The sequence below is a fragment of the Pseudomonas sp. RA_5y_Pfl1_P24 genome (genome assembly GCF_963970945.1).
GTDB classification, from domain to species: Bacteria; Pseudomonadota; Gammaproteobacteria; order Pseudomonadales; family Pseudomonadaceae; genus Aquipseudomonas; species Aquipseudomonas tritici.
On the sequence record NZ_CAXAOJ010000007.1, the window covers coordinates 1 to 115,343 of the forward strand.

101 protein-coding genes and 3 pseudogenes (1 of these 104 running past the window's edge) are annotated in these 115,343 nt (G+C 60.9%); 52 read left to right on the forward strand and 52 right to left on the reverse strand.

Features of this window, described 5'->3' with window-relative positions:
• The 5 genes from AACY30_RS13030 to AACY30_RS13050 form a co-directional block, all read left to right on the forward strand.
• Positions 1–2,332 (forward strand): DUF2339 domain-containing protein (locus tag AACY30_RS13030; protein ID WP_339540441.1); only part of this gene is annotated, 2,332 nt, incomplete at its 5' end.
• Complete coding sequence (locus AACY30_RS13035) at positions 2,332–3,687, forward strand: DUF3999 domain-containing protein (RefSeq protein WP_339540442.1); 1,356 nt, start codon at positions 2,332–2,334, stop codon at positions 3,685–3,687. The genes AACY30_RS13030 and AACY30_RS13035, both read left to right, overlap by 1 nt.
• Before the next feature lie 109 nt (positions 3,688–3,796).
• On the forward strand, positions 3,797–4,807 hold the full coding sequence (locus AACY30_RS13040) for a class 1 fructose-bisphosphatase (RefSeq protein ID WP_057008551.1): 1,011 nt from the start codon (positions 3,797–3,799) through the stop codon (positions 4,805–4,807).
• 176 nt (positions 4,808–4,983) lie between these two features.
• Positions 4,984–5,238 carry a lipoprotein gene (locus tag AACY30_RS13045; protein WP_049710452.1) on the forward strand — a complete coding sequence of 85 codons (255 nt, stop codon included), beginning with the start codon at positions 4,984–4,986 and terminating at the stop codon, positions 5,236–5,238.
• A 30-nt stretch (positions 5,239–5,268) separates the two neighbouring features.
• Positions 5,269–5,838: a lipocalin family protein gene (locus AACY30_RS13050; protein WP_314561686.1), complete on the forward strand. Its 570-nt coding sequence runs from the start codon at positions 5,269–5,271 to the stop codon at positions 5,836–5,838.
• Between the two features lie 126 nt (positions 5,839–5,964).
• On the opposite strand, the gene AACY30_RS13055 is transcribed toward AACY30_RS13050, so the two are convergent.
• Positions 5,965–7,329 carry a formimidoylglutamate deiminase gene (locus AACY30_RS13055; protein WP_339469178.1) on the reverse strand — a complete coding sequence of 455 codons (1,365 nt, stop codon included), beginning with the start codon at positions 7,327–7,329 and terminating at the stop codon, positions 5,965–5,967.
• Between the two features lie 147 nt (positions 7,330–7,476).
• On the opposite strand from AACY30_RS13055, the gene hutC reads away from it, so the two are divergent.
• The 22 genes and pseudogenes from hutC to AACY30_RS13160 all read left to right on the forward strand — a co-directional run bounded on the left by hutC (position 7,477) and on the right by AACY30_RS13160 (position 32,594).
• Complete coding sequence (gene hutC, locus AACY30_RS13060) at positions 7,477–8,187, forward strand: histidine utilization repressor (RefSeq protein ID WP_173668614.1); 711 nt, start codon at positions 7,477–7,479, stop codon at positions 8,185–8,187.
• Entirely contained in the window at positions 8,184–8,744 is a 561-nt protein-coding gene (locus AACY30_RS13065) for a HutD/Ves family protein (protein ID WP_339540443.1), read from the forward strand. The genes hutC and AACY30_RS13065 overlap by 4 nt, the downstream gene beginning before the upstream one ends.
• Before the next feature lie 342 nt (positions 8,745–9,086).
• Positions 9,087–10,757 (forward strand): urocanate hydratase, encoded by a 1,671-nt coding sequence (gene hutU / locus AACY30_RS13070; RefSeq protein ID WP_339427295.1) that lies wholly within the window; start codon positions 9,087–9,089, stop codon positions 10,755–10,757.
• Between the two features lie 85 nt (positions 10,758–10,842).
• Positions 10,843–12,300: a purine-cytosine permease family protein gene (locus AACY30_RS13075; RefSeq protein WP_339469181.1), complete on the forward strand. Its 1,458-nt coding sequence runs from the start codon at positions 10,843–10,845 to the stop codon at positions 12,298–12,300.
• Between the two features lie 69 nt (positions 12,301–12,369).
• A complete protein-coding gene (locus AACY30_RS13080) occupies positions 12,370–13,335 on the forward strand; it encodes an ABC transporter substrate-binding protein (RefSeq protein WP_339469182.1) in 966 nt (321 codons plus the stop codon).
• 72 nt (positions 13,336–13,407) lie between these two features.
• Positions 13,408–14,259: an ABC transporter permease gene (locus AACY30_RS13085; RefSeq protein WP_049710445.1), complete on the forward strand. Its 852-nt coding sequence runs from the start codon at positions 13,408–13,410 to the stop codon at positions 14,257–14,259.
• The gene (locus AACY30_RS13090; RefSeq protein WP_339469183.1) at positions 14,256–15,080 is read left to right on the forward strand and encodes a quaternary amine ABC transporter ATP-binding protein; all 825 of its coding nucleotides are present in this window, start codon (positions 14,256–14,258) and stop codon (positions 15,078–15,080) included. The genes AACY30_RS13085 and AACY30_RS13090 overlap by 4 nt, the downstream gene beginning before the upstream one ends.
• Positions 15,081–15,216: 136 nt before the next feature.
• On the forward strand, positions 15,217–16,725 hold the full coding sequence (locus AACY30_RS13095) for an HAL/PAL/TAL family ammonia-lyase (protein ID WP_339469185.1): 1,509 nt from the start codon (positions 15,217–15,219) through the stop codon (positions 16,723–16,725).
• Positions 16,726–16,758: 33 nt separating this feature from the next.
• Entirely contained in the window at positions 16,759–18,297 is a 1,539-nt protein-coding gene (gene hutH / locus AACY30_RS13100; protein ID WP_339540444.1) for a histidine ammonia-lyase, read from the forward strand.
• A gap of 81 nt (positions 18,298–18,378) precedes the next feature.
• Positions 18,379–18,533, forward strand: a pseudogene (locus AACY30_RS27455) (hypothetical protein); the annotation flags it as partial.
• Positions 18,534–18,548: 15 nt separating this feature from the next.
• Positions 18,549–19,754 carry an imidazolonepropionase gene (gene hutI / locus AACY30_RS13105; RefSeq protein ID WP_339438077.1) on the forward strand — a complete coding sequence of 402 codons (1,206 nt, stop codon included), beginning with the start codon at positions 18,549–18,551 and terminating at the stop codon, positions 19,752–19,754.
• A gap of 14 nt (positions 19,755–19,768) precedes the next feature.
• Positions 19,769–20,569: an N-formylglutamate deformylase gene (gene hutG / locus AACY30_RS13110; protein ID WP_339540445.1), complete on the forward strand. Its 801-nt coding sequence runs from the start codon at positions 19,769–19,771 to the stop codon at positions 20,567–20,569.
• Positions 20,570–20,778: 209 nt separating this feature from the next.
• Positions 20,779–21,714 carry a choline ABC transporter substrate-binding protein gene (gene choX, locus AACY30_RS13115; RefSeq protein WP_339540446.1) on the forward strand — a complete coding sequence of 312 codons (936 nt, stop codon included), beginning with the start codon at positions 20,779–20,781 and terminating at the stop codon, positions 21,712–21,714.
• Positions 21,715–21,752: 38 nt separating this feature from the next.
• The gene (locus AACY30_RS13120; protein ID WP_339438075.1) at positions 21,753–22,682 is read left to right on the forward strand and encodes an alpha/beta hydrolase; all 930 of its coding nucleotides are present in this window, start codon (positions 21,753–21,755) and stop codon (positions 22,680–22,682) included.
• Between the two features lie 103 nt (positions 22,683–22,785).
• Positions 22,786–23,757, forward strand: a complete 972-nt coding sequence (pip, locus tag AACY30_RS13125; protein ID WP_339438074.1) for a prolyl aminopeptidase — start codon at positions 22,786–22,788, stop codon at positions 23,755–23,757.
• Complete coding sequence (gene dtd / locus AACY30_RS13130; RefSeq protein WP_339415523.1) at positions 23,754–24,191, forward strand: D-aminoacyl-tRNA deacylase; 438 nt, start codon at positions 23,754–23,756, stop codon at positions 24,189–24,191. The genes pip and dtd overlap by 4 nt, the downstream gene beginning before the upstream one ends.
• A gap of 267 nt (positions 24,192–24,458) precedes the next feature.
• Positions 24,459–26,195, forward strand: coding sequence for a glucan biosynthesis protein G (locus AACY30_RS13135; RefSeq protein WP_339540447.1), 1,737 nt, complete (start codon positions 24,459–24,461; stop codon positions 26,193–26,195).
• Entirely contained in the window at positions 26,188–28,758 is a 2,571-nt protein-coding gene (mdoH, locus tag AACY30_RS13140; protein WP_339540448.1) for a glucans biosynthesis glucosyltransferase MdoH, read from the forward strand. The genes AACY30_RS13135 and mdoH overlap by 8 nt, the downstream gene beginning before the upstream one ends.
• A 186-nt stretch (positions 28,759–28,944) precedes the next feature.
• Complete coding sequence (locus tag AACY30_RS13145) at positions 28,945–29,745, forward strand: transporter substrate-binding domain-containing protein (protein WP_339469194.1); 801 nt, start codon at positions 28,945–28,947, stop codon at positions 29,743–29,745.
• Between the two features lie 219 nt (positions 29,746–29,964).
• A complete protein-coding gene (locus tag AACY30_RS13150; protein ID WP_339540449.1) occupies positions 29,965–30,762 on the forward strand; it encodes a transporter substrate-binding domain-containing protein in 798 nt (265 codons plus the stop codon).
• 145 nt (positions 30,763–30,907) lie between these two features.
• A complete protein-coding gene (locus AACY30_RS13155) occupies positions 30,908–31,867 on the forward strand; it encodes an amino acid ABC transporter permease (protein ID WP_339415528.1) in 960 nt (319 codons plus the stop codon).
• Positions 31,860–32,594, forward strand: coding sequence for an amino acid ABC transporter ATP-binding protein (locus AACY30_RS13160; RefSeq protein ID WP_339469195.1), 735 nt, complete (start codon positions 31,860–31,862; stop codon positions 32,592–32,594). Before AACY30_RS13155 ends, AACY30_RS13160 begins: the two co-directional genes overlap by 8 nt.
• Before the next feature lie 16 nt (positions 32,595–32,610).
• On the opposite strand, the gene AACY30_RS13165 is transcribed toward AACY30_RS13160, so the two are convergent.
• The 11 genes from AACY30_RS13165 to ubiE all read right to left on the reverse strand — a co-directional run bounded on the left by AACY30_RS13165 (position 32,611) and on the right by ubiE (position 42,649).
• The gene (locus tag AACY30_RS13165) at positions 32,611–34,518 is read right to left on the reverse strand and encodes a methyl-accepting chemotaxis protein (RefSeq protein WP_339540450.1); all 1,908 of its coding nucleotides are present in this window, start codon (positions 34,516–34,518) and stop codon (positions 32,611–32,613) included.
• A gap of 128 nt (positions 34,519–34,646) precedes the next feature.
• Positions 34,647–36,563, reverse strand: a complete 1,917-nt coding sequence (locus tag AACY30_RS13170) for a methyl-accepting chemotaxis protein (protein WP_339469197.1) — start codon at positions 36,561–36,563, stop codon at positions 34,647–34,649.
• 111 nt (positions 36,564–36,674) lie between these two features.
• Entirely contained in the window at positions 36,675–37,382 is a 708-nt protein-coding gene (locus AACY30_RS13175; RefSeq protein ID WP_339469198.1) for a 16S rRNA (uracil(1498)-N(3))-methyltransferase, read from the reverse strand.
• Complete coding sequence (gene tatC / locus AACY30_RS13180) at positions 37,379–38,170, reverse strand: twin-arginine translocase subunit TatC (RefSeq protein WP_339415533.1); 792 nt, start codon at positions 38,168–38,170, stop codon at positions 37,379–37,381. The genes AACY30_RS13175 and tatC overlap by 4 nt, the downstream gene beginning before the upstream one ends.
• Positions 38,167–38,571, reverse strand: coding sequence for a Sec-independent protein translocase protein TatB (gene tatB, locus AACY30_RS13185; protein ID WP_339469199.1), 405 nt, complete (start codon positions 38,569–38,571; stop codon positions 38,167–38,169). Before tatB ends, tatC begins: the two co-directional genes overlap by 4 nt.
• Before the next feature lie 10 nt (positions 38,572–38,581).
• The gene (locus tag AACY30_RS13190) at positions 38,582–38,860 is read right to left on the reverse strand and encodes a twin-arginine translocase TatA/TatE family subunit (protein ID WP_105695034.1); all 279 of its coding nucleotides are present in this window, start codon (positions 38,858–38,860) and stop codon (positions 38,582–38,584) included.
• A 25-nt stretch (positions 38,861–38,885) separates the two neighbouring features.
• The gene (locus AACY30_RS13195) at positions 38,886–39,218 is read right to left on the reverse strand and encodes a phosphoribosyl-ATP diphosphatase (protein WP_049710425.1); all 333 of its coding nucleotides are present in this window, start codon (positions 39,216–39,218) and stop codon (positions 38,886–38,888) included.
• A gap of 2 nt (positions 39,219–39,220) precedes the next feature.
• A complete protein-coding gene (gene hisI / locus AACY30_RS13200; protein WP_032893977.1) occupies positions 39,221–39,613 on the reverse strand; it encodes a phosphoribosyl-AMP cyclohydrolase in 393 nt (130 codons plus the stop codon).
• A 41-nt stretch (positions 39,614–39,654) separates the two neighbouring features.
• Positions 39,655–41,259 carry a ubiquinone biosynthesis regulatory protein kinase UbiB gene (gene ubiB / locus AACY30_RS13205; protein WP_339469200.1) on the reverse strand — a complete coding sequence of 535 codons (1,605 nt, stop codon included), beginning with the start codon at positions 41,257–41,259 and terminating at the stop codon, positions 39,655–39,657.
• Positions 41,256–41,879: a ubiquinone biosynthesis accessory factor UbiJ gene (locus tag AACY30_RS13210; RefSeq protein WP_339540451.1), complete on the reverse strand. Its 624-nt coding sequence runs from the start codon at positions 41,877–41,879 to the stop codon at positions 41,256–41,258. The genes ubiB and AACY30_RS13210 overlap by 4 nt, the downstream gene beginning before the upstream one ends.
• A complete protein-coding gene (gene ubiE / locus AACY30_RS13215; RefSeq protein ID WP_339415537.1) occupies positions 41,879–42,649 on the reverse strand; it encodes a bifunctional demethylmenaquinone methyltransferase/2-methoxy-6-polyprenyl-1,4-benzoquinol methylase UbiE in 771 nt (256 codons plus the stop codon). The genes AACY30_RS13210 and ubiE overlap by 1 nt, the downstream gene beginning before the upstream one ends.
• A 145-nt stretch (positions 42,650–42,794) precedes the next feature.
• Between ubiE and AACY30_RS13220 the strand changes: the two genes are divergently transcribed.
• From AACY30_RS13220 to AACY30_RS13230, 3 genes are all read left to right on the forward strand, one after another.
• The gene (locus AACY30_RS13220) at positions 42,795–43,070 is read left to right on the forward strand and encodes a polyhydroxyalkanoic acid system family protein (RefSeq protein WP_339415538.1); all 276 of its coding nucleotides are present in this window, start codon (positions 42,795–42,797) and stop codon (positions 43,068–43,070) included.
• Between the two features lie 105 nt (positions 43,071–43,175).
• Entirely contained in the window at positions 43,176–43,598 is a 423-nt protein-coding gene (locus AACY30_RS13225) for a phasin family protein (RefSeq protein ID WP_065875741.1), read from the forward strand.
• A gap of 12 nt (positions 43,599–43,610) precedes the next feature.
• A complete protein-coding gene (locus AACY30_RS13230; protein WP_339469201.1) occupies positions 43,611–44,540 on the forward strand; it encodes a phasin family protein in 930 nt (309 codons plus the stop codon).
• Positions 44,541–44,687: 147 nt separating this feature from the next.
• Here the strand turns inward: AACY30_RS13230 and AACY30_RS13235 are convergent, their stop codons facing one another.
• The 10 genes from AACY30_RS13235 to AACY30_RS13280 form a co-directional block, all read right to left on the reverse strand.
• Entirely contained in the window at positions 44,688–45,308 is a 621-nt protein-coding gene (locus tag AACY30_RS13235; RefSeq protein ID WP_339415540.1) for a TetR/AcrR family transcriptional regulator, read from the reverse strand.
• Positions 45,309–45,335: 27 nt separating this feature from the next.
• Entirely contained in the window at positions 45,336–47,018 is a 1,683-nt protein-coding gene (gene phaC / locus AACY30_RS13240; RefSeq protein ID WP_339540452.1) for a class II poly(R)-hydroxyalkanoic acid synthase, read from the reverse strand.
• An 88-nt stretch (positions 47,019–47,106) separates the two neighbouring features.
• Positions 47,107–47,952 carry a poly(3-hydroxyalkanoate) depolymerase gene (gene phaZ, locus AACY30_RS13245; RefSeq protein WP_016979176.1) on the reverse strand — a complete coding sequence of 282 codons (846 nt, stop codon included), beginning with the start codon at positions 47,950–47,952 and terminating at the stop codon, positions 47,107–47,109.
• Between the two features lie 85 nt (positions 47,953–48,037).
• Positions 48,038–49,717, reverse strand: coding sequence for a class II poly(R)-hydroxyalkanoic acid synthase (gene phaC, locus AACY30_RS13250; protein WP_339469205.1), 1,680 nt, complete (start codon positions 49,715–49,717; stop codon positions 48,038–48,040).
• 252 nt (positions 49,718–49,969) lie between these two features.
• Positions 49,970–50,347, reverse strand: a complete 378-nt coding sequence (locus AACY30_RS13255) for a DUF971 domain-containing protein (protein ID WP_339540453.1) — start codon at positions 50,345–50,347, stop codon at positions 49,970–49,972.
• Between the two features lie 82 nt (positions 50,348–50,429).
• Positions 50,430–51,767 (reverse strand): ATP-dependent protease ATPase subunit HslU, encoded by a 1,338-nt coding sequence (gene hslU, locus AACY30_RS13260; protein ID WP_339415544.1) that lies wholly within the window; start codon positions 51,765–51,767, stop codon positions 50,430–50,432.
• Between the two features lie 37 nt (positions 51,768–51,804).
• Positions 51,805–52,335: an ATP-dependent protease subunit HslV gene (gene hslV, locus AACY30_RS13265; RefSeq protein ID WP_049710414.1), complete on the reverse strand. Its 531-nt coding sequence runs from the start codon at positions 52,333–52,335 to the stop codon at positions 51,805–51,807.
• Positions 52,336–52,590: 255 nt separating this feature from the next.
• Positions 52,591–53,301 (reverse strand): SPOR domain-containing protein, encoded by a 711-nt coding sequence (locus AACY30_RS13270; RefSeq protein ID WP_339415545.1) that lies wholly within the window; start codon positions 53,299–53,301, stop codon positions 52,591–52,593.
• A 1-nt stretch (position 53,302) separates the two neighbouring features.
• Positions 53,303–55,039: an arginine--tRNA ligase gene (gene argS, locus AACY30_RS13275; RefSeq protein ID WP_339540454.1), complete on the reverse strand. Its 1,737-nt coding sequence runs from the start codon at positions 55,037–55,039 to the stop codon at positions 53,303–53,305.
• A gap of 199 nt (positions 55,040–55,238) precedes the next feature.
• Positions 55,239–57,458, reverse strand: coding sequence for a primosomal protein N' (locus AACY30_RS13280; RefSeq protein ID WP_339469209.1), 2,220 nt, complete (start codon positions 57,456–57,458; stop codon positions 55,239–55,241).
• 214 nt (positions 57,459–57,672) lie between these two features.
• On the opposite strand from AACY30_RS13280, the gene rpmE reads away from it, so the two are divergent.
• The 3 genes from rpmE to AACY30_RS13295 all read left to right on the forward strand — a co-directional run bounded on the left by rpmE (position 57,673) and on the right by AACY30_RS13295 (position 60,174).
• On the forward strand, positions 57,673–57,903 hold the full coding sequence (rpmE, locus tag AACY30_RS13285; RefSeq protein WP_049710411.1) for a 50S ribosomal protein L31: 231 nt from the start codon (positions 57,673–57,675) through the stop codon (positions 57,901–57,903).
• A 14-nt stretch (positions 57,904–57,917) separates the two neighbouring features.
• Positions 57,918–58,724, forward strand: coding sequence for a thermonuclease family protein (locus AACY30_RS13290; protein ID WP_339435789.1), 807 nt, complete (start codon positions 57,918–57,920; stop codon positions 58,722–58,724).
• Between the two features lie 181 nt (positions 58,725–58,905).
• Positions 58,906–60,174 carry a malic enzyme-like NAD(P)-binding protein gene (locus AACY30_RS13295; RefSeq protein WP_339415550.1) on the forward strand — a complete coding sequence of 423 codons (1,269 nt, stop codon included), beginning with the start codon at positions 58,906–58,908 and terminating at the stop codon, positions 60,172–60,174.
• 121 nt (positions 60,175–60,295) lie between these two features.
• On the opposite strand, the gene AACY30_RS13300 is transcribed toward AACY30_RS13295, so the two are convergent.
• Positions 60,296–62,755, reverse strand: a complete 2,460-nt coding sequence (locus AACY30_RS13300; protein WP_445261430.1) for a penicillin-binding protein 1A — start codon at positions 62,753–62,755, stop codon at positions 60,296–60,298.
• Positions 62,756–62,976: 221 nt separating this feature from the next.
• On the opposite strand from AACY30_RS13300, the gene pilM reads away from it, so the two are divergent.
• The 12 genes and pseudogenes from pilM to AACY30_RS13360 all read left to right on the forward strand — a co-directional run bounded on the left by pilM (position 62,977) and on the right by AACY30_RS13360 (position 78,472).
• Positions 62,977–63,630: a type IV pilus biogenesis protein PilM gene (gene pilM / locus AACY30_RS13305; RefSeq protein WP_339469211.1), complete on the forward strand. Its 654-nt coding sequence runs from the start codon at positions 62,977–62,979 to the stop codon at positions 63,628–63,630.
• The gene (locus AACY30_RS13310; RefSeq protein WP_339469213.1) at positions 63,627–64,181 is read left to right on the forward strand and encodes a PilN domain-containing protein; all 555 of its coding nucleotides are present in this window, start codon (positions 63,627–63,629) and stop codon (positions 64,179–64,181) included. The genes pilM and AACY30_RS13310 overlap by 4 nt, the downstream gene beginning before the upstream one ends.
• A complete protein-coding gene (locus tag AACY30_RS13315) occupies positions 64,178–65,137 on the forward strand; it encodes a pilus assembly protein PilP (RefSeq protein WP_339540455.1) in 960 nt (319 codons plus the stop codon). The genes AACY30_RS13310 and AACY30_RS13315 overlap by 4 nt, the downstream gene beginning before the upstream one ends.
• A gap of 138 nt (positions 65,138–65,275) precedes the next feature.
• Positions 65,276–66,532, forward strand: a pseudogene (locus tag AACY30_RS13320) (type IV pilus secretin PilQ); the annotation flags it as partial.
• Between the two features lie 4 nt (positions 66,533–66,536).
• Complete coding sequence (gene aroK / locus AACY30_RS13325) at positions 66,537–67,055, forward strand: shikimate kinase AroK (RefSeq protein WP_010213757.1); 519 nt, start codon at positions 66,537–66,539, stop codon at positions 67,053–67,055.
• Between the two features lie 125 nt (positions 67,056–67,180).
• Entirely contained in the window at positions 67,181–68,281 is a 1,101-nt protein-coding gene (gene aroB / locus AACY30_RS13330) for a 3-dehydroquinate synthase (protein ID WP_065875726.1), read from the forward strand.
• 10 nt (positions 68,282–68,291) lie between these two features.
• A complete protein-coding gene (locus tag AACY30_RS13335) occupies positions 68,292–69,833 on the forward strand; it encodes an SPOR domain-containing protein (RefSeq protein WP_339540456.1) in 1,542 nt (513 codons plus the stop codon).
• Between the two features lie 348 nt (positions 69,834–70,181).
• Positions 70,182–74,627, forward strand: a complete 4,446-nt coding sequence (gene gltB, locus AACY30_RS13340) for a glutamate synthase large subunit (RefSeq protein WP_339540457.1) — start codon at positions 70,182–70,184, stop codon at positions 74,625–74,627.
• A 124-nt stretch (positions 74,628–74,751) separates the two neighbouring features.
• Entirely contained in the window at positions 74,752–76,170 is a 1,419-nt protein-coding gene (locus AACY30_RS13345) for an FAD-dependent oxidoreductase (RefSeq protein ID WP_339469219.1), read from the forward strand.
• Between the two features lie 143 nt (positions 76,171–76,313).
• Positions 76,314–77,381 (forward strand): uroporphyrinogen decarboxylase, encoded by a 1,068-nt coding sequence (gene hemE, locus AACY30_RS13350; RefSeq protein ID WP_339415560.1) that lies wholly within the window; start codon positions 76,314–76,316, stop codon positions 77,379–77,381.
• A gap of 136 nt (positions 77,382–77,517) precedes the next feature.
• Positions 77,518–77,709 carry a helix-turn-helix transcriptional regulator gene (locus AACY30_RS13355; RefSeq protein WP_339540458.1) on the forward strand — a complete coding sequence of 64 codons (192 nt, stop codon included), beginning with the start codon at positions 77,518–77,520 and terminating at the stop codon, positions 77,707–77,709.
• Between the two features lie 52 nt (positions 77,710–77,761).
• Positions 77,762–78,472 (forward strand): HipA N-terminal domain-containing protein, encoded by a 711-nt coding sequence (locus tag AACY30_RS13360; RefSeq protein ID WP_339540459.1) that lies wholly within the window; start codon positions 77,762–77,764, stop codon positions 78,470–78,472.
• Between the two features lie 43 nt (positions 78,473–78,515).
• Here AACY30_RS13360 and AACY30_RS13365 read toward each other — a convergent pair whose 3' ends face one another.
• Positions 78,516–79,790 (reverse strand): MFS transporter, encoded by a 1,275-nt coding sequence (locus AACY30_RS13365; RefSeq protein ID WP_339540460.1) that lies wholly within the window; start codon positions 79,788–79,790, stop codon positions 78,516–78,518.
• 124 nt (positions 79,791–79,914) lie between these two features.
• On the opposite strand from AACY30_RS13365, the gene AACY30_RS13370 reads away from it, so the two are divergent.
• Positions 79,915–80,808, forward strand: coding sequence for a LysR family transcriptional regulator (locus AACY30_RS13370; RefSeq protein ID WP_339415562.1), 894 nt, complete (start codon positions 79,915–79,917; stop codon positions 80,806–80,808).
• A 157-nt stretch (positions 80,809–80,965) separates the two neighbouring features.
• Here AACY30_RS13370 and AACY30_RS13375 read toward each other — a convergent pair whose 3' ends face one another.
• The 20 genes from AACY30_RS13375 to AACY30_RS13470 are packed head-to-tail and all read right to left on the reverse strand — an operon-like array spanning position 80,966 to position 98,310.
• On the reverse strand, positions 80,966–81,409 hold the full coding sequence (locus AACY30_RS13375) for a hypothetical protein (RefSeq protein ID WP_339469223.1): 444 nt from the start codon (positions 81,407–81,409) through the stop codon (positions 80,966–80,968).
• Positions 81,410–81,435: 26 nt separating this feature from the next.
• Positions 81,436–82,662, reverse strand: coding sequence for a beta-ketoacyl-ACP synthase (locus AACY30_RS13380; protein ID WP_339469225.1), 1,227 nt, complete (start codon positions 82,660–82,662; stop codon positions 81,436–81,438).
• Entirely contained in the window at positions 82,662–83,390 is a 729-nt protein-coding gene (fabG, locus tag AACY30_RS13385) for a 3-oxoacyl-ACP reductase FabG (protein ID WP_339469227.1), read from the reverse strand. The genes AACY30_RS13380 and fabG overlap by 1 nt, the downstream gene beginning before the upstream one ends.
• Positions 83,387–83,848, reverse strand: coding sequence for a hotdog family protein (locus tag AACY30_RS13390; protein WP_339540461.1), 462 nt, complete (start codon positions 83,846–83,848; stop codon positions 83,387–83,389). Before AACY30_RS13390 ends, fabG begins: the two co-directional genes overlap by 4 nt.
• Positions 83,845–85,011 carry a beta-ketoacyl-[acyl-carrier-protein] synthase family protein gene (locus AACY30_RS13395; RefSeq protein ID WP_339469229.1) on the reverse strand — a complete coding sequence of 389 codons (1,167 nt, stop codon included), beginning with the start codon at positions 85,009–85,011 and terminating at the stop codon, positions 83,845–83,847. The genes AACY30_RS13390 and AACY30_RS13395 overlap by 4 nt, the downstream gene beginning before the upstream one ends.
• On the reverse strand, positions 85,008–85,490 hold the full coding sequence (locus AACY30_RS13400; RefSeq protein ID WP_339469230.1) for a hypothetical protein: 483 nt from the start codon (positions 85,488–85,490) through the stop codon (positions 85,008–85,010). Before AACY30_RS13400 ends, AACY30_RS13395 begins: the two co-directional genes overlap by 4 nt.
• Positions 85,487–86,221, reverse strand: coding sequence for a class I SAM-dependent methyltransferase (locus AACY30_RS13405; RefSeq protein ID WP_339415569.1), 735 nt, complete (start codon positions 86,219–86,221; stop codon positions 85,487–85,489). The genes AACY30_RS13400 and AACY30_RS13405 overlap by 4 nt, the downstream gene beginning before the upstream one ends.
• Entirely contained in the window at positions 86,218–87,465 is a 1,248-nt protein-coding gene (locus AACY30_RS13410; RefSeq protein WP_339427276.1) for an NAD(P)/FAD-dependent oxidoreductase, read from the reverse strand. Before AACY30_RS13410 ends, AACY30_RS13405 begins: the two co-directional genes overlap by 4 nt.
• A 33-nt stretch (positions 87,466–87,498) precedes the next feature.
• Complete coding sequence (locus AACY30_RS13415; RefSeq protein WP_339540462.1) at positions 87,499–89,811, reverse strand: MMPL family transporter; 2,313 nt, start codon at positions 89,809–89,811, stop codon at positions 87,499–87,501.
• A complete protein-coding gene (locus AACY30_RS13420) occupies positions 89,801–90,484 on the reverse strand; it encodes an outer membrane lipoprotein carrier protein LolA (protein WP_339469233.1) in 684 nt (227 codons plus the stop codon). The genes AACY30_RS13415 and AACY30_RS13420 overlap by 11 nt, the downstream gene beginning before the upstream one ends.
• On the reverse strand, positions 90,478–90,906 hold the full coding sequence (locus AACY30_RS13425; protein ID WP_339427274.1) for an acyl-CoA thioesterase: 429 nt from the start codon (positions 90,904–90,906) through the stop codon (positions 90,478–90,480). Before AACY30_RS13425 ends, AACY30_RS13420 begins: the two co-directional genes overlap by 7 nt.
• A complete protein-coding gene (locus AACY30_RS13430; RefSeq protein ID WP_339469234.1) occupies positions 90,899–92,440 on the reverse strand; it encodes an HAL/PAL/TAL family ammonia-lyase in 1,542 nt (513 codons plus the stop codon). The genes AACY30_RS13425 and AACY30_RS13430 overlap by 8 nt, the downstream gene beginning before the upstream one ends.
• A complete protein-coding gene (locus AACY30_RS13435; RefSeq protein WP_339469235.1) occupies positions 92,424–93,359 on the reverse strand; it encodes an LpxL/LpxP family acyltransferase in 936 nt (311 codons plus the stop codon). Before AACY30_RS13435 ends, AACY30_RS13430 begins: the two co-directional genes overlap by 17 nt.
• Positions 93,356–94,090, reverse strand: a complete 735-nt coding sequence (locus tag AACY30_RS13440) for a glycosyltransferase family 2 protein (RefSeq protein ID WP_339540463.1) — start codon at positions 94,088–94,090, stop codon at positions 93,356–93,358. Before AACY30_RS13440 ends, AACY30_RS13435 begins: the two co-directional genes overlap by 4 nt.
• A complete protein-coding gene (locus tag AACY30_RS13445) occupies positions 94,083–95,753 on the reverse strand; it encodes an AMP-binding protein (protein WP_339540464.1) in 1,671 nt (556 codons plus the stop codon). Before AACY30_RS13445 ends, AACY30_RS13440 begins: the two co-directional genes overlap by 8 nt.
• Positions 95,750–96,295, reverse strand: a complete 546-nt coding sequence (locus tag AACY30_RS13450) for a hypothetical protein (protein WP_339540465.1) — start codon at positions 96,293–96,295, stop codon at positions 95,750–95,752. Before AACY30_RS13450 ends, AACY30_RS13445 begins: the two co-directional genes overlap by 4 nt.
• Complete coding sequence (locus AACY30_RS13455) at positions 96,292–96,546, reverse strand: acyl carrier protein (protein WP_003187949.1); 255 nt, start codon at positions 96,544–96,546, stop codon at positions 96,292–96,294. The genes AACY30_RS13450 and AACY30_RS13455 overlap by 4 nt, the downstream gene beginning before the upstream one ends.
• A gap of 9 nt (positions 96,547–96,555) precedes the next feature.
• Positions 96,556–96,825, reverse strand: coding sequence for a phosphopantetheine-binding protein (locus AACY30_RS13460; RefSeq protein ID WP_339427272.1), 270 nt, complete (start codon positions 96,823–96,825; stop codon positions 96,556–96,558).
• The gene (locus AACY30_RS13465; RefSeq protein WP_339427271.1) at positions 96,803–97,615 is read right to left on the reverse strand and encodes a lysophospholipid acyltransferase family protein; all 813 of its coding nucleotides are present in this window, start codon (positions 97,613–97,615) and stop codon (positions 96,803–96,805) included. Before AACY30_RS13465 ends, AACY30_RS13460 begins: the two co-directional genes overlap by 23 nt.
• Positions 97,591–98,310 carry a beta-ketoacyl synthase chain length factor gene (locus tag AACY30_RS13470; RefSeq protein ID WP_339469240.1) on the reverse strand — a complete coding sequence of 240 codons (720 nt, stop codon included), beginning with the start codon at positions 98,308–98,310 and terminating at the stop codon, positions 97,591–97,593. The genes AACY30_RS13465 and AACY30_RS13470 overlap by 25 nt, the downstream gene beginning before the upstream one ends.
• 304 nt (positions 98,311–98,614) lie before the next feature.
• On the opposite strand from AACY30_RS13470, the gene AACY30_RS13475 reads away from it, so the two are divergent.
• Positions 98,615–99,385, forward strand: a complete 771-nt coding sequence (locus AACY30_RS13475; RefSeq protein ID WP_049710378.1) for a ParA family protein — start codon at positions 98,615–98,617, stop codon at positions 99,383–99,385.
• Between the two features lie 484 nt (positions 99,386–99,869).
• Positions 99,870–100,079, forward strand: a complete 210-nt coding sequence (locus AACY30_RS13480; protein WP_339540466.1) for a DUF6124 family protein — start codon at positions 99,870–99,872, stop codon at positions 100,077–100,079.
• Between the two features lie 100 nt (positions 100,080–100,179).
• Here the strand turns inward: AACY30_RS13480 and trxC are convergent, their stop codons facing one another.
• Complete coding sequence (gene trxC / locus AACY30_RS13485) at positions 100,180–100,614, reverse strand: thioredoxin TrxC (protein WP_049710376.1); 435 nt, start codon at positions 100,612–100,614, stop codon at positions 100,180–100,182.
• A gap of 235 nt (positions 100,615–100,849) precedes the next feature.
• On the opposite strand from trxC, the gene AACY30_RS13490 reads away from it, so the two are divergent.
• Positions 100,850–101,146 (forward strand): type II toxin-antitoxin system HigB family toxin, encoded by a 297-nt coding sequence (locus AACY30_RS13490; protein ID WP_049710375.1) that lies wholly within the window; start codon positions 100,850–100,852, stop codon positions 101,144–101,146.
• Positions 101,143–101,544 carry a helix-turn-helix domain-containing protein gene (locus tag AACY30_RS13495; protein WP_339415827.1) on the forward strand — a complete coding sequence of 134 codons (402 nt, stop codon included), beginning with the start codon at positions 101,143–101,145 and terminating at the stop codon, positions 101,542–101,544. The genes AACY30_RS13490 and AACY30_RS13495 overlap by 4 nt, the downstream gene beginning before the upstream one ends.
• A 5-nt stretch (positions 101,545–101,549) precedes the next feature.
• On the opposite strand, the gene selO is transcribed toward AACY30_RS13495, so the two are convergent.
• The 5 genes and pseudogenes from selO to AACY30_RS27465 form a co-directional block, all read right to left on the reverse strand.
• Complete coding sequence (gene selO, locus AACY30_RS13500; protein ID WP_339540467.1) at positions 101,550–103,013, reverse strand: protein adenylyltransferase SelO; 1,464 nt, start codon at positions 103,011–103,013, stop codon at positions 101,550–101,552.
• Positions 103,014–103,061: 48 nt separating this feature from the next.
• Positions 103,062–106,445, reverse strand: coding sequence for a mechanosensitive channel MscK (gene mscK, locus AACY30_RS13505; RefSeq protein ID WP_339469245.1), 3,384 nt, complete (start codon positions 106,443–106,445; stop codon positions 103,062–103,064).
• A gap of 53 nt (positions 106,446–106,498) precedes the next feature.
• Complete coding sequence (locus tag AACY30_RS13510; RefSeq protein ID WP_339469246.1) at positions 106,499–108,241, reverse strand: potassium/proton antiporter; 1,743 nt, start codon at positions 108,239–108,241, stop codon at positions 106,499–106,501.
• A gap of 232 nt (positions 108,242–108,473) precedes the next feature.
• Positions 108,474–109,346, reverse strand: a complete 873-nt coding sequence (locus AACY30_RS27460; protein ID WP_445261431.1) for a methyl-accepting chemotaxis protein — start codon at positions 109,344–109,346, stop codon at positions 108,474–108,476.
• A 30-nt stretch (positions 109,347–109,376) separates the two neighbouring features.
• Positions 109,377–110,138: pseudogene (locus AACY30_RS27465) on the reverse strand (MCP four helix bundle domain-containing protein); the annotation flags it as partial.
• A gap of 238 nt (positions 110,139–110,376) precedes the next feature.
• Between AACY30_RS27465 and AACY30_RS13520 the strand changes: the two are divergent.
• Together AACY30_RS13520 and AACY30_RS13525 are read left to right on the forward strand one after the other, a co-directional pair.
• A complete protein-coding gene (locus tag AACY30_RS13520) occupies positions 110,377–110,607 on the forward strand; it encodes a hypothetical protein (RefSeq protein ID WP_339415589.1) in 231 nt (76 codons plus the stop codon).
• Positions 110,604–110,897, forward strand: a complete 294-nt coding sequence (locus AACY30_RS13525) for a cell division protein ZapA (RefSeq protein ID WP_314566837.1) — start codon at positions 110,604–110,606, stop codon at positions 110,895–110,897. The genes AACY30_RS13520 and AACY30_RS13525 overlap by 4 nt, the downstream gene beginning before the upstream one ends.
• On the opposite strand, the gene AACY30_RS13530 is transcribed toward AACY30_RS13525, so the two are convergent.
• Together AACY30_RS13530 and putA are read right to left on the reverse strand one after the other, a co-directional pair.
• Complete coding sequence (locus tag AACY30_RS13530) at positions 110,894–112,696, reverse strand: acyl-CoA dehydrogenase (RefSeq protein WP_339540468.1); 1,803 nt, start codon at positions 112,694–112,696, stop codon at positions 110,894–110,896. The two genes, AACY30_RS13525 and AACY30_RS13530, sit on opposite strands and share 4 nt — an antisense overlap.
• A gap of 158 nt (positions 112,697–112,854) precedes the next feature.
• Positions 112,855–115,343 carry the 3' portion of a trifunctional transcriptional regulator/proline dehydrogenase/L-glutamate gamma-semialdehyde dehydrogenase gene (gene putA, locus AACY30_RS13535; protein WP_339469250.1) on the reverse strand. 1,465 nt of this gene lie beyond the right edge of the window, so the window shows 2,489 of its 3,954 coding nt (coding positions 1,466–3,954); the start codon falls outside the window, past its right edge; the stop codon is at positions 112,855–112,857.

Consider the following 115,343-nt stretch of genomic DNA (forward strand, 5'->3'; position numbering starts at 1 on the left):
CAGCATGTTGTTCGGTCCGCCGCTGGTAGGTTTTGGCTTGCAGTTCGCGCTGGTGCAGCGCGTGGAATTCGCCGCCGCCTTCAGCGCGCTGGGCTTGGGCGTCATCTACATGGGGTTGGCTCGGCTGCTGAGCGGCGGGCGCGCCTTGCTGTTGGCGGAGACCTGCCTGGCCCTGGGTGTGATCTTCGCCAGCCTGGCGATTCCCCTCGGGCTGGATGCGCGCTGGACGGCTGCGGCCTGGGCGGTGGAGGGCGCTGGGATTTTCTGGCTCGGCTTGCGTCAACAGCGGCCACTGGCGCGAGCATTTGGCGTGTTACTGCAATTGGGTTCGGCGCTGGCTTTTCTCCGTGAGCTGCACCTCGGCGAACATAGTTTGCTCGCCGGCGCGCCATTGGGTGCGCTGTTGCTGGGCGCGGCGTTGCTGTTCAGCTTTGATCAATTGCGCAAGACACCCTCCGAACAGGCGACTGATTTGGAGCGCAAAGGCCTGCCCGTGCTGGCGAGCCTTGGCTTGAGCTTTTTGTACCTGCTCGCACCCTTGCTGCTGAATACTCAAGGCACGGCTGTCAGTTGGGCAATCGCCGGCCTGGTGACCCTGTTCGTCGGCCTGCGCATTGGTTCGCGGACCTTCCTGTTCAGCGCATTCGCCGTGCAGTTGCTGGGCGGCGCGTTGTTCCTGCTGCGCTTGCAGGGCGGTGACGGGGCGGCGGTATTTAATGCGGGGTGGAGTGGCTTGCTCACGGCCTCGCTGATCGGCCTGGCGTTGATTGGCGGCATGCTCCTGGCGGCGCGCGATGAGAGGGTGCGCGCCGATGTACGGCTGTTACGTGGTTTGTCGGTGGTTCTGCTGGCGGGTCTTGTCCTGATTAATCTCGCGGTGCTGTTCGTCTTGCCTTGGGAGCGCGCGAGCGGCGTATGGGCGGCCAGCGGTTTGTTGATCATCTGGCTGAGCCTGCACCTGCAACAGCGCGTCAGCTTTGTGTTCGGCTTGCTGCTGCAACTGATCGGCGGCGGCTCGTTCCTGTTGGCGGTGCCGGAGTTGCTTGGCCCGTTGACCCGTGAGGGCCTGCGTCCGTTGGCCCACAGCGGTTTCTGGACGCCGATGGTGCTGGGCCTGGCGGCACTGGTCGGTGCTTGGCGCTTGCAGCGCAAACCCCACGCGCCGGTGTTTGCCGTGTTGAAACTGCAGCGCCTGTCCGACGTGCTGCTGGTGTGGGGCGCGGCCTGGTGGACGCTGGCATTGGTCGGTGAAGTGTTGCGGTTTATCCCGCAAGCACTGCAGGGCTCGTTTTTGTTGGGCATCGCAGCGGTAAGCGTGGCGATCTGGGCGTTTCTGTCCGAGCGACTGCGCTGGGCGTCGTTGGGCATGCTCTGCACTTTGTTGATGCCGGCGGCCGGTGCGGTGTTGCTGGTGTCTGCGCATACCTATTACCACCCGGCGGCGCAGTACGGTTGGCTGGCTTGGTTAGCGGTGTTCGTGGTGCATTTCATCTCGCTGCGGCGTTTGGCGGCGGTGGTTCCGGCCAAGGTACTGAGCGCGGCGCACGTAGTGGGCTGCTGGATGCTGATCGGCGTGATGGCGCTGGAGGTGCGTTACGGCCTGCTGGTGCTGTCGAGCGAGTACAACGCCTGGCGCTGGCTGGGCTGGGCGATTCTGCCAAGCCTGTACCTGGTGCTGGCCGCCGCGCCACGCCGTTGGCCATGGCCGGTGTCGGCGTACCCAAGGGAATACCGTGTGCTGGCCGCGCTACCGCTGGCAGTGCTGATGTTGGGGTGGTTCTGGCTGGCGAACAGCTTCAGCGACGGCACGGCCGAGCCGTTGCCTTATGTTCCGCTGCTCAACCCGTTGGATCTGGGCTTGTTGTTCGCGCTGCTGGGCATTTACCTGTGGTCGCGCAGTGCGGCGCCTGAGCGTGGGCCGCGTATTGAATTGATCGCCCAGGGCGTGGCGGGTGTCTCGCTGTTCGCCTTCTTTACGGCGTTGGTGATGCGCACCGCTCATCATTGGGGCGGCGTGCCGTTTCAATTGGATGCGTTGCTGGCGTCGATGCTGGTGCAGGCCGGCCTATCGATCGTCTGGACCTTGATTGCCCTTGGCCTGATGATCGGCGGTCACCTGCGCCATCGTCGCGAAGTGTGGCTGATCGGCGCGGCGCTGATTGCGGTGGTGGTGGCCAAACTGTTCTTTGTCGAACTGAGCAACCGTGGCGGCCTGGCGCGGATTGTGTCGTTTATCGGTGTGGGCGGGTTGTTGCTGGTGGTGGGCTACTTTGCGCCGCTGCCGCCAAAACGCGTTGAACCTGTGACTGAAACCGAGGGAGCGTCTTCTTGATGGGCAAGCTGAAACTGAGTGGTTTGGCGGTATGGATGGCGTGTTCGGCAGCCTTTGCACAGGAAGGTCCGTCCGACTTCACCACCCATGTGCCGCTGGCCGTGAGCGGCAGCGGGCCCTGGTATCGCCTGGAACTGCCACTGGCCGTGCAATTGAGCGCGCGCCAGGCTGATCTCAGCGATATGCGGGTGTTCAACGCCGCCGGCGAGCCGCAGGCCTATGCGTTGTCGCGCCAATCTTCGCAGCGCACCGAAAGCCGCAACGTCACCGACGTTAAGTGGTTCCCGCTGTACGCCGCCGACACCCAGCAAGCCCTGCCCGACGTGGTGATGAAAGCCTCCACCACAGGCACCCTGGTGGAAATAAAACCGTCCGCTGCGCCAAAACCCGGCAAGCAAGTGCTGCGCGGCTGGGTATTGGACGCCAGTGCGATCAAGGCGCCGTTGCAGCAATTGAGTCTGGACTGGAGCCGCGAGCAAGAGGGCTTCCAGCGTTTCAGCATTGAGGCCAGTGATGACTTGCAGCACTGGCAAGCCTGGGGCGATGGGCAGGTGGCGCGCTTGTCATTCGCCGACGAGCGGGTCGAGCAGCATGACGTGAACTTGCCTGGGCAATCGGCGCGTTACCTGCGCCTTGTCTGGCAAGGCCAGGCGGCGCCGCTGCTGACCTCGGCAAAGCTGGTGAGCGCGACCAGCAGCAGCCTGCCGATGCCGTTGGTGTGGTCGCAACCCTTGGCGGGTACACGGTTAAAGGCTGGGGAATACAGCTGGCAGTTGCCCGCGGGGCTGAGCATCGAGCGGCTGCGCATCGAATTGAAGCAAGCCAACACGCTGGCGCCCGTTACGCTGGCGGGGCGTAGGGACAGCAAACAGGCGTGGCAGCCCCTGAGCAATGGCGTGCTGTATCGCCTGACCCAGAATGGCCAGGACGTGGTGCAGGATGAATTGCAGCTGCCGGGCCAAACGGTCGCCGAACTCAAGTTGGCAGTGGATGAACGCGGCGGCGGCCTGGGCATTGAAGCGCCAGCGCTGCGTTTTGCGGTGCGCGCCACGCAGTTGGTGTTCCTGGCCCGGGGCGAGCCGCCGTTTACACTGGCGCTGGGGAATGCGTCGGTCAAGGCGGCGAACCTTGCGCTTTCGACCCTGATCCCTGACTACAGCGCCGAGCGTCTCAAGACATTGGGACAAGCGAAAGTCGCCGGGGAAGTCGCCGTGACATCGCCGCCGATCGTAGCGGCTGCCGATGCCGGCACGAACTGGAGAAAACTCGGGCTTTGGGCCGTGTTACTGCTCGGCGTGGCGGCACTGGGCGCCATGGCCTACAGTTTGCTGCGCAAGCCGCCGGTGGCACGTTAAATAAAGTCCATGAACTCTATTGGGTTTAAATCCTCTGATAGGAGGAAATACGCCCCGACTCGCGCTAAACTGCGCGGGTTTTCAAGCCCCCCATTCTCCGGAGCCTTACATGTCCCGCGTTACCTTGAGTCGCTATTTGATCGAGCAGACCCGCAGCAACAACACGCCTGCCGATCTGCGCTTCCTTATCGAAGTGGTGGCGCGTGCTTGCAAGGAAATCAGCCACGCCGTGTCCAAAGGCGCACTGGGTGGTGTCCTGGGCAGCATGGGCACTGAAAACGTGCAGGGCGAAGTGCAGAAGAAGCTCGACGTCATCTCAAACGAGATCCTGCTCGAAGCCAACGAATGGGGCGGTCACCTGGCCGGCATGGCGTCCGAAGAAATGGACAATGCCTACCAGATCCCGGGCAAATACCCGAAAGGCGCGTACCTGCTGGTGTTCGACCCACTTGACGGCTCGTCCAACATCGACATCAACGCTCCCGTCGGCACCATCTTCTCGGTACTGCGTTGCCCTAACGAGTACTTGAGCCAGAACGAGGCCCTGAACGAAAAGGCCTTCCTGCAGCCAGGCACCGAACAGGTCGCGGCGGGTTACGCGATCTATGGCCCGCAGACCATGCTGGTACTGACCCTGGGCGACGGCGTCAAAGGCTTCACCCTGGACCGAGAAATGGGCAGTTTCGTACTGACCCACGAAGACATCACCATTCCTGCGTCCACCCAGGAATTCGCGATCAACATGTCCAACCAGCGCCACTGGGAAGAACCTGTGACCCGCTACGTGGGCGAGTTGATGGCCGGCGAAGAAGGCCCGTTGAAGAAAAACTTCAACATGCGTTGGGTCGCCGCGATGGTGGCCGACGTGCACCGCATCCTGACCCGTGGTGGCTTGTTCATGTACCCACGCGACAGCCGCGAGCCGTCCAAGCCAGGCAAACTGCGCCTGATGTACGAAGCCAACCCGATGTCCTTCCTGGTTGAGCAGGCAGGCGGCGCGTCCACCGACGGCCACCAGCGTATCCTCGACATTCAGCCTGAAGGCCTGCACCAGCGTGTGGCGGTGTTCCTGGGTTCGAAAGAAGAAGTTGAGCGTGTGACGGCTTACCACAAGCAGTAAGTTGCGGCGATAAGTGATCGGCGTTTTTGGGCGCCGGTTCACCCTTAAAGAAGCCCCGAAACGTTTCAGCGTTTTCGGGGCTTTTTTGTTTTCGTTCGTCGGGAACCAGAAACCCCTTTTCCCTTCTAAGCTTCTGGCAGACCCCCATTCTGCTTAGTCCCTCCAGGAGTTTTTCCATGTCGTTACGTCGTCTCGCCTTGCTGACCTTTTGCGTGCTGTTGGCCGCTTGCAGCAAGGTCAACCAAGAAAATTACGCGAAGCTTTCCGCTGGCATGCCTAAGGCTGAAGTGGAATCACTGCTGGGTCAGCCGACTGACTGTTCCGGCGCACTGGGCATGTCCAGCTGCACCTGGGGCGATAAAAACAGCTTTATCAGCGTGCAATATGCCGGTGACAAGGTTCTGATGTTTTCCGGGCAAGGCCTGAAGTAAACCGGGGCGAGAGCCTGCGGGAGAAGAAGAATGATCCGTTTTGTTTTGTTCCTTTGCGCCAGCCTGTTTTTGGCGGGCTGCGCCAGCCATTCTGGCGATGATCTGCAACCCAAGACTGCGAACAACGTCAACCTCAAGCGTTATCAGGGCACTTGGTATGAGTTGGCCCGATTGCCGATGTACTTCCAGCGCAACTGCGCGCAGTCCGAAGCCCGCTACACATTGCTGCCTGATGGCGACATGTCGGTGTTCAACCGCTGCCTGACGACCGAGTGGAAGTGGGAAGAAGCCAAGGGCACGGCTACGCCGCAAGTGCCGGGCAAGACTGACAAGCTTTGGGTGGAATTCAATAACTGGTTTACCGCACTGTTGCCGGGCGTTGCCAAGGGCGATTACTGGGTGCTGTATGTCAGCGATGACTACAAGACCGCGATTGTTGGCAGCCCGAGCCGGCGGTACATGTGGATTTTGTCGCGCACGCCTACGGTGAGCGCCGACACTCGCGAAGACCTGTTGAGCAGGGCGCGGCAGCAGGGGTATGACACCACGCGGTTGATCTGGCGCACGTCGGACAAGCAGATGGCGAAGACTTCGCAGTAACCCGAAAACACCGTTTTTCAAATGTGGGAGCTGGCTCGCCTGCGATAGCATCAGCCTGGTGTGACAGACGCGCCGCGGTGTCTGCATCGCAGGCAAGCCAGCTCCCATATGTGTTTTAGGGGGTTATTAACTCAGCAAATCTCTCAAGACTTGGGTGAACGCCCGGCTACTTTCTTCCTCGCCGGCATGCCGCCCATCCCGCACCACCCACTTCCCGTTCACCAGCACATCACGCACCTGCCGATCCCCACCGGCAAACAACCAGCGATTCAAAATCCCGTCTTCGCTTGCCGTCGCCAGGTACGGATCATTGCCATCCAGTACCAGCCAATCCGCACGTTTACCCACTTCCAATCGGCCAATCGGCTGCCCCAATGCCTGGGCGCCGCCGTCCAGCGCCGCGTCAAACAGCGTGCGACCCACCATCGGTTGATCACTGCGATACAGGCGGTTACGCCTTTGATCGCGCAGGCGCTGGCCATATTCGAGCCAGCGCAATTCCTCCACCACGCTCAGTGACACATGGCTATCGGAACCGATGCCCATGCGTCCGCCTTGGGCGAGAAAATCCACGGCCGGGAAAATCCCGTCACCCAGGTTAGCCTCGGTAGTCAGGCACAAACCGGCAATTGCGCGGCTCTTGGCCATGCGCGTGACCTCTTCAGGATCTGCATGCGTGGCGTGCACCAGGCACCAACGTTCATCCACCTCGACATTGTCATACAGCCATTGCAGCGGGCGCTTTCCGCTCCAGGCCAGGCAGTCGTCGACTTCTTTCTGCTGTTCGGCAATGTGGATGTGGACCGGGCACGCCTTGTCGCTGGCGGCCAGCACTGCATGGATTTGCTCGGGCGTGACGGCGCGCAGCGAGTGGAAACACAACCCCAACTGCTGCGCCGGCTGTGCCGCCAGGATCGGTTTCAGCCGCGCCTGCAGGTCCAGATAGTTTTCAGTGCTGTTGATAAACCGCCGCTGGCCTTCATTCGGTGCCTGGCCGCCAAACCCGGAGTGGGTGTAAAGCACAGGCACCAATGTCAGGCCAATGCCACTGCTGGTCGCTGCCTGGCTGATCTGCCGCGACAGCTCCGTGCGGTCGGCATACGGCTGGCCGTTGACATCGTGGTGCACATAGTGAAATTCGGCCACCGAGGTGTAACCGGCCTTGAGCATCTCGATGTACAGCTGGCGCGCGATGACGTGCAATTGCTCCGGACTGATCTTGCCGACCATGCGGTACATCAAATCGCGCCAGGTCCAGAAACTGTCATTCGGGTTTCCGGCCACTTCTGCCAAACCTGCCATTGCGCGCTGGAAAGCGTGGGAGTGCAGGTTCGGCATGCCCGCCAACACCGGGCCTCTCAGCCGTTCTGCAGCGTCTGCGCTGGCATTGGCCTCAACTCTTGTCACCACCCCATCTGCGCTGATTTCAAGGCGTACATCGTTGGCCCATCCATTAGGCAGCAGCGCGCGTTCGGCAAAGAAAGCGGACATGATCAAGGCACCCCGGTCGTGTGTTTATTTGTATATACATATACAGACGTTTGCCTGCTCGGTAAACTCCGGCAATCTATGCATCTTTTTCCCCTGCAAGGATTCCCTGTGCCGACTCCGCCTGCCAAGTCTTCGCTGGCTGCCCACATGGACGAAAGTCCGGCGCCCTTGTATGCCCGCGTCAAACAAATGATCAGCCAGCAGATCCTCAACGGCAACTGGCCGCCTCACTACCGTGTGCCGTCGGAGAGCGAACTGGTCAGCCAGTTGGGTTTCAGCCGCATGACTATCAACCGCGCCCTGCGCGAGCTCACCGCCGAAGGCTTGTTGGTGCGCATGCAGGGCGTCGGTACCTTCGTCGCTGAGCCCAAGAGCCAGTCCGCGCTGTTTGAAGTGCACAACATTGCCGATGAGATCGCTTCTCGCGGTCATCGACACACCTGCCAAGTCATCACCTTGGGCGAAGAAGCTGCCGGTTCCGAGCGCGCCGTCGCGCTGGAAATGCGCGAAGGCGGGCGGGTGTTCCACTCGTTGATCGTGCACTTCGAGAATGATATTCCCGTGCAAATCGAAGACCGTTTCGTCAATGCACTGGTCGCCCCGGAATACCTGCAACAGGATTTCACCCAGCAAACGCCCTACGCCTACTTGAACCAGGTTGCACCGTTGACCGAAGGCGAGCACGTGGTCGAAGCGATCCTCGCTGACGCCGCCGAATGCAAGCTGCTGCAGATCGAGCCCAGCGAACCGTGCCTGTTGATCCGTCGACGCACCTGGTCGGGCCGCCAGCCGGTGACGGCCGCACGTTTGATCCACCCCGGTTCCCGTCACAGCCTGGAAGGACGTTTCAGTAAATGAGTTCCGTAAAAGTCTGGCGCGCTGCCGATTATGTACGCATGCCCTGGAAAAACGGCGGCGGCAGTACCGAAGAAATTGCCCGTGATGCCGGCGCAGACCTGGATGGCTTTGGCTGGCGCCTGTCGATTGCGGATATTGCGGAATCGGGCGGTTTTTCCATCTTCGCCGGCTACCATCGGGTGATCACCGTGATCAAAGGCGCCGGCATGGTGCTGACCGTGGATGGCGAAGAACAGCGCGGGTTGTTACCGCTGCAACCTTTTGCGTTCAAGGGTGACAGCCAGGTGGAGTGCCGATTGATCACAGGGCCCATCCGCGATTTCAACCTGATCTATTCGCCGCAGCGTTACCACGCGCGGCTGCAATGGACCGACGGTGTGCAGCGTTTCTTCAGTACCGCGCAGACGGTGTTGGTGTTCAGCGTTGCCGATGAGGTAAAGGTGCTGGACGAGAAATTGGGGCATCACGATTGCCTGCAAATCGACGGTAACACTGGCCTATTGGATATTTCCGTCGCCGGCCGTAGCTGCATCATCGAACTGACCGCACGCGGTTAAAAAATGTGGGGGCTGGCAAGCCAGCTCCCACAATTGTTTTGTGGGGAACATTAAATCTGTTTCCAGTCCCTGCACCAGTTTGTTACTGAATGCCCCAGTGTGGCGCAAAACTACATTGTCGTGACAAACCTCCCTCGCAGCAAAAGCCTTCCGTAAGAAGTTTCATCAAGCCTCTAAGGCTTAATTTCAAAGGCTCGCGCACGCATCACCAAAAATTATCGACAGCTCTCTTAGAAAGTTGGCCGCTTGATTGCATATGCTTGTATGTACAAGTAGAGATGTGTGCGTAAGAGTCAACTTCGCACCAACAAAGTATGCGCATCAATCGCCGAGGAGTTTTTTGTGACTAAGCCAACCAAGTACCGTGACGTAGAAATCCGCGCCGCCCACGGTAACAAGCTCACCGCCAAAAGCTGGCTGACTGAAGCGCCGCTGCGCATGCTGATGAACAACCTCGACCCACAAGTGGCCGAGAACCCTAAAGAACTGGTGGTATACGGCGGTATCGGCCGTGCGGCGCGTAACTGGGAGTGCTATGACCAGATCGTCGAGAGCCTCACCAACCTGAATGATGACGAAACCCTGCTGGTGCAATCCGGCAAGCCGGTTGGCGTGTTCAAGACCCACAGCAACGCCCCGCGCGTGCTGATCGCCAACTCCAACCTGGTGCCGCACTGGGCCAGTTGGGAGCACTTCAACGAGTTGGATGCCAAGGGCCTGGCCATGTACGGCCAGATGACCGCCGGCAGCTGGATCTACATCGGTAGCCAGGGCATCGTCCAAGGCACCTACGAAACCTTCGTCGAAGCCGGTCGCCAGCATTACAACAGCGACCTGACCGGCCGTTGGGTCCTCACCGCCGGCCTCGGCGGCATGGGCGGCGCCCAACCACTGGCTGCAACCCTGGCCGGCGCGTGCTCGCTGAACATCGAGTGCCAGCAGGTCAGCATCGATTTCCGCCTCAGCAGCCGCTATGTCGACGAGCAAGCCACGGACCTCGACGACGCCCTGGCGCGCATCGCCAAATACACCCAGGAAGGCAAGGCCATCTCCATCGCCCTGTTGGGTAACGCCGCAGAGATCCTGCCTGAACTGGTCAAGCGCGGCGTGCGCCCGGACATGGTCACCGACCAGACCAGCGCCCACGACCCACTCAACGGCTACCTGCCGGCCGGCTGGACCTGGGACGAATACCGCGCCCGCGCCAAGACCGAACCGGCTGCCGTAATCAAGGCCGCCAAGCAGTCGATGGCCGTGCACGTCAAAGCCATGCTGGAATTCCAGAAACAAGGCATCCCGACCTTCGACTACGGCAACAACATCCGCCAGATGGCCCAGGAAGAAGGTGTAGAAAATGCCTTCGATTTCCCAGGTTTTGTACCGGCGTACATCCGCCCACTGTTCTGCCGTGGCATCGGCCCGTTCCGTTGGGCTGCACTGTCCGGCGACCCGCAAGACATCTACAAGACCGACGCCAAAGTCAAAGAACTGATCCCCGACGACGCGCACCTGCACAACTGGCTGGACATGGCCCGCGAGCGCATCAGCTTCCAGGGCCTGCCGGCGCGTATCTGCTGGGTTGGGCTGGGCCAGCGCGCCAAGCTCGGCCTGGCGTTCAACGAAATGGTACGCAGCGGCGAGCTGTCTGCACCGGTGGTGATTGGTCGTGACCACCTCGATTCCGGCTCGGTCGCCAGCCCGAACCGCGAAACTGAAGCCATGCAGGACGGTTCCGACGCCGTGTCCGACTGGCCGCTGCTCAACGCCTTGCTCAACACTGCCAGTGGCGCGACCTGGGTTTCGCTGCACCACGGCGGCGGCGTGGGCATGGGCTTCTCCCAGCACTCCGGCATGGTCATCGTCTGCGACGGTACCGACGAAGCGGCTGAGCGGATCGCCCGCGTGCTGCATAACGACCCGGCCACCGGGGTGATGCGTCATGCGGATGCGGGTTACCAGATCGCGATCGACTGCGCCAAGGAGCAGGGCCTCAATCTCCCGATGATCAAATAACCCATGTGGGAGCGGGCAAGCCAGCTCCCACAGAAAAGCGGTTTTACACAGGCTTTATGAACAATCCATCAGAGGTTGAACATCCATGGTTGCAAATGACGCACGTGCAAGCACCACCCCGTTGATCGAAAGGCGTTCGATCGACTACATCCCGGAAGCGGAAAGACACGGTCGTCTATTGAGCCAGTTCACCCTGTGGATGGGTGCCAACCTGCAAATCACCGCCATTGTCACCGGGGCCCTGGCCGTGGTGCTGGGCGGTGATGTGTTCTGGTCGTTGATCGGTTTGCTGATCGGCCAACTGATTGGCGGCGGCGTGATGGCGCTGCATGCGGCGCAAGGGCCCAAGCTGGGCCTGCCGCAGATGATCTCCAGCCGGGTGCAGTTCGGTGTGTATGGCGCGGCTATTCCGATTGTGCTGGTCTGTTTGATGTACCTCGGTTTTACCGCCACCGGCACCGTGCTGTCCGGTCAGGCGCTGGGCCAGTTGTTCGGTGTCAGCGACAGCGTCGGGATCCTGATCTTCGCCAGTGTCATCGTGCTGGTGACGGTGCTGGGTTACCGGGTGATCCATTTCATTGGGCGTGTCGCCAGCGTCATTGGGGTGATTGCCTTTATCTACCTGTTCAGCCGTCTGATAGGCCAGACCGACGTTGGCGCGCTCTTGCAAATCCGCCACTTCAGCTGGAGCAGCTTCCTGCTGGCGGTGTCGCTCGCGGCCTCCTGGCAGATCGCCTTCGGCCCTTATGTGGCTGACTATTCACGCTATCTGCCGAGCAAGACGTCTTCGGTGAAGACGTTTTTCGCGGCTGGCGCGGGGTCGGTGATTGGGGCGCAGGTGGCGATGACCCTTGGCGTGTTTGCCGCGGCCATGTCCAATGGGCAATTTGCCGGTCACGAAGTGGCCTACATCGTGGGGTTGAGCGGTACCGGCGCCACCGCTGCGCTGCTGTATTTCAGCATCGCGTTCGGCAAGGTCACCATCTCCACGCTGAACTCCTACGGCAGCTTCATGTGCATCGCGACCATCATCAGCGGCTTGCGTGGCCGCCTGGAGGTCACGCGCCTGCAGCGTCTGGTGTTTGTGCTGGTGATTGTCGGTACGGCGACCCTGATCGCGTTGCTCGGTCAGCACTCATTCCTCGGCGCGTTCAAGTCTTTCATCCTGTTCCTGCTGGCGTTCTTTACGCCATGGAGCGCGATCAACCTGGTCGACTACTACTGCATTACCCGCGAGCGCTATGACGTGCCGGCGCTGGCCGACCCTAACGGTCGCTACGGCCGTTGGAACCTGCTCGGTATCAGCGTGTATGTCTTCGGCGTGCTGGTGCAGTTGCCATTTATCTCCACCCAGTTCTACACCGGTCCGCTGGTGGCTGCGCTGGGTGATGTGGATATCTCTTGGATCATCGGGCTGGTGCTTCCCGCAGCCTTGTACTACGTGTGTGCGAAAAAATGGCACGGCACGGTGCCCGATCAATTGATCCTGCCAGCAGAGCAGGGCGCTATACCAACAACAAACGGGCTGGCTGCACAAGCCTGATAGGACGTGGACAGGGCAGGACGCCTACTGACTGCCGTAATCCATTTCAAGATTGGGAGCGTCACAACAATGAAAATGCATAAGACCCTGTTGGCCACACTGTTCTCTGCGGGCGTGCTGGCGAGCGTTGGCGCCCAGGCGGCGGGCTGGTGCGAATCCGGCAAACCGGTCAAATTCGCCGGCCTGAACTGGGAAAGCGGCATGTTGCTTACTGACATCCTGCAAACCGTGCTGGAAAAAGGCTACGACTGCAAAACCGACAGCCTGCCAGGCAACTCCATCACCATGGAAAGCGCCCTGAGCAGCAACGATATCCAAGTGTTTGCCGAAGAGTGGGTCGGCCGCAGCGAGGTCTGGAACAAGGCCGAGAAGGCCGGCAAAGTCGTCGGTGTCGGTGCGCCTGTTGTCGGTGCTATCGAAGGCTGGTACGTGCCGCGCTATGTGATCGAAGGCGACGCCAAGCGCAAGCTGGAAGCCAAGGCCCCAGGCCTGAAAACCATCGCCGACCTGACCAAGTACGCCTCGGTGTTCAAGGACCAGGAAGAACCGTCCAAGGGTCGCTTCTACAACTGCCCGGCTGGCTGGACCTGCGAGCTGGACAACAGCGAAATGCTCAAGAGCTATGGCCTGGAAAGCACCTACACCAACTTCCGCCCAGGCACCGGCCCGGCGCTGGATGCGGCGGTGCTGTCGAGCTACAAGCGCGGCGAACCGATCCTGTTTTACTACTGGTCGCCGACGCCGCTGATGGGCCAGGTCGACCTGGTCAAGCTGGAAGAAAAACCCGGCGTGGATAAGAGCGTGAGCATCAAGGTCGGCCTGTCCAAGGCTTTCCACGAGCAAGCGCCGGAACTGGTGGCCGTGCTGGAAAAGGTCAACCTGCCGATCGACCTGCTGAATCAGAACCTGGGTCGTATGGCCAAGGAGCGAATTGAGTCGCCGAAACTGGCGAAAATATTCCTCAAGGAACATCCTGAAGTCTGGCATGCGTGGGTGAGCGAAGACGCAGCCAAGAAAATCGACGCGGCCTTGTAGGTCAAGCCTGTCCGGCTACCCTAAGGGGCTGGTCGGACAGCCGGCCACAACCCACTGGATCGAGAGCACGTTATGTTTCCTGAGAGTTTTACGTTTTCCATCGCCGACTGGGTCAACGGTTGGGTGGATTCATTGGTCACCAACTACGGTGATGTGTTCCGGCACATTTCCGATACCCTGCTGTGGGCCATCGTCAACCTGGAAGGGATGCTGCGTGCGGCGCCCTGGTGGTTGATGCTGGCGATCGTCGGTGCGGTGGCCTGGCACGCCACGCGCAAGGTGGTGACCACGGCGGTGATCGTCGGTTTGCTGTTCCTGGTGGGCGCGGTTGGCCTGTGGGACAAGCTGATGCAAACCCTCGCGTTGATGATGGTCGCCACCGTGATCTCGGTGTTGATCGGCATTCCGCTGGGCATTCTGTCGGCGCGCAGCAACCGCCTGCGTTCGGTGCTGATGCCGCTGCTCGACATCATGCAAACCATGCCGAGTTTCGTGTACTTGATCCCGGTGCTAATGCTGTTCGGCCTGGGCAAGGTCCCAGCGATTTTCGCCACGGTGATCTACGCCGCGCCGCCGTTGATCCGCCTGACCGACTTAGGCATTCGCCAGGTCGACGGCGAAGTCATGGAAGCCATCAACGCCTTTGGTGCCAACCGCTGGCAGCAACTGTTCGGCGTGCAACTGCCGCTGGCATTGCCCAGCATCATGGCCGGGATCAACCAGACCACGATGATGGCGTTGTCGATGGTGGTCATCGCCTCGATGATCGGCGCCCGTGGCTTGGGTGAAGACGTGCTCGTCGGCATCCAGACCCTCAACGTTGGTCGTGGCCTTGAAGCCGGGCTGGCGATCGTGATTCTCGCAGTGGTCATCGACCGCATTACCCAGGCCTATGGTCGTCCACGGCATGAGGCGAGCAAATGACTACTGTCAGCAAAATCGAAGTTAAAAACGTCTTCAAGATCTTCGGCAACCGATCCAAGGAGGCCTTGGCGATGGTTGGCCAGGGCAAGACCAAGGATCAGGTCCTGGCTGAGACCGGCTGCGTGGTCGGCGTGAATGACCTGTCGCTGAGTATCGGCACTGGCGAGATCTTCGTGATCATGGGCCTGTCGGGTTCCGGCAAATCCACGTTGGTGCGCCACTTCAACCGCCTGATCGACCCTACCAGCGGCGCGATCCTGGTGGACGGCGAAGACATTCTGAAACTGGACATGGAGGCCCTGCGCCAATTCCGTCGGCACAAGATCAGCATGGTGTTCCAAAGCTTCGGCCTGCTGCCGCACAAGAGCGTGCTCGACAACGTTGCCTACGGCCTGAAAGTGCGTGGCGAAACCAAGCAGGTGTACGCCGAGCGCGCCTTGCACTGGATCGAAACCGTGGGCCTCAAAGGCTACGAAAATAAATACCCGCACCAGCTTTCCGGCGGCATGCGCCAGCGCGTCGGCCTGGCCCGTGCATTGGCGGCTGACACCGACATCATCCTGATGGATGAAGCCTTCAGCGCCCTCGACCCACTTATCCGCGCCGAGATGCAAGACCAGTTGCTGGAACTGCAAAAGACCTTGCACAAGACCATCGTGTTCATCACCCACGACCTCGACGAAGCCGTACGCATAGGCAACCGCATTGCGATCCTCAAGGACGGCAAGCTGATCCAGGTCGGCACGCCACGCGAGATTTTGCATTCGCCGGCGGATGAGTATGTGGATCGGTTTGTTCAGCGGCGGGCGGCGGTTGTCTGACCCGGGTTTTGTGGTGAGTTGGCAGGCCTCTTCGCGAGCAAGCCCGCTCCCACAGGGGGAACGCATTCCAAATGTGGGAGCGGGCTTGCCCGCGAAGAGGCCGGCAAAGCTGCACAAGAATGAAGAAGGTATGAAGATGTCCCAGGCAACACAAATCACCATCGCCGATACGCCATTGCGCTGGCAAGACATAGTCGCCGTTGCCCGCCACGGCGCGATGCTTGAACTGTCGGGCCAAGCCTGGGCGCGCATCGACAATGCCCAGGCCATCGTGCAGCGCATCGTTACCAGCGGCGAGCGCGCCTATGGGGTGAGCACCGGCCTGGGCGCACTGTGCAATGTGTCGCTCAAGGGCGAACAACTCAGCCAACTGTCGCGCAATACCCTGCTCAGCCATGCCTGTGGCGTCGGCCCGGTGCTCAGCGATGAACAGACGCGCGCGATCATCTGTGCCGCCCTCATCAACTACAGCCACGGCAAGTCCGGCCTGCATCCGCAGGTGGTGCATTCGCTGCTGGCGTTGCTCAACCACGGCATCACACCGCAAGTGCCGTCCCAGGGTTCGGTGGGTTACCTGACCCATATGGCCCACGTCGGTGTGGCCTTGCTGGGTGTTGGCACGGTGAGCTATCGCGGCCAGATCGTCTCGGCGCAAGAAGCCCTGGCGGCTGAAGGTTTGCAGCCGGTGGTGCTTGGCGCCAAGGACGGCCTGTGCCTGGTCAACGGCACGCCATGCATGACCGGGCTGAGCTGCCTGGCCCTGGCCGACGCGCATCACTTGCTGCAATGGGCCGACGTGATCGGTGCCATGAGCTTCGAAGCCCAGCGCGGTCAGATCGATGCCTTCGATGAAGAAATCATCGCGCTCAAGCCGCACCCTGGCATGCAACACGTGGGTATCAACCTGCGCGCCTTGCTCGATGGCAGTGAAGTGATTGCCAGCAGCAAAGGCATTCGCACCCAGGACGCACTGAGCATCCGCTCAATCCCGCAAATCCACGGCGCGGCGCGCGACCAGGTGGAGCACGCCACGCGGCAGATTGAGACTGAACTCAACAGCGCCACCGACAACCCGCTGCTGCTCGGCACGCCGGACCACTACCGCGTGGTGTCCCAGGCCAATCCCCACGGCCAATCCGTCGCATTGGCGGCAGACATGCTCGCCATCGCCATGGCCGAAATCGGTTCGGTGGCCGAACGCCGCCTGGACCGCCTTATTAACCCGCACGTCAGTGGCTTGCCGGCGTTCCTGGTCAGCAACCCCGGAGTCAACTCCGGGATGATGATCGTGCAGTACGTCGCCGCCTCGCTGTGCGGGCAAAACCGCCAACTGGCGCAACCGGCGGTGCTCGACAACTTCGTCACCTCGGGCCTGCAGGAAGACCACCTGAGCATGGGCACCAACGCCGCGCTCAAGCTGTACCAAGTGTTGGCCAACGTGACGCAGATCCTCGCCATCGAGTACTTGCTGGCGGCCCAGGCGTTTGAGTTCCTCAAAGACCAGCGTTTCGGTGCAGGCACTGACCGCGCCTGGCGCCTGCTGCGTGACGTTGTACCTGCTTATGAGCAGGACCGTTGGCTGGCGCCGGATATTGCGAGCGCTGCCCAGCTGATCAAAGACACCGCTTTCCCTAATTTGCACTGAACACGTTATTCAAAAGAACAATTCACAAGGAGTATGAATGTGACTGCGCTAAATCTGATTCCAGGCCAACTGAGCCTTGCCCAACTGCGGGCCATCTACCAGCAGCCGGTAACCCTCAGCCTGGATGACAGCGCCTCGGCCAAGATCGAAGCCAGCGTTGCCTGCGTGGAGCAGATTCTCGCCGAGAACCGCACCGCCTATGGCATCAACACCGGCTTCGGCCTGCTCGCCTCGACCCGCATCGCCAGCGAAGACTTGGAAAACCTCCAGCGCTCCCTGGTGCTGTCCCACGCCGCCGGTGTGGGTGAGCCGATCAGCGATGCGCTGGTGCGGCTGGTCATGGTGCTCAAGGTCAACAGCCTGAGCCGTGGGTTCTCTGGCATTCGTCGCCAGGTGATCGACGCGCTGATCGCGCTGATCAACGCCGAGGTGTACCCGCATATTCCGTTGAAAGGTTCGGTCGGTGCTTCCGGTGACCTGGCGCCATTGGCGCACATGTCCCTGGTGCTGCTGGGCGAAGGCAAGGCGCGCTACAAAGGTGAATGGCTGGAAGCCACCGACGCGCTGAAAGTCGCCGGCCTCACGCCGTTGACCCTCGCCGCCAAAGAAGGCCTGGCGTTGCTCAATGGCACCCAGGTGTCCACCGCCTATGCCTTGCGTGGTCTGTTCGAAGGCGAAGACCTGTTCGCCGGCGCCCTCGCGTGCGGCGCCCTCACCGTGGAGGCGGTACTCGGTTCGCGCTCGCCGTTCGACGCACGTATTCATGCCGCACGTGGCCAGCGTGGGCAGATCGATTCAGCAGCGGCCTACCGTGACCTGCTGGGTGAAAGCAGCCAGGTCTCTCAGTCGCACCAGAACTGCGACAAGGTGCAGGACCCGTACTCCCTGCGCTGCCAGCCACAAGTCATGGGCGCCTGCCTGACCCAGTTCCGCCAGGCCGCCGAAGTGCTGGTGGTGGAAGCCAACGCGGTGTCGGATAACCCGCTGGTGTTTGCCGCTGAAGGCGATGTGATTTCCGGCGGTAACTTCCACGCCGAACCCGTGGCCATGGCCGCTGACAACATGGCGCTGGCGATCGCTGAAATCGGTTCCCTGAGCGAGCGCCGTATCTCGCTGATGATGGACAAGCACATGTCGCAATTGCCGCCGTTCCTGGTGGGCAATGGTGGGGTCAACTCGGGCTTCATGATCGCTCAAGTCACTGCCGCCGCACTCGCCAGCGAGAACAAGGCGCTGGCTCACCCGCACAGTGTCGACAGCCTGCCGACTTCTGCCAACCAGGAAGACCATGTGTCAATGGCGCCTGCTGCCGGCAAGCGTCTGTGGGAAATGGCCGAGAACACCCGTGGCGTTCTGGCGGTTGAGTGGCTGGCGGCGTGCCAGGGGCTGGACCTGCGCGAAGGCCTGAAAACCTCGCCGAAGTTAGAAAAGGCGCGCGGCATTCTGCGCGACAAAGTGGCGTTTTATGAAAAAGACCGCTTCTTTGCGCCGGACATCAATGCCGCCAGCGAACTGCTCGCCAGCCGTTGCCTGAATGAGTTGGTACCGGCAAACCTGCTGCCGAGCCTTTAAGCGCGACACCGGACCCTTGTGGGCGCTGGCTTGCCTGCGATAGCAATCTGTCAGTTGATACATGTGTGACTGATACACCGCCAGCAAGGGCAGGCGCCCAAGGGCTTTGCACAATTGTCCAAGCACGGCGTGCCGTGGATGACCGTGCTGCTGGTCGTCGCGTGCCTGCTGTGGGTCAAACCTTCGGCAGGCAAGCGGCCAAGGTCCATTACGACGCGGCTTTGTCTCATCGATAACTTAGGGAGGCGTTGATGAAAACGCTATGGCAACACTGCCACGTCGCAACCATGGCCCAGGGCAAGTACTCGATCATCGAGGATGCCGCCATGGTGACCGCGGGTTCGCTCATCCAGTGGATCGGCCCCCGCAGCCAGGTACCCACGGCGGATTACGCCCAGGTGCATGACCTGCAAGGCGCGTGGGTCACCCCCGGGCTGATCGACTGCCATACCCACACGGTGTTTGGCGGTAACCGTAGCGGCGAATTCGAGCAGCGCCTCGAAGGCGTGAGCTACGCTGAAATCGCGGCCAAGGGCGGTGGCATTGCCAGCACCGTGCGCGCTACCCGTGCCGCGACCGAGGATGAACTGTTTGCCAGCGCCCACAAGCGCTTGCGCAGTTTGCTGCGCGACGGCGTCACTACGGTAGAGATCAAGTCCGGCTATGGCCTGGACTTGGTCAACGAACGCAAAATGCTGCGGGTCGCCCGTCGCCTTGGCGAAGCGCTGCCGGTCAGCGTGCGTGCCACGTGCCTGGCGGCTCATGCGTTGCCGCCGGAGTACAAGGACCGCGCCGACGACTACATCGACCACATCTGCGCCGAGATGCTGCCGGCCTTGGCGGCAGAAGGGCTGGTGGATGCGGTGGATGCGTTCTGCGAATACCTGGCGTTTTCCACCGAGCAGGTGGAGCGCGTGTTCAAAGTCGCCCAGCAACTTGGCCTGCCGGTGAAGCTGCACGCCGAGCAACTCTCGTCGCTGCACGGCTCCAGCCTGGCTGCGCGTTACCACGCGTTGTCGGCGGACCACCTGGAGTTCATGACCGAAGAAGACGCTATCGCCATGGCCGCCTCCGGCACCGTCGCGGTATTGCTGCCAGGCGCGTTCTACTTCCTGCGTGAAACCCAATTGCCGCCCATGGAGGCCCTGCGCAAGCACGGTGTGAAAATGGCCATCGCCAGCGACCTCAACCCCGGCACCTCGCCGGCGCTGTCGGTGCGCTTGATGCTGAATATGGCCTGCACCCTGTTTCGCATGACCCCTGAAGAAGCGTTGGCCGGCGCCACGCAACACGCGGCCACCGCATTGGGCATGGGCGACACCCATGGTTCCCTGGAAGCGGGCAAGGTCGCGGATTTTGTTGCCTGGCAGATTGATCGTCCCGCCGACCTGGCTTACTGGCTGGGCGGCGAGCTGGATAAACGCGTCGTGCGCCACGGCGTCGATGTCACCGTATAAGGAGCACTGCTGCTGTGGATAAGGTTCTGAACTTCAAACAAGGCCGCGTGCCGCTGCTGATCAGCATGCCCCACGCCGGCCTGCGCCTGACGCCCGCCGTGGAGGCCGGATTGATCCCCGAGGCGCAAAGCCTGCCGGATACCGATTGGCACATCCCCACGCTTTATGACTTTGCCGAAGAGCTGGGCGCCAGCACCCTGGCGGCGGAGTACTCGCGGTTTGTCATCGATTTGAACCGGCCGTCCGACGACAAGCCGTTGTACGTGGGCGCCACCACCGGCCTCTACCCGGCGACGCTGTTTGATGGCGTGCCATTGTTCCGCGAAGGGTTGGAACCGAGCGAGGCGGAGCGCGCCAGTTACCTGCAAAAGGTCTGGGGCCCGTACCACCGCACGCTGCAAGAGGAGCTGGCGCGACTCAAGGCCAAGTTCGGCTACGCCTTGCTGTTTGATGCGCACTCGATTCGCTCGGTCATCCCGCACCTGTTCGAAGGCAAGCTGCCGGACTTCAACCTCGGCACGTTCAACGGTGCTGCCTGTGATCCCGAGCTGGCCAGCCAGTTGGAAGCCATCTGCGCCCAACATCCGCAATACACCCATGTACTCAATGGGCGTTTCAAGGGCGGGCATATCACTCGGCATTACGGGGATCCGGCGCAGGATATTCATGCGGTGCAGTTGGAGTTGTGCCAGAGCACCTATATGGAGGAGTTCGAACCGTTCCGCTATCGCCCGGATCTGGCCGAGCCGACGCACGTTGTACTGAAGCAATTGCTGGAAGGGTTCCTGGCTTGGGGGCAAGCGCATTACCGGTAAATTTTCGGTGCTGCAGCAATAGCCTTCGCGAGCAAGCCCACACACATTTTGACCGCATTTTTATGCTGCAACTCGGTCAACCTGCGGGCCTGCTCGCGAAGGCGGCCTTACAGTCGCCGCAGTGCAATTGCCGGTCGCCACAGGTCGTGTCAACCAAGGCTTCACTGGGTAGGGTTGTGCATTAAAAACAGCCGAGTGAGCCCTTATCCATGAAAAGACTGTTGTTGACCCTCACCAGCGCCCTATTGATTGGTGCCAACGCCATGGCCGCCGAACCGGCCTCCTGCAAAAACATCCGCATGGGCGTGGTCAGTTGGACCGACGTGGTCGCCACTTCCGGCATGGCTGACGTGCTGCTCAACGGTCTGGGCTACGACAGCAAACAAACCAGCGCCGTGCAGCAGATCATCTTTGCCGGCATCCGCGACAAGCGCCTGGATATCTTCCTCGGCTACTGGAAGCCGGCGATGGACAACAACATCGCGCCGTTCCTGGCGGCCAAGCAGGTCAAAGTCTTCGACAAACCCAGCCTCACCGACGCCCAGGCCACCCTGGCCGTGCCGCAATACGTAGCGGATGCCGGCCTGAAAACCTTTGCCGACATTGCTCGCTTCAAGGACAAACTGGGCGGCAAGCTCTATGGCATCGAGCCCGGCAGTGGCGCGAATACCGATATCCAGAAAATGATCGACACCAACCGCTTCGGCCTGGGCGGCTTCAAGCTGATTGCCTCTGGCGAAGCGGGGATGCTGGCGGCGGTGCAGCGCGCGGTGAATCGCAAGGAGTTCGTGGTCTTTGTCGGTTGGACGCCGCACCCGATGAACATCAACATGAAAATGGCTTACCTCACTGGCAGTGAAGATGTGTTCGGCCCCAGCGAAGGTCGCGCCACCGTCTCTACCGTTACTTCGCCAGACTTTGCCGAACGTTGCCCCAACGCCAACCGTTTGTTGGCAAACCTCACCTTCACTGCCGCCCAGGAAAGCCAGTTGATGGTGCCGATCATGGCGCGCGAATCGCCCCAGGACGTGGCCCGGCAATGGTTGCGCGATCATCCCGAGGACCTGCAGCGCTGGCTGGTCGGGGTCACGGCGTTTGATGGCACGGACGCAGTGGCAGCTGTACACGTCAGCCTGGAGCTCTGAGAACCTGCACCGATCAACTGTGTCAGGGATATTGGCGCATGTATCCGATTTCTCCACAGCTTGCCGCGTTCGTCGCAAAAACCGAGTCCTTCGCCAGCGATGACTCATCGCTTGCTGGATTGCGCCAGGCCTACGACCGTATGTGCCAGGCATTCACCCCGCCGGCGCCCGACAACTTATCCATCACGGACTTTTCCCTGGCCGGCGTGGGCGTGCGCAGTTACATGCCCTTCACGCCGGCCCCAGCGGGTGGTTGGTCATGTCTTCTCTATATACACGGTGGCGGCTGGGTCGTCGGCGGCCTGGATTCCCATGACTTCATCTGTTTTGAACTCGCCAGCGCTCTGCAGGTGCTGGTGATCGCCATCGATTACCGGCTGGCGCCTGAGCATCCGTTCCCGGCCGCGTACGAAGATTGTCGTGCGGTGTGGCAGGCGATCCAGGCGGGGCAAGGGCCGCACGTTATCAATCTGCAACAACTGGTGGTGATCGGTGACAGCGCGGGCGGCAATCTGGCAGCGGCGTTATGCCTGGGGCTGCGTGATGATCGGCAACCGCTGCCGCGCGCCCAAGTGTTGATCTATCCGGGCCTGGGTGGCCCATCCGACCTGCCGTCGCGCCGCGACTGCATGGACGCGCCGCTGCTCAGCAGCGCCGACACCGAGAGCTATCTGGCGCTGTACCTGCGGGGCAGTGGCAAGCCGTCGCCCTACGCCATGCCGCTGTTGGCCGAAGATCTCAGCGGTTTGCCCAAGGCATTCATTGCTGTGGCCCAGTTCGACCCACTGCGTGACGACGGCCTGCTCTACGCCGAACGCCTGCAAGCGGCGGGCGTGGTCAGCGTACTTTATCCAGGAAAGGGCCTGGTCCACGGCTGCCTGCGGGCGCGGCGGCAGGCGCCGGAGGTGGATCAGCTCTACGATTGCCTGTTGCAGTACCTGGGGAGAGAAGGGCTGACACAGGTCTAAGCGCGCAAGGACATGCTCATTGCACAATTCGGGTTTATAGTGCCAGACGGCAGAATAAAAGACGTCCCCCCAGGGATGAACCCGACCCCTTACGGAGCGCGCAATGCAGACTTGGTACCCGCAGATCAAACCCTACGCCCGGCACGATCTGGCAGTCGATGACACCCACACGCTGTACGTCGATGAAAGTGGCTCCCCCGAAGGCTTGCCCGTCGTCTTCATCCATGGTGGCCCAGGTTCCGGTTGCGACGCCCAGAGCCGCTGTTATTTCGATCCGAACCTTTACCATATTGTGACCTTCGACCAGCGTGGCTGCGGTCGCTCCACGCCTCGCGCCAGTCTGGAAAACAACACCACCTGGGATCTAGTCGCCGACCTCGAGCGTATCCGCGAACATTTGGGGATCGACAAATGGGTGCTGTTCGGCGGTTCCTGGGGCTCTACCCTGGCCCTGGCCTACGCGCAAACCCACCCGGAGCGCGTGCTTGGTCTGATCGTGCGTGGCATATTCCTGGCCCGTCCGCAGGATATCGAATGGTTCTACCAGGCCGGTGCGAGCCGGCTGTTCCCGGATTACTGGCAGGATTACATCGCGCCGATCCCACCGGAAGAGCGCCACGACATGATCGCCGCTTACCACAAGCGCCTCACCGGCAACGACCAGATCGCCCAGATGCACGCGGCCAAGGCCTGGTCCGGCTGGGAAGGGCGCATGCTGGGCCTGTGCCCGAGCCCGCAGCACGTGGAGCGGTTTTCCGAACCGCAACGCGCCCTGTCCATCGCGCGGATCGAGTGCCACTACTTCACCAACAACTCCTTCCTGGAGCCCAATCAGCTGATCCGTGATATGCACAAGATCGCTCATCTGCCTGGCGTCATCATTCATGGACGCTACGATATGATCTGCCCATTGGATAACGCCTGGGAGCTGCACCAGGCTTGGCCCAACAGTGAACTGCAGGTGATTCGCGAGGCCGGTCATGCGGCGTCCGAACCCGGGATCACCGATGCGTTGGTGCGTGCGACCAGCGAAATGGCACGGCGCTTGCTCGACCTGCCGCCAGAAGAAGCATGAAGGGCCTGTTGCAACGGGTGCGTAGCGCCCGCGTAGAGGTGGCGGGCGAAGTCGTCGGCGCAATCGATCAGGGTTTGCTGGTGCTGGTCGCCGTCGAACCTTCAGATACCCCCGAGAGCGCCGACAAATTGCTGCACAAGCTGTTGAACTACCGGGTGTTCAGCGATGACGAGGGCAAGATGAACCTGTCGTTGAAGGACATCGGCGGTGGGTTGTTGCTGGTGTCGCAGTTCACGCTGGCGGCGGATACCAAGAGCGGGCTGCGACCGAGCTTCTCCACAGCGGCCCCACCGGCACTGGGAGCGGCGCTTTTTGATCACTTGCTGTTACAAGCGAAACAATTGCATGGCAAGGTTGCGTCGGGGCGTTTTGGCGCCGATATGCAGGTGCATTTGGTCAATGACGGGCCTGTCACCTTCCTCTTGCAGACGTGAATGTATTAAAAACGACTTTTAATGCCTAAAAACGCAGGGTTTCGCTACAAATACTTCGTTGTCCCTGATGCGTTGTCTCGCGGGCTACTAGATAATCGCGCGCTACGGGGATCAGCGTTGTTTGGTCCATTTTTGATTTAGGTAGAGACTTGTCCGACAACCCATGGGGAATCATTTTGTCCCAGGGGAGTCGGAACAATGCTCGCCAACCTGGCATATAGATAGCTGGCCGTTGGTTTTTTGATCTGTTTTCGGCGAGGGTTGCTCGTGATTGTTAGTCCCTGTAATGCACCAAAATTGTCTGCCAAACGGTTACGAAACGCACTGGTGACGGGCTCCGCCCTGTTTTGCCTGTTCGGCGCGGGTCAACTGTGGGCATTCAGTCTGGATGATGTGTCGGCCAAGGCAAAAGAGCTGGCCGGGCAGAAATACGAAGCTCCGCGCAGCAATCTGCCGAACGAATTCCGCGAAATGAAATTCGCCGACTATCAGAAGATTCGTTTCCGTAACGAAAAGGCCGAGTGGGCCGATCAGAACACCCCGTTCAAGCTGTCCTTCTATCACCAGGGTATGCACTTCGATACACCGGTGAAAATCAACGAAGTCACCGCCGACAGCGTCAATGAAATCAAGTACGACCCGACGCGTTTCGATTTCGGTGACGTGAAATTTGATCCTAAAGCCACCGATCAGCTGGGTTATGCCGGTTTCCGTGTGCTTTACCCGATCAACAAGAACGACAAGCAAGACGAAATCATGACCATGCTGGGCGCCAGCTACTTCCGCGTGGTCGGCAAAGGTCAGGTCTATGGCCTGTCTGCCCGCGGCATGGCGATCGACACTGCATTGCCTTCCGGCGAAGAATTCCCGCGTTTCACCGAGTTCTGGATCGAGCGTCCTAAGCCGGGTGAAAAACAGCTGGTCATCTTTGCCTTGCTGGACTCGCCACGCGCAACCGGCGCTTACCGCCTGATCCTGCGTCCGGGCACCGACACCATTGTCGATGTGAAATCCCAGATGTTCCTGCGCGACAAGGTCACCAAACTGGGCGTTGCCCCGTTGACCAGCATGTACCTGTTCGGCGCGAACCAGCCGTCCAAAGTGCTCAACTACCGTCGTGAGCTCCACGATTCCAGCGGCCTGTCGATCCATGCCGGCAACGGCGAGTGGATCTGGCGCCCGCTGAACAACCCTAAACACCTGTCGGTCAGCAACTTCACCGTCGAGAACCCGAAAGGTTTCGGCCTGCTGCAACGTGGTCGCGACTTCAGCCACTACGAAGACCTTGACGATAACTACGACAAGCGCCCAAGCGCCTGGATCGAGCCTGAGGGCGACTGGGGCAAAGGCACCGTCAACCTGGTAGAAATTCCGACTGCCGATGAAACCAACGACAACATCGTTGCTTTCTGGAGCCCGGAAAAACTGCCGGAAGTGGGCCAGCCGCTGGACGTTTCCTATCGCATGCACTGGACCATGGACGAGAAAGCCTTGCACCCGGCCGACAGCGCCTGGGTCAAGCAGACCCTGCGTTCCACCGGTGACGTGAAGCAGTCCAACCTGATCCGCCAGCCGGATGGCAGCGTGGCCTACCTGGTCGACTTCGAGGGCCCGTCCCTCAAGGCTCTGCCGTCGGACGCCGCGGTTCGCAGCCAGGTCAGTGTCAGCGACAACGCCGAACTGGTTGAAAACAGCGTGCGCTACAACGAGCACACCAAAGGCTGGCGCCTGACCTTGCGCATGAAGATCAAGGACGCAGGCAAGCCGACCGAAATGCGTGCGGCATTGGTGCAGGACGTTGCCCCGCCTGCCCCAGAGCAGGACTCGAGCCACGTGCTCAAGGCCGACAAGGTTCTGGCCAAGCAACACGAGAAACAGGCCAAGAAAGACGCAAAAAACAAGGACGCCAAGCAGCCAGAAGCTGCCCCAGCCACACCGGAGCCGATCAAGACCGAGCAAGTCCTGACCGAAACCTGGAGCTATCAGTTGCCTGCCGATGAGTAATTCTCAAGCCATGCCCGAGACTCTGTCCGAGTACCTGGCGCATCTACCGATGACCGCTGAGCAGCGCGCCGAACTGGCGGGCTGCACATCCTTCACCGAGTTGCACGAGCGCTTGTCATCGTCGACGTTCGACGCGCCCATCGAAGCCGCCCAGGCGTCGGTTGGCCGCCGGTTGACCCTCAACACTGCCGAAGAGCTGCAAGACGCCGAAATGCTGGTGCTCGACGCCAGCGGTCGCGTGTGCCTCAAGGCCACGCCGCCGATTCGTCGTACCCGTGTGGTTCCGGAGCCGTGGCGAACCAATATCCTGGTGCGCGGCTGGCGCCGTATCACCGGCCGCAGCAATCCGCCGGCACCGGCGAAGGATGAACGCGTACTGCCGGCCGCCCGCTGGCGTACCGTCGGCTCGATCCGCCGTTACATCCTACTGGTGCTGATGCTCGGCCAGACCATCGTGGCCGGCTGGTACATGAAAGGCATCATGCCGTACCAGGGCTGGTCGCTCGTTGACTTCGACGAGATCCGCAACCAGACCCTGCTGCAAACCGCTACCCAGGTACTCCCTTACGCCCTGCAAACCAGCATCCTGATCATGTTCGGGATCTTGTTCTGCTGGGTGTCGGCCGGTTTCTGGACCGCGTTGATGGGCTTCCTGGAACTGCTCACTGGCCACGATAAATACCGCATCTCCGGTAAAAGTGCCGGTGATGAGCCGATCCCTAAAGACGCCCGCACCGCGCTGGTGATGCCGATCTGCAACGAAGATGTGCCCCGGGTATTTGCCGGCCTGCGCGCTACGTTCGAGTCGGTCGCCGCCACCGGTGACCTGGATCGCTTCGACTTCTTCGTGCTCAGCGACAGCAATGACGCCGACATCTGCATCGCCGAACAGCAAGCCTGGCTCGACGTGTGCCGCGAAGCCGGTGGTTTCGGCAAGCTCTTCTATCGCCGTCGTCGCCGTCGCGTAAAGCGCAAGAGCGGCAACCTCGACGACTTCTGCCGTCGTTGGGGCGGTGACTACAAATACATGGTCGTGCTTGACGCTGACAGCGTGATGAGCGGCGAATGCCTGACCAGCCTGGTGCGCCTGATGGAAGCCACGCCGGATGCGGGGATTATCCAGACCGCGCCACGTGCGTCGGGCATGGACACTCTGTATGCACGCATGCAGCAGTTCGCCACGCGTGTTTATGGTCCGCTGTTCACCGCCGGCCTGCACTTCTGGCAGCTGGGTGAATCCCACTATTGGGGTCACAACGCGATCATCCGCATGAAGCCGTTTATCGAACACTGCGCCTTGGCGCCATTGCCAGGTAAGGGCGCGTTCGCCGGTTCGATTCTGTCCCATGACTTCGTTGAAGCAGCGCTGATGCGCCGTGCCGGCTGGGGCGTGTGGATTGCCTACGACCTGCCGGGCAGTTACGAAGAACTGCCGCCGAACCTACTGGACGAACTCAAGCGTGACCGTCGCTGGTGCCACGGTAACCTGATGAACTTCCGCCTGTTCCTGGTTAAAGGCATGCACCCGGTGCACCGCGCGGTGTTCCTGACCGGCGTGATGTCCTACCTGTCGGCGCCGTTGTGGTTCCTGTTCCTGGTGTTGTCCACGGCGCTGCTGGCGGTGAACACGCTGATGGAGCCGCAGTACTTCATGGCGCCACGCCAGTTGTACCCGCTGTGGCCGCAATGGCATCCGGACAAGGCGGTGGCGCTGTTCTCCACCACCATCGTGCTGCTGTTCCTGCCCAAGCTGCTGAGCATCATTTTGATCTGGGCCAAGGGCGCGAAAGAGTTCGGTGGCAAGTTCAAGGTGACGATGTCGATGCTGCTGGAGATGCTGTTCTCTATGCTGCTGGCGCCGGTGCGGATGATTTTTCACACGCGTTTCGTGCTTGCCGCCTTCCTCGGCTGGGCCGCGACATGGAACTCGCCCAAGCGTGATGATGACTCGACTACCTGGGGTGAAGCCTTCAAACGCCACGGTACGCAAACCTTGCTCGGCTTCCTCTGGGCCTTGCTGGTGGTGTGGTTGAATCCAAGCTTCCTGTGGTGGCTGGTGCCGATTGTCGGCTCGTTGATGCTGTCGATTCCGGTGTCGGTGATTTCCAGTCGGGTCAACCTGGGCCTCAAGTCCCGCGACGAGAGCCTGTTCCTGATCCCTGAGGAATACAATCCACCGCAGGCGTTGCTGTTGACCGAACAGTACACTCACGAAAACCGTTGGCACGCGCTGAACGACGGCTTTGTACGCTCGGTGGTTGATCCACAGCAAAACGCCCTGGCGTGTGCCCTGGCGACCTCACGTCACCGCGAGTCCGAGCCGATCGAGTACCTGCGTACCGAGCGTGTGCGTCATGCGTTGAAAGTCGGCCCAGCCGGCCTTAACAACGGCGAACGCGTGGCATTGCTCAGCGACCCGGTAGCCCTGGCTCGCCTGCACGAGCAGGTGTGGAGCGAAGGCCATGCCGAGTGGCTCGCCGCCTGGCGGGACTCGCTCAAGGCCGATCCGCACGCGCCGTTGCTACCCCTGCAACCGCTGTCGTCCCAGGCCCAACCGGCCTGATTCAGCCGCCCCCGAGGGCTCACCTCGGGGGCGTTCGAAGCGCTGATCCTACAGCGTTTCCAAGCTTTTCCTTCTCTCGTTAACCTCCTGTTATTTCGAAACAAAAGACCCTCGTCCAAGGCGTATTGCCGTGCCCGTGGCTGAGTTAGCATCGCCCCCGGATTTGACTCGGCCACTGGGGTATTCATGAGCAAAGGCTATTGTTCGGCGCTGTTGATAGGCGCTGTCGCATTGATTCACATAGGCCTGGCACAGGCAGGCGCGATTGACGACGCGGTTCGACGCGGTGTGCTGAAAGTCGGCACCACGCCCACTTACATGCCCTTTGAAATGACCGATAAACAAGGGCGCATCGTCGGCTTTGAAATCGACCTGCTCAAGGTCATGAGCCAAGCCTTGGGGGTTGATCTTGAATTGGTTGCAGTGCCTTACAACGAGTTGGTGGAGGGGCTGCAGGCGAAAAATTTCGACCTGATCGGCAGCGGTATGACCGTCACCCAGGAACGCAACATTAAGCTGAACTTCAGCGATTCGTTCATCGTGGTCGGTCAGTCAGTGTTGTTGCATCCACGTCTCATGGGCAAGGTCGCCAGTGTCGAAGACCTGGACGACGCCAGCTACCGAATCGCTACCGCCGAAGGCACCACCGGCGAGTCAGCGGCGCGACGGTTTCTGGGGGCGGCCCGGCTCAGCAGTTTTGCAACGCCGGAAGAGGGCGTGCGCCAAGTGGTGCAAGGCGAGGCCGATGCCTTTATTCATGACGCCCCCTACAACCTCATCGCCTTGAGTCGCCCGGAAAACAGCGCGCTGCTGGCGCTTGAGCAACCCTTCACCTTTGAACCCCTGGCGTTTGGCTTGAAGAAAGGCGATTTCGACAGCCTCAACTGGATCAACCACTTCCTCAACCAGGTTGCCCTGGATGGGACCTACGATCGCTTGCACGACAAGTGGTTTAAGGAAACGGCCTGGATGGCGGAAATCGACTGAAAGTTATAACTCTTTACACATCAGTCCGTTACTGCTGCGCTCTGCCCAAGTAGCTATGCGTGCGCTTTGCCGTAGCGTTGCTGGGCTTTTCCGAGATACGCCGATAACAAATAGCCGTGAAACCTTTGTGGCGGGAGGCGAGTGGGTTAGGATCGCACCCCGAAATGGTGCAGCCCTTTTGCGCGCCGACCTTACAAGAATCGTTCAGGGGACTTGATGATGAAGAAGTATCTTTCGATGCTGCTGCTTGGCGTCACCGCGCTGGTCGCGGCCAACGCGGCCCAGGCCGGCGCAATCGATGATGCGGTCAAGCGCGGCACGCTGAAAGTCGGCATGGACCCGACCTACATGCCGTTTGAAATGACCGACAAGCGCGGTGGAATCATCGGCTTCGAAGTCGACATCCTCAAGGCCATGGCCAAGTCCATGGGCGTCAAGCTGGAGCTGGTATCCACTGGCTATGACGGCATCATCCCGGCCTTCCTGACCGGCAAGTTCGACATGATCGGCAGCGGCATGACCCTGACCCAGGAACGCAACCTGCGCCTGAACTTCAGCGAGCCCTTCATCGTGGTCGGCCAGACCCTGCTGATTCGCAAGGAGCTGGAAGGCACCATCAAGTCCTACAAAGACCTGAACGACGAGAAATACCGCCTGACCTCCAAGCTGGGTACCACGGGCGAGATGGTCGCCAAGAAGCTGATCTCCAAGGCCAAGTACCACGGCTACGATAACGAGCAGGAAGGCGTGCTGGACGTGGTCAACGGCAAGGCCGATGCCTTTGTGTATGACGCACCGTACAACGTGGTTGCCCAGAAGAAAGTCGGTAGCGGCAAGCTGGTGTTCCTCGAAGAACCGTTCACCTTCGAACCCCTGGCGTTTGGCCTGAAAAAAGGCGACTACGACAGCATCAACTTCATCAACAACTTCCTGCACCAGATCCGCAACGACGGCACCTACGATCGTATCCATGACAAGTGGTTCAAGCGCTCCGAGTGGCTCAAGGATATGGAATAAGCCAGGCTGAATACCGAGTCGCGTCCTTCGCGAGCAAGCCCGCTCCCAGATTCGACCGCATTCTCATGTTGGAACTCGGTCAAATTTGGGAGCGGGCTTGCTCGCGAAGGCGGCCTCACAGGCGACACAAAACCCGGAAAGTAAAATGAAACAGAAAAAAGCCCAATGGCCCTGGCACCTGCTGACCGTGGTCGTGCTGGTCGGCCTGGCTGGCGCCTTGTACTACGCCACCTCGCTGATGTCCTACGAGTGGCGTTGGAACCGCGTGCCGCAATACTTCGTCTACCAGGCTGAGACGTCCCAGCGTGCCGCCGACATCTCCACGGTTGTCGAACTGGTGCGCAAAGGCGATGTGGCTGAAGTGACCCTGCGCAACGACGCGGGTGCCGAGCAAAGGCTGACCGTTGCCGACAACAGCCTGCAAGTGGCGCGTGGCGACGATGTGGCCGAAGGCGACGTGGTGGGCGTGACCCGGCATTGGGCGTTGGGCCCTTTGATGTGGGGGTTGTGGACCACGCTGTGGCTGTCGGTGGTATCCGGCATCCTCGGGCTGGCGATCGGGCTGGCGACCGGCTTGTGCCGACTGTCCAATAACCCGACCCTACGCGATCTGTCGACGATCTACGTCGAGCTGGTGCGCGGCACGCCGCTGTTGGTGCAAATCTTCATTTTCTATTTCTTTATCGGCACGGTACTCAACCTGTCCCGGGAATTCGCCGGGATCGCCGCGCTGTCGCTGTTCACTGGCGCGTATGTGGCGGAAATCGTGCGCGCTGGCGTGCAGTCCATCACCCGTGGCCAGAACGAAGCCGCTCGCTCCCTGGGCCTGAGCGCGAGCCAGTCGATGCGCCATGTGGTATTGCCGCAGGCGTTCAAGCGCGTGCTGCCGCCGTTGGCCGGGCAATTTATCAGCCTGGTAAAGGACACTTCCCTGGTGTCGGTGATCGCGATTACCGAACTGCTCAAGAGCGGCCGCGAGGTGATCACCACTTCGTTCTCGCCGTTTGAAATCCTGTTCTGCGTCGCAGGCCTGTACCTGCTGATCAACCTGCCGCTGTCGAAAATCGCCAGTCGGCTTGAGCGGAGGCTCGCGCAAAGTGATTGAAGTCCGCGATCTGGTAAAAGTCTTCGACACCCGTGGCCAAGTGGTGCGCGCGGTGGACCACGTCACCACCCAGGTGGCCAAGGGCGAAGTGCTGGTGGTGATCGGCCCGTCGGGCTCCGGCAAGTCGACCTTCCTGCGTTGTCTTAATGGCCTTGAGGCGTTCGACTCCGGCTCGGTGAGCATCGACGGCCTGCAACTGGCTGATCCGAAAACCGACGTCAACGCCTACCGCCGTGAAGTTGGCATGGTGTTCCAGCACTTCAATCTGTTCCCTCACATGACTGTGCTGGAAAACCTGTGCCTGGCGCAGAAAGTCGTGCGCAAGCGCGGGAAGGCGGAGCGTGAGGCCAAGGCCCTGGCGCTGCTGGAGAAGGTCGGTATCGCGCAAAAGGCCAATGAGTTTCCATCCCGATTGTCCGGCGGCCAGCAACAACGGGTCGCGATTGCCCGAGCCCTGGCGATGGAGCCCAAGGTGATGCTCTTTGATGAGCCCACCTCGGCGCTCGACCCGGAAATGGTCGGCGAGGTGCTGGACGTGATGAAGACCCTGGCCCTGGAAGGCATGACCATGGTCTGCGTCACCCACGAAATGGGCTTTGCCCGTGAAGTGGCCGACCGCGTGCTGTTTTTCGACCATGGCAAGTTGCTGGAAGACGCGGCCCCGGCCGAGTTCTTCGCTGCGCCCAAAGACCCTAGGGCCCAGGCATTCCTGCGCCAAGTCCTCTGATGTCGCGAGCCACAGGTCAGAGCCGGAACTTGTCGACCAGTGTCTGCAGATCCAGGCTCAGCCGCGTCAACTGAACACTGGCCGCCGCCGTCTCCTCGCTGGCGGCCGCTGTTTGCTCCGACACGTCACGCACTTTCATCACGCTGCGATTTATTTCCTCGGCCACGGCACTTTGTTGCTCGGCGGCAGCGGCAATCTGCGGGTTCATTTCCTGGATGATCGAGACTGTCCGGATAATGGCTGCCAATGCATCGCCTGCGTCGCGGCTCCGGTCGACACTGTTGTCGGTCAGCGCGCGGCTGCCGTCCATAATGTCTGCCACCTGTTGGGTGCCGGTGTGCAGGCCGCAGATCAGTCCTTCGATTTCTTCAGCGGATGCCTGCGTGCGCAAGGCCAGGCTGCGGACTTCATCGGCGACCACGGCAAACCCTTCGCCTGCCGTGCCCGCACGCGCCGCTTCAATGGCCGCGTTCAGGGCCAGCAGGTTGGTTTGTTGAGACACTGACTTGATGACGTCCAGCACACCTCCGATTTTTTGGCTTTCGCGTTGCAATGCAATCATCGCCTGGCTGGAGCGCGCCATTTCATGGGCCAGATGGCCTATCTGCTCCACCGCCAGCCCGACGACCTTGTCCCCGGTGCTGGCTTGTTGATCGGCCTCATTGGCCGCCGCCGATGCTTGTTCGGCATGTCGTGCGACTTCTTGGGCGGTGGCGAGCATTTCATTCATCGCTGTGGCCATCTGGTCTGTTTCGTCTTTCTGATCATTGATCCCGGCGCGGGTCTGCTCGGTGACGGCTGAGAGCTGCGTGGCGGCGCTGGCGATCTGCCGGGCGCTGTTGCCAATGCTGCTGATCAGGCTGCGCAGGTTGCGGGTCATTTGCCCGATGCTTTGTTGCAACTGGCCCAGTTCGTCGCGACGTTCCACCTGGATGTCGTGGCTCAAGTCGCCGTCGGCGACACGGTGGGCGGCAGTGAGGATTTCTCGCAGCGGCACGGCAATCTGCCGGGCGATCCACCAGGCGGCAAATGAACCCAGCAACAAGGCGGCCACCGTGACACCCGAGAGCAGGGTGCGGGTATGGTCAGCCTCACTGTCGCGCTGGATGGTCTGGCTTTGGCTCAGCAATTCATTGTGTTCCAGTAACTGGTTGAGTTGTTGTTCAAAGCGGTTCTGTACGGTCTCAGTGGTGAGCTGGGCTTCCTTGAGCGTGAGGAGCTGCGCACGGTAGTTCGCCAGGTCTGTTTTGAGCAGGGCCGAATCGACAGGCAGGCGAGTCACGGCGGCCTGAGCAACGTCCAGCGCGTCGAGGGTGTTGCTGACGTCGTCGGCGTAGGCTTGCAACGTTTCGGCCGCCCAGGCGGGACTCTGGGCGCGATCCTCGGCCTGCTCCATGACTTGGCGCAGGTTTTCAATCGCATCCAGTGCTTGCTGGTCTTGCTGGTCAGGCAGTTCGCTGGCCAGTTGCGCGAGGGTGTCGCTGGCCTGCAGCGCTATCGCGTGGAGCGGGGGGCGAGTATTGTCGCGCCGTTCGATCAAGGGCGGCAGTTCTACGAGCGTGGCTTTGAAACTGGCCACCAGGCGTTCCGCTTCCTGGATGCGCCGCAGTTCCGCCGGGTCCTCAAGGTGGTTTGCAAGGTCGCGCAAATGCTGGTCGATGGTTTCAATCTGTTGCGCCATCTTGCCCAGGCTGGCGGTGTCAGTGAGGGTGCGGTAAACGATACGGTCGGCGCGCATCGCCTCCGCGACAGCCGCCAGTTGGCCCAGTGTCGACAAGTTGCTTGAGCGTAGAAGTACGTCATTCAGGGCCTGCCAGCCGGTCACGGCGATGACGAGGCTGAGGACCAGCACCTGGCCAAAGCCCAGGGCGAGTTTGATACGGACGCTGGCGTTGACCAGCAAGCGGGTCAGCCGAGGAAACATGGTGAACCTCCAAATCTGAAAAAGCGCCTAGACCAACGCTAAATCGATTTGAGGTGATGGCGGGCTGATAACTGCGTAGGAAGTTTCACAAGTTGCGGCGGCCTCGACTGGCCGCCGCGTAGGACCGATCAGATACGGAAACGTCCGACCAGCGTCTGCAAGTAGATGCCCAGACGTGCCAGTTCAGCACTGGACGCGGCGGTTTCTTCACTGGCCGAGGAGGTTTGTTCCGACACATCGCGCACGTTCAGTACGCTGCGATTGATCTCTTCAGCCACGGCGCTTTGTTGCTCGGCGGCGGTGGCGATCTGCGAGTTCATTGCCTGGATGGTCGAGACCGTGCGGGTGATGTTCGCCAAGGCGCTGCCGGCACGGCGGGTCAGTTCAACGCTGCTGTCGGTCAGGCCACGGCTGTTATCCATGATGGTCGCCACCTGTTGGGTGCCGTTTTGCAGGCCGACAATCAGCTCTTCGATCTCTTCGGTGGACTTCTGCGTACGTTGGGCCAGGCTGCGCACTTCATCGGCCACCACCGCAAAGCCGCGCCCGGCTTCACCGGCACGCGCGGCTTCAATCGCGGCGTTGAGGGCCAGCAGGTTGGTTTGCTGGGCCACGGACTTGATCACGTCGAGCACGCTGCCGATCTTGTCGCTTTCGCGCTTCAAGTCGCCCATGGCAGCGGTGGAGTTGCCGACTTCGGTGGCCAGGCGTTCGATCTGAGCGATGGCTTCACCGACCACTTTATCGCCCTCACGGGCTTGCTGGTCTGCGGCCACGGCGGCTTCGGACGCTTCCTCGGCGTTGCGTGCGACTTCCTGCACGGTGGCGGCCATTTCGTTCATGGCAGTGGCGACCTGGTCGGTCTCGATCTTCTGGCTGTTGACCCCGGCGCTGGTCTGCTCGGTAACGGCAGAAAGTTGCTCGGCGGCGCTGGCGATCTGGGTGACGCCGTCACTGATCCCGCCAATCAGCTCACGCAGGCCGACGGTCATGCTTTGCATGGCGCGTTGCAGTTGGCCCAGTTCGTCCTGGCGCAGGGAGTTCAGGTTGTGGCTCAGGTCACCCAAGGCCACGCGCTCGGCCACCTGGAGGGTCTCGTTCAGCGGGAGGATGATCTGACGGGTGATGGCCCACGCGGCGGCCAGGCCAAAGATCAGCGCGAGTGTCGCGGCCAACAGCAACAATTGTTTGGCGCGTGCGGCGTCCGTATCGCGCACAACCGTTTGCGAGGCGGTCAGTTTGTTGCTGCGGTCCAGCATTAGGGAGCCCTGGCTGACCATGATTTTCAAGGCCCCGGCGCTGGAGACTTGAGAGTCACGGTATTGGCTCACCGCTGCACGGTAGGCTTGCAGCGAAACGCCGGCCTGTTGCAGGTTTTTTGTATATTGCTCGGGTAGCTGGCTATCGAGGGCGGTGATTTTCTTCAAGGCGTTGTCGATGGCGTCCAGCGCTGGTTGCTCGGCCTCGACCTTGCCGCTATAGGTGTAGCCACGCACCTGGAAGCGGGCTTGCTGGATCAGCTTGCTCAAATCGACAACGCTGTTGAACTGGCTCACGTTGTCGCCTTGCAGCAGGGCTTTTTCGATCTCACTCACGTTGGCCACTGCGTTGTCGGCCGTGTCGCCCAGTTTGCTGCGGGCGTTTTCCCGGTTGGCGCCGGCCTGCACCATGGCCTCGAATGCGCGCTTGTACTGGTCGACCGCCGCGAGTTGATCATCGATCAAGGCAATGTCAGCGGGCTGCTCAATGAGTGCACGTGCGGTTTTCAGGCCGCTATCCAGTTGGCCGAGAAAACCATTGACCGTCGTCGGACCCTGCTCGCCACGGCGCATTTCAAAGTCCAGGCGCGCTAAGCGCAAGTCCTTGCTCAGGTCGTTGAGGCTGGCGATATACCCCAGTTTGTCGCCGCGACTGATCACGCTGGAGAGCCCGGTCCAGCCGGTGAACGTGATCATCAGCGTCAGCAGCAATACCAGCCCGAAGCCCACGCCCAGCTTGGTTTTGACACTGACATTCCCCAGCTTTTCGGCTAACCATCGATGCATGCTGCAAACTCCCCTGGAACAAGGTTTGGACTTATTCGAAGGCTATCGGCACGCACGCAGGATTCTGTAGCGACACAGCTCCAATGTGGGAGCGTCTGTTGGACCGAGTAGTTAGAAAAGTCGGGCGAGGAGGGCGGTGACGGCGGTTTCGACGCGCAGGATGCGCGCCCCGAGCTGCACGGGCTGCATGCCGGCCTTGGCCAGCAAGTCCACTTCGTAGGGGATCCAGCCGCCTTCCGGACCAATCGCCAGGGTCACCGGCTCATCCAGCCCACGCGGGCAGGCCGGGTAATCGCCGGGGTGACCGATCAGGCCCAGGGTGCCTTCAGTCATGGCCGGCAGGCGGTCTTCGACGAACGGTTTGAAGCGCTTTTCGATAACGATCTCGGGCAGCACCGTATCCCGCGCCTGCTCCAGGCCTAGGATCAGTTGCTCGCGAATCGCCTCGGGCTCCAGGAATGGGGTTTGCCAGAAGCTCTTTTCGACCCGGTAGCTGTTCAGCAGCACTACCTTGGGCACGCCCATGGCGGCCACGGCCTGCAGCACCCGGCGCAGCATTTTCGGGCGCGGCAGGGCCAGCAGCAGGGTCAGCGGCAGTTTGGCCGGTGGCGGCTGGTCGACGCTCACTTGCAGCTCGGCTTCACCGGCGTCCAGGCGCAGCAACTGCGCATTGCCCATCAGCCCGCCGATACGGCCGACGCGCAGGCTGTCGCCGACGGCGGCGCGGTGGACTTCCTGCATATGCACCAGGCGCCGATCGCGCAGCACCACTCGCTCGGCCGTAATAAAATCGGCCTCTTCCAGCAGCAGCAGGTTCACGGCTGGGTCGCTGGCGGCTGGTCGTCGTCGGCGGGTTGATCATCCCGGTGTTCGCCGCGCTTGCTGATCAAGGCACTGAACAGGATGCCAATTTCGAACAGCATCCACATCGGCACGGCCAGCAGCGTCTGGGAGAAGATATCCGGCGGCGTGAGGATCATGCCGACCACGAAGCAGCCGATGATCACGTAGGGGCGGATCTTTTTCAGGTACGACACGTTGACCACGCCGATCCACACCAGCAGCACCACGGCCACCGGGATTTCGAAGGCCACGCCAAAGGCGAAGAACAACGTCATCACGAAGTCGAGGTAGCTGGTGATGTCGGTCATCATCTCCACGCCGGCCGGAGTGGCTGCGGCGAAGAACTTGAAGATCAACGGGAACACCAGGAAGTACGCGAACGCCATGCCGGTGTAGAACAGCAAAATGCTCGACACCAGCAACGGCACCGCGATGCGCTTCTCATGCTTGTACAGGCCCGGCGCGATAAAGCCCCAGATCTGGTGCAGGATCACCGGGATCGCCAGGAACAGCGAAACCATCATGGTCAGCTTCAACGGCGTGAGGAACGGCGACGAAACATCGGTGGCGATCATCGTCGCGCCGGCCGGCAGGTACTGGCGCAGTGGCGTCGAAACAAAGGTGTAGATCTGCTGGGTAAAGGCGAACAACCCGGCAAAAATGATGAAGATGGCCGCTACGCAACGCAGCAGGCGGGTACGCAGCTCAGTGAGGTGCGAGACCAGCGGCATATGCTGGTCGTTTTCCGGTTTATCAGCGCTCATGGGGCTCGCGGCGGCAATGTAGGGTCATGGGGCGCGGGCGACGCAATGGGCGTCGGCGCAGGCTCGGTTGGCGCGGTCGGTGCCACGGGGGCGGTTTCAGCGACGGGCGCGATGCTGTGTTCGGCCACAGGCTGCGCCGGTTTGGCGGGCTCCTGCACGGGCGACAGAATCTTTCGCGTTTCCTGTTCCAACGACAGAATGTGCTCGTTGTGCAGTTGCCGACGAATCTCGTCGGCGCCGATTTCCCGTTCAACTTCCTGTTTGATGGCGTTGAAACTGCGTTTCAGGCGCCCGATCCACAGGCCGGCCGTGCGCGCTGCACCGGGCAGGCGTTCCGGCCCCAATACCAGCAAGGCCACGAGGCCGACGAGCAGCAGTTCAGAGAAGCTGATACCAAACATTAGTCAGTGCTCACGAGTCTTTGCGGGTCGGCTCTTCGACTTTCTCAGCCTGCACGTCGAAGGTACGACGCTCGGTGATCGGCTGGGCGGCCTGCGGGTGCACAGGCTGGGCCGGCGGTACCGGATTGGCGACCGGGTCGGCCGGTTTTTCATCATCGTTCATGGCTTTGCGAAAGCCCTTGATCGACTCGCCCACGTCGGTACCGAGGTTTTTGAGTTTCTTGGTGCCGAACACCAGTACCACGACCACCAGAATGACGATCCAGTGTTTCCAGTCAAAAATGCCCATGCTGCAAATCCTCAGTCAACGTTATTCAAGTGGACGGACGCGAAGCCTTTTCGGCATGCCCGGACAAGCCAAAGCGACGGTCCAGTTCATCCAGTACAGCCTGCGGATGCTGCCCCAGTTGGGCGAGCATGACCAGGCTGTGGAACCAAAGGTCGGCGGTTTCGTAGATCACATCGCTGCAGTCGCCGCTGATTTGCGCGTCTTTGGCCGCGATGATGGTCTCGACGGATTCTTCGCCGAGTTTTTCCAGAATCTTGTTCAGGCCCTTGTGATACAGGCTGGCGACATAGGAGCTGTCGGCATCCGCACCTTTGCGGTCCTCCAGCACCTGGGCCACACGGTTCAGGGTATCGCTCATGTCTAGTGTCCTGCCGGGTAGATGGCGTGCGGGTCTTTGAGTACCGGCTCGACGATCTTCCATTCGCCATTCTCGAACACGCGATAGAAGCAGCTGTGACGGCCGGTATGGCAAGCGATGCCGCCGATCTGCTCGACCTTGAGGATCACCACGTCGGCGTCGCAGTCCAGGCGTAGCTCGTGCAAGGTTTGCACGTGCCCGGACTCTTCGCCCTTGCGCCACAGTTTGCCACGCGAGCGTGACCAGTAGATGGCGCGCTGCTCAGCGGCAGTGAGGCTCAGGGCCTCGCGGTTCATCCAGGCCATCATCAGCACGCGCCCGGTCTTGTAGTCCTGGGCAATGGCCGGCACCAGGCCGTCACTGTCCCACTTGATCTCGTCCAGCCAGTCTTTCATGTTCGGCTCCGGCAATTTGCGACAGTGTATAACCGGATTGGCTATCGACGCACGATCAGATAAACACCCACGGCGACCATGATGCCAGCCGGCCAGTGCCCCAGAGGGTTCAGCGGGCCCCCAATCGCCAGCATTACGCCGCCGACCAGATGGGCTGCACCCAGCAGGCGCAGGAACCAGTCGTCCTTGCGTTTCTGCCACAGCGGCGCCGGGTCCTTGGCGTGGGGCTGGGACATGCGCTCCAACAAGTCGCGGGTCATGTTGGCCAGATGCGGCAGTTGTTCCATCTGACTGTGCAGGTTGCCCAGCATGGTCTTCGGGCTCATCCGCTCGCGCATCCAGCGCTCCAGGAACGGTTGGGCGGTGTTCCACAGGTCGAGGTCCGGGTACAGCTGACGGCCCAGGCCTTCGATGTTCAGCAGGGTCTTTTGCAACAGCACCAGCTGCGGCTGCACTTCCATATTGAAGCGCCGCGCGGTCTGGAACAGGCGCATCAGCACCTGGCCGAATGAAATATCTTTTAACGGTTTTTCAAAGATCGGCTCGCACACGGTGCGGATCGCCGCTTCGAATTCGTTGAGTTTGGTTTCTGCCGGTACCCAGCCCGAGTCGATGTGCAACTGCGCCACGCGGCGATAGTCACGCTTGAAGAAGGCAAACAGGTTACGCGCCAGGTAGTCCTGGTCCTCCGGGGTCAGGCTGCCGACGATACCGCAGTCGATCGCAATGTATTGCGGGCTCCACGGGTTGACGGTGCTGACGAAGATGTTGCCCGGGTGCATGTCGGCGTGGAAGAAACTGTCACGGAACACCTGGGTGAAGAAAATCTCCACACCACGCTCGGCGAGCATCTTCATGTCGGTACGCTGGTCGGCCAGGGTCGCAAGGTCGGTGACCTGCACGCCGTAGATGCGCTCCATCACCAGCACTTTGGGTCGGCACCAGTCCCAATACACTTGCGGCACGTACAGCAACGGCGAGCCTTCGAAGTTGCGCTTGAGCTGGCTGGCGTTGGCCGCTTCGCGCAGCAGGTCGAGTTCGTCGTAGATGGTTTTTTCGTAGTCGGCGACCACGTCCACTGGGTGCAACAGGCGCGCATCGGCGCTGAAGCGCTCGGCGGCGCGGGCGAGGATGAACAACCACGCCAGGTCCTGTCCGATGATTGGCTTGAGGCCTGGACGGATCACCTTCACCACCACTTCTTCGCCGGTCTTGAGCCGCGCTGCGTGCACTTGCGCGACCGAGGCCGAGGCCAGTGGCTCGACGTCGAAGCGGCTGAAGACTTCGCTGATCTTCTTGCCAAGCTGCTCTTCGATCAGCTTCATCGATTGCTGGGAATCGAAGGGTGGCACGCGGTCCTGCAGCAGCATCAGCTCGTCGGCGATGTCTTCCGGCAACAAATCGCGACGGGTCGAGAGGATCTGCCCGAACTTGATAAAGATCGGCCCCAGGTCCTGCAAGGCCAGGCGCAGGCGTGCGCCCCTGCTCAGCTCCAGCTGTTTACGCGGGAACCAACGCCATGGCAGCACATAGCGCACGGCAAGCAGGAACCACGGCAGGGGCAGGGCGAACAGCAGGTCATCAAGGCGGTAGCGGATTACGACGCGCTGGATACGAAACAAACGGCGGACGGCAAGCAGCTTCATGCGTTATCGCTTGGATCAAGGGAACGGCTCAGGCGCTCGAAGCGTGCCTCAAGGCGTTCCAGGTCGATTTTGGCCTTGTCGAGTTCACGAAAGCGCGCTTGCGCTTCCCGTTCTCCGACCAGGGTGCGCGATTCTTCGCTCAGGTATTCGGCAAGGTTCTGGTTGAGGCTGGCGAACCCTTGCTGGTACCAACGCGACCTGCTGCGCAGGTGTCCGCTGATCAACTGGGTAGCCACGGGGCCGATCCAGCGGGACAGCTCGTATTCCCAGTCCAGTTCCAGGTCTTGCAACACGGCGGCGATGTCCATCAGCGCCGCGCTGTCGCCTTCCAGCTCCAGTTCCGCACTGTGCAGGATGGCGGTCTTGTTGCGACTCAGGGCCAGGTGCAACAGGCTCGATGCCGGCGCACGCAAGGTGCAATCGGCCTCGGCGGCCCATTGGCTCGCAAGCATCAGGCCTTCATCGCTGGGCAGGATAAACAGCTGCAAGGCGGGGCTGCGGCAATCGACGGCAATGACTTTGCCGTTGAGGTGCGCAAGCCGCGCCAGGGCGGTGCTGTCCAGGCGCAGTACACGATTGAGGCCGTGTTCGACGCTGGCGAGAAGTCCGGCGAACAACATCAGGGCTTGATGCCGCGGTGCAGCGCGACGACGCCCGAGGTCATGTTGTGGTAAGTCACCCGGTCGAAACCGGCCTCTACCATCATCGACTTGAGGGTTTCCTGGTCAGGGTGCATGCGGATCGATTCGGCCAGGTAGCGGTAGCTCTCGGCGTCATTGGTGATCAGCTTGCCCATCAACGGCATGAAGGCGAACGAGTAGGTGTCGTAGACCTTGGACATCAGCGCGTTGGTCGGCTTGGAGAATTCCAGCACCAACAGGCGGCCGCCCGGCTTGAGCACGCGCAGCATCGAGCGGATCGCGTCTTCCTTGTGGGTCACGTTGCGCAGGCCGAAAGCGATGGTCACGCAGTCGAAATGGTTGTCGGGGAACGGCAGCTTTTCAGCGTCGGCCTGGACGAATTCGATATTGCCGGCCACGCCTTTGTCGAGCAGGCGGTCGCGACCGACCTTGAGCATCGAACCGTTGATGTCCGCCAACACCACCTGGCCGGTCGGGCCAACGAGCTTGGAGAACTTCGCTGCCAGGTCGCCCGTGCCGCCGGCGATATCCAACACACGGTTGCCGGTGCGTACACCCGACAGCTCGATGGTGAAGCGCTTCCACAGGCGGTGCATACCGCCCGACAGCACGTCGTTCATCAGGTCGTACTTGGCGGCTACAGAGTGGAACACCTCAGCGACTTTTTCCGCTTTTTGGCTTTCCGGGACGTTCTTGAAGCCGAAGTGAGTGGTGGGTTCGGCATCGCTGCCTTTGCGCTGATCAGTCATATCGCTGTCACCAAAAGAGAATGCGGCACATGATAATCCCCAAGGCCTGCTTTGTCTTGGCAAGGCTGCAGGTAAGATAGGTCATCACAGAGACCTTTTGCCGCATGGAAGGTTTACAACGTCGCTATAAAGAGGAGTCATTGCAATGGCCCGTATAACCGTTGAGCGTGCACATTCCCTGGGTAAAGAAGGCGCACGGGCAAAGGCCGACAAGTTGGCGCAAAAACTCAAGGAGCAATATGGCCTCGAGCCGTCGTGGTCCGGGGACACCTTGAACCTCAAGCGTTCAGGGGTGAAAGGCACGGTAGTAGTGGCCGACGATTCTTTACGCATTGATGTGGAACTGGGCCTGTTGATGTCGGCCATGAGCGGCTCCATCAAGTCTGAAATTGAAAAGGCGCTGGATAAGGCGCTGGCGTGATCCGCTCGTTCTTAGGGTGCCGATTCTAATTTTTCACCCTACTTTGTGCCCAAGCCCTCAACTCCTGCGGGCCGTTCCTCCACCCTATTCTGCGTGAGGTGCACCATGGCCAAAGTTATCCTGAAGAAAAAAATCGACGTCGAGACCACTACGCTGAGCGACGTTAAATCCTACGCCCGCAAGATCTGGCTGGCGGGACTTGGTGCCTATGCCAAGGTTGGAAGTGAGGGCGGCGAGTATTTCAAAGAGCTGGTTAAAACTGGTCAACATGTTGAAAGTAAAGGTAAAAAAGTTGCAGTTGAACAACTTGAGGCCGCCAACAGTCAGATTGATCAAGTCAAGAGTAATGTCTCCTCCGTCAAAGGCCTGGTAGAAGTTCAGCTGGATAAAGTTGAAAAAGCTTTTGATACGCGTGTTGCAAGTGCCTTGAATCGAATCGGCATTGCGTCTAAACATGACGTTGAGACACTCTCTGCTAAGCTCGAAGAGCTGACGACATTGCTAGAACGTGTCGCGCGTAAACACTAAGGAGACATCGGGATGGCTGTTAAAAAGACTACTCAGAAAGAAGGCAGCTCGTGGGTCGGGGAAGTTGAAAAATATTCCCGTAAGATCTGGCTTGCTGGTTTAGGCGTGTACTCGAAGGTTAGCAGTGACGGTGGCAAGTACTTCGAGACTTTGGTCAAGGACGGCGAGAAGGCCGAGAAGTTGACCAAAACCACGGTTGGTAAAAAAGTTGATGCGGCCAAGGCAACTGCCGGTTCCGCCAAATCGAGCATTTCTGACACTTGGGGCAAGTTGGAAGAAACTTTCGACAAGCGCCTTAACAGTGCCATTTCGCGACTGGGCGTGCCTAGCAAAGCAGAACTGAAGACGCTGCACAGTAAGGTCGATACCCTGACCAAGCAAATTGAAAAGCTGACGGGTGCCAAAGTAGCTCCGGCGAAAACTGCCGCCGCTAAACCCGCTGCCAAGCCGGCTGCTAAAACCGCTGCTGCCAAACCTGCCGTGAAAGCTGCCGCCAAACCGGCTGCCAAAGCTGCGACCAAGGCACCAGCCAAAGTTGCTGCTAAACCAGCCGCCAAGCCTGCGGCAAAAACGGCAGCTGCCAAGCCCGCCGCAAAGCCTGCTGCTAAACCGGTAGCCGCTAAAGCTGCTGCTAAGCCCGCAGCCAAGGCAGCAGCAAAACCAGCCGCCAAGCCTGCGGCTAAAACCGCAGCTGCAAAGCCTGCTGCCAAACCAGCATCCAAGCCCGCCGCCGCGAAGCCGGTCGCGAAACCTGTTGCAGCCAAACCTGCTGCAAAACCAGCCGCCGCGAAGAAGCCAGCAGTAGCGAAAAAACCAGCCGCACCCAAGCCTGCTGCTCCGGCACCAACCGCTTCCACAGCCAACTCGGTGTCCGCACCGACGCCTGCTGCTGTGACCCCGACTGCAACGCCGGCAACCCCGACGCCATCCAGTCAGTCCTGATTTTCCCCAGGACACAAAAAATGCCCGGCCTGCAAAGGTCGGGTATTTTTTATGGGTGGGAGCTGGCTTGCCTGCGATTGCGGGGTGTCAGGCCCCACGTGAGCTGACGGGTCAAGTGCTCTCGCAGGCAAGCCAGCTCTCACATTTTCAGATGGGGTCATCCAGGTATTTCAGCGCGAACGTCTCGGTTGCGAGTCGCGCCGGCAATAACAGATGCGGCGCCACCAACATCATGATTTGGTACACCACCACCCGCACCTCGCCTTCACGGTCGAGAATCCGCTGGTAATCCAGGGAAAACAACAAGGTCATGGTGATCTGCTCCACCAGTTGCCCCAAGGCTTGAGTGCCACTCACCAACTGCCCCGCCGCCTTCAGCCTCGCCAGCAACGAAGCCAGGGTGCGCTTGAGCGCCGTGAGCAGGTTGCGAATACCTTTGGCCAGCTTTGGCAGGCGCCCGGCCAGGTTCGACAGGTCCTGGAACAGGAACCGGTAATGGGCCATACGCTCGACGATCAGGTGCAGGAACAGCCAGTAATCCTCGGCTTCCAGCTGTGCGTCGGCGGGTGGGTTGAGCAGCGGCGCCAGCTCATTCTGAAAGCGCTCGAACAGGCCGAGGACCAGCGGCTCCTTGCCATGGAAGTGGTAGTAAAGGTTGCCGGGGCTGATCCCCATTTCATTGGCCACCTCCATGGTCGACACGTTCGGCTCGCCCTTCTGGTTGAACAACTGCAGGGCACATTCAAGGATACGGTCGCGCGTCTTCATCCAGTCTTCTTAATGTGATCGTTGAGCTCAACGCACCCGAACATAGGTGCCAGGCGCTGCTTCCATCGGTGGGTAATTCTGGTTGCCCAGGGCGGTGAGGGTTTCGCGTTGCACGCCTGAGCGTTGCTGGATCCACTCCAGCCATTGCGGCCACCAGCTACCCTCGATGTGGTGGGCGTCGTAGTACCAGGCGCGCGGGTCGCTGCTCATCTTAGGGTTTTCGACGTAATTGGCCTTTGGGTTGCCCGGCGGGTTGAGGATGCTCTGGATGTGCCCGCTGTTGGAGAGCACGAAGCGTCGCTCACCGCCCAGCAGTTGGGTCGAGCGGTACACCGCGTCCCACGGCGTGATGTGGTCGTTGATCCCGGCCACACTGAAACTGTCCACCGTGACCTTTTGCAGATCGATAGGCGTGCCGCACACCTCCAGGCCGCCGGGATGGCTGAGTGGGTTGTGCTTGAAGAAGTCCAGCAGGTCGCCGTGCAGCGCGGCGGGCAGGCGCGTGTTGTCGTTGTTCCAGTACAGGATGTCGAAGGCCGGCGGCTCCTTGCCCAGCAGGTAGTTGTTGATCCAATAGTTCCAGATCAGGTCATTGGGGCGCATCCAGGCAAAGACTTTGGCCATGTCGCGGCCATCCAGCACGCCTTGCTGGTAAGAGCGGCGCTTGGCGGCTTCCAGGGTTTGCTCGTCGGCGAACAGTGTGGCGGGGCTGTCGATCTGGCTGTCCAGCAGGCTGACCAGGTAGCTGGCGCTGGAGACGCGCCGCAACTGACGCTTGGCTTGCAGGTGGCCTTGCAGCGCGGCGATGGTCAGGCCGCCGGCGCAGGCGCCCATCAGGTTGACCTCGCGCGCGCCGGTGATCGTCCGGCACACGTTGAGCGCTTCTTCTGCGGCGGCGACGTAGGTCGAAAGGCCCCATTCGCGGTGCCGCACGTCCGGGTTTCGCCAACTGATCATGAAGGTCTGCAGGCCGTTTTTCAGGGCGTATTGCACAAAGCTGTTGGCCGGGCTCAGGTCGAAAATGTAGTACTTGTTGATTTGCGGCGGCACCACCAGCAGGGGCTTGGCATATTGTTTTTCGCTCATGGGCTTGTACTGGATCAGCTCCAGCAGCTCATTGCGAAACACCACTGAGCCGGGTGTAGTGGCGACCGTCTTGCCCACTTCGAACGCGTGCTTGCTCACCTGGCGTGGCAGGCCATTGTTGTGCAGCAGGTCCTCGAGCAGGTTACTCACGCCGCGCACCACACTGTTGCCACCGGAGTTGAGCAGTTCCTTGATGGCCAGCGGGTTGAGCAGGCTGTTGGAAGGCGAGACGGCATCGTTGAACAGGGCGAACGCAAAATGCGCCCGTGCCCGGTCATCGTCGCTCAGGGTGCTGTCGTCAATCCACTGGCGTGATTGCTTCTGCCAGCTCAAATAGGCTTGCAGGCTGCGCCGGTACAGGGGGTTGAGTTTCCAGGTGGGGTCGGTGAAGCGGCTGTCATTGGGGTTGGGCGCATGCACGGTTTCGCCCAGCAATACACGGCCCAATTGCCCGCCCAGCGCCACGGCGTGGCGCGCGGTATGCACCGGGTTGCGCAAGCCGTGGGCGGCGACGCTGCGCAGGGTTGACAGTAAATCCCGGCCTCGCAGGCCGGTGATCGCATTTTGCGCATTGATGAACGCGGCAGGGGTGGGCGCCGGTTTCGTCACGGGTCTTTCTCGCATGAGCCAACACTCCTTCGTCAAGCCATCAACAGGCACGCCAATTCAGAACCATAGTCGGTTCCTGGCAAGTTGCGCGGCGGTGTGGTCCTTACACCGCCGGTCGCGGATGAATCACCGCGCGCATGCGCTCCTCTTCGAGAAATTTCATGATGATCGGCGCCACGGCTTCGGCCCGGGTGATCAGGAATAGGTGGCCATCATCGATGATGTGCAACTGCGCATTGGGAATGCGCCAGGCGAGCATGCGCATGTTGATCAGCGGGATCAGTGGGTCGTCGTCCCCGGCCAGCACCAGGGTGGGTTGGCGGATTTTGTGCAGCCAATGGATGCTGGTCCAACCCAGCCCGGCAAACAGCTGCCAGTAGTAACCCAGCTTGCCGGCCGAGCGCACTTTGCTCGCGTGTTCGGCGGCCAGTTTCGAATCGCGGCGGAACGAGCCGCCGTAAATCATCGGCGCAATGCGCACCACGTGGGACGGTTGGATGTAGCGGCGTGGGCTGGCCATCAGCCACAGCACTTTGGGCTTGCCCGGCACCATCACCGCACCCGCTGCCGTGGCCGCGAGGATCAGCTTTTTACAACGCTCCGGGTAGTCGTAGGCGAATTGCTGCGCTAGCGCGCCACCCCACGACACACCCACTGCGTTGACCTGGCCGTAGTCCAGGTAATCGAGCATGCGCGCGGTAAGTTTGGCCAGGCCGGGAAAACGGTAGGGCCGGTTGGGCGTCGACGAACCGCCCACGCCGGGCACATCGAAGGCGATCACTTCCAGGTCCGGGTCCAGCGCCTGGACGAACGGAAACACCAGCTCAAGGTTGGCGCCGATGCCATTGAAGATCAGCAAAGGCGTCAAGTGAGGCTTGCCCGGGCGCACCGCCGTGCGGATGGTCTGGCCATCCAGGTCGATGGTACGGAAGATGAACGGTTGAGGCATGGGGGAACCCTTCGGGTTAGGGGGGGCAGTTGCGAGCTTCAAGCTACAAGCTGAACTCAATCAGCTTGAGGCTTGTAGCTTGCAGCTATCGTTCATGCACATATGTTCCCGGCGCCGCTTCGGCTGCGGCGTACGTTTTATTACCTAATGCCGTCGGTGCTTTCTTCAACTTCCCCGCCCGCTCCGCCTGCCATACCTGCCAATGCAGCCACCAGGAATCGGTGTGCTTGGTTGCATTCTCCTGCCATTCCAGCGGTTTCGCCGTGAGGCTGTCACTGGTCTGGTAACGCGCCTTGGGATTGCCCGGTGGATTAAGAATGCTCTGGATGTGACCGCTGCTGGACAACACGAATTCAACCTTCCCACCAAACAGCTGCGCCGACTTGTAGCAAGACTGCCACGGCGTGATGTGGTCGTTGGTGCCGGCCAGTGAATAGATATCGGCGGTGACCTGCTTGAGGTCAATCGGCGTACCGCACACTTCCAGGGCGTTGGCGCGGACCAGTGGATTATTTTTGAACAGTTCGATGAGGTCGCCGTGGAAGGCGGCCGGCAAGCGCGTGGTGTCGTTGTTCCAGAACAAGATATCGAACACCGGCGGCTCGTTGCCGAGCAGGTAGTTGTTGACCCAGTAGTTCCAGATCAGGTCGTTGGGGCGCATCCAGGCGAACACCTTGGCCATGTCGCGGCCTTCCAGCACGCCGGCTTGATAGGAATGGCGCTTGGCCGCTTCCAGGGTCTGTTCGTCGACAAACAGCGCCACCTGGGTGTCCAGCGTGGTGTCCAGCACGCTCACCAGCAGGGTCAGTGCGTTGACCTTCTTCTCGCCCAGCGCCGCGTAGTGGCCCAGCAGCGCGGTGCAGGTAATGCCACCGGAGCAGGCGCCGAGCATGTTGATGTCTTTGCTGCCCGTGATCGCGGTGACCACGTCGACCGCTTCCTTGAGCGCTTCGATATAGGTCGACAGGCCCCATTCACGCTGGGCCTTGGTCGGGTTGCGCCAGCTGACGATAAACGTCTGCTGGCCATTGCGCAGGCAAAAGCGCGCCAAGCTCTTATCCGGGCTCAAGTCGAACACATAGAATTTGTTGATCTGCGGCGGCACCACCAACAGCGGGCGCTCGTGCACCTGTTCGGTGATCGGCTTGTACTGGATCAACTCCAGCACGTCGTTGCGAAACACTACGGCACCTTCGGTGGTGCCCAGGCTCTTGCCCACTTCAAAGGCGCCCATGTTGACCTGGCTCGGCATGCCGCCGTTGTGCACCATGTCCTTGGCCAGATGGGAAAGGCCATCAAGCAGGCTTTTGCCGCCGGTTTCAAAAAAGCGTTTGACCGCCGCCGGGTTGGCCGCGCTGTTGGTCGGGGCCATGGCTTCGGTCATCAGGTTGATCACGAAGTGGCCGCGGCTGACGTCCTGTTCCGACAGGTTGCTGTCGCCGATCCAGTCGTGCAGTTCCTTGCGCCACGCCAGGTAGGTCTGCAAATAACGTTTGTAGAGCGGGTTCTGGCTCCAGGCAGGGTCATGGAAACGACGGTCGTCGCTTTCGGGTACCAGCTGCGATTTGCCGAACATCACATTCTTCAATTCCACGCCAAAATGCGCGACGTGTTTGACGCTGTGCAACGGTTGCTTGATGGCTTGGGTCAGCACCATCTTCGCCGAGGCGAGTAAATCCTTTTTACGTAACGCGATGATCGGGTTCAGCCCCAGGGTGTTTTCCGAGGCCTGGCGTTTCAAGTCATCGTTATTCTTGTTACTCATCTACGACGCTCCATTGTCCGAAAGACGAGTACCCGTTACTGCCGCTGTGCACCCAGTTTCGATACACAACACAAGCCAGGTACTGCGACTCGGGTGACCGTTGATACCGCATCGTCAAATGCAGGGAACTTGCCAGCTCCATTGGTTACCCGAGTTTGATTTTTTTCGCAAGCGGACCAATCGTTGGTCACGCGAAAGGGCATTCAAGCAGATGAAATTAGAAAATGCCCTCTAAAGAGCAAGACGCCTGGGCTAGAGCATCAGCCGCACGACCGACTGACTTGGATCGCGGGTTTTGCCGGTCGCTTTGAGTTCGGCAAGGTAGTCGGCCCACAGCGCGTCCTGGCGCACGGCCAATTGGTAGAGGTAGTCCCAGGTGAACAGTCCGCTGTCATGACCGTCGTCGAAGGTCAATTTCAGTGCGTACTGACCGGCCGGTTCTATTTTGACCAAACGCACGTTGAGTTTGCCGAATTGCAGGATGGGTTTGCCGTGACCCTGGACTTCTGCGGAAGGCGAGTGGGTGCGCAGCAGTTCGGCGGGGAGTTGGTACACCTCGTCGGGCCCGTAGGTAAGGCCGAGAGTGTTGGAGGTTTTGTGCAGGTTTACAGCTGTAGGGAATTTGGACATGGGAGCCTCCAGCGGCCAGCCTTAAGCTACAAGCGGCAAGTTGAATGGGCTCAACTTGAAGCTTGTAGCTTACAGCTTGAGCTCACAGAATGTAGCGCGACAGATCTTCGTTCTGCGCCAATTCGCCCAAGTGGCTATTGACGTAATCCGCATCAATTTTGATCACTTCGCCATTCTGCGCACCGGCCAGGTCGCCGGCGCTGAAGGACACTTCCTCCAGCAAACGCTCAAGCAGGGTATGCAGTCGACGCGCACCAATGTTCTCGGTCTTCTCGTTGACCTGCCAGGCGATCTCCGCCAGACGCTTGATGCCGTCCGCTTGGAACTCGATACCCAAGCCTTCGGTTTTCAGCAACTCACGGTATTGCTCGGTGAGAGAAGCATGCGGTTCGCTGAGGATGCGTTCGAAGTCGCCCGGGGTCAGTGCCTTGAGCTCGACGCGAATCGGCAGGCGGCCTTGCAGCTCCGGCACCAGGTCGCTTGGCTTGCTCAGGTGGAAGGCACCGGAGGCGATAAACAGGATGTGGTCGGTCTTGACCATGCCCAGCTTGGTGTTCACGGTGCAGCCTTCGATCAGCGGCAGCAGGTCGCGCTGCACGCCTTCACGGGACACATCCACACCGCCGGAGTTACCGCGCTTGGCGACCTTGTCGATTTCATCGATAAACACAATGCCGTGTTGCTCGACCGCTTCCAGGGCCTTGGCCTTGAGCTCTTCCTCATTCACCAGGCGCCCGGCTTCTTCGTCGCGCACCAGTTTCAGCGCTTCCTTCACCTTGAGCTTGCGGCTTTTCTTTTTGCCCTTGCCCATGTTGGCGAACAGGTTCTGCAACTGGCTGGTCATTTCTTCCATGCCAGGCGGGGCGGAGATGTCGACACCGGAGACTTCGGCGACTTCGATCTCGATTTCCTTGTCGTCCAGCTGGCCTTCACGCAGGCGCTTGCGGAACAGCTGGCGGGTGTTGGAATCCGAGGCCGGTGCGGCGTCTTCGTTGAAACCCGCGCGTGCCGGTGGCAGCAGGGCATCAAGGATGCGTTCTTCCGCGGCGTCTTCGGCGCGATGGCTGACCTTGGTCATTTCCTGCTCGCGCAGCAGTTTCAGCGCGGCATCGGCCAAGTCACGAATGATCGACTCGACGTCGCGGCCCACGTAGCCCACTTCGGTGAACTTGGTGGCTTCGACCTTGATGAACGGTGCATTGGCCAGTTTGGCCAAGCGACGGGCTATTTCGGTTTTACCGACGCCGGTAGGGCCGATCATCAGGATGTTTTTCGGCGTTACTTCAACACGCAGCTCTTCGGGCAGTTGCATGCGGCGCCAGCGGTTACGCAGCGCGATGGCAACGGCGCGCTTGGCATCGTCCTGGCCGATGATATGGCGGTTGAGTTCATGGACGATTTCGCGGGGAGTCATGGACATAGTGTTTGGCGGCCTCAAGCGAGAATAAGCCTACGGCTTATTCGGCGAGGTCCTGCTCCTCAATGGTCTGATTGTGGTTGGTGAACACGCAGATATCGCCGGCAATGCCCAAGGCCGTCTCGACGATTTCGCGGGCCGACAGGTCGGTTTTCTTCAACAGTGCGCTGGCTGCCGCTTGGGCGTAGCCACCGCCGGAACCCATAGCGATCAGGCCATGTTCGGGCTCAACCACATCGCCGTTACCGGTGATGATCAGGGAGGCATCTTTGTTGGCGACGGCCAACATGGCTTCCAGGCGGCTGAGCGTGCGGTCGGTGCGCCATTCTTTGGCGAGCTCGACGGCGGCGCGCACGAGGTGGCCCTGGTGTTTTTCCAGCTGGCCTTCGAAGCGCTCGAAGAGGGTGAAGGCGTCGGCGGTAGCGCCGGCAAAGCCCGCGAGAACCTGGCCGTGGTAAAGGCGACGCACTTTCTTGGCGTTACCTTTCATCACGGTATTGCCAAGGGAAACCTGGCCGTCGCCGCCCATGACGACTTTGCCGTGGCGACGTACTGAAACGATGGTGGTCAAGGGGAGAGTCTCCACGCAGCGGGGCGAAAATGCCCTGATGGAAACTGATATGGGGGTGGCGAGGGGGATTTCAACTGTAGGACGGGAGGGCGGACGAGTTGTGTTTATGTGTCGGACTCGGTCCTGAGGCCGCTGAAAATAAATGTGGGAGCTGGCTTGCCTGCGATGGCGGTGTGTCAGTTACTGAAAATATTGACTGTTACACCGCCATCGCAGGCAAGCCAGCTCCCACATTTGTACTGGGTTGGCTGGGAGTTAGCGGCTCTGGCGTTGTTGTAACAACAGGTTGCTAAACCCTGCGCCCGCCAGTTGTTTCTGCGCGACGGTCAGCTGTTCACGGTTGCTGAACGGCCCCACCAGCACGCGGTACCAGGTCGCATCCTTCACCGTACCGGACTCTACCGTCACCGCTTGGCCCAGCAGGATGATCTGCGCGCGCACGCGATCCGCATCCGCCTGTTTCGGGAACGAGCCCGCTTGCAGGAAGAACTTGGTCACCGGCGCTGCCTTGGTCTCGGCGACCGGTGGTGCTGGCGGCGGAGTGATCCCGGCCAATGCGGCCTGGGCGCGCGCGGTGTCGATTTTCGCGGCTTCTGCCGGGGTGACCGGCGTGACCGGCGTGGTCGGCACTTGCGGCGTCGGCAGGGTTTTCTCCGGTACGGCGTCAGGCGGCACGATCACTTCCGATTCCGGCAGCAGCGTGTAGAAGTCGTACTTTGGCTTCACCGGTGCTGTTGGGCTTGGCGCGGTCTTGTTGGCTTCGGCCATTTTGGTGGCTTTCTGCTGCTCCTGTTTGACCCGTTTGACGTCGTCGCCCTGGCCTGGCTCCAGTTTCATCAGGAACACGATAAACGCGCCAACGGTGAGGCCGATGGCCATCCACAGCCAGCCTGGAATAGGCTTCTTTGCCGGGGCCTGGTAACGGCTGGCGCCGCGCTTGGGTGCAGGTTTTTTCTTGGCAGCCAACTTACATACGCTCCAGAGTTTCCAGGCCCAACAGTTCCAGGCCTTGCTTGAGGGTCCGTCCAGCCAGTGCGGCGATGCGCAGACGGCTTTGCTTTTGGGCTTCGTCGTCGGCGGTCAGGATCGGGCAGTTCTCGTAGAAGCTGGAGAACAGGCCCGCGACTTCGTACAGGTAGGTGCACAGAATGTGCGGGGTGCCTTTCTCGCCGACGCTGTTCAGCACTTCGCCGAATTGCGCGAGCTTGGCGGCCAGTTCTTGTTCGTGCGGAGCCTCCAGCACGATCTGGCCGTCAACTTCGCTGAAGTCCTTGCCCAGCTTGCGGAACACGCCAGCCACACGGGTGTAGGCGTACAGCAGGTAAGGCGCCGTGTTGCCTTCGAAATTGAGCATCAGGTCGAAGTTGAAGCTGTAGTCGCTGGTGCGGTGCTTGGACAGGTCGGCGTATTTGACCGCGCCAATGCCCACCACGCGGGCGATGTTGCGCAGGTCGGCTTCGGCCAGCTCCGGGTTCTTTTCCTTCACCAGGGTGTAGGCGCGTTCCTGGGCTTCGGTCAGCAGGTCGATCAGCTTTACCGTGCCGCCATCGCGGGTCTTGAACGGGCGGCCATCGGCGCCGTTCATGGTGCCAAAGCCCATGTGTTCCATGTGCATCGGGTGGGTGACGAAACCGGCTTTGCGCGCTACGGCGAACACTTGCTGGAAGTGCAGGGCCTGGCGCTGGTCGACGAAGTACAGCGCGCGGTCAGCCTTGAGCGTGCCGCTGCGGTAGCGTACAGCCGCCAGGTCAGTGGTGGCGTAGAGGTAGCCGCCATCGGCCTTGACGATGATCACCGGCAGCGGCTCGCCGTCGGCGTTCTTGAATTCGTCGAGGAACACGCACTGGGCGCCGTTGCTCTCGACCAGCATGCCAGCAGCCTTCAAGTCGTTGACCACATTGATCAAGTCGTCGTTGTAGGCGCTTTCGCCCATCACATCGGCCATGGTCAACTTGACGTTGAGCAGTTCGTAGATCTTCTGGCAGTGGGACAGCGAGATATCCTTGAACTTGGTCCACAACGCCAGGCATTCGGCATCGCCGGCCTGCAGCTTCACTACCAAGCCACGGGCGCGGTCGGCGAACTCTTCTGACTCATCAAAGCGCTTCTTGGCCGCGCGATAAAAATTTTCCAGATCTGACAATTCGTCGCTGGTGATCGGGTTTTCCTGCAGGTAGGCCATCAGCATGCCGAACTGGGTGCCCCAGTCGCCGACGTGGTTCTGACGGATGACTTCGTCACCGAGGAACTCCAGGACCCGTGCTACGCCGTCGCCGATGATGGTCGAGCGCAAGTGGCCGACGTGCATCTCTTTGGCCAGGTTGGGGGCCGACAGGTCGACCACGGTGCGCTGGGCCGGGCCGTCTTTGCGCGCGCCCACATGGGCATCGACCAAGGCCGCGTCGAGGCGGTTGGCCAAGGCCTGGGTGTTCTGGAAGAAGTTGATGAAGCCAGGGCCGGCGATTTCGGCCTTGGTGACGCTTTCATCGGCAGGCAGCGCGGCAATGATTTTTTCAGCCAGGTCGCGTGGTTTCATGCCGGCAGGCTTGGACAGCATCATCGCAATGTTGCTGGCGAAGTCGCCGTGGGTCTTGTCGCGGGTGTTTTCCACCTGGATCGCCGGCGTCAGGCCTTCAGGCAACACACCTTCGTTGACGAGTTGGGTGAGGGCTTGTTGGAGCAGCTGGCGAATGGTGTCTTTCATGGTGTTCTCTTTCGACCGCAAGCGGCGGCGCGCGATGCGCAGGTGGAAAAACTGGGCATTATCCGTGGCGAGGGCGGGCTTGCCAACCATTCAGACGGGTTGGCGACCTGCGGGCCTCATCGCGGGCAAGTTCGCTTCCATATTTAAGGCTGTTCACATTTCAAAATGTGGGGGCTGGCATGCGATTGCAATGTAACGATCAGTACAAATCCACCGGGTCCACATCCAGCGACCATCGCACTTGTCGGCCGCTGGGCATTTGCTCCAGGGCAAGCAACCAGCTACTTAATAGCCGATGCAGGGGCGCACGGGAGGTTGCTTGCAAGAGTAGCTGAGCACGATAACGCCCGGCGCGGCGTTCCATGGGCGCAGGCACCGGGCCGAGCAGCTCGATGCCGCTCAGGCTCAGCTCGCCGAGCAAACGTTCGGCGGCGCTGCACGCTTCATCCAGAAAGCTTTCGGCCTGCCCTGGTTTGTGGGCTTCGGCGCGTAATAACGCTAAATGCGAAAAAGGTGGCAGGCCGGCGGCGCGGCGTTCGCTCAGCGCCTGTTCGGCGAACGCAAAGTAACCTTGTTCAGTCAGTTGGATCAGCAGCGGATGTTCGGCCAGGTGTGTCTGGATAATCACCCTGCCTGGCTCTTCGGCGCGGCCTGCGCGGCCGGCGACCTGCACGATCAACTGCGCCATGCGTTCGCTGGCGCGGAAATCCCCGGAGAACAGCCCGCCGTCCGCGTCCAGGATCGACACCAGGGTCACCCGTGGAAAATGGTGCCCTTTGGCAAGCATCTGCGTGCCGATCAAGATGCACGGCTGGCCCTTCTGAATGGTCGCGAACAGTTGGTTCATCGCGTCTTTGCGCGAGGTGCTGTCGCGATCGACGCGCAGCACCGGGTAATCGGGGAACAGAATGCCCAGGCGCTCTTCCGCGCGTTCGGTGCCTGCGCCTACAGGTCGCAGGTCGACTTTGCCGCATTGCGGGCAGTGGCGGGGCAGCCGCTCCACATGACCGCAGTGATGGCAGCGCAACTCGCCGTGGCGCTGGTGCACGGTCATGCGCGCATCGCAGCGCTCGCACTCGGACATCCAGCCACAGTCGTGGCACAGCAGGGTCGGCGCAAAGCCCCGACGATTGAGAAACACCAATACCTGTTGGCCGGCGGCGAGGGTCTGGCCTATGGCTTGTTGCATGGGCCCGGAAATACCGCTGTCCAATGGGCGACTTTTAACGTCGAGGCGTAGGAAACGTGGCTGCTTGGCGCCGCCCGCCCGCTCGTTGAGGCGCAGGAGGCCGTAACGGCCGGTGTAGGCGTTGTGCAGGCTTTCCAAGGACGGCGTGGCCGAGCCCAGCACAATCGGGATGTCTTCCTGGCGTGCGCGCACCAACGCCAGGTCGCGGGCGTGGTAGCGCAAGCCTTCCTGCTGTTTATAGGAGCCGTCGTGCTCCTCGTCGATGATGATCAGCCCGGGGTTCTTCATCGGGGTGAACAGCGCCGAACGGGTGCCGATAATAATGTCGGCTTCGCCATCGCGCGCGGCCAGCCACGACTCCAGGCGCTCACGGTCGTTGACCGCCGAGTGCACCAGGGCGATACGTGCGTTGAAGCGTTGTTCGAAGCGCGCCAGGGTTTGCGGGCCCAGGTTGATCTCGGGGATCAACACCAGTGCCTGTTTACCGGCTTGCAGGGTTTCGCGGATCAACTGCAAATAGACTTCGGTCTTGCCGCTGCCGGTGACCCCGGCCAGCAGGAAGGCATGGAAACTGTCGAAGCCTGCACGAATTGCTTCATACGCAGCGCGTTGCTCTGGGTTCAGCGGCAATTCCGGTTGGGCCAGCCAGTGTTCGTGGCGGGCGTTGGGGGCTTGCTTGCGGATCTCCACCTGCACCAAGCCTTTAGCCAGCAGCAGGTTGAGGCTGTCCTTGCTCAGCATCAGCTTGCTTAACAGTTGATGGGCCACGCCGTGGGGATGCTGTGCCAGTGTCGCCAAGGCTTCACGTTGGCGCGGGGCGCGGGCGATACGCGGGTCGTCGAGGCTCGCGCCGGGCACCGTCGACCAGAAGCGTTCCTGGCGTGCTTCGGCCAGTTCGCCTTGGCGCAACAGTACCGGCAATGCCCAGCTTAAGGTGTCGCCCAGGCTGTGCTGGTAATACTGGGCCGTCCACAGGCACAGCTTGAACAGCGCAGGTGGCAGCGGTGGGGTGGCGTCGAGTATCGCCAGCGCGGGCTTGAGCTTTTCCGCAGGCACTTCGCTATGGTCGGCCACTTCCACCAGGATGCCGATCATTTCCCGCCGGCCAAAGGGTACACGTACGCGCATGCCCGGCTGTAACTGCGCCCGCAGCACGCCAGCCGGAGCCCGGTAATCGAACAGGCGGCGCAGGGGCGAGGGCAGGGCTAGGCGCAAAATGGCGTCGGGCACGCGGGGGTCTCATATAAAGGCAGGCGGTGGCGCAGGGGCGGGAGCCTAGCAGACAGGCGCAGGCTTGGGTATGCCGCACTTTCTGATGAAAGGCGCGGATTCAGCCAGATGCGCCGCTTGCGCGATTAAAAAGGTCTGGTAGAATCCGCGGCCTAATTACGTGCGGTATTCGACAATAGTGTCGAGTGGCGGCACGCTAGCCCGAGGAAGTGCCATGAAAGCCGATATCCATCCAGCGTACGAAACCATCGAAGTAACCTGCAGCTGCGGCAACAAGTTCGAAACGCGTTCGAACCTGTGCAAGCCACTGGGTACTGACGTATGCAACGAGTGCCACCCGTTCTACACCGGTAAGCAGAAAACTCTGGACACCGGCGGCCGTGTACAGCGCTTCGCAGATCGCTTTGGTGCTTTCGGCAAGAAGCCTGCTACTCCAGCAGAGTAAGGCTCAAAAGCCTTATGGGCTTTTGCCAGCTGTTGAAAAAGGCGTCCCTTGTGGGCGCCTTTTTTGTGCCTGGGATTTGGCAGTCAGCTGCCCAGGCGCAGGTGTTCTGTCCCGCGCCGTCAGGCCTGGCCCGGGTGGAGGTGCAGCGCGTGGTGGATGGCGACACGGTGCGCCTCAAGGATGGTCGCAGCGTACGGATGATTGGCCTCAATGCGCCGGAGACCGGCAGGCGAGGCCGTTCCGACGAGCCCTACGCCGTCGCTGCCCGTCAGCGCTTGCAGGCATTGGTTGACGCCAGCGACAGTCGCCTCGGCCTGGTGCCTGGGCGCGAGAGCAAAGACCACTACGGACGCACGCTGGCTCACCTCTACGGTGCCAATGGCGAGAATCTGGAAGCGCAGTTGCTGGCCGAGGGCCTGGGGTTCCAAGTGGGCGTCGCGCCCAATGTCGATCTCGTCACTTGCCAGCAGGCGGCCGAAAACACTGCCCGCAAGGCGCGACTGGGTCTTTGGCGCCAGTCGCCAGTGCAACAGGTGGCGCAGCTCAAGCAATCCGGCTTCGTGCTTGTCAGCGGTAAAGTGCGCAAGATCGAACGCAATCGTGGTGGAATCTGGATCGAATTGCGAGGTTCACTGGTATTACGCATTGCACCCGACCTCATCCAACAATTCGACGCCGCATGGCTAAGTGGTCTGCAAGGCAAGGCAATCGAGGCGCGCGGCTGGGTGCAGGATCGCGCCAAGCGGGGCGCCCTGAAAAACGGCCAGGCACGTTGGCTGCTGCCAGTGACCGACCCCGGTATGCTCAAATCGATTTATTAATAAAAAATTGTAGACATTTTTTTAGGTGATTGTGAACACTTGAGCCCTTGTGTCCCGTGGCCTTAGACCAAAGTACGGCACTTTGGGGCCTTGACACCTGTGACTGCCCAGTCTTGTAGGGACTTTGCGACACGCGTATCCTCGGCGGTCCGTCGACCAACAGCAAAAGCGGAATGCCGATATGTCTGATTTGAAAACTGCCGCTCTCGAATACCATGCCCATCCTCGTCCAGGGAAGCTGAGTGTAGAGCTCACCAAAGCCACTGCCACCGCCCGCGACTTGTCGCTGGCCTACAGTCCTGGTGTTGCCGAGCCCGTACGTGAAATCGCCCGCGACCCTGAACTGGCGTACAAGTACACCGGCAAAGGCAACCTGGTTGCAGTGATTTCCGATGGCACCGCGATTCTCGGCCTGGGCAACCTTGGCCCATTGGCGTCCAAGCCAGTCATGGAAGGCAAAGGCGTGCTGTTCAAGCGCTTCGCCGGCATCGACGTTTTCGACATCGAAGTCGACTCCGAAAGCCCGCAGGCGTTCATCGACACGGTCAAGCGCATTTCCATCACCTTTGGTGGCATCAACCTGGAAGACATCAAGGCACCTGAGTGCTTCGAGATCGAAAAGGCCCTGATCGAACAGTGCGACATTCCGGTATTCCACGATGACCAGCACGGCACCGCGATCGTTACCGCTGCCGGCATGATCAACGCCCTGGAAATCGCTGGCAAAACCCTGGCTGATGCCAAGATCGTCTGCCTGGGCGCTGGCGCCGCAGCCATCTCGTGCATGAAGTTGATCGTGAGCATGGGCGCCAAGCTGGAAAACATCTACATGGTCGACAGCAAGGGCGTGATCCAGTCCGAGCGTACCGACCTGAACCAGTACAAGGCGATGTTTGCCCATCCTTCGTCCAAGCGCACCCTGGCTGACGCGCTCGACGGTGCAGACGTGTTCGTTGGCCTGTCTGGCCCGAACCTGCTGAGCGCCGAAGGCCTGAAGTCCATGGCGGCCAACCCGATCGTGTTCGCCTGCTCCAACCCGGACCCGGAGATCTCGCCGGAACTGGCGCATGCCACTCGCAACGACGTGATCATGGCCACTGGCCGTTCGGACTACCCGAACCAGGTCAACAACGTTCTGGGCTTCCCGTTCATCTTCCGTGGCGCCCTCGACGTTCGCGCCAGGCGCATCAACGAAGAGATGAAAGTGGCTGCTGCCAACGCCCTGCGTGAACTGGCCAAACTGCCGGTGCCTCAAGACGTGTGCGATGCCTACGGTGGCGCCAAGCTGGAATTCGGTCGTGAGTACATCATCCCGAAACCAATGGATAAGCGCCTGATCACCCTGATCTCCGATGCCGTGGCCAAAGCCGCCATCGAGACCGGTGTGGCTACCCTGGCGTATCCGAAGAACTACCCGCTGCAAAGCGTGGATGATGTGTTCAACGGCTAAGCCGTAGACCCATAAAAAAACCCGGCTCGGAACGCCGGGTTTTTTTATGGGGAAGTTTCAAGCTGCAAGCTGCAAGTTTAAGGGTGGCACATCACAGCTTTTTCTTGCCGCTTGCCGCTCTCTAAAAGAGATCGATCGGCGCCGCCTCGTCTGCTGGCAGCGGGCTGCCCGGCGCGACGCCATTGCCCAGCTCATTAATTGACGGCGGCGTGTCTTCGCTCTTGAACAGTTCGAAGTACGCATTCGGCGTGCTTGGCGATGCCGCACGGCCACTGATCGGGTCGATCCGCAGGCTGAGGATGCCTTCCGGCTCCGGCTGGGTGTGCAGTGGCTTGTCCTTCAAGGCTGCGCCCATGTAGCTCATCCAGATCGGCAGCGCGACGGTGCCACCGTACTCTCGACGACCAAGGCTTTCCGGTTGGTCGTAGCCGGTCCACACGGTGGTGACGTAGTCGGCGTTGTAGCCGGAGAACCACGCATCCTTGGACTCGTTGGTGGTGCCGGTCTTGCCCGCGATATCGGCGCGGCCAAGGGCCAGGGCGCGGCGGCCGGTGCCCTTCTTGATCACGTCTTCAAGGATGCTGTTGAGGATATAAGTGGTACGGCCATCGACGATGCGCTCGGCCACGGCTGGCGCCTGCGGTTCGGTTGCAGCGGCGTTGGCAGTTGGCGCAGCACCTGGGGTTGGCTCAATGGTGATGCCGCCATTACTCGGGGCCGCCAGGCCATCATTCGCGGCTACGCCGTTGACCACATCCCCCGGCACTCGCGGCGGGTTGGCGGTAAACAGGGTGTCGCCGTTGCGGCTTTCGATCTTGTCGATCAGGTACGGCGCGATCTTGTAGCCGCCGTTGGCAAAGGTACTCCAGCCGGTGGCGATTTCCATCGGCGTAAGGGTCGCGGTGCCCAGCGCCAGGGACAGGTTTGGCGGCATGTCGGATTTGGCAAAGCCAAAGCGCGTCATGTAATCGATGGTCTTGCCCACGCCCATCGCCTGCAGCAGGCGGATCGACACCAGGTTACGTGACTTGTACAGCGCCTCGCGGATGCGGATCGGGCCGAGGAACGTGTTGTTGTCGTTCTTCGGGCGCCAGACTTTGTCCAGGTACTCGTCGACAAACACGATCGGGGCATCGTTGACCAGGCTGGCGGCGGTGTAGCCGTTGTCCAGTGCGGCGCTGTAGATGAACGGCTTGAAGCTCGAGCCGGGCTGGCGCTTGGCCTGGGTCGCACGGTTATAGTTGCTCTGCTCGAACGAGAAACCACCCACCAGCGCGCGGATTGCACCGTTCTGCGGGTCCAGAGACACCAGAGCGCCCTGGGCCAATGGCACCTGGCTGAATTTGAGCGTGTCGTCCTTCTGGCGTTGCACGCGGATCAAGTCACCCACCTGCGCCACGTCAGACGGCTGCTTGGGCATTGCGCCCATGCTGTTGGTGTTCAGGAAGGGGCGCGCCCATTTCATGCTGTCCCATGCCACATGGGCTTCACCCGTGCGGGTCAGCACCTGCACGCCATCCTTGTTCACTTGGGTGACGATCGCCGGCTCCAGGCCGCTGATCGCACGTTGCTTGCCCAGCTCGGTGGTCCAGGCGCTCAGGGTCTTGCCCGGCAGGCGCGATTCAGGGCCGCGGTAGCCGTGGCGCTGGTCGTAGGTGATCAGGCCGGAATGCACCGACTCATTGGCGATGTCCTGCAGGTTGCTCGGCACAGTGGTGGTCACACGGAAACCTTCGGTGTAGGCCTCGCTGCCGTAGCGGCCGACCATCTCGGCGCGCGCCATTTCGGCGATATAGGGTGCGTTCACTTCCGGCGTCTGCACGTGGTAGCTGGCGTTCAATGGCTCGGCGATGGCGCTTTCGTAAGCGGCTTGGTCGATCTTGCCCAGCTTGTACATGCGCCCCAGGATCCAGTCGCGGCGTTCTTTGCTGCGCGCCGGGTTGGCCAAGGGGTTGAAGCGTGATGGGGCCTTTGGCAGGCCCGCAATCATGGCCATCTGCGCCAGGCTGGCATCACGAATTGACTTGCCGTAGTAGACCTGCGAAGCCGCCTCGATCCCATAGGCACGGTTGCCCAGGTAGATTTTGTTTACGTACAGCTCGAGGATCTCGTCCTTGGTCAACTGGCGCTCAATCTGCAGTGCCAAGAGGATCTCCGTGGCCTTGCGCGAAAAGCTGCGCTCGCTGGTGAGGAAGAAGTTCTTCGCCACTTGCATGGTGATGGTGCTGCCGCCGGACTGAATGTGTCCGCTTTTTACCAATTGTGTCGCCGCACGCAGCAGGCTGCTTGGGTCGACGCCATAGTGGTTGGCAAAGTTATCGTCTTCGGCCGACAGCAGGGCGTTGATGAAATTGGGTGGAATATCGGCAAAACGAATCGGTGTGCGGCGCATTTCGCCGAACTCCGCGATCAGTTTTTCATCGCTGCTGTAGACCCGCAAAGGAATCTGCAACTGGATGCTTCTAAGGGCCTCTACGGAGGGTAAACCCGGACTAAGGTAGAGGTAGGCCCCGCTGAGCACGAGCAGCAGCCCGCAAACGATGGCGACAATGGAGTACCCGAAAAACTTCAGCAGACGAATCAAGGCTTTTGGATTTCCAGAGAAAAGAATGAGTTAGGCGTCGGGGCATGCATGGCAAACGATGGATCGACCCGAGCTGCAGATAAATAGCGGGAAAAAGCGCTGGGCATTAAAGCATTTTTCGACTTGGGGCGTCATTCGCGCCGGTTCAACAAGTCGACCGAATGCAGGGTGCACAACGGCAATCAGGCGGTATGACAGACAAAATTTTAGGGAGTTTTATGAGAAAGGGATTTTTCACGCGAAAAGCCGACACCTTGCTAGGTGTCGACATCAATGACACGAGCATCCGGCTGATCGAGCTGGGTCGCTCAGTTTCGGGGTTCAACGTTCAAGGCTATGTTACACAGGCGTTGCCTGCGCACACGGTGGTCGACGGCACCTTCCTCGATCTCGACGGTGTAGGGCGCACCTTGCGCAGTGCGTTGTCGCGGTTATCGACGTCGGCCCGTGGTGCCGCCGCCTCTGTGGCCGGGCCTTCGGTGATCACGCGGATGATCGAAATGGAAGCGGGGCTCACAGACGATGAGATGACCTGGATGATCCAGATGGAGGCAGACCAGTACATTCCTTATCCATTGGATGACGTGGCCATCGACTTTCAGGTGCGCGGGCCGACTGCACTTGACCCAGGCCGTGTCGAGGTACTGCTCGCTGCATGCCTCAAGGATCAGGTGGAAGCCCGCGAGGCAGTTTTGGCCCTGGCGGGGCTGGTGCCGAAGGTGGTCGATGTCGACGCGTTTGCATTGGCGCGCGCTTGCAGTCAGGATTTCGCAAGCTTCACGCCGAGCGATCGAGTGGATAGTGCACAATGGGCCGTGGATGCCCAAGGGATGGGAATTGCTTGCGGGTTGGCCCTGAGGAGTTTCGCTTGAAGACACGAATCAACCTACTGCCTTGGCGCCAGTCGCTGGCAGAGCGGCGTCGCAAGAATTTGCTGGCGTGTTTGCTGGTGTTCGCTTGTGCGGCGCTGGCGACTGTGTGGCTGGCGGATCAGGTGATCGACCAAGCCATTGATCGTCAGGTGACTCGCAATGACCATCTGGGCAAGGAAATCACCGGCCTGGATTCGCGCATCAAGACCATCGATGACCTGCAGGAGCAAAGCCAGCAACTGGCGCAGCGCATGAAGGTCGTGCAAGACCTGCACGATGCACGCTCCAATGGTGCTCAGCTGTTGGATCAGTTGGCGCGTGCGGTGCCTGACGGTGTGCACCTGCATGAAGTGCTGGCGAAGGGCGATACGGTGAGTATCAGCGGCAGCGCTGAATCCAGCCAGGACATCGCCCGGTTGATGCGCCGCCTGGAGGCCGCGCAAGGCGCCCATTCGACGCGACTGCAACATGTGCGGACGGATGGCGCGCGCGGCAACAATGAGTTCCAGCTGATGGTCCGTCAGGGAGAGTCCACCGAGGCTCAACCTTGAGCCTGCTGAGGCTCAATCTTTCTGCACTCACTCACAACGCTGCAAAATGGCCCTTACCCGGCAAGGCCCTGTTGGGCTGTGCGCTGACGGGTCTGGTGTTTGTGGTGGGCGACCTTGCGTACCTGAGTCCTTCGCGGGCGCGGTTACATCAAGTCGAGGCGCGGGAAGTGGCCCTGCAGCAGCAAGTCGCACAAAAAACTGTCCTGGCTGCCAGCCTTGAGGCGCGCACGCAACAGCTTCAGTTGATGCAGGCGAAGGTCGATGAGCTTTTGCAGGCATTGCCGAGCGAGTCAGAAATGCCCGGCTTGCTGGAAGACGTTGCGCGTCTGGCACTGGCCAATGGTTTGCTGGTTGAGAGCGTCACCCCGTTGGATGAGTTGTCGCGGCCGTTCTATCACGAACAACCTGTGCAGATCGGTGTCGCGGGCGCTTATCACGACCTCGCGATGTTCGTGAGTGGCCTGGGTGGCCTGTCGCGCATCGCCACGGTGCACGATGTGGCCTTTAGGCGTGATGGCAAGCTTTTACGCCTTGACCTGCTGGCCAAGACTTACTGGCATGCTCAGGGCGGTGGGCGAGGCGGGCAAGGGCAGCCGTTTGTCTACGACTCATTGGGGCTGCGCGATCCTTTTCAATTGCTTGCCATTCAGGTAGACCACGTGTCTGGTCGGCCAGCCCGCGCGCCAGACCTCGCCCGGCCACGTGGTGTACTGGAAAGTCTCCCTATGGAACAGTTTGAAATGGTCGGCACGCTGTCCCGTGGGGTGCGAGCTTTCGCCCTGCTGCGTGCGGCATCCAACGTGCACCGCCTGGCGGTCGGTGACTACTTGGGGCCGGACCATGGGCGTATCACTGCCATCCACGAACGTTACATAGAACTGGTCGAGCTGTTTCCTGATGGTCAGGGCGCCTGGATCGAGCGCCCCCGAACGCTGGTGTTAAACCTCAACTCATAACGGAATCAAACAATGAAAAGGACTTTTTCGTCCGTCGGTGTGGCGCTATGGATAGCGTTCACGGCACCGATGGCTAGTGCTGTGCCCAGTCGCGTGGATCTGATCCAGTTGCCGCCTCCCGGCAGCGCCATGTCAAGCGCCTACACAGGCGACAAGCTGAACCTTAACTTCCAGAGCATCGAGTTACGTACCGCGTTGCAGCAAATTGCCGATGTGGCGGGCCTCAACCTGGTAGCGAGCGACGATGTGCAGGGCTCGATCACCCTGCGCCTCAAGGATGTGCCCTGGGACCAGGCGCTGGACCTGGTGCTGCAAGCCAAAGGGTTGGATAAGCGGGTAAAGTCCGGCGTATTACTGGTGGCGCCTGCCGAGGAGTTGGCCGCGCGTGAGCTGCTGACCCTTGAGTCGCGCAAGCAAATGGCCGAACTGGCGCCGTTGCGCCGTGAGCTGTTGCAAGTCAACTACGCCAAGGCGGCGGACCTGGCCAAGCTGTTCCAATCGGTCACGGGCCTTGAGGGCGTCACCGATGAGCGTGGCTCGGTGGCGGTCGATGATCGCACCAACAACATCATTGCCTACCAGACCGGGGAACGGCTGGAGGAGCTGCGGCGGATCGTGGCTCAGCTGGATATTCCGGTGCGCCAGGTAATGATTGAAGCGCGGATTGTCGAGGCCAATGTCGATTACGACAAAAGCCTGGGCGCGCGCTGGGGTGGCCGGCTGAATCGCGGAAACTGGGGCGCGGGAGGTATCCCCAAGCCTCAGTCTGAAGGTGCGGAACCGCCTGAGAACCCACCCAGCTCACCCTTTGTCGATTTGGGTTCGCTGACCGGCACCTCGGGCCTGGGCATAGCCTTTATCACCGATAACCTGCTGCTGGACCTGGAACTCACCGCCATGGAGAAAACCGGCAACGGAGAAATCGTTTCGCAACCCAAAGTGGTCACCTCCGACAAGGAAACCGCGCGCATCCTCAAGGGCACCGAGATTCCTTATCAGGAATCCAGTTCCAGTGGCGCCACTTCAGTGTCGTTCAAGGAGGCGTCGCTGTCGCTGGAGGTCACCCCGCAAATCACCCCCGACGACCGCGTAATCATGGAGGTCAAGGTCACCAAGGATGAGCCCGATTACTTGAACAAACTCAACGACGTGCCGCCGATCAAGAAAAACGAGGTCAATGCCAAGGTGTTAGTGAGGGATGGCGAGACCATTGTTATCGGCGGGGTCTTCTCCAATACCCAAAGCAAAGTGGTAGATAAAGTGCCATTTTTGGGCGATGTGCCGTATCTTGGCCGCCTTTTCCGGCGCGATGTGCTGGCGGAGAAAAAATCCGAGCTGCTGGTATTCCTGACTCCGCGTATTATGAATAACCAGGCGATTGCTGTGAGTCGTTGATTCTGTGCGAAATTTGATTCTTGTAGGACCGATGGGGGCTGGAAAAAGCACCATCGGCCGTTTGCTGGCCAAAGAGCTGCGCCTGCCATTCAAAGATTCCGACAAGGAAATTGAATTGCGCACGGGTGCCAATATCCCATGGATCTTCGATAAGGAAGGCGAGCTGGGCTTTCGTGACCGCGAGCAGGCGATGATCGCCGAGCTGTGTGGCTGCGATGGCGTGGTATTGGCGACTGGCGGTGGCGCGGTGATGCGCGACGAAAACCGCCGCGCGCTGCATGCCGGTGGTCGGGTGGTCTATCTGCATGCGTCAGTCGAGCAGCAGGTGGGCCGCACCGCCCGCGATCGCAATCGACCATTGCTGCGTACGGCCAACCCGGAAAAAACCCTGCGGGACCTGCTCACGCTGCGCGATCCGCTGTACCGGGAGATCGCCGATCTGGTGGTGGAAACCGATGAGCGGCCCCCTCGGATGGTGGTCCTCGACATTCTCGAGCGTCTGCAACGGCTGCCACCCCGTTAAAGCTGGGCCCGAAATGCGCTATTCTCGGCGGCGCGCTATCACCCTGCGGGGTGTGGCGTAGAGCCATCAGGTGATGTCAGATCTTGACGTTGCCGGTCGTCAATACATCTCTAACGCGGGGACACATGCAGACACTTAAGGTCGATCTAGGCGAGCGCAGCTACCCGATCCATATTGGCGAAGGTCTGCTGGACCAGCCCGAGTTGCTCGCACCGCACATTGCCGGGCGGCAAGTGGCGATCATCTCCAACGAAACGGTCGCGCCGCTGTATCTTGAGCGTTTGAGCCGCAGCCTGTCGGCGTACTCGGTTATTTCTGTGATCTTGCCCGACGGCGAAGCCCACAAGAACTGGGAAACCCTGCAACTGATCTTTGATGGCTTGCTGACCGCACGCCATGACCGCCGCACCACGGTGATTGCTTTGGGCGGCGGCGTGATCGGTGATATGGCCGGCTTCGCAGCCGCCTGTTACCAGCGTGGCGTGGACTTTATCCAGGTGCCGACCACTCTGTTGTCCCAAGTCGATTCGTCGGTGGGCGGCAAGACCGGTATCAACCACCCGCTGGGCAAGAACATGGTGGGCGCGTTCTATCAGCCTCAAGCCGTGCTGATCGACACCGCGACACTCAACACCCTGCCACCGCGCGAATTGTCGGCTGGCCTGGCGGAAGTCATCAAGTATGGGTTGATCTGCGACGAGCCATTCCTGACCTGGCTGGAAGAGCATGTAGACGCATTGCGCAACCTCGACCAGGTGGCACTGACCGAAGCGATTTCCCGCTCCTGCGCCGCCAAGGCGCTGGTGGTGAATGCCGACGAACGGGAGTCCGGTGTGCGGGCCACGTTAAATCTGGGCCACACCTTCGGCCATGCGATCGAAACGCACATGGGCTATGGTGTGTGGCTACATGGCGAGGCCGTGGCTGCTGGCACGGTGATGGCGTTGGAGATGTCGCAACGCTTGGGCTGGATCAGCGCCCAGGAGCGTGATCGCGGTATCCACCTGTTCCAGCGCGCCGGTTTGCCGGTCATCCCGCCTGAGGAGATGACTGAGGCGGACTTCCTCGAGCATATGGCGATAGACAAGAAAGTGATCGACGGTCGACTGCGACTGGTGCTGCTGCGCCACATGGGCGAAGCGGTAGTGACCGACGATTATCCAAAAGAGATTTTACAAGCCACGCTGGGAGCGGATTACCGTGCCCTGGCTCAGCTGAAAGGTTAATCAGATCCCGATGACTAGTTTGCATGCCGACGAGGCGTTCCTCGGCCACTACCAGTTAAGCCACGACCCCTTTGCTCCACGGGTGCCTGGTTTCAAATTTTTCCCGGCCCAGCGCAAACCGGTGCTTGGTCAGTTGCATCACCTGGCGCGCTACAGCCAACTGCTGCTGGTCGTGACCGGCCCGTTGGGCAGCGGCAAGACGCTGCTGCGCCAGGCCCTGGTGGCCAGCACCAACAAGCAATCGGTACAGAGTGTGGTGGTGTCAGCCCGTGGTGCCGGTGATGCGGCGGGCGTGTTGCGCCAGGTTGCCCAGGCGCTGGACGTGGCCACAGCCGAGCCGAACGCGATCCTCAAGCAGGTTGTGCAGCTCGGTCTGACCGGCCAGGAAGTCTACCTGCTGGTGGATGACGCCGAGCAGCTCGACGAATCGGCTCTGGAGGCGCTGTTGGCGTTGGCGGCGGGCACGCCGGAAGGTCGCCCGCACGTGTTCCTGTTTGGTGAGTCGTCGTTGATCGCCGACCTCGAGCAGATCAGCGGTGATCAGGAGCTGTTCCACGTCATCGAGCTGCAGCCGTACGAAGAGGAAGAAACCCGCGAATACCTGGCTCAACGCCTGGAGGGCGCCGGGGCGGGTATCGAACTTTTCTCCGCTGCGCAGATCTCTGATATTCACGAAAGCTCCGACGGCTGGCCTGGCAACATCAATCAGGTTGCCCGCGATGCCATGATCGAAGCCATGATCGCCAGCCGCACTGCGGTCAAGCGTCCAAAGATGGGGTTCACTATGCCTAAGAAGCACGTATTGGCGATTTCCGCCGTTGTCGTGGTCGCTGTAGCGGCTGCCTGGTTGATCCCGGGTCGCAGCAAAGCACCGACCACTGCCGGCGCGCCAACCGAACAGGCGCAGTTGCCACTGGGTAAGCCCACGCCAAACGTTGAATTTGCCAACTCCGGCCAACCGACCAACCTGCCGATGGTCGGCCAGCCCGTCATGCGCGGCCCGCTCGCTGAAGAAGCGGGTGGCATTTCCGAAGGTGACGACGGTGTACCGGTGGAAGGTTCCAGCGCTACGCCGCCGACCGTGACCACCACCGCACCACCTGCGGGCGTGCCAGCGGGCCAGCCGGCACCTGCGCCTACGGTGGCCACTGCCAAGCCTGCGCCAGTGACCAAGCCGGTCGCGCCAGCACCTGCCGCCAAGCCAGCTCCGGCCGCCAAGCCTGCTGAAAAACCAGCCGCCACTGTCGCCAAAGCCGGCGCCGCTGGCAGCAACTGGTACGCCAGCCAGCCAACCAGCAACTTCGTGGTGCAGATCCTTGGCACCAGCTCCGAAGCCAATGCCCAGGCGTTCGTGAAAGAGCAGGGTGGCGAGTACCGTTATTTCAAGAAAATGCTTAACGGCAAGCCTCTCTACGTAATCACCTACGGCAACTTCTCCAGCCGCGCTGCCGCAGATTCCGCGATCAAATCCTTGCCAGCGAAGGTTCAGGCTGGTAAACCTTGGCCTCGCACTGTTGCCAGCGTTCAACAAGAACTCGCAACAACTCGCTGAAGGTCCGGCGGCTTTACCCAGGCCGCCCTCCCGGCACCTCAAAAAACTACAACAGCGTGCAGCCCTGAAGGCCGCGCGCTTTGTGGTGTCTGCGTCACGTAGCTTTTGAGTCGTAGCGGTCAGAATTAAAAAAGTTTTGACTAGCACAGCATATCGCTTTAAACCTTTCATAAATGCGACATAGATTTGCGACATTTCGTCGCTAAATTTGTGAGCGTCTGTGTCGGTGTGTACAATGACCTCCCTTTTGCCCCCGCTAAGCCGGCGTACGTTCGGCGTGGAAGGTAACCGGTTGAATTGAAAAGAAATTTGCCTCGGTATAAGAGGCAGCCTGGTGAGAAAGTGTCTATGAAAGCAGGTCTGTATCAACCCGATGAATTCAAGGATAACTGTGGTTTCGGCCTGATAGCCCATATGCAGGGCGAGCCCAGTCATACCCTTCTGCAAACGGCCATTGAGGCCCTGACCTGCATGACCCACCGTGGTGGGATCAACGCCGACGGCAAGACCGGTGACGGTTGTGGCTTGCTCATTCAAAAGCCCGACCAGTTCCTGCGCGCCATCGCCAAACAGCATTTCGCGGTCGACCTGCCCAAGCAGTACGCCGTGGGCATGGTGTTTTTCAACCAGGACCCGGTTAAAGCCGAGGCCGCTCGCGAGAACATGAACCACGAGATCCTCGCTGCGGGCCTGCAACTCGTTGGCTGGCGCAAAGTGCCGATCGACACCAGCGTGCTCGGCCGCCTGGCCCTTGAGCGCCTGCCGCAGATCGAACAAGTGTTCATCGCTGGCGATGGTCTGAGCGACCAGGACATGGCGATCAAGCTGTTCACCTCGCGTCGTCGTTCGTCCGTGTCCAACGCCGCCGATACCGAGCACTACATCTGCAGCTTTTCGCACAAGACCATCATTTATAAAGGCCTGATGATGCCGGCGGACCTGACCGCCTTCTATCCAGACCTGAGCGATGAGCGCCTGCAAACCGCAATCTGCGTGTTCCACCAGCGCTTCTCCACCAACACCCTGCCGAAATGGCCGCTGGCCCAGCCATTCCGCTTCCTCGCCCACAACGGCGAGATCAACACCATCACCGGCAACCGCAACTGGGCCGTGGCCCGTCGCACCAAGTTCGCCAACGACCTGATGGACCTGGAAGAGCTCGGCCCGCTGGTCAACCGTGTGGGTTCCGACTCCTCCAGCATGGACAACATGCTCGAGCTGATGGTCACCGGCGGCATCGACCTGTTCCGTGGCGTGCGCATGATCATTCCGCCTGCGTGGCAGAACGTCGAGACCATGGACCCCGATCTGCGGGCGTTCTATGAGTACAACTCGATGCACATGGAACCGTGGGATGGCCCGGCTGGTGTGGTAATGACCGACGGCCGCTACGCGGTGTGCCTGCTCGACCGTAACGGTCTGCGCCCGGCGCGTTGGGTCACCACCACCAACGGTTTCATTACCCTGGCGTCGGAAATCGGCGTGTGGAACTACAAGCCGGAAGACGTCATCGCCAAAGGCCGCGTAGGCCCTGGCCAGATCCTCGCCGTGGACACCGAAACAGGGCAGATCCTCGACACTGACGCCATCGACAACCGTTTGAAGTCCCGTCACCCGTACAAGCAATGGCTGCGCAAGAACGCCCTGCGCATCCAGGCGACCATGGAAGACAACGACCACGGTTCGGCTTTCTACGACGTCGACCAGCTCAAGCAGTACATGAAGATGTACCAGGTCACGTTTGAAGAGCGCGACCAGGTGCTGCGTCCGCTCGGTGAGCAAGGCTACGAGGCGGTCGGCTCCATGGGCGATGACACGCCCATGGCCGTGCTGTCCCAGCGTGTGCGTACGCCGTACGACTATTTCCGCCAGCAGTTCGCCCAGGTGACCAACCCGCCGATCGACCCGCTGCGCGAAGCCATCGTGATGTCCCTGGAAGTGTGCCTCGGTGCCGAGCGCAATATCTTCCAGGAATCGCCTGAGCACGCCTCCCGCGTGATCCTCAGCTCGCCGGTCGTGTCCCCGGCCAAGTGGCGTTCGCTGATGACCCTGGAACGCCCAGGCTTCGACCGCCAGATCATCGACCTGAACTACGACGAGAGCCTTGGCCTTGAAGCCGCTGTGCGCAATGTCGCCGACCAGGCCGAAGAAGCCGTGCGCGCCGGTCGTACCCAGATCGTGCTGACCGACCGTCACATCGCGCCGGGCAAGCTGCCGATCCACGCATCCCTGGCGACCGGTGCGGTACACCACCGCCTGACCGAAAAAGGCCTGCGTTGCGACTCCAACATCCTCGTCGAAACTGCCACAGCCCGCGACCCGCACCACTTTGCGGTGTTGATCGGCTTTGGTGCTTCGGCGGTGTACCCGTTCCTCGCGTACGAAGTGCTCGGTGATTTGATCCGTACCGGTGAGGTGCTGGGCGACCTCTACGAGGTGTTCAAGAACTACCGTAAAGGCATCACCAAGGGCCTGTTGAAGATCCTGTCGAAGATGGGTATCTCCACTGTCACTTCGTACCGTGGCGCGCAGTTGTTCGAAGCCATCGGCCTGTCCGAAGAAGTCTGCGATTTGAGCTTCCGTGGCGTGCCAAGCCGCATCAAGGGTGCGCGTTTCGTCGACATCGAAGCCGAACAGAAAGCCCTGGCCGCGGAAGCCTGGAGCGCGCGCAAGCCGATCCAACAAGGCGGCCTGCTCAAGTTCGTGCACGGTGGCGAATACCATGCCTACAACCCGGATGTGGTCAGCACCCTGCAAGCCGCCGTGCAGCAGGGCGACTACGCCAAGTTCAAGCAATACACTGCGTTGGTGGATAACCGCCCGGTGTCGATGATCCGTGACCTGTTCAAAGTGAAAACCCTGGACACGCCGCTGGCCATCAGCGAAATCGAGCCGCTGGAATCGATCCTCAAGCGCTTCGACTCCGCGGGTATTTCCCTCGGTGCTTTGTCGCCTGAGGCCCACGAAGCCCTGGCCGAAGCCATGAACCGCCTGGGTGCGCGTTCCAACTCCGGCGAAGGCGGTGAAGACCCGGCGCGCTACGGCACCCTAAAGAGCTCGAAAATCAAACAGGTGGCGACTGGCCGTTTCGGTGTAACCCCGGAGTACCTGGTCAACGCCGAAGTGCTGCAGATCAAAGTCGCCCAAGGCGCCAAGCCTGGCGAAGGCGGCCAACTGCCCGGCGGCAAGGTCAACGGTTTGATCGCCAAGCTGCGTTACGCAGTGCCGGGCGTGACGCTGATCTCGCCACCACCGCACCACGACATCTACTCGATTGAAGATTTGTCGCAGCTGATCTTCGACCTGAAACAAGTCAATCCGCAGGCCCTGGTCTCGGTGAAACTGGTCGCGGAAGCCGGTGTGGGCACCATCGCCGCGGGTGTGGCGAAGGCCTATGCCGACCTGATCACCATCTCCGGCTACGACGGCGGCACCGGCGCATCGCCGCTGACCTCCATCAAGTACGCCGGCGCGCCATGGGAACTGGGCCTGGCTGAAACTCACCAGACCCTGCGTGGCAACGACTTGCGCGGCAAAGTCCGTGTGCAGACCGACGGCGGCCTGAAAACCGGCCTCGACGTGATCAAGGCTGCAATCCTCGGCGCTGAAAGCTTCGGCTTCGGCACTGCGCCAATGATTGCCCTGGGCTGCAAATACCTGCGCATCTGCCACCTGAACAACTGCGCCACCGGTGTGGCGACGCAGAACGAGAAGCTGCGCAAGGATCACTACATCGGCACCGTCGACATGGTGGTGAATTTCTTCACCTACGTCGCCGAGGAAACCCGTGAGTGGCTGGCCAAGCTGGGCGTGCGTTCGTTGGAAGAGTTGATCGGGCGCACCGATCTGCTGGACATCCTCGAAGGCCAGACCGCCAAGCAACAGCACCTGGACCTGACGCCGTTGTTGGGCAGCGACCACATCCCGGCAGACAAGCCACAGTTTTGCCAAGTGGGCCGCAACCCACCCTTCGACAAAGGCCTGTTGGCCGAGAAGATGGTCGAAATGGCCGGCGCCTCGATCAACGACGCCAGCGGTGGCGAATTTGCCCTGGATATCTGCAACTGCGACCGTTCCATCGGCGCACGCGTCTCCGGAGAAATCGCGCGCAAGCACGGCAACCAAGGCATGGCGAAGGCGCCAATCACCTTCCGCTTCAACGGCACTGCAGGCCAGAGCTTTGGCGTGTGGAACGCCGGTGGTCTGCACATGTACCTGGAAGGCGATGCCAACGATTACGTGGGCAAGGGCATGACCGGCGGCAAGCTGGTGATCGTTGCGCCTAAAGGCAGCGTCTACAAGAGCCAGGACAGTGCCATCATCGGCAACACCTGCTTGTACGGCGCCACCGGTGGCAAGCTGTTCGCCGCCGGTACCGCCGGTGAGCGTTTCGCCGTGCGTAACTCCGGTGCTCACACCGTGGTGGAAGGCACTGGCGATCACTGCTGCGAGTACATGACCGGGGGCTTTGTCGCCGTATTGGGCAAGACCGGTTACAACTTCGGTTCAGGCATGACCGGCGGTTTCGCCTACGTGCTCGACCAGGACAACACCTTCGTCGACAAGGTCAACCACGAGTTGGTCGAGATCCAGCGGATCAGCGGCGAAGCCATGGAATCCTATCGGAACCACTTGCAGCACGTGCTGGACGAGTACGTTGAGGAGACCGGCAGCGAATGGGGTCGTAACCTCGCCGAAAATCTCGATGATTACCTGCGTCGTTTCTGGCTAGTCAAACCGAAGGCAGCGAGTTTGAAATCTCTGCTCTCCAGCACACTTGCGAGTCCGCAATGACGACGCAGCGGCAAGTATCGAGCTTCAAGCCGCACGCTAAGAGCAGCGCGCGGTGTGCCGGTTTATTTGATTTCTTGCAGCTTGAAGCTTGTAGCTTAAAGCTGTCGTGTACGAGGTTTTAACGATGGCCGAACGTCTCAGCAACGACTTCCAATTCCTCGATGTCGGGCGTAAAGATCCGAAGAAGAAACTGTTGCGTCAACGCAAGAAAGAGTTCGTGGAAATCTACGAACCCTTCAAACCCCAGCACTCGGCCGACCAGGCCCACCGCTGCCTGGGTTGCGGTAACCCGTATTGCGAATGGAAGTGCCCGGTGCACAACTTCATTCCCAACTGGCTCAAGTTGGTGGCCGAGGGCAACATCCTCGCCGCCGCCGAGCTGTCGCACCAGACCAATACCCTGCCGGAAGTGTGCGGCCGGGTGTGCCCGCAAGACCGTCTGTGTGAAGGTGCGTGCACCCTCAACGATGGCTTCGGTGCGGTAACCATCGGTTCGGTCGAGAAGTACATCACCGACACCGCGTTCGCCATGGGCTGGCGCCCGGACATGTCCAAGGTCAAGCCGACCGGCAAGCGCGTCGCGATCATCGGTGCCGGGCCTGCTGGCCTGGGCTGCGCCGACGTGCTGGTACGGGGTGGCGTGACCCCGGTGGTGTTCGACAAGAACCCGGAAATCGGCGGCCTGCTGACCTTCGGCATCCCCGAGTTCAAGCTGGAAAAAACCGTACTGAGCAACCGTCGCGAAGTGTTCACCGGCATGGGCATTGAATTCCGCCTGAACACCGAGATCGGCAAAGACGTGACCATCGAGCAATTGCTCGCCGAATACGATGCCGTGTTCATGGGCATGGGCACCTACACCTACATGAAGGGCGGCTTTGCCGGTGAGGACCTGCCGGGTGTGCATGACGCTTTGGACTTCCTGATCGCCAACGTGAATCGCAACCTGGGCTTTGAAAAGTCGCCGGAAGATTTCGTCGACATGAAAGGCAAGAAGGTTGTGGTGCTCGGCGGTGGTGACACCGCGATGGACTGCAACCGCACGTCGATCCGCCAGGGCGCCAAATCGGTGACCTGTGCGTACCGTCGTGACGAAGCCAACATGCCCGGCTCGCGCAAAGAGGTGAAGAACGCCAAGGAAGAAGGCGTGAAATTCCTCTACAACCGCCAGCCGATCGCTATCGTCGGTGAAGACCGCGTCGAAGGCGTGAAGGTGGTCGAGACCCGTCTCGGCGAACCGGACGCCCGTGGCCGCCGCAGCCCTGAGCCGATCCCAGGTTCTGAAGAGATCATCCCGGCTGACGCCGTTGTCATCGCTTTCGGCTTCCGCCCAAGCCCGGCGCCGTGGTTCGAGCAGTTAGAGATTCAGACCGACAGCCAGGGTCGCGTTGTAGCCCCGGAACAAGGCCAGTACAAGCACCAGACCAGCAACCCGAAGATTTTTGCCGGTGGCGATATGGTGCGCGGTTCAGACCTAGTAGTGACCGCGATCTTCGAAGGCCGTAACGCTGCCGAAGGGATTCTGGATTACCTGAACGTCTAGCGATGTTAGCTGCCAGTTTCAAGCTGCAAGCGGCAAGTGAAAGCAAATGCGCTTTTAACTTGCCGCTTGTAGCTTGTCGCTAGTCACTGTCTTTCTCCTTCTGGCTCTGAGAAAATGCCCGCACTTTTTTTGCGGATGCCGACATGACTGCCCTGAAGAACGACCGTTTCCTTCGTGCCCTGCTCAAGCAACCCGTGGACGTCACCCCCGTGTGGATGATGCGCCAGGCCGGTCGCTACCTGCCGGAATACCGCGCCAGTCGCGCCCACGCCGGCGACTTCATGAGCCTGTGCATGAACCCGGAGTTCGCGTGCGAAGTCACCATGCAGCCACTGGACCGCTATCCGCAACTGGACGCGGCCATCCTCTTCTCCGACATCCTCACCATCCCTGACGCCATGGGCCAAGGCCTGTACTTCGAAACCGGCGAAGGCCCGCGTTTCAAGAAAGTCGTCAGCACGTTGGCCGACATCGAAGCCCTGCCGATCCCGGACCCGCACAAGGACCTGGGCTATGTGATGGACGCCGTTAGCACCATTCGCCGTGAACTCAACGGCCGCGTGCCGCTGATCGGCTTCTCCGGCAGCCCATGGACCCTGGCCACCTACATGGTCGAAGGCGGTTCGTCGAAAGACTTCCGCAAGACCAAGGCCATGCTCTACGACAACCCGCAAGCCATGCACCTGCTGCTGGACAAGCTCGCTCAGTCGGTTACTTCCTACCTCAACGGCCAGATCATGGCCGGCGCGCAAGCGGTGCAGATCTTCGACACCTGGGGCGGCAACCTGTCGGCGGCGGCCTACCAGGAGTTCTCCCTGGCCTACATGCGCAAAATCGTCAGCGGCCTGATCCGCGAACACGAAGGCCGCAAGGTTCCGGTCATCCTGTTCACCAAAGGGGGTGGCCTATGGCTGGAAAGCATTGCTGACGCAGGTGCAGACGCACTCGGCCTGGACTGGACGTGCGACATTGGCGAAGCCCGCCAGCGCGTGGGCAACCGCGTGGCGCTGCAAGGCAACATGGACCCGACCGTGCTGTACGCCAAGCCGGAAGCGATCCGCACCGAAGTCGGCCGTATCCTCGCCAGCTACGGCAAGGGCACCGGGCATGTATTCAACCTCGGTCATGGCATTACGCCGGAAGTGAACCCGGAACATGCCGGTGCCTTCCTGCGTGCGGTGCACGAGTTGTCGGCGCAGTATCACGAGTGATCGCCGCACAATAGAAAACGCCCGGTTTATGCCGGGCTTCTTTTGTTTAAGGTCAGTAGACGTAAGGTGCTTGTAATGTCCGTAATCGCGGACATAGTCGGGCTATTCATCTTAAAAGTCCGTTATAGGTGACATTATGTTGCTGACCAATCCACCTGCTCTGGGCGACAGGATACGACAGCTTCGTCGCGCCAAAGGCTACAGCCAGGCGCAACTGGCGGATCGGGCCAAGTGCAACCGCAAGACCATCATGGATCTTGAGGCCGGTGAAAACGTCGCGATGTACACGGTGTTTCGGGTGATTTCTTCGTTGGGAATGGCCCTGTAAGTCGTCGATAAACGCATCGATCTCAAATCCCTGGCCGATCTGGTGGAATACGATGAGTAAAGTCAAAGTGCTCAACGTCCTCACACCTCAAGGGTATTCAGGCGAACTGACAAAAGGCTCACAGTTTTCGTTCGCTTATTCATCCGCCGATGCCGAGCGTGAAGCGTCGCTGGTCATGCCCTATGACCCCACGCCTTCGGTCAGCAACGTGTTGCATCCGATTTTTGATATGAACGTGCCTGAAGGTTTTCTGGCCGATCAGATCAAACGGCGGATGGCCAAGCATGTGCAGGTGGACGAGATGCGCCTGCTATCCGTGATCGGCGGGAACCAGATTGGACGGCTCACTTACCAGAACCCTGTCGAGGCGTCAGTTCCGGTGCAGGCTCAGGTAGGGCTCCAGCAAATACTGTCAGCTGACACTTCTCAGGGTGTATTCGAGTTTTTGGTGAATACCTATTTCGAGTCAGGTATTTCCGGGGTGCAGCCTAAGGTGCTGGTGCCTGATCTGTACAAGCTGGCTGGGAATCGCAAAACCATGCTCAGTTCTGACCTGATCGTGAAGTCTGGCGCCGATGAGTACGCTCACCTGGCGCAGAACGAATTTCTCTGCATTGAAGCTGCCCGCATTGCGGGTATGGAGACTGCGCCTTTCTGGCTGTCCGAAGGGGGCGACCTGTTTGTCATGGAGGGTTTTGACCTGGCCGCTGCGCGGCCCAACGGGAGCCAGCTCCCTCGCCACAGGTACAGTGTTCGCCCTTAACTGACTAGCCTTACGCTGTGAGGCGTGTTTTTTGAGTGACGCCTTAGGCCGTTGTTCGCCCCAACGGCGGCAACTTCGCCAATTTCAACGCCACCAGCAACGCCCCAATCAACAACGCCACGATAAACGCCCCAATCCCGTTCCATTCGGCGTAGTGCCAGAAGAACCCACCCGCCGTCCCCGCCACACTCGATCCCGCGTAGTAGCAGAACAGGTACAACGAAGACGCCTGCCCCTTGGCCTTCACCGCGCGGCGGCCGATCCAGCTGCTGGCCACCGAGTGGGCGCCGAAGAAGCCGAACGTGAAGATCAGCATGCCCGGCACGATCAGCCATAGCGGTGTGAACAAGGTCAGCGTCATGCCCACAAGCATCAGCACGATGGTGGCCCACAATACGCGACGGCGGCCGAGGCGGTCGGCCAGGGAGCCGATTTTCGCTGAGCTGTAGATCCCCGAGAGGTACACCAGCGACAGCAGGCCGACCACGGCTTGGCTCAGGCCGTAGGGATCGGCCAGCAGGCGATAGCCGATGTAGTTGAACATCGTCACGAACGCACCCATCAGCAGGAACGCTTCAAGGAACAGCCACGGCAGGCCCGCGTCCTTGAAGTGCATGACAAAACCGTCCACCAGGCTGCGCGGCTTGAGGCTGCTGGCGCGGAAGTTGCGCGATTCGGGGAGGATTTTCCAGAACACCGTGGCGGCGATCAGCGCCAGGGCGCCAATGATCAGCATTGCGGTGTGCCAACTGACGAAGTCGATCAACACGCCGATGATCAGGCGCCCGCTCATGCCGCCAATCGCGTTGCCACCAATGTACAGGCCCATGGCCAGGCCGATGTGCTGCGGGTGGATCTCCTCGCTCAGGTAGGTCATGGCCACGGCGGCCAGGCCGCTCAGTGACAGGCCCACCAGCGCGCGCATGAATAAAATCCCCTCCCAGGAAGGCATCAAACCACTGGCAATCGTCGCGAGTGCCGCGCAGAACAGCGCGGCGACCATCACCGGTTTACGTCCCAGGGTGTCGGAAATCGGCCCGGTAATCAGCAGGCCCAGCGCGAGCATCGCAGTGGACACGGACAGGATCAGGCTGCTTTGCGCTGCATTGATGGAAAACTCGTGGGACAGCGCCGGCATCATCGGTTGCACGCAATACAGCAGGGCAAAGGTGGCGAAACCCCCGGAGAACAGCGCGAGTACCGTACGCATGAACATCGGTGTGCCTTTTTCGATGTACGCGTCATTGAGCTGGGCCACCACCTCATCCAGGGCAGTGGGCGGGACTTCTTGAGCGAGTGGAGCGACAGCAGAATTCACGGGGACCTCGGGGAGGAAGAGCGTGCCAGGACCGGCCATGCAAAAAAGAATATAGCTGGCTAATGATTCTTTCCAATATATTGTTCGACCTGTTTGATAGCTTTTACGACCTAATAAGGCCTGTATGGAATTGCGTCACTTGCGGTACTTCATTGCCGTCGCCGAAGAACTGCACTTTGGCCGGGCTGCGCAGGTGCTAGGCATCTCGCAGCCGCCGCTGAGCCAGCAGATTCAGGCGCTGGAACAGGAAGTGGGTGCACGTTTGTTTGAGCGTACCAATCGTCGGGTCGAGCTGAGCGAGGCGGGACGGTTGTTCCTGCATGAGGCGCGATTGGTCCTGGCTCAGGTCGACAAAGCGGCGGACGTGGCGCGCCGGGCGCAGTTGGGTGAGCTGGGCGAATTGAAGATCGGCTTCACGTCATCGGCACCGTTTAACTCCAGCATTCCCCAAGCGATCTTTGCGTTTCGCCAGGCGTTCCCGGCGGTGCACCTCAATCTGCAGGAGATGAGCAGCACCGAGGTGGCCGAGTCGCTGGTGGATGAGTCTATTCAGGTCGGGCTGATGCGGCCATTGCCGTTGCCGGATTCATTGAGTGTGGTCGAGTTGATGCGCGAACCGCTGGTGGCCGTAATGAACGCCGGCCACCCATTGGTAGCAGGCAGTGAGCATGGCCTGCACTTGGCGCAGCTGGCGGAAGAGCCGTTCGTGTTTTTCCCGCGTAGCTATGGCAGTGGGCTCTACGCGCAGTTGCTCAGCCTGTGCCGTGACGCCGGGTTTAGCCCGCACTTTGCCCAGGAAGCGGGGGAGGCGATGACCATCATTGGCCTGGTCGCGGCGGGGCTGGGCGTGTCGGTGTTGCCGGCCTCCTATCAGCGCATACGGATCGACGGGGTGGTGTATCGCACGCTGCTGGATCCGGAGGCGGTGACGGCGGTGTGGCTGGTGCAGCGAAAAGGCGCGCAGACGCCGATGGCAGCGGCGTTTGTGGAGTTGTTGACGCGTAAATCCGCTCAGTAAGAACGCGTACTTCAAAGCGAAGCGGATCGATGTGGGTGGTGGCTTGCCTGCGATAGCATCCCCTCGGCATACCTGATCCATCGAGTCGTCCGCATCACAGGCAAGCCAACTCCCACCTTTGATCTTTGTCGTTTCTGGCGCGCAGCGAGCGCCAGTTTTATTTCGAAGTGCCCGTCTGCTCAAACAACTGCGCTGCAGTCCCAGACTCACTCACGCCATTACTGCGCAACGCCGCCATGATGTCGCGGTCCAGCATGCTCACCCAGCGGTTGTAGTTGCGATGGATCTTGCCGTCTTTGTAGCCCAGTTCGCGGCTGTCGCGGTAGGTGATGGCGTAGCTGTTGCGGGTGTAGCGGATGTCGATGGCGGCGTAGTACTGGTTACGCACGGTGATCTCGGCCTGCACCAGTTGCGGGCTCAGGCGTTGTACCGTCCATTCGCGCTTTTGCAGGGCGTTGACGATCACCGTTTTCATTTTCTCTTCGCTGACCTGGGCAGTGGCCGGCAGGTCGTGCTGGGTGTTGAGCACTGGTTTGCTGGTGCAGCCAGCGGTGGTCAGCAAGGCCAGGGTGATCAGGGTCGCGCGTAGCAAGGAAGACATTGCGTATTCTCCAATCGATTAAAAAGTCAGGACCAGCGGCGGAAGATCAGCGAGGTGTTGACGCCGCCAAAGGCAAAGTTGTTGTTCATCACGTAATCGTTGTGCATCTCGCGGAATTCACCTTGCAGGTAATCCAGCTCGCCGCATTGCGGGTCCACTGAATCCAGGTTGAAGGTGTGTACGTACTGGTTGCGGTTCATCATCTCGATGCTGAACCACGACTCCAGTGCGCCGCACGCACCCAGGGTGTGACCGAGAAAGCTCTTTTGTGAACTGATGGGCATGCGGGCGCCGAACAGGCTGCTGGTGGCCTGCGTCTCGGCGATGTCGCCCTGGTCGGTGGCAGTACCATGACCGTTCACGTAGCCAATCGCGGAAGGCTCAAGCCCGGCATCTTCCAGGGCCAGTTCCATCGCGCGGCGCATGGTTTTCTGCTCCGGGCGCGTGGTGTGCTGGCCGTCGGCGTTGCTGCCAAAGCCCACCAACTCGGCGTGGATATGCGCACCCCGCGCCAGGGCGTGTTCCAGTTCTTCGAGGACCAGCATCCCGCCGCCTTCGCCGATCACCAGGCCATCGCGCCCGCTGTCATAGGGGCGTGGGCTGGTTTGCGGCGCGTCGTTTTTCAGGCTGGTGGCGTAGAGCGCGTCGAACACCATGGCTTCGGTGGGGCACAGTTCTTCGGCGCCGCCGGCGAGCATCAATGGCAAGCGGCCGAACTTGATCGCCTCATAGGCATAGCCGATGCCTTGGCTGCCGCTGGTGCAGGCGCTTGACGTAGGAATCAGCCGCCCGGTGAGGCCAAAGAAGATGCTGATATTCGCCGCCGTGGTGTGCGGCATCATGCGCACGTAGGAGTTGGCATTCAGTCCCTCGGCCACCGAGTTCAGCAGCATGTTGCCGAACGCCTTGATCTCGTCGGTGCTGCCGGTGGACGAGCCGCAGGCCACGCCCATGCGCCCGTCCTTGATCGACTCATCGCCGAGCAAACCGGCGTCCTGCAACGCCTGCTCCGCGGCCCACACCGCCAGGCGCGACACCCGGCCCATACTGCGCAGTTGCTTGCGCGTCCAGTGTGCGGGCACGACAAAATCGTCGATTGGCCCGGCCAGGCGCGTGTTCAATTCAGTAAAACGGTCCCACTCGTCCATGCGCCGGATGCCGCTGCGGTTGGCGCGGAAGTTGGCGGAAATGGTCGCCCAATCACCGCCCAGGGAGGTCATGCCGGCCATACCGGTCACTACGACGCGTTTCATCAGCACAAGCCTCCATTCACCGCCAGGACCTGGCGCGTGATGTAGCCGGCTTCGGCCGACATCAGGAAGTTCACTGCGCCAGCCACCTCTTCAGGCGTGCCCATGCGCTGCGCCGGGATCATCTTCATCAGCTCTTCCACCGGTACGTTTTCATCCAGCATCGCGGTGTCGATCAAGCCGGGTGCGACGCAGTTGACGGTGATCTTACGCTTGCCCAGTTCGATGGCCAGGGCCTTGGCCGCGCCGATCAACCCGGCTTTGGAGGCACTGTAGTTAACCTGGCCACGGTTGCCGATCAACCCGGAAACCGAGGTGATGCACACAATGCGCCCGGCGGCGCGACGACGAATCATCGGCATCATCACCGGGTGCAACACGTTATAGAAACCGTCGAGATTGGTGCGCATCACCACGTCCCAATCGTCTTCCGACAGCGCCGGAAACGCACCGTCACGGGTCAGGCCGGCGTTGAGCACCACGCCGTAATAGGCGCCGTGTTGCTCTACGTCGGCTTCAAGGATTTCCTTGCACGTCGCGCGATCCGCCACATCGAATTGCAGCACCCGCGCCTGGCGACCCAGGGCTTCCACCTCGGCCTGTACCGCGCAGGCAGAGGCACGGCCACTGCGGCAATGCAGCACGATGTCATGCCCGGCCTGTGCCAGGCGCAGTGCGATGGCGCGGCCGATGCCACGGCTGGAGCCGGTGACCAGTACGGATTCAGTCATGGCGTTTCGTCCTTCGATTCATCTAAATAGGTGGCCGCCTGGGGCGGTCGAAATACATTCAAGCGGGCGCTGGCCTGGATACCGCTGCCGGTAAGGTGGCATTCGAACACACCCATGCCGTTGTCGTCTTCCAGGGAGCGCAGGGCGTGGATCGTTAGCTCGGCGTCTGCCGGGAAGTGCTCCACGTTGCACTCGAACTTACGTGTGCCGAGCAGGAAGCCCAGTTCCACCGCTTTGCCTTTCTGGCGGGCGCGGCAACCGGCATAGGCGGCGACGCTTTGTGCCATCAATTCGATACCGACCCAGGCCGGGAGGCTGCCGTCCGGGCGGTTGAACAGGCCGCCGGGCTTGATAGTGGCACGGGTACGAATCTGCTCTTCATCGAACGACAGCACCTGGTCGATCAGGATGATGTCGCCGGCATGAGGCAGCAGTTCGGCGAGTGGCCAATCGATCATGGGGCCTCTCCGATAATCAGGCTGACATTGTTGCCGCCGAAGGCAAACGAATTGCTCATCAGGCAGCGTTTTTCCAGGGCTTGCGCGGCCTGCGCCCACTGCAGGGCGGGCAGTGCCGGGTCGGGCTGGCCGTCCCATACATGCGGCGGCACCCGCTTATGGACCAGGCTCAACCAGCAGAACGCCGCTTCCAGGGCGCCGGCTGCGCCCAGGGTATGCCCGCTCATGGGTTTGGTCGACGAGCAGGGCACGCCTTCCGGGAATAGGCTGGCGACGGCCAGGCTTTCCATGGCGTCGTTATGCTGGGTGGCGGTGCCGTGCAGGTTCAGATAACCGATCTGTTCGGGCTGCAACTTTGCGCTGGCGAGCGCCTTGCGCATTGATTGCAGAGCACCTTTGCCGGAGGGTTCGGGCGCGGAAATATGGTGCGCATCGCAACTCGCGCCGCTGCCCAATAGGGCGATCGGCGCCGGTTCCTTGCTCATCAGGAACAACACCGCTGCTTCGCCGATATTGATGCCGTTGCGGTTCGCCGAAAACGGGTTGCAACGCTCGTTCGACACGGCATCCAGCGCGGTAAAGCCATTGAGGGTCAACTTGCATAAACTGTCGACGCCGCCGCAGATCACTGCATCGCACACGCCCAGGTCCAGCAGGCGCTGGGCACTCATCAGCGCGCGGGCGCTGGAGGTGCAGGCGGTGGAGATCACGTAGGCCGGGCCACTCAGTTGCAGCCAGTCCGCGAGGAAGTTTGCCGGGGCGCTGAGTTCCTGTTGCTGGTAGTCGTAGTCGCCGGGGAACTGGTTTTCCCGCAGGTAATGGGCAATCCCGCGACTGGCTTCGTCGATGCCCGAGGTGCTGGTGCCGAGCACAATACCCACCCGTGATGTGCCGTGGGTATTGATCGCCTGTCGGATCTCGTCTTCGATCTGCAACGCTGCTTCCAGCAGCAACTGGTTATTGCGGCTGCTCTGCTGGCCCAGTTCTAGCGGGATGGTGGCGAGTTCGCCGTGCACACCGGCCACCGGCAGCACGCGCTCCGGCACCCAGCCGCTTTCGGCGCGCATGCCCGAGCAGTCACCGGCAAACAGGCTGCGGCTGACCTCGGCCTGGCCACGGCCGAGGGCGCAGATTATGCCCAGGGCGTTGAGGTAGGCGGTCATCGGGCAGCCCCGAGCGGCGTGATGCGGTAGCTCAAGGGCTGCCCGGTCATGTTCACGCTGAAGACCTCGGACGATTGATACACGATCTGCCAATGCCCCGGCAGGGTGCGCGTCAGGTCCATCGCCTGCGCGCTGGGGTAAAGCGCGCGCACGTCATTTGCCGATGTCAGCGCAAACAGCAATGCGGCAAACAGCTCCCTGGCCTGCGGATTGGGCGGCAGCAAGCCATCGGCCTGCCACTCGCCATTGATCAGCTTTTGCCGGGCCTGTGGGATGCCCAGCGGGTCCATCATCGACCACCGAATCGCCGCGCCTTCGCGCTGGATCACCAGCAGCCAGTCCTGGCTCTGGCCGTCGGCCAGGCGCTGCACATGCAGCTGCAGCGGCAGGGCCAGGACCGGCGTTTTCTCGGGCAGCGGTGGCTGGCTGGCGCAGGCACTCAGCAGCAACAGGCAGCCCATCAACAGCATGCGCATCATGGGGCAGTACTCGCCAGGGGTTTGCGTGCCACGCAGTTGACCAGGGTTTCTTCGCGCTGGCCCACTGGCGGCGCCTGGCGCAGGCCCCAGCGCTCGAGCAGGCCGAAGTCGCTGGAGCGGCTCCACCACAAATACGGGTACGAGACGTTCTGCGGGCCAAACTCGAAGCCCTGCTCGCGGAGCATCTGCAAGTACTCTTCGGCGCTTTTCTGCACGTGCATGGGGTGGCGAAACAGCCAACGGATGACCCAGGTGTCGATATAGGCTTCGGTGGACTCGGCAAACAGCAGATAGCCGCCGGGCTTGAGTACACGATAGAACTCTTTGAGGGCGCGGTGCTGTTCAACCAGATGGTGGAAGGTCTGGTGACAGAACAGGATGTCGACGCTGGCGTCTGGCACGTCGAGGGTGGCGCAGTCGCTGCCGATCAGCTCGACGCTCAACCCTTGGCGCGTGGCCTCAACCTGGCACAACTCCAGGCTGTGGGGGTCTGCGTCCAGGCCGATCAACCGTGAAGGCGCAAATACCTGCTGCAACAGCGTGAAGGATTTGCCCTGACCGCAACCGGCGTCCAGCAGTACCGGCGCCTCAGGCAATGGCTCCGTAAACAGGCTGCGCAAGTCGTTGATTGCCACGCGTAACACGCGATGCTGCCAGGTGTGACTGCGCAGGAACCAGAGGCCAAATTTGGTTTCTTCGACGTAGTTCTTACTTAAATACTGGCTGCTCATACCGGCTCACTCGCACAAATCTCCGACAACATGCGCAACCGTCGCTTGGGCTCGCTGACAAACGGGTTGCGTTCATCCCACGCGTAGCCGGCGAGGATCGCGCTGATCATCCGACGAATCTCCGGCGAGCTGTCCGGATGGAAAATCACATCCTGGAAGGTCCCGGCGTACCAGCCTTCGACGTAGCAGCGGAAGGTATCGACACCTCGTTTCAACGGCTCTGCAAACTCGGTCTGCCAGTTGACGGTTTCACCTTTGAGCTGACGGTGCAGCACGCCGGCGGCCATGCTCGCCGAACGCATGGCGATGGTTACCCCGGAGGAAAACACCGGGTCGAGGAATTCCGCTGCGTTGCCCAGCAGTGCAAAGCCTGGGCCGTGAAGGGTTTTGACGTTGGCCGAATAGCCGCCGATGGTGCGCGCCGGCGTATCCCACACAGCGTTTTGCAGCACGCCGGACAGGCTCGGGGTTTCATCGATAAAGCCCCGCAGGCAGGCATCGAGGTCGCCGTCGCGGCCGTCGAAATGTCTCTTGGCCGCGACCACGCCCACCGAGCAGCGGCCGTCGCTGAACGGGATGGTCCAGAACCAGATATCGCGCTGGGTCGGGTGGGTGGTTACGAGGATCTTGGTACGGTCGAAGCCCGGGTGTTCGATGCGGTCTTCAACGTGGGTGAATACGGCCTGGCGCACCGGAAAAGTCGACGGTACGTCCAGGTCCAGCAGGCGCGGCAACACACGGCCGTAGCCACTGGCGTCGAGCACGAACTTGGCCTTGAGGTGGTACTCGCTGCCGTTTTCGCGACGTACGTGCAGGTAGCGGCACTCGCCGCTGAAATCCACACCGACGATGGTTTCGCCGTAGCGGATCTCTACACCCTGAACGGCTGCCTGATCCGCCAGCAACTTGTCGAACTCGCCGCGCTGCACCTGGAAGGTGGTGGGCTTGCCGTTGCTGAACGTATCGCTGAAATCAAACGCGCTGTAGCGCTCGCCCCAGGCGAATGCGGCACCGGTTTTCACTTGGAAACCCGCCGCCTGTACGGCGTCGAGCATGCCGGCTTCTTCGATAAAGTCGATGCAGTGGGACAGCAGGCTTTCGCCAATCGAGAAGCGGGGAAAATGCTGGCGCTCGATGATCAATACATCATGGCCTTTGCGCTTTAACAGCGCAGCGGCGATGGCCCCGGACGGACCGGCACCGATCACCACCACCTGGCGACGTTCCATTTCAACTGTGGGCACGAGGGCTCCTTGCCACATTGGCATTAATCACATTCATAAGGCGTGCCTCTGTTGCCCGGCCCAGGGTGCCAGCATAAAGCTGAAGGCCAGGCCCAGGCTGACCGATAAGCCGAAATTACTCACTGCCGGTGTACTGGATACGGCCAGCAGGCCAAACGACAACCAGGTTGTCAGCGCCGCCAGCAATGTGCCTAGCAGGCTGACCGCCGGACCGCCGATTTGCTCGCGCATCAGGATCGCGTAGTCGACGCTGATCGCCGTGACCAGCAGCAAACCGAACAGGCTGAACAGCGTCAGCGGCTGGCCCAGCCAACCGAGGCTGGCCAGGCTGCACAGGGCCGCCAGCAGCGGCAGGGCGACAATGCGCAAGGCACCGCCAAACCCGAAGGGCAGGATCAGCAAGAGCACGATCAGCACGCACGACATCAATTTCAATTCGGCGGCGCTGATTTGCGTGTCGGCGAACACCCGGTTCAATTCGCCCAGGCGGTCCACCAATTGCACGCCGGGTAAATCCACTGCTTGCACCCGCAGCAGCGCCGGGTTGTTCAAGCCTTGCAGGCTAACCATTGCTGCCACGCCGCCGTCCACCGGGCCCAGCCACAGGGTGCGCCAAGGCTCGGCCAATGGGCCTGCCAGTGCGGCGTCGATATCTTGCGTAGGCAACGCTTGCAGTTGCCTCACCTCAGCTTGCAGGGCGCTGGCCGGTACGCCAAGGTCCAGCAATGGCTGCCAGTGCTGCGGCAGTTTATTCAAGGCGTCGCGCACTTGTTGCTGCTCTGCGGGCAGGCTGACCAGTTGATTGAGCGCCAGATAGCCCTTGAGCTTATCCATGTTTACCAATTGATCCAGGCGCTGCGCGAGTGCGCGCTGGCGCTCCAGCAACTGCTGCTGATCCTGCGCCCGCACCAGGAAAAACTGGCTGGTGGGTTGGAACCCGGTAATCCGCGCGACGGCCTGTGCTTCTTCCAGCAATTGCGGCGGCGCGCCGATCCACTGGCGGATATCGTTTTTGCTGTTCAACTGCCACAGGCCACCGGCGCAAAACAGCACCAGCAGCGCCAGCAAGACCGGGCTCGGCACGCGCTTGAGCAGCGAGGCGCGCAGCCGCCACAGGCCTTCGGCGATACGCAGCGGCCATTGCGCCGGGCGCAGCTCGACGCCCTTGAGCAGCGCCGGCAACAGGCACACGGCGGACAAATAAGCGCCCACCAGCCCAGCGGCGGAGAACACCGCGATCTGTGTCAACGCCGGGAACGGCGTCCACGCCAGCGCCAAGTAACCGATGCAACTGGTCGCCAGGCTCAGGCTCAGGCCGGGCAAGGTCAGGCGCAACGCCGGCCAGCTGCGCCATGGGCGCATGCTCCAGCTTTTCGACAGGTAGTGCAGCGGGTAATCCACCGCCACGCCGATCAGGCTGGAGCCGAGCACTAAGGTCATCACATGCATGTGCCCGAACAGCGCCACACAGGCCACCGCGCCAAACAGTATGCCCACCAGCACCGGCACAAAAGCCAGCAACACGCGCCAGCGTCGGAACGCCAGCAACAGCAGTAACAGGATGCCGACGGTAGCGCCGCCGCCGACCCAGGTGATTTCCCGCGTGGCTTGCTGCTGACCATTGGCCGCATACAGCAAGCCGCTGGCGGCGAGCAGTTGCGCGCCTTGCTGACCTGCCTGCTCGCGGCTGGCCTGGAGCAACTGCGCCACTTGCAGCGGCAGGTTCATGTCAAAGGCATTGCCGGTGGTGCTCGCACGCAGCAGCACCCAACGCTTGCCGTCAGCGTCGGCGACCAACGCGCCGCTGCCGATATCCAATTGCACTGCGCCCTGTTGCGGTTGGCTGTTCTGGATACGCCCGGTCAGCCCCAGCCAGTCATCCTGGCTGGGCACCAGGCTGAACCCGGTAAAGGGGTCGAACAGGGCTTGCACGCGTTGCTGGATAAACGCGTCGGGCTGGTTCATCAGTTGCTCGCGGTCCGTGGTCGAGAGCATCGCCAGGCGACCGCGCAGCAATTGCTCGCGTAGCGCCGGCAAGTCGGCTTGCAGGTTCCACTGCACTTTTTCAAACAACCCGCTGGCTTGCCAGCGCTCGCCCAATTGTTGCGCCACGGCGACCGCTTGTTGGCGGTCGGCATGGCCCACCAGCACCAGTATTTGGCGGTTAAGCGGTTCCTGCATGCGCTGTTCGGCTTGTTGCTCCAGGGCATCCGGCGTGTTGCCCGGCACCAGCTCCATCAGGTTGGCGGACAACGGCGCGCCGTGGCGCCACTGCCAGCCGGCCAGCGTAAGCACCGCCATCAGCAGGATCAGGAAAAGGCGCGGCAGCAGGCGCTCACTGGGCAAAGTCGTGTTGCTCCGCGTCGCTCAACGGCTGTTTGGCAGTGCTGTCCTGCATGCGCAGCACGGTGCTGTCGCCTTGGGTTTCGAGCAATTCGATCTTTTGCACAAGATCGCCACCGTCGATGTTGATCCGGTTGAAGACTTGCTTGAGCAGCAGCGAGCGCGGAATCAGGGTCAATTGCCACTGCTTGGCCTCGCCGTGCAACTGCAAGTCGAAGTCACGCTGCAAGCCGCTGCTGTCGCCCTGGAGCACGGCGAGGAACAAGCGGTTCTGCTCGGCGCCGGCACTCTTGTTTGGCAGCAGTTGCCAGCCATTGGCGTCGCGGCGGGCGATGCCTTGTGCGCTGATGCGGTAGTCCTGTTGCAGCGGGGTTTTCAGCAGCCACAGCAGGCCGTGGTCCTTGGCGAGGACGAAGGTGCCTTTGCTGACCAAGGGTTGGGGCAGGGCACGCAGGTGTTTTTCCTGGGTGAAGCTGCCGTGGATCACTGAGGGTTTTGCAAGCTGATCGCTGAGTTGTTGCAGATCAAAGGCGTGGGCATTAAAGCTCAGCAACAGCGCAACCCCTGTGGGAGCAAGCTTGCTCGCGAAGAGCCTGAGAGCGCCGCGCAGTGTCAGGCGGCCCGCGTTATCGTTAACGTCCATCGCGGGCAAGCCCGCTCCCACAGGGGTCAGCATTTCAAGGCCCTTTCTATGGCGTCTGTGAATACTTTTGGCGAGGCCAATTGCATCTCGCGGGTCGTGATTTCCACGGCCACTTGCACGGTGCTGGCACGGGTCAAACGCTCGCCGCTGGCGAGGTCGGTGATCAGGTAATTGACCTTCAAGCGGTTCTCCCACTCCACCAGGCTGGCGCGCACGTTAATGGTCTGGCCGAACACAGCACCGCGCACGTAGCGCAGTTGCATGTCGATCACCGGCCAGGCGTAGCCGGACTCGAGCATCGCCGTGTAGTTATGGCCGATCTGGTCCAGCAGCGCGCAGCGCGCCACTTCCAGGTACTTCACGTAATGCCCGTGCCACACGACATTCATGGTGTCGACGTCAAAAAACGGCACCAGGATTTCGGTGTCGCAATGCAGTACGCCGGGGCTACGCATGCAGCCTCCAGTGTTGCTCGGCGATGCGTTGCAGGCACAGGCGCAGTTCACCTTCCAGGGCACGGTCTTCGATGACCGGCGGGAAATCTTTGGCGAGTTCTTCGTGCATCGCCGCCAATGCCGGTGGCAGCGCGCGTGCATCCTCAGCCTGGGCCCGCAGCCAAACGCCTTGGTTGGCGGCGAGCAGGGTAGCGGCGGCGACCTGTTCGGTCAGCTCCAGCACGCGGATCGCATCGCGTGCGGCGATGGTGCCCATGCTCACCTTGTCTTGGTTATGGCACTCGGTGGAGCGCGAGAACACGCTGGCCGGCATGGTGTTTTTCAGCGCTTCGGCGGTCCAGGCGCTGGTGCCGATCTGCACGGCCTTGAAGCCATGGTTGATCATCGCGCGGTCAGCCGGGGCGCCGGACAGGTTGCTCGGCAGGCCGTGGTTGTAACGCACGTCCACCAGCAGCGCGAGCTGGCGGTCAAGCAGGTCGGCGACGTTGGCCACCAGGGTCTTGAGGCTGTCCATGGCGAAGGCGATATGCCCGCCGTAGAAGTGCCCGCCGTGCAATACGCGCTCTTCTTCAGCGTCGATGATCGGGTTGTCGTTGGCGCTGTTCAGCTCGACCTCGATGAACGAACGCAGCCAGTTCAGGCTGTCGGCCAGCACCCCGAGCACGTGGGGCGCGCAGCGCAGCGAATAACGGTCTTGCAGGCGATGCAGCGGCGCGGTCGGTGCGTCAATCGCCAGGTCTTTGCGCAGCCAGGCGGCGACTTGCATCTGCCCCGGGTGCGGCTTGGCGGCGAACAGGCGCTCGTCGAAGTGTTCCGGGTTGCCTTGCAGCGCCACCACGTTCAGTGCGGTGATGCGCGTGGCCAGTTGCAGCAGGTAGTCGGCGCGGGCGAAGGCCAGGCAAGCCAGGCCGGTCATCACAGCGGTGCCGTTCATCAGCGCCAGCGCTTCCTTGGGCCGCAGTACCAGCGGTTCCCAGCCCAGCTCGCGGTGCACGTCGGCAGCCTGGCGGCGTTCGCCACGGAACATCACTTCGCGCTCGCCGGACAGGGTCGCGGCCACGTAGGACAGCGGCGTCAGGTCACCGCTGGCGCCCACCGAGCCTTCTTCCGGGATCAGCGGCAGCACGTCGTGTTCAAGGAAGGCATGCAGGCGCTCGAGCAGTTCCACGCGCACACCGGACACGCCGTGGCACAGCGACTGCAAACGCGCGGCCAGCACGGCGCGGGTCGCTTGGGCGTCGAGCAACTTGCCCAGGCCGCAACCGTGAAAGGTGTACAGGTGACGCGGCAGCGCCTCGACGTGCTGCAACGGCACCGCCACCACGCACGAATCGCCGTAGCCGGTGGTCACGCCGTAGATCACGCCTTCCTTGTCCAGCAGCGAGTCGAGGAACTGCGCGCCCTTGGCAATGCGCTGGCGATACGCGGCATCGTTTTGCAATTGGGTGGGCACCTGACGATTGGCCAGGGCCAGCACGTCTTCGATGCGCAAAGCGCGTTCGCCAAAGGTTACTGGCTCAAGATGCGTCGTCATCGGTCTTCCAGAAAGGGTAAAAGTTGAACCATTGTTGGGGCGCTTCCAGGCAAAACTGGCCCAGGCGTGCAGCGTAGCGCGCGGTCCATAAGGCTATGACTTGCTCGCGGGTGTTGCGTTTCCATTCGACCCGTTCGGCGAAAGGTTCAATGCTCAGGCGATAGCGGTTGTTGTGCTTGAGGCACATCAGCAGGTTCACCGGGCACTTGAGCAGGCCGGCCAGCAGCCAGGGGCCTTGGGGGAAGGCGGCGTCATGGCCGAGGAAACCCACGCGCACCGTGCGCCCACCGTGCAGCGGCACGCGGTCGCCGGCAATCGCCAGCCACTCGCCCTCGTCCAGGCGCTGGCTGAGCAGCAGCATGGTGGCCGGGTCCAGCTCGCTGACCTGGATCAGGCGCAAGTGGCTCGCGCCGGCTTCGCCCAGCAGGCGGTTGAATTGTTCGGCGTGCTTGGTGTGCACCAGCACGTTCATGGTGACTTTTTCACCGATCTCCGCGAGGGCGCGGCACACTTCGAGGTTGCCCAGGTGCGCCCCCACCAGCATCTGCCCACGTTCACCGCGCAGGTGCCCGCGCAATTGCGCCGGGTCGTTGATGTCGATCTGCTCCAGGCGCAATTTGCCGTTCCACACGTCGAGCTTATCGAGCATTGAGTCTGCAAACGCCATGAACTGACCGAAGACTTTTCTGTGGGTGGGGCGCAGGTCATCACGCCCGCTCCAGTCGGCCAGGCGCTGCTGGTATTGCCAGGCGCTCTGGCGCGCCGTGCGGCCGAACAGGAAGAAGTACAGGACGATCCCGTACAGCAGCGGGCTCAATACCCGACGGCCGAGTACCTTGGCGGCGAAGGCAGTGAGCTTCATCAGCCAATAGCTGCCGCGTTCATCACGGTCAGCCCAGTGTTTGTTGCGGTCGCTCATGCCTGCCACCGTCGCCACAGGATCATCGGCGCACGGATCAGCATGCCGAAGAACAGTCGGGTGTGCATGGCCGAGATACGGACGTTGTCGCGGAACAAACGAAAGTGCGACAAGCCGTCAGCGGGGTAGTGCACCTGGGTTGGCAGCCAGCGCATCGGCTGGTTGCGCCAGGCCAAGCGCACCAGGATGTCCGAGTCGAAGTCCATGCGCGTACCAATGTAGGCCGAGTCCATCAGCGCCAGCACCGGCGCCAGTGGGTACACGCGAAAGCCGCACATTGAATCGCGAATCTGCAACGACAAGGTGTTGATCCACACCCACACGTGGGTCAGGTAGCGCGCGTACAAACGGCCCTTGGGCACGCTGTCGTCGTATTCGGGGTAGCCGCAGATAATCGCATCGGGGTGCCTGCGCGAGGTGTCGATAAACGTCTCGACTTCGCGCAGGTCGTGCTGGCCGTCGGCGTCCACTTGCAGCGTGTGGCTGAAGCCCAGGCGTGCGGCTTCGCGAAAGCCCGCCATCACCGCGCCGCCTTTGCCCTGGTTGTTGGGCAGGGTGAGCAGGGTGACGTTATCCAGGGTGGCAAGTTGCGCCAGCACTGCCGCGCAGGTCGGGCTGCTGCCGTCGTCCACCAACAGGCAAGGCAGGCCGCTGTTCAACAGGCTGTGGACCACGGCTGGCACGGCGGTTTCGTGGTTGTAGACCGGGATCAGGGCGCACGGGTTATGCATGCGTGGCCTCCAGCAAAATCCGGCCGCTGGAGCAGGCGGCGGCGCCGTTGCGGTAGGCGAAGTACAGCTTGCCGCGCTCCCGGTCGAAGCGCAGGTGCAGTTCAATCGCGTCGCCGGGGCGTACCAGTTGCTGGAACTTGAGCACTTCCATTCCGGCAAAGGTCGGCGGCAAATCGAGCAGTTGCTGGCCTAGGTTGAACGCCCACTCCACCTGCACCACGCCCGGCAGCACCGGCGTGACCGGGAAGTGACCGCTGAAATAAGCCAGGTCCGGCGGGACGCTCAGTTTTGCGGTCCATTCGCCGTTGGCTTCGACTTTCTCCAGCACGTCGGGCGCCTTTGGGCGCGGCGCCAACAGCAGCGACTCGACGTCGGCCTGGGGCAGCTTGCCTTGGCTGTTCAGCGGTAACTGACTCAGCAAACGCCAGCGACGCGGCAGGGCCAGCGCTTCGCAATGCTGGCTCAAGTGTTGGCGCAGGGTTTGGGTGAGCGTGCGCCGGCCCTGATTGCGCAGGGCATGCAGGCCCTCGTCGCTCAGCACAACCAGGGCGCCGAGGGAGGCGCGGTTTTCCTGCACCACGCCCAGGCGGGTTTCGGCGACCCACGGATGGGCCATCAGTGCGTGTTCTAGCATGGGCAGGGAAATACGTTTTTCTTCCAGTTTGACGATGCGATCCAAGCGGCCCAGCAGTTCGAAACGGCCATCGGCGTGAATGCGCGCGGCGTCGGCGGTCTGTTCGATATGCCCTTCAGGCAGATACTTTGAGGCGATGCGCAGCGCGCCGTCTGCATCCTGACTCAGTTGCACGTCGGCAAACGGCTGCCAAGGCTGCGCACCCTGGCGCCAGGCGATGCCGCCGGTTTCCGAGCTGCCGAGGATTTCCGTGGGCCACTGCTGCAAACGGTCGTAAAGGCTGCCGGCAGCGTCCACTGGCAGCGCGCCGCCGGACGAAAACACCCGCGACACCTGGCTCAGTGCCGGCCAGTCGAGGTTATCGCCCATGCGCTTGAGCAGTGCCGGGCTGGCGACCCAGGCAAATTGTCCGTGCTCGCGGCTCGCGCGCTGCATGTCTTCAGGGAAAGCCAACTGCTTGCGCACAAAGGTGCGCCCGGCGCACAGCGGCCAGAGCACTCGGAACAGCAAACCGTAGATATGTTGAGTGGCCACGCTGCCGATGATGCAGGCGTCTTTAAGGTCCGGGCCCCACAGGGTTTCCAGCGCCTCAACTTCGTTAGCCAGCTGGCGCAGCGTCTTGTCGATGCGCTTGGGTTCGCCACTGGAGCCGGAGGTGCACAGGCTCAGTTGGCAGCTGTCCAGATCAAGGGCGGCTGGGCGCAGTGGTGTTTGAAACAGCGCGTCTAGGTCAGCCGCTTCGGTCAGCCAGGCATCAACGGCCTCGTCCCAGCGTTGGCGGGTTTGAGGTTGCAAATCGGCGGGCAGTAGCACGCTGACCCCGGCCCGCCATGCGCCCAGCAGGGCAATTGCCAGCAGGCCGGCATCTTCCAGGTACACGGCCAGGCGCTGGGTACCCCGCGCTTGCAGGCCCGCCGCCAGGCTCAGGGACTGCTCCCACAGCTGTGCATGATTCATCTCAGGCTCGGTGGTGACCAAACGCTGTTGCAGCGGCTCAAGCAGCAAGTGCTCAAGTTTCAACCCATTCATACGCGGCCTCGAACCCTTTGTCGTACCAGCCATTCCACGGCAAACAACAGCCCAATCAGCCCGTAGGCGATCAAGCCGTTGTACAACGTCCACCAACTCAGCGGCGCCCACAAGGTGAGGGTAGTGGCGAGCAGGCCATTACACAGAAAAAACACGCTCCACACCACGGTAACCTGGCGGGTATACACAATGGCGTGGGGCGGCAACACCGGATCGGTCATGCGCGCCAGGCGCTCGACCATCGGTGGGCCGTATTTCAGGCTCAAACCGAACAGTGACAACATGAACGCGTTGACCAGGCTCGGGTACCAGCGCAACAGTTGCGGGTTATCGAACCAAGCCAGCGCTAAACAAAACACGATGATCGCCAACGCCATCCAGCGGCTGCCGGGGCGTCGGGCACCGGTCAGCCCACGCAGCAGCCACAGGCCGCCGAGCAGCAGGCCGAATTGCCAGGGTGCAAAGTGCTCGGTGCCGTAATACACCGCAAATGGGTACAGCAGCCCCGCCAGCAACAGGCCAAGGCCGATCAGCCGGCTCATGCGGCCGGCTGGACCAGGCGGTACACCGCCTCAACCACGTCGTTCACGGTCCGTACCGCCTTGAATTCTTCGGCGGCGATCTTCTTGCCGGTCTGGCGCTTGATATGGTCGATCAAGTCGACGGCGTCGATGCTGTCGATTTCCAGGTCCTGGTACAGGTTGGCGTCAAGGGTGACGCGTTCCGGCGGCAGTTCAAACAGTTCCACCAAGGCATCGCGCAAGGTGTTGAAGATATCGTCACGAGTTTGCATGGTCCGGTCTCAAGCTGCCTGTCTGTCCGTGACATACGCCGCAAGGCTGGCCACGTTGGTGAAGTGATTGCGGGTGTCCTTGGCGTCGGCATCGATCTTGATGCCGTACTTTTTCTGGATTGCCAGGCCCAGTTCCAAGGCGTCTACCGAATCCAGGCCGAGGCCTTCGCCGAACAGGGTTTGCTCGCTACCGATGTCGTCGACGCTGATGTCTTCAAGGCCCAGGGCCTCGATGATCAGCATCTTTATGTCGTGCTCAAGGCAGTGTCTGTCGCTCATCTTCGGCGAGCTCCTTAAAAAAATAGTCGTGCAGGTAATCGTTGAGCTTGCGTGAGGCTTGGGGCGCGGGGCCCAGTGTTGCGAACGCCTGTGGTTCTATATCGGCACCCACCCGCAAACTGAAGTGCACGCGGCATTTTGGGATGCGATACCAGGGTTCGGCCTTGGTCAGCGTCGTGGGGCTGACCTTGATCACCACGGGGGTGATGATTGTCGCACCCCGCAGCGCAATGGCGGCGCCGCCGCGATGAAAGGCAGGCGCCGCGCCGGGTGTGGTGCGGGTGCCCTCGGGGAAAATGATCAGGGTCTGGCCTGCGCGCAGGGCATCGGCGGCGGCATCGAGCATTTCAGCGCTGCCGTCGTTGCTGATGTAGCCCGCGTCGCGCACTGGCCCGCGGGTAAAGGGGTTCTGCCACAGGCTCTGCTTGACCACGCAATTGGCCTGGCGCACCAGGCCGATCAGAAACACCACATCGATCAGCGACGGGTGGTTGGCGATGATCATCTGGCCCGGGCGCCCGAGTTTTTCCGCGCCGTCGACGCTATAGGTCAGCACGCCGGCGCGTTGCATCAAGCGAATAAAGAACCAGAACAGCCAACTGATGGTGTGGCGGGCGCGACGTCGGTGGCTTGCTGCGCTGCCTGGCAGGCAACTGAGCAGGGGAAACACCAGCAACCGCAGGCACAGCCCACCGAAGCCAAACAGCGCGAAACTGGCAGCGGTGGCGAACAGACGCCAATAGTAGGCGTCTCGCGGTTTGTCGTTCAGGGTTTGCGTTGCCAGTTCCATACGCGGTTCTTCCAGGCATGTTGGCAGGCGACCTGTTCGGTGAGCAGGGTGCGCAGCAGGTTCAGGGCGTGGGGCCACTGGGTTTGAGTGAGTTGGACAGTGCGGGTGCTGAGTTCCAACTGCCACTCGTCGCCCGGTGTCAGCAACAGGCCGAGGGCGTAAGGAAAGGGTGCGTCAACGATCCAGCTGGCGTAGGCCTCGGGCGGCAGTTCTTCGGTAATCACCAGCAAAACGGCCGGCGCGCCTTCGTTGAGCAGCGCGGCGGCCTCGAGCATGCCGTGTTCCAGGCCATCGCCCGCGGCCGCGAGGGCGGTCATTTCGCTGGTTTCATTGCGCAGGATCGACCACAGCCCAATCACCGCGTTATGCACCGACAGGCTGAACTGGGTTGGCGACAGTGGCTGGTCATTGGCCAGGTCGCTGAGAATATCGAGGGTGCGCGGGGTCTCGCCATGCCGGGAAACAAACACCAGTGGCAAGTCCTGCAAGCCCTCGGCCAGCGGCCAGCCTACGCTGAACGCCATGCGCGCCAGGCGGCTCAGCCGGCGGCGTTGCATGGCTGGCAGGAACGAGACGTCGGGGCAGGCTTCGCTGACAGGCAGAGACACCGGGGCCTTGCACCAGGCACGCCATTCATCCGCGCCTTCCAGGCCAGGGGCCCAGGCGCGCCATTGGGCGATGTTGAAAGTGATCACTGAGAAAGTATCCCGCCCCTGCGGGCTTCCATGTGCGACTTTTGGCCCCGAATACCGGGACAGGGAGCAATAGCCGAATGGCGCGCATTATCCGGGTGCCGTGGGGTTCTAGCAAATATTGGTAAAAAATTGTTCACGGCTGATAACAATTTGGTTGGGATGATTTACAGATTGTCCTTTACCCCACGCCGATTTGGATTGTCGGGCCCTTCCTGTTCGTTTGTCGGGGATGGATGAACGAGGTAGCGAACATTCGCTTAAGCCCTCTACACTCCTGCATTCATTGATACACGGAGGTTTTTCCATGCGGCGCGTGGTGTTCAATCAAAAAGGCGGCGTTGGCAAGTCCAGCATCGCCTGCAACCTGGCGGCGGTCAGCGCCAGTGAAGGCTATCGAACCCTGTTGGTGGACCTCGATGCACAAGCCAACTCAACCCAATACCTCACCGGGCTGACCGGCGACGACATCCCCATGGGTATCGCGGATTTTTTCAAGCAAACCCTGTCTTCCGGGCCGTTTTCCAAGAAAAACAAAGTCGATATCTACGAAACGCCCTTCGACAACCTGCATGTGATCACCGCCACTGCGGAATTGGCAGACCTGCAGCCCAAGCTTGAAGCCAAGCACAAGATCAACAAGCTGCGAAAGCTGTTGGACGAACTGAGCGAAGACTACGACCGGATTTACCTGGATACGCCGCCGGCGCTGAATTTTTATGCGGTTTCGGCGCTGATTGCTGCCGATCGCGTGCTGATACCGTTTGATTGCGACAGCTTCTCCCGCCAGGCACTGTACGGCCTGCTGGCTGAAATCGAAGAATTGAAGGAAGACCACAACGAAGGCCTGGAAGTGGAAGGTATCGTGGTCAACCAGTTCCAGGCGCGTGCGAGTTTGCCGCAGCAGATGCTCGATGAGTTGATTGCAGAAGGGTTGCCGGTGCTGCCGGTGTACCTGACCAGCTCCGTACGCATGCGCGAGTCGCATCAGGAGAACAAGCCGCTGATCCATCTGGACCCTCGGCACAAGCTGACGCAGCAGTTTGTGGAATTGCATAACCTGCTGGAAAACGCGTGATCTTTTAGGCAACAGTAGAACACTGTGGGAGCCGGGCTTGCCCGCGATGCATGCACCTCGGTGTGTCAATCACACCGCAGTGATGCTATTGCAGGCAAGCCAGCTCCCACATGTGTATCGCATTCCTGCAGCTGGATTTGGATTTGTCCCACAGGGGCTGTAGGACGGGTCTGGCAATAGGGGCTTTGCCTTGTAACGTTGCCTACAGGTAAGCCAGAATCGCCCGGCTTGTGCGTCTGGATGGGCGTCTCTAAGGTTCTCGGACCGCTGAATTCTCAGTGGTCGGGTTTAGTAGCCCAAACAGACGAAAGTATGTGCACCGCTTAAAAAGCATGGCGTTTTATCGCCTTTCTGATGGTGGCTGTGCGCAGGGCACCTTCGGGTGCGCCGGTTTTTGCTTTCGTTCCCGGTCTACTAACCTGCGTACAGCTGCCGCCCTCGTTTAGTAGCGAATAGGTGGTGGCCCTATCAGAGAACGAAAAGCATGTTATTCACCGTCACCCCCAACCTCCCCACCGAAACCCTCGTCCTCAACAGCTACGAAACCTTCTCCTCCGTCCGCACCCTATTACTCAACCTGTCCAACGACCTCAGCGGTGAACACCGCGATGTAGTCCTGGCCATCCACCAATTGAGCGAACTCGGCGTAATGCTCGTCGGCCAAATAATGGACCGCGAAGCGCCGCAGGCCTAAAGCTGGAATGCGGTCAGTGTGGGAGCTGGCTTGCCTGCGATAGCTGCAGTGAATTCAACACTGCCATCGCAGGCAAGCCAGCTGCCACATTCGACCGTGTTTAGACGCCCTGGCTACGCAACCAACTCATCAACTGCGGCAACGGAAACGCCCCGCTCTGACGCGCCACTTCGCGGCCATTCTTGAACAGAATCAAGCTGGGAATCGAACGAATCCCCAACTGCGCCGACAACTGCTGATTGGCCTCACTGTCGAGCTTGGCCAACCGGCACTTGCCCTCCAACTGCCCAGCCGCCTGCTCAAACACCGGCGCGAACGACTTGCACGGCCCGCACCAGTCGGCCCACACATCCACCAGCAAGGGCAGGTCGCCCTTGATCTGGCTGGCGTAGTCGCCTTGCTTCAACTCGAAAGGCTTGCTCAACAACACCGGCTGCTTGCAGCGCCCGCATTTGGGCGCGTCACTCAGGCGTTCGCCGGGGATGCGGTTGAGGCCGTTGCAATGAGGGCAGGGGATTACAAGAGGTTCGGACATGGTGGGCTCCTTCGATGTGGCCAATGGGCTGTATCTGGAGTCGGGCGAGGTGTTTATCAAGGCGGGGAGAGGGAGGACTCATCCACTCACAGCTTTGCCCGTGCTGATGTGGGCAGCTATCTAGGCTGTCAGAGCCTGTTCTGTTTTGAGCCATCGGTCTGTTTGCGATTATCGCAAATTGCGATATTCGGAATTCGGGTTTAACCTTCATAGCAAGATGCGATAAGGATGTTGCATGCGAGTGATCAGCGAGAAAAGGATCTGGGAAGCGAAGGAAAAGTGGCCACGTTCAGCAACAGCGTTAGATCAGTGGTATCGGGTAATGAGGCGAAATTACCCCAAAGATTTCGCGGCGATGAAAGCCATGTTCCCCGCCACGGATAAAGTCGGGGAGTTTCACATTTTCGATATTGGAGGCAACAAGTTGAGGTTGATTGCTGGCGTGGAGTATCGGGCGCAGCGCATCTACATCAAGCATCTGCTTGATCACCGCGACTATGAGAAAGATAAATGGAAGGAAAACAACAGATGAGCGCGCTTATGCGAGTAGCTGCCGAACACTGGCAATTTGTTTCACCAGTGATGCGCAAACCAGAAAACGAGGAAGACTACGACGCTCTGGTATGTGGGTTGGACGAGTTATTGAGCCTGATCGGCGAAAATGAGGACAGTCCGCTGATGAGCTTGGTAGATATCCTCAGCGACTGGATCGAAGCCTACGATCATGAGCATCGCCCAATGCCCGTCGCCAGCGGCGCCGATGTGCTGCGATACATGATGCGCGAGCACAATCTCACTCAGAGCGACCTGCCGGGCGTCGGCGCCCAATCGGTCGTCTCTGAGGTGTTGAGCGGAAAGCGCCAACTCAACATACGGCAAATTCGTTGGCTGGCTGAACGCTTCGGCGTATCAGTAGAAACCTTTATCTGAGGCGTTTACGACGAACAACTAATCTCCAAATGCTTGCCCCAATCCGGGGGGCGCTGTGCGTATTGCTCCATCCCCGCTTGCTCCTCAAACGGCTTGGACAGTACTTCATGCAGCCGCCGCACTTCGCTGTAATCGCCCGACTCGGCCGCGGTGATGGCGTTCTGCGCGAGGTAGTTGCGCAGGATGTACAGCGGGTTCACCGCGTGCATCCGCTTGCGGCGCTGCTCTTCGCTATATTCCCCATCCCGCGCAACGCGGGCCTTGTACAGCTCAGCCCAGGCATCAAACCCGGCGAGGTCGACGAAGTCGTCGCGCAGTCGTGCCACGGCCAGCGCCGCCGACTCATCTCCCAGGCGGCGGAAGAACAGCGTGTAATCAACGCCACTGTTCTGCATCAGTTGCAACAAGCGCTCCACCAGCTTCTGGTCATCGTCTTCAGCGCTGGTCAGCCCCATGCGGCGACGCATCAAATCCAGGTAATTCGCCTGATACAACGGCAGATACAGCCCAAGCGCTTCTTTCAAGGCGTCGACGCTGATAAACGGCGTCAACGCCTGTGCCAATGCACTGAGGTTCCACTGCCCAATCGGCACTTGGTTGCTGAAGGAGTAACGTCCTTCATGGTCGGAGTGGTTGCAGATGAAGTGCGCATCAAAGTCATCGAGAAACGCAAACGGCCCGAAGTCGAAGGTGATGCCCAGGATCGACATGTTGTCGGTATTCATCACGCCATGGCAAAAGCCATAAGCCTGCCACTTGGCGATCAATTCGGCATTGCGCTCGACGATTTCGCGGAACATGGCCAGGTAAGGCTCTGGTTGTTCTCGGCACTCGGGGTAATGCAGGTTCAATACGTGCTCAGCCAAAATCGCCTGCTGTTCGGGTTTTTTGGTGTAATAGAAATACTCGAAATGCCCGAAGCGGATATGGCTCGGCGCCATGCGCAGCACCATCGCGCCGCGTTCCTGCTTCTCACGCCACACCGGGGTGTCGGAGCCGATCACGCACAGTGCGCGACTGCTGGGGATACCCAGCGCATGCAGCGCTTCGGAGGCCAAAAACTCGCGGATCGAAGACCGCAACACGGCGCGCCCATCACCCATGCGTGAGTAAGGCGTCATACCGGCACCCTTGAGGTGCAGGTCCCAGTGCTCGCCGGCCTCGTTATACACCTCACCCAGCAACAACCCACGGCCATCGCCCAATTGCGGGGTGTAGCCACCGAACTGATGCCCGGAATAGACCATCGCCCGTGGCTCCGCTTCGGCCCACAGCGTGTGCCCGCCAAACAGCTCGGCAAACACCGGCGTTTCGGCCACGGCCGGGTCGAGGTCGAGCAATGCCATGGCAGCGTTACTCGCCACTACCAGGCGCGGTGCGTCGAGGGGTTCAGGCAGTACGTGGGTTGAGAACGCGTCGCCCAGGCGTGCGAAGCGGTTGTCGAAGGTCAGTTCGTCGAGGGCTTTCACCGGCCATCTCCAGCAGAATGTCCGAGCATTCTGCTGGGGATAGCGCCGTTAGTCGAGTTTGCTCGGCGGCGGCTCCGGCGCATCTTCGACTTTGCCGGGTGGCGGCTCGGGGGCGTCCTGCTCGGGGGCAGGCCCTAAGAGGGTCTTGCGCTCGTCTTCGACCGGCACCAGTTTGTATTCCTGGCCGTGCGTGTTCTTGAGGTACACCTCCATCTGCCGGAACGAGATTTTGATGTGCTGTTTCTTGAACTCACGGTTGATGTAGCGGTTGACCTCATCCAGCACGGGGTTGCGGTCGCCCAGGTCGCGCACGTGCATGCGCAGTTCGTGGTCGAGGGTGCTTTCACCGAAGTTGAGGAAGTACACCAGCGGTTCCGGTTCCTTCAACACGCGTGGGTTTTCCCTGGCAGCCTTGAGCAACAATTCCTTCACCAAGTCCAGATCGGAGCCGTAGTCCACGCCCAGCTTCAGGGTGACCCGGGTGATGGTATCGGTCAGCGACCAGTTGATCAGTTGCCCGGTAATGAAGGTTTTGTTCGGGACAATGATGTCCTTGCGGTCAAAGTCGGTGATCGTCGTGGCGCGGATGCGGATTTTGCTCACCGTGCCCGACAGGTTGCCGATGGTGATGGTGTCGCCGATGCGCACCGGGCGTTCGAACAGGATCATGATGCCGGAGATAAAGTTGGCGAAGATCTCCTGCATACCAAAGCCCAACCCCACCGACAGCGCCGCCACCAGCCATTGCAACTTGTCCCAGCTCACGCCAAGGGTGGAGAGTGTGGAGACAAAACCGATGCCGGCAATCACATACGACAACAGCGTGGTCGTCGCGTAGGCGCTGCCTTGGGCCAGTTCCAGTCTGGACAGTACCAGCACCTCGAGCAGACCGGGCAGGTTGCGCGCCAGTGCGAAGGTAATGCCGATGATGATCAACGCGCCGATGAAATCGCCGATGCTGATCGGCACCATGCTGATATTCGCACCCGTGCCGCTGGTGTATTCGTACAGGGTGACGTTGTCCAGGTAGGAAAATACCGAGATCAGGTCCGACCACACCCAGTACAACGCCGCGATAAAGCCGCCGAGCAAGGCCAGGCGGATCAGTCGCATCGACTGCTCGTTGACCTGCTCGATGTCCAGGGTCGGCTCTTCGATCACCGCTTCGCCATCACCGGCTTCCTTGGCGGCCTGGCGTTTAGCCAGTGCTCGCGCATAGGCCAGTCGCCGCGCCGCAACGCCCAGGCCGCGTACAAAGGTGGCCTCGATCACCAGCCAGAACATCAGCAGGTACAGGGTGTTGATCAAGCGGTCGCTGAGCTTGAGCGCGGTGTAGTAATAGCCAAAGCACACGGCGATAAAGAGGGCGACGGGCAGGGCGGTAAACAGCAGGCCGATGGCCTTGCGAAACAGTGAGGCTTTTTCATGGGTTGGGCTGTTGAGCAGCAGGCGACCCAGCAACCAGGCCATCAGCGCATAGCACGTGAGCACCACGCCAATGCCCAGCACATCGTCCGCCAGCGCCGCCGGCTGGTGCTCGGCGATCGCCACGACGGCCACCAGCGCCAGCACCACCAGACCGAGCTTGCGTATCCAGCCTTGCAGGAATTCGACTTGGGGTTTTTCCCAGCGGAAGTGCAATTGCGCCACGCCACCCGGCGCCAGGATGCGATAAGCGGTGTAGAACACCAGCCAGGCCTGGGCGATTTGCAGCAACGCTGCGCCGAGGTTGGCGTTCTGCCCGCGGGCGTCAATTTGCAGTGCATAGCCGCACAGCGCCAGGCCCAGCGCCACCGGCATCGCCAGCAGAATGTTGATCAGGATGGCCTGCGGCGTGTGCCACTGGCTGTCGCGCTTGAAGTGGCCGATGTCCAGGTGGACCTTGCTCAGGCGCTGATACAGGGCTTTGCGTCGCCACAGCAGGGCACCGATCACCAGCAGCAGTGGCAGGAACAGCAGCGGGCGCTGGGTCAGGCCGTCATACAATTCGCTGATGCTGGAAGCCCAGGGCAGGGTGGCGACTTGCTTGCTCAGGTGCGCCGGGACAGTTTCCAGCCACTCGGTGTCCAGCGGCTTGTTGCTGGGGATCCAGAACATCTGCTCATCCAGCGTCGCCCGCAGTGTGGTGGCGGTGCTGAGCAGTTGTTTCTGGTTCAGTTGCAACGTGATGGATTCATTCAGCAGCGAGCTCAGCTCTCGGCTCAGGCGCTCCAGAAGGTCGCTACGGGTAATGGCCAGTTCCAGCAACGTGCGGCGCAGTTGCGGGGTGACATCTTCTGGCGCCTGGTTAGCCAGCAAGTTATCCACATAGGCGCTGGGCGAGCTGATCAGCTCGCGCTGCTGGTTGACCTCAAACTGATACAAACGAATGTTGGCGATGTCATCCGCCAGGTCACGGTCTACTGTCAGGCGCGGCAGCGCCTGTTTCTGTTTGTAGAGGATCTTGGACAGCAGCAGGCTGCCTTTGAGCACGTTGATCTGCTCGTCCAGGGCCGAATCGCTCTGGGTGACTGTGTCCAGTTGCTGCTTGGTTTGCAGGTTTTTCTGGGTCAGGTCGTTGAGGCGGTCAGTGCTTTTAAGCAGGTAGTCGGAGAGCTTGAGGTTGGCCGCGCTTTCCGTGGCCAGCAGGCTGCTGCCGCCAGCTTTTTGCGCTTCGATGGATTGCTGGGTGACGGTCTGCTGGGATTGGGCCAGGCGCTTTTGGTTGATCAGGGTTTGCAGGTCCTGGATTTCTTGCTCCAGGCGCGCGGTTTTTTCCTGGATCAGGTCGTGCTGGCTGTTGCCCAGGTCTTGCAGTTGGCTGTTGCCTGCCAGTTCCTGGCGGCGCAAGGGGATCAGTGCGTTCAGGGCGGCGAGTTCAGCGTTGAGCTGGTTGCGTTGATCGGCATTGAGGGTTTTGCCGTTGTCTTTGCCGGCCTTGAGGATCGAGTTGATCTGCAGGATGCGCGTCTGGCTGCTGCTGATTTCGGTCTGGGCGCGTTCGGGCCGGGTCTGGGCGGCGATGGACAGGCTGTTGGCGTCGGCCAGCTCTTTTTGCAGGTCGCCCTGCTGGGTACTGCGCTGCACCAGCAATTGCTCGAGCTGCGGTACCGGCAGGGTGGCGTAGCGTTGGGCGACCGGGACGACCTTGGTAGCCTTGAGCCGCGTCAGTTCGCGCTGGTTCTCTGTGGTCTGACGCGGGGCGTCTTCCAGCTGGTGCTTGAGGTCGATGAGGCGCTGCTCATAGTCCTGCTTATTGTCCAGGTACGTCAGGGTCTGTTGCAGGATCGCCTGCAACGCTTTCATGTCGGCGTCGGGCAGCTTACGGTCGGGCAGTTTGTCCAGGGTTTGCTGGATGGCGTCGGCGCTGGGCGGGTCGGCCGCGTGGACGGTGCCGACACAGAGGGTCAAGCCCAGCAGGGCAGTGGCGAGAAATGTGCGCAGAGTTGGCATAGAGACCGGTCGAGCGAAATGAAAAAAAAGGGGGCGAACTGTCGCCCCGCAGTTTAGAGGAAGAGTCCGGGGCCTGGGCGACTTCCTTCGGGGAATCTGACGCCGACTTTGCCGATCTTGTTCCCGTCCATGACCGCGACGGTCCAGATGGTGTTGTTCCACTCCACCTGGTCGCCTACGACTGGCGCACCGCCGACTTTCTGGGTGATGAAGCGGCTCAGCGGCATGTCCGGGTCGATGCCCTCCAGCTTCAAGCCGTACAGGGCGGAAACCGCGCCCAGTTGGGCGTCGCCTTCCAGTACGAAGTCGCCGAAGAAGCGCAAATCCAAACCGCGTTGCGGCGCCTGGCTGAAGAGTTTGCCCAGGGCCGGGAGGTTGTGTTCGTGGCCGATCACACAGAGCAAATCATCGACTTCCAGCACCGTACTACCCGACGGATGGAGCAGTTGTTGACCACGGAACAGGGCGGCGATCCGCGTGCCCTCAGGCATTTTCAGCTCACGCAGGGCGGCGCCGATGCACCATTTTTCTGCGCCCAGGCGGTAGACGAACAGCTCCCACTCGCTGGTGACATGCACTTCCAAGGCCGCACGGGAGATCGGCGCCGGGTCCGGCGGTACGGTGACCTTGAGCAGCTTGGCCACCCACGGCAGGCTTGTGCCCTGCACCAGCAGCGAGACCAGCACGATAAAAAACGCCAGGTTGAAGTACAGCTGCGCATGCGGCAGGCCGGCCATCAGCGGGAACACCGCCAGAATGATCGGGACCGCACCGCGCAGGCCGACCCAGGCGATAAAGGCTTTTTCGCGGCCGTGAAACGCCTTGAACGGCAGCAGGCCAACCATCACCGACAGCGGCCGCGCAAACAGGATCATCCACAGTGCAAGACCCAGCGCCGGCAGGGCAATGGGCAGCAAGTCGTGGGGCGTGACCAATAGGCCCAGCACCAAAAACATACCAATCTGAGCCAGCCACGCCATGCCATCGAGCATATGCAAAATGCCGTGACGGCTGCGCACCGGCCGGTTGCCGATGACCAGGCCGCACAGGTACACGGCGAGGAAGCCACTGCCGTGCAGGGCGTTGGTCAGGGCGAAGACGAACAGGCCGCCGGCGATCACCAGGATCGGGTACAGGCCGTTGGCCAGGCTGATCCGGTTGACCATCTGCAGCATCAGCCAGCCGCCTCCCAGTCCGACGATACCGCCGATGCCGAACTCGCGGAGCAGGTGCGTCAGCAGGCTCCAGTGCAGGCCCGTCTGGCCGCTGGCAATCATGTCGATCAACGTGACAGTGAGGAACACCGCCATCGGGTCGTTGCTGCCGGATTCAATTTCCAGGCTGGCGGAGACCCGCTCGTTGAGGCCTTTACCGCCCAACAACGAGAATACCGCTGCGGCGTCCGTGGAGCCGACGATGGCGCCGATCAACAGGCCCTGGATGATATTGAGATCAAACAGCCAGGCCGCGGCCATACCGGTGAGGCCGGTGGTAATCAACACCCCCACCGTGGCCAGCGACAACGCCGGCCAGAGTGCCACACGGAAACTTGCGACCCTGGTACGCAAGCCGCCATCGAGCAGGATCACCGCCAGGGCGAGGTTGCCCACCAGGTAGGCCGTCGGGTAGTTATCGAAAATGATGCCGCCGCCATCAACGCCGGCCAGCATCCCTACGGCCAGGATGATCACCAGGATCGGAATCCCCAGGCGGGACGAAAGAGAACTCACCAGAATGCTCGCACTCACCAGCAACGCGCCGATCAAGAACAGGCTGTTGATGGTCGTCGCATTCAAAGGCAGTACTCCATGAGCAAACAAGACGGGGCGCAAACTGACCATGCAGTCTGCGTGCCAGCGATTCTAACCTGTTGAATTGCTGCGCTGTCAAAAAGGTTCTTCTGATTCATGTAGATCTAATGTGGGCGGGGGCTTGCTCGCGAATGCGGTACATCAGCTAAAGATAGGCTGACTGAACCACTGCATTCGCGCGCAAGCCCGCTCCCCTATTTTGACTGAGACGAGTCAGTTAGAGGCGGAACCGCCCCACCATCCCATTCAAGTCCACCGCCAACCGTGACAGCTCACTGCTCGCCGCGCTGGTCTGGCTGGCACCGGTCGCCGACTGTACCGACAGATCGCGAATGTTCACCAGGTTACGGTCCACTTCCCGCGCCACTTGTGCCTGTTCTTCCGCCGCACTGGCGATGACCAGGTTGCGCTCGTTGATCTCGACAATCGCGGTATTGATCGTGTCCAGCGACATCCCCGCGCCTTTGGCGATGTTCAGCGTCGACTCAGCGCGTTCCGTGCTGTTGCGCATCGAATCCACTGCATGCTCTGTACCCGCCTGGATGCTGCCGATCATCCGCTCGATTTCGCTGGTCGACTGCTGGGTGCGATGGGCGAGTGCGCGTACTTCGTCGGCAACCACCGCAAAGCCTCGTCCGGCTTCACCGGCGCGCGCCGCTTCAATCGCGGCGTTAAGGGCCAGCAGGTTGGTCTGGTCCGCCAGGCCGCGAATCACGTCGAGCACCTTGCCGATATCGCGCGACTCATTGGCCAAGTCGCCGATCAGCGTGGCGGTGGCCTGTACGTCGCCGCTCATGCGTTCGATGGCGCTGACGGTTTCCTGCACCAAATCACGGCCATCACCGGCGGAGGTGGTGGCGTTGCGCGAAGCTTCGGAGGTGCTCACCGCATTGCGTGCGACTTCTTCGACAGCGCTGGTCATCTCATTCACCGCAGTGGCGGCTTGTTCGATTTCGGCGTTTTGCTGAGTCAGGCCGCGGGCGCTTTCGTCGGTGACCGCGTTCAGCTCTTCGGCAGCTGATGCGAGCTGGGTAGCGGAACCGGCGATGCGTTGCAGGGTGTCGCGCAGTTTGTCCTGCATCTTGGCCATGGCGGCCAGCAGGCGCCCGGCTTCGTCGTTGCCGTCGACTTTGATCAGGCGCGTCAGGTTGCCTTCGGCCACTTCTTCCGCCGCTTCCAGTGCCTGGGAAATGGGCAGGGTGATGCTGCGGGTCAGCAGCCAGGCGAACAGCATCGTCAGTGTCGTGGCGATAATCAGCAGCCCAATCACCCAGTTGAAGGCCATGTTGTAATGGTCTTCGGCCTGTTGGTTGGTGTTAAGGGCGGCCTTGTTGTTGTAGTCCAGCAGGCGGTTGAGCACGGTGTTGACCTGCTCGGAGTTGCTCAACAGCTCAGTGTTGAGCAGGGTGCGCAGCTCTTCGATCTGGTTGGCGCGCGACAGGCTCTTCATGCGCGCTTCAATCTGTTGGTACTGGGCAAGCAGGCGCATGTACTCGTCGTAGATCGAGCGCTCTTCACTGCTGTCGATCAGTTTTTCGTAAATGCCCTGCGCGGTACGGATCTGCTGGTTGCGCAGTTCGAAGGCTTCCAGGGTCTTTTGCTGAACGTCCGGTTCGCGGTTGGTCAGCAAGCGATAGGACAGCACCCGCAGGCGCAAGGTGAGTTGGGTGAATTCATCGAGGGCGCGGATGCTCGGCACGCTGGACAGGGTGATGTCTTGGGTGGCGCCACGGATCTTGCTCATCTGATTCAACGCGAAAATACCGAGAAACAGCATCAACGCGCCGATAAGCGCGAAGCTGAGGAAGGCTCTCGCAGCGATATTCATATTACGAAGCGACATGGGGGGAATCCTGGGGGAGCGCGCGATCCGTGCGGCCATGAGACGGTGTGTGCTTCTCTATCGGTCTTACGACTAAAGTCTAAAGGGGCGTGTGCGTTTTTGTCGCACCTGACGAGGGTCTTGGCCGATTCAGGAACCAGATCGGGTAATTGCAGTCACTAAGGCTCGAAAGTGCGGCCCGGCCTTTAAAAATCGGGCTGCGCGCCAGGGATAACCCTGGCATCCGAGGTGAATTTTCTTTATCGTCACCGCCCTTTTAAAAGCCAGAGAAATCAAAATGTTAGAAGCATCCCTCAGCCAATTGGAACAACTCGTCAGCGACTTGGTACAACAAAATCAGGATCTGCTGGGCACCACCGAATCCCTAAAAGCGGAATTGGCCCGCGCCAAGGATGAGAACGACAGCCTGCAACTGAACCTGATGGAGCAGGAAGAAAAGCACGGCGCTACCGCCGCCCGTATCCAGGCGCTGGTTGAGCGTGTGAGCGCAGGGCCTGTCAACGCATGAGTGAAGGGATAAAGGTCGTTTCGATTCTCGGAGAGGATTACTCGATCAAGGCTCCGGCCGGGGAAGACAAAACCCTGATGCACGCCGTGACCCTGCTCAAGGCGTCCCTTGCCACCACCAAGAAAAAGTACCCGACCCTGATCGGTGACAAACTACTGGTGCTGGCGGCGCTGAACCTGTGCGCCGAGCAGATCGAAATGCAGCAGGCTCACCAGCAGGAACTCGACCGTTACCAAGAGCAAGTCAGCGCCACGGTCGATGTGATTTCCAAGGCGATCGGTACGCCTTAGAACCACTCATCCTGCATGCCGAGGCACGTGTCATCGCGTGCCTCCAGAATTGCCAGTTCATGATGGCAGCTCGGTACTTCCCAGGTCAGGAAGTACCGGGCGGCCTGGAGCTTGCCTTTATAAAAGGCCACATCCGCCGCATTGCCCCTGGCCAATCCTTCTTCGGCGCGAATCGCCTGTTCCAGCCAGCGCCAGCCAATCACCGTATGCCCGAACACCTTCAAGTACAGCGCCGAGTTTGCCAGGCTGCTGTTGACCTTGCCTTGGGCGAGATCCGTCAGCAGGCCGATGGTGACGCTTTGCAGGCGGTTGACCAACTGTTCCAGCGGTTCCCTTAGTGCGGTCAGGCTTGGGTATTCCTGCGCCCGTGCACCGGTTTCGGCAATCAGTCGTATGAGTTGCTTCAACCCCGCGCCGCCGTTCTGCGCGAGCTTGCGCCCCAGTAAATCCAGGGACTGGATCCCGTGCGTGCCTTCGTGGATCGGGTTCAGGCGGTTGTCGCGGTAGTACTGTTCCACCGGGTACTCGCGGGTGTAGCCATGGCCGCCGAGAATCTGGATTGCCAGTTCGTTGGCCTTGAGGCAGAACTCCGAAGGCCAGGATTTGACGATAGGCGTGAGCAGGTCCAGCAGTTCGTGGGCGTGCTTGCGCTCAGCTTCAGTTGCCAGGGTGGTGGTGTCGTCGAACAGCCGTGCAGCGTAGAGGCCAAGGTCGAAGGCGCCTTCCACGTAGGATTTTTGGGTCAGCAGCATGCGCTTGATGTCTGCGTGCTGAATGATCGAGACCGGAGCCGTTGTGGGGTCTTTGCTGTCGGGCAGGCGACCTTGCGGGCGTTCGCGGGCGTATTCCAGCGAGTAGAGGTAGCCGGCGTAACCGAGCATCACCGCTCCCATGCCGACGCCGATGCGCGCTTCGTTCATCATCTGGAACATGCAGCTCAGACCCTGGTGCGGTTTGCCCACCAGATAACCGACGCAACTACCGTTATCGCCGAAGTTGAGCGCGGTGGACGTAGTCCCGCGCCAGCCCATCTTGTGGAACAGCCCCGCCAGCAGCACGTCGTTGCGCTCGCCCAGGCTGCCATCGTCGTTGACCAGGAACTTGGGCACGATAAACAACGAAATGCCCTTCACCCCAGCGGGCGCATCCGGCAGCTTGGCCAGCACCATGTGCACGATGTTTTCCGACAGCGGGTGGTCGCCACCGGAGATGAAGATCTTGTTGCCCTTGAGTCGATAGGTGCCGTCAGCCGAAGGCTCCGCGCGCGTACGAATATCCGACAGCGACGAGCCCGCATGGGGTTCGGTCAGGGCCATGGTGCCGAAGAAGCGGCCGTCGATCATCGGTTGCAGGAAGCGTCGTTTCTGATCGTCGGTGCCGAAACTTTCGATCAGGTTGGCGGCGCCCATGGTCAGGAATGGGTAGGAAGTGGACGCCGCGTTCGCTGACTGGAAGTGCGCAAAACAGGCTTGAGACAGCAGGGTGGGCAGTTGCATGCCGCCTGCTTCGAAGCTGCGGGCCGCGTTGAGGAAGCCGGCTTCAAGGAAGGCATCCACCGCCGGTTTGACTTCCGGGATCAGGATGGCTGCGCCGTTCTCGTAGCGCGGTTCGTTCTCGTCGTTCTTGCGGTTGTGGGGGGCGAAATACTTTTCGGCGATGTTGCGCGCGGTGCTGATGGCCGCATCGAAGGTTTCGCGATTGTGCTCGGCAAACCGCTCGCGCTGGGTCAGGCCCTCTGCATCGAGGACTTCGTGCAGCTCGAAAGCCAGATTGCGGGAACTGAGCAGCGTCTCGGACATGGCGGATTACCTGTAGAAAAGTATGCCGCAGTCTAGGAGCGCTGATAAAAACGGGGAAGGAAGATAGATGGGGGTGATGGGGCGGCACAAGCTTCAAGCTACAAGTAAGAGCGGCGTGCTTTTACTTGCAGCTTGTAGCTTAAACTTGCGGCTGCTGCTTAACCGATAGTCATCAGGCTGGCATTGCCACCCGCCGCCGCCGTGTTAACACTCAACGCACGCTCAATCACCAAACGCTCCAGCGCAATCGCTGTTTCGCCTTGCGACAAACCATGCACCCCAACAATTGCGCCACCGCGCTGGGCCACTTGCTGGCACACCGCTCGCAGCTGGTCGGAATCACCGTGATGCAGAACCGCGTCAAACACCACTTCATCCTTGGTCCAGTCGGCCACGCGCTTGATCTTCGCCTGAATGTCTTTAGGCAGGCGTGAGAACAACGCCTTGGTCAGCTCGGTTTCTGGCCATACCGCCGAACCGCCCACCGCCAATACCGCCGCCAATTGAGTCAACAGGTCGCCTTCCACGTCCGCCAGGCACAGTACGTGCTCGCGGGGCAGGATGGCGTAGCTGTTGCGCTCGCCGGTCGGGCCGGCCAGTTGGCGGGTGATACCGCTTTGCGATTGCGCGGCGAATTGGCTGCACAGGGCGCTCAGGTCGCTGAACTTATTGCTGTCGGCCCAGGTTTTCAGGGCGGTCAGCGGCTGGCTCATGGCATCACGCAGGCGCACGTCCGGCGCGGCCAATGCGTCGCCACGTACGAAGGATTGCTCGATGGCATCCGTAGGACGCGTCGACAACAGGCGGTACAGGTACAGCGGGCCACCCGCTTTCGGGCCAGTACCCGACAGGCCTTCGCCGCCGAACGGTTGCACGCCGACCACGGCGCCGACGATGTTGCGGTTCACGTAGACGTTACCGGCATTGACGTTGTCGATCACCTTGGCGATGGTCTCGTCGATACGCGTGTGCACGCCTAGGGTCAGGCCATAGCCGGAAGCATTGATCTGGCCGATGAGCTGGTCGATCTCTTTGCGCTTGTAGCGCACCACGTGAAGCACCGGGCCGAAGATCTCGCGTTGCAGTTCGTCGAAGCTTTCCAGCTCGATCAGGGTTGGCATCACGAAGGTGCCACGCTTGATCTCTTCGCCATCAGCGATAGCCACCTGATACACATTGCGGCCTTTGTCGCGCATGGCCTGGATGTGTTTCTCGATGCCGGCCTTGGCTTCGGCGTCGATCACCGGGCCGATGTCGACGGACAGACGCTCCGGGTTACCCAAGCGGCATTCCGCCATGGCGCCCTTGAGCATTTCGATCACACGCTCTGCTGAATCTTCCTGCAGGCACAGTACGCGCAGGGCCGAGCAGCGTTGGCCGGCGCTGTCGAAGGCCGAGGACACCACGTCGATGACCACTTGTTCAGTCAGCGCCGAGGAGTCGACGATCATCGCGTTCTGGCCGCCAGTCTCGGCGATCAGCGGAATCGGACGGCCCTGGGCATCCAGGCGACCGGCGACATTGCGTTGCAGAAGGCGTGCGACTTCAGTGGAGCCGGTGAACATCACGCCTTTGACGCGATCATCACCGACCAGGCGCGCACCCACGCTCTCGCCTTGACCCGGCAGCAATTGCAGCACGCCTTCCGGAATACCGGCTTCGAGCAGGATGCGCACGGCTTGGGCGGCCACCAGCGGCGTCTGCTCGGCAGGCTTGGCCAGTACCGGGTTGCCGGCAGCCAGTGCCGCGGCGACTTGACCACTGAAAATCGCCAGCGGGAAGTTCCACGGGCTGATGCACACCACCGGGCCCAGTGGGCGGTGGGCGTCGTTGGTGAAATCGTTACGCGCTTGCACGGCGTAGTAACGCAGGAAGTCCACGGCTTCGCGCACTTCAGCGATCGCGTTGGCGAAGGTCTTGCCGGCTTCACGGGCCAGCAGGCCCATCAGTGGCTGGATCTCGCCTTCCATCAGGTCGGCGGCGCGTTCCAGGATCGCGGCACGTTCGGCGGGCGGGGTGGCCTGCCAGATCGGGCCTGCATTGATGGCGCATTGGATAGCGTTGTCGACGTCTTCGACAGTGGCTTCCTGCACATGGCCGACCACATCACGCAGGTCGGACGGGTTCAGTACCGGTGCCGCTGATTCATTGCTGGAAGCGCAACCGAGCATCGGCGCCGCTTTCCAGTTGTTGTGAGCGGTCGCCAGCAGGGCGCAGGACAGCGAGGCCAAGCGGTGTTCGTTGGCCAGGTCGATACCGGCCGAGTTGGCGCGGTCGCTACCATACAGGTCACGCGGCAAAGGGATGCGCGGGTGCGGCAGGCCGAAGCCGCCTTCCAGCGTAGCCATTTGTTCGATGCTGGCCACAGGATCGGCCACCAGTTCCTGAATCGAGATGGCTTGGTCGGCGATGCGGTTGACGAACGAGGTGTTCGCGCCGTTTTCCAGCAGGCGACGTACCAGGTAAGCCAGCAGTGTTTCGTGGGTACCCACCGGTGCGTACACGCGGCACGGACGGTTGAGCTTACCCTCGGAAACCTTGCCTACAACCTGCTCGTACAGTGGTTCGCCCATACCGTGCAGGCATTGGAACTCGTACTGGCCGGGGTAATAGTTCTGACCCGCAATGTGGTAGATAGCCGACAGTG

Coding starts and splice junctions, on each gene's coding strand:
- hslU (WP_339415544.1), bottom strand. CDS start 51,767: ATGTCCATGACTCCCCGCGAAATCGTCCATGAACTCAACCGCCATATC.
- AACY30_RS13035 (WP_339540442.1), top strand. CDS start 2,332: ATGGGCAAGCTGAAACTGAGTGGTTTGGCGGTATGGATGGCGTGTTCG.
- AACY30_RS13495 (WP_339415827.1), top strand. CDS start 101,143: ATGAGCGCGCTTATGCGAGTAGCTGCCGAACACTGGCAATTTGTTTCA.
- AACY30_RS13195 (WP_049710425.1), bottom strand. CDS start 39,218: ATGAGCGATACCCTGAACCGTGTGGCCCAGGTGCTGGAGGACCGCAAA.
- AACY30_RS13155 (WP_339415528.1), top strand. CDS start 30,908: ATGAAACAGAAAAAAGCCCAATGGCCCTGGCACCTGCTGACCGTGGTC.
- AACY30_RS13235 (WP_339415540.1), bottom strand. CDS start 45,308: ATGAAGACGCGCGACCGTATCCTTGAATGTGCCCTGCAGTTGTTCAAC.
- AACY30_RS13045 (WP_049710452.1), top strand. CDS start 4,984: ATGTCGTTACGTCGTCTCGCCTTGCTGACCTTTTGCGTGCTGTTGGCC.
- hisI (WP_032893977.1), bottom strand. CDS start 39,613: ATGAAAGACTGGCTGGACGAGATCAAGTGGGACAGTGACGGCCTGGTG.
- AACY30_RS27460 (WP_445261431.1), bottom strand. CDS start 109,346: ATGGCCAAGATGCAGGACAAACTGCGCGACACCCTGCAACGCATCGCC.
- hutI (WP_339438077.1), top strand. CDS start 18,549: ATGAAAACGCTATGGCAACACTGCCACGTCGCAACCATGGCCCAGGGC.
- dtd (WP_339415523.1), top strand. CDS start 23,754: ATGAAGGGCCTGTTGCAACGGGTGCGTAGCGCCCGCGTAGAGGTGGCG.
- AACY30_RS13040 (WP_057008551.1), top strand. CDS start 3,797: ATGTCCCGCGTTACCTTGAGTCGCTATTTGATCGAGCAGACCCGCAGC.
- choX (WP_339540446.1), top strand. CDS start 20,779: ATGAAAAGACTGTTGTTGACCCTCACCAGCGCCCTATTGATTGGTGCC.
- AACY30_RS13400 (WP_339469230.1), bottom strand. CDS start 85,490: ATGATGCGCATGCTGTTGATGGGCTGCCTGTTGCTGCTGAGTGCCTGC.
- mscK (WP_339469245.1), bottom strand. CDS start 106,445: ATGCCAACTCTGCGCACATTTCTCGCCACTGCCCTGCTGGGCTTGACC.
- AACY30_RS13455 (WP_003187949.1), bottom strand. CDS start 96,546: ATGCAAACTCGTGACGATATCTTCAACACCTTGCGCGATGCCTTGGTG.
- AACY30_RS13355 (WP_339540458.1), top strand. CDS start 77,518: ATGTTGCTGACCAATCCACCTGCTCTGGGCGACAGGATACGACAGCTT.
- AACY30_RS13370 (WP_339415562.1), top strand. CDS start 79,915: ATGGAATTGCGTCACTTGCGGTACTTCATTGCCGTCGCCGAAGAACTG.
- AACY30_RS13450 (WP_339540465.1), bottom strand. CDS start 96,295: ATGAGCCGGCTGATCGGCCTTGGCCTGTTGCTGGCGGGGCTGCTGTAC.
- AACY30_RS13220 (WP_339415538.1), top strand. CDS start 42,795: ATGGCCCGTATAACCGTTGAGCGTGCACATTCCCTGGGTAAAGAAGGC.
- AACY30_RS13395 (WP_339469229.1), bottom strand. CDS start 85,011: ATGACCGCCTACCTCAACGCCCTGGGCATAATCTGCGCCCTCGGCCGT.
- AACY30_RS13445 (WP_339540464.1), bottom strand. CDS start 95,753: ATGAATGGGTTGAAACTTGAGCACTTGCTGCTTGAGCCGCTGCAACAG.
- AACY30_RS13290 (WP_339435789.1), top strand. CDS start 57,918: ATGGGCTTTTGCCAGCTGTTGAAAAAGGCGTCCCTTGTGGGCGCCTTT.
- AACY30_RS13080 (WP_339469182.1), top strand. CDS start 12,370: ATGAAAATGCATAAGACCCTGTTGGCCACACTGTTCTCTGCGGGCGTG.
- AACY30_RS13380 (WP_339469225.1), bottom strand. CDS start 82,662: ATGAAACGCGTCGTAGTGACCGGTATGGCCGGCATGACCTCCCTGGGC.
- AACY30_RS13210 (WP_339540451.1), bottom strand. CDS start 41,879: ATGTTGTTCGCCGGACTTCTCGCCAGCGTCGAACACGGCCTCAATCGT.
- argS (WP_339540454.1), bottom strand. CDS start 55,039: ATGAAAGACACCATTCGCCAGCTGCTCCAACAAGCCCTCACCCAACTC.
- phaC (WP_339469205.1), bottom strand. CDS start 49,717: ATGAGTAACAAGAATAACGATGACTTGAAACGCCAGGCCTCGGAAAAC.
- fabG (WP_339469227.1), bottom strand. CDS start 83,390: ATGACTGAATCCGTACTGGTCACCGGCTCCAGCCGTGGCATCGGCCGC.
- AACY30_RS13430 (WP_339469234.1), bottom strand. CDS start 92,440: ATGACGACGCATCTTGAGCCAGTAACCTTTGGCGAACGCGCTTTGCGC.
- rpmE (WP_049710411.1), top strand. CDS start 57,673: ATGAAAGCCGATATCCATCCAGCGTACGAAACCATCGAAGTAACCTGC.
- AACY30_RS13480 (WP_339540466.1), top strand. CDS start 99,870: ATGTTATTCACCGTCACCCCCAACCTCCCCACCGAAACCCTCGTCCTC.
- AACY30_RS13425 (WP_339427274.1), bottom strand. CDS start 90,906: ATGCGTAGCCCCGGCGTACTGCATTGCGACACCGAAATCCTGGTGCCG.
- AACY30_RS13295 (WP_339415550.1), top strand. CDS start 58,906: ATGTCTGATTTGAAAACTGCCGCTCTCGAATACCATGCCCATCCTCGT.
- AACY30_RS13190 (WP_105695034.1), bottom strand. CDS start 38,860: ATGGGCATTTTTGACTGGAAACACTGGATCGTCATTCTGGTGGTCGTG.
- AACY30_RS13420 (WP_339469233.1), bottom strand. CDS start 90,484: ATGCTGACCCCTGTGGGAGCGGGCTTGCCCGCGATGGACGTTAACGAT.
- AACY30_RS13345 (WP_339469219.1), top strand. CDS start 74,752: ATGGCCGAACGTCTCAGCAACGACTTCCAATTCCTCGATGTCGGGCGT.
- AACY30_RS13475 (WP_049710378.1), top strand. CDS start 98,615: ATGCGGCGCGTGGTGTTCAATCAAAAAGGCGGCGTTGGCAAGTCCAGC.
- AACY30_RS13230 (WP_339469201.1), top strand. CDS start 43,611: ATGGCTGTTAAAAAGACTACTCAGAAAGAAGGCAGCTCGTGGGTCGGG.
- AACY30_RS13465 (WP_339427271.1), bottom strand. CDS start 97,615: ATGGAACTGGCAACGCAAACCCTGAACGACAAACCGCGAGACGCCTAC.
- gltB (WP_339540457.1), top strand. CDS start 70,182: ATGAAAGCAGGTCTGTATCAACCCGATGAATTCAAGGATAACTGTGGT.
- AACY30_RS13525 (WP_314566837.1), top strand. CDS start 110,604: ATGAGTGAAGGGATAAAGGTCGTTTCGATTCTCGGAGAGGATTACTCG.
- aroB (WP_065875726.1), top strand. CDS start 67,181: ATGCAGACACTTAAGGTCGATCTAGGCGAGCGCAGCTACCCGATCCAT.
- AACY30_RS13335 (WP_339540456.1), top strand. CDS start 68,292: ATGACTAGTTTGCATGCCGACGAGGCGTTCCTCGGCCACTACCAGTTA.
- mdoH (WP_339540448.1), top strand. CDS start 26,188: ATGAGTAATTCTCAAGCCATGCCCGAGACTCTGTCCGAGTACCTGGCG.
- AACY30_RS13225 (WP_065875741.1), top strand. CDS start 43,176: ATGGCCAAAGTTATCCTGAAGAAAAAAATCGACGTCGAGACCACTACG.
- AACY30_RS13360 (WP_339540459.1), top strand. CDS start 77,762: ATGAGTAAAGTCAAAGTGCTCAACGTCCTCACACCTCAAGGGTATTCA.
- AACY30_RS13085 (WP_049710445.1), top strand. CDS start 13,408: ATGTTTCCTGAGAGTTTTACGTTTTCCATCGCCGACTGGGTCAACGGT.
- AACY30_RS13090 (WP_339469183.1), top strand. CDS start 14,256: ATGACTACTGTCAGCAAAATCGAAGTTAAAAACGTCTTCAAGATCTTC.
- AACY30_RS13055 (WP_339469178.1), bottom strand. CDS start 7,329: ATGTCCGCTTTCTTTGCCGAACGCGCGCTGCTGCCTAATGGATGGGCC.
- AACY30_RS13075 (WP_339469181.1), top strand. CDS start 10,843: ATGGTTGCAAATGACGCACGTGCAAGCACCACCCCGTTGATCGAAAGG.
- hutH (WP_339540444.1), top strand. CDS start 16,759: ATGAATGTGACTGCGCTAAATCTGATTCCAGGCCAACTGAGCCTTGCC.
- AACY30_RS13165 (WP_339540450.1), bottom strand. CDS start 34,518: ATGTTTCCTCGGCTGACCCGCTTGCTGGTCAACGCCAGCGTCCGTATC.
- AACY30_RS13405 (WP_339415569.1), bottom strand. CDS start 86,221: ATGAGCAGCCAGTATTTAAGTAAGAACTACGTCGAAGAAACCAAATTT.
- AACY30_RS13460 (WP_339427272.1), bottom strand. CDS start 96,825: ATGAGCGACAGACACTGCCTTGAGCACGACATAAAGATGCTGATCATC.
- AACY30_RS13530 (WP_339540468.1), bottom strand. CDS start 112,696: ATGTCCGAGACGCTGCTCAGTTCCCGCAATCTGGCTTTCGAGCTGCAC.
- AACY30_RS13065 (WP_339540443.1), top strand. CDS start 8,184: ATGAGTTCCGTAAAAGTCTGGCGCGCTGCCGATTATGTACGCATGCCC.
- AACY30_RS13170 (WP_339469197.1), bottom strand. CDS start 36,563: ATGCATCGATGGTTAGCCGAAAAGCTGGGGAATGTCAGTGTCAAAACC.
- tatB (WP_339469199.1), bottom strand. CDS start 38,571: ATGTTTGGTATCAGCTTCTCTGAACTGCTGCTCGTCGGCCTCGTGGCC.
- AACY30_RS13255 (WP_339540453.1), bottom strand. CDS start 50,347: ATGTCCAAATTCCCTACAGCTGTAAACCTGCACAAAACCTCCAACACT.
- phaC (WP_339540452.1), bottom strand. CDS start 47,018: ATGCGAGAAAGACCCGTGACGAAACCGGCGCCCACCCCTGCCGCGTTC.
- ubiB (WP_339469200.1), bottom strand. CDS start 41,259: ATGAAGCTGCTTGCCGTCCGCCGTTTGTTTCGTATCCAGCGCGTCGTA.
- AACY30_RS13435 (WP_339469235.1), bottom strand. CDS start 93,359: ATGAGCGACCGCAACAAACACTGGGCTGACCGTGATGAACGCGGCAGC.
- AACY30_RS13520 (WP_339415589.1), top strand. CDS start 110,377: ATGTTAGAAGCATCCCTCAGCCAATTGGAACAACTCGTCAGCGACTTG.
- hemE (WP_339415560.1), top strand. CDS start 76,314: ATGACTGCCCTGAAGAACGACCGTTTCCTTCGTGCCCTGCTCAAGCAA.
- tatC (WP_339415533.1), bottom strand. CDS start 38,170: ATGAGCGCTGATAAACCGGAAAACGACCAGCATATGCCGCTGGTCTCG.
- pip (WP_339438074.1), top strand. CDS start 22,786: ATGCAGACTTGGTACCCGCAGATCAAACCCTACGCCCGGCACGATCTG.
- phaZ (WP_016979176.1), bottom strand. CDS start 47,952: ATGCCTCAACCGTTCATCTTCCGTACCATCGACCTGGATGGCCAGACC.
- hutC (WP_173668614.1), top strand. CDS start 7,477: ATGGACGAAAGTCCGGCGCCCTTGTATGCCCGCGTCAAACAAATGATC.
- AACY30_RS13150 (WP_339540449.1), top strand. CDS start 29,965: ATGAAGAAGTATCTTTCGATGCTGCTGCTTGGCGTCACCGCGCTGGTC.
- AACY30_RS13390 (WP_339540461.1), bottom strand. CDS start 83,848: ATGATCGATTGGCCACTCGCCGAACTGCTGCCTCATGCCGGCGACATC.
- AACY30_RS13375 (WP_339469223.1), bottom strand. CDS start 81,409: ATGTCTTCCTTGCTACGCGCGACCCTGATCACCCTGGCCTTGCTGACC.
- trxC (WP_049710376.1), bottom strand. CDS start 100,614: ATGTCCGAACCTCTTGTAATCCCCTGCCCTCATTGCAACGGCCTCAAC.
- AACY30_RS13145 (WP_339469194.1), top strand. CDS start 28,945: ATGAGCAAAGGCTATTGTTCGGCGCTGTTGATAGGCGCTGTCGCATTG.
- AACY30_RS13490 (WP_049710375.1), top strand. CDS start 100,850: ATGCGAGTGATCAGCGAGAAAAGGATCTGGGAAGCGAAGGAAAAGTGG.
- pilM (WP_339469211.1), top strand. CDS start 62,977: ATGAGAAAGGGATTTTTCACGCGAAAAGCCGACACCTTGCTAGGTGTC.
- AACY30_RS13440 (WP_339540463.1), bottom strand. CDS start 94,090: ATGCATAACCCGTGCGCCCTGATCCCGGTCTACAACCACGAAACCGCC.
- AACY30_RS13120 (WP_339438075.1), top strand. CDS start 21,753: ATGTATCCGATTTCTCCACAGCTTGCCGCGTTCGTCGCAAAAACCGAG.
- ubiE (WP_339415537.1), bottom strand. CDS start 42,649: ATGACTGATCAGCGCAAAGGCAGCGATGCCGAACCCACCACTCACTTC.
- AACY30_RS13095 (WP_339469185.1), top strand. CDS start 15,217: ATGTCCCAGGCAACACAAATCACCATCGCCGATACGCCATTGCGCTGG.
- AACY30_RS13050 (WP_314561686.1), top strand. CDS start 5,269: ATGATCCGTTTTGTTTTGTTCCTTTGCGCCAGCCTGTTTTTGGCGGGC.